A 96,411-nucleotide genomic window follows, 5' to 3' on the forward strand; every position below is an offset into this window, starting at 1 on the left:
CGACAATTGGTTCAGCCTCGGCGCTGCGGTCTTTGCCATAAGGTTTAGGCAGGACAACCAGATCCGAGAACCGGGCACGATGCGCCACGTGGCGACCAATATCAGCGATCTGAGCGACCCCGCTTTCAGCAGACCAGCGAATACCGGATTTACCCATGTAATCCTGAGTTTGCGTCAGCAGTTCGTCGGCGTCTGCGTTGGCCCGGCTCAGCGTTTCTTGCAGGACCAGAGCATTTGCACCTGCGTAATAATAGCCCGCTTGGCTGCGATCGACGCCAAGGCATAGCGCTTCAGCATGCGCATCCTGTGCATTTGCCAGCGCAACCATTTGCGCCAAGGCTGATTGTGATTGTCCCGAGTCCGTTACGACTGTGAGAAGAGATTTGTACGCCATTTTGACCTCTTGTCTTCAGGGCTAAGTGGCATGCGGCCATGCAACTCAGTCTAAGGCTTAGGATTGTCACAGATTTCGGGCTATTGTCTTGATACAGATCAAAGCGAGGTTGGCCGCTGTCCGACAAAACAACGGCCAGTCAAAAGGGTTCCGCGACAAATAAGAATCGCGCGGGGCATGGCAAAGGGACGCAATATGTCAAATTACATCAAGCTGATCGTGCTTGGTCTGATCGCGATATTCGCGGCGATCGGAACCAATTACGCACGCGATTTGGCGTATCAGGTGCATGCAATTCTGGTGATGCTGATCGCCGGTGGATTGTTCATCTGGACGCTGAGAAATACGGATGAGCCAGATATCCTCGTCGACCGTTCGGCCGAGTACATGGATGACGTGATCCGCTATGGCGTGATCGCAACTGCCTTCTGGGGGGTGGTCGGGTTCCTTGCGGGGACCTTTATCGCCTTTCAGTTGGCCTTTCCGGTGCTGAACTTCGAGTGGGCACAAGGCTATCTGAACTTTGGCCGTTTGCGTCCGTTGCACACCTCGGCTGTGATTTTTGCCTTTGGTGGTAACGCGCTGATCGCGACGTCTTTCTATGTGGTCCAGCGCACAAGCGCTGCGCGCCTATGGGGCGGCAATCTGGCGTGGTTCGTGTTCTGGGGCTATCAGCTGTTCATCGTTCTGGCAGCAACCGGCTATGTGCTGGGTGGAACGCAGTCCAAGGAATACGCGGAACCCGAATGGTACGTTGACCTGTGGCTGACCATCGTCTGGGTGGCCTATCTGGCCGTATTCCTGGGTACGATCGTCCGGCGGAAAGAGCCCCACATCTACGTGGCGAACTGGTTCTATCTGGCGTTCATCGTGACCGTTGCCATGCTGCACTTGGTTAACAACATGACCATCCCGGTCAGCGTTTGGGGTTCGAAGTCAGTCATCGTCTGGTCGGGCGTACAGGATGCCATGATCCAGTGGTGGTACGGCCACAACGCCGTGGGCTTCTTCTTGACCGCGGGCTTCCTGGGCATGATGTATTACTTCATCCCGAAACAGGCCGAGCGTCCGGTATTCAGCTACAAGCTGTCAATCATCCACTTCTGGGCGCTGATCTTCCTGTATATCTGGGCCGGTCCGCACCACCTGCATTATACCGCGTTGCCGGATTGGGCGTCGACGCTGGGCATGGTGTTCTCGATCATCCTGTGGATGCCGTCCTGGGGTGGTATGATCAACGGTCTGATGACCCTGTCGGGCGCGTGGGACAAGCTGCGTACTGACCCGGTGATCCGGATGATGGTGATCTCGGTCGGCTTCTACGGCATGTCCACGTTCGAGGGGCCAATGATGTCGATCCGCGCGGTCAACAGCCTCAGCCACTACACCGACTGGACCATTGGTCACGTGCACTCGGGCGCGCTGGGCTGGAACGGCATGATCACCTTTGGTGCGCTGTACTTCCTGGTGCCGGTCCTGTGGAAACGTGAGCGTCTGTATTCGCTGCAGATGGTCAGCTGGCACTTCTGGCTCGCCACTATCGGCATCGTGCTCTACGCCGCGTCGATGTGGGTGACCGGTATCATGGAAGGCCTGATGTGGCGTGAAGTGGATGCAAACGGCTTCCTGGTGAACTCGTTCGCTGACACCGTGGCTGCCAAATTCCCGATGTATGTGGTGCGTGCTTTGGGTGGCGTGATGTTCGTCGCGGGTGCGTTGATCATGTGCTACAACCTGTGGATGACTGTGCGGAAAGCGCCGGCCAAAGAGGCCAGCCTGACCGTCGCGGTCCCGGCTGAATAGGAGGGCCGGAGCAATGGCAATTCTCGACAAACATAAGATCCTCGAGACCAACGCGACCCTCCTGCTGATCTTCAGCTTTTTGGTCGTGACCATCGGTGGCATCGTGCAGATCACCCCGCTGTTCTATCTTGAGAACACCATCGAGAAGGTGGAGGGCATGCGCCCTTACACCCCTCTCGAAATGGCGGGCCGTGACATCTACATCCGCGAAGGCTGCTATACCTGCCACAGCCAGATGATCCGCCCGATGCGGGACGAGGTCGAACGCTATGGCCACTACTCGCTGGCAGCTGAATCGATGTATGACCATCCGTTCCAATGGGGGTCCAAGCGTACCGGTCCTGACCTGGCGCGTGTAGGTGGCCGCTATTCCGACCAGTGGCATGTTGATCACTTGCGTGACCCGCAGTCGGTGGTTCCGGAATCGGTGATGCCGAAGTACGGCTTCCTCGAGCATCGCAAGATCGACGGCAAGTATATCGGTGACGTCATGGCGGCAAATGCTGTCGTGGGCACGCCCTATACGGAAGAGATGCTGGCAAATGCACAGGCGGATTTCCGAGCGCAGGCCGACCCGGACAGCGACTATGACGGTTTGCTGGAACGGTACGGTGACAAGGTCAGCATTCGTAACTTCGACGGTCAGCCCGAGCTGACCGAGGCTGATGCGTTGGTAGCTTATCTGCAGATGCTGGGAACGCTGGTCGATTTCTCGACCTTCACCCCGGATCCGAGCCGCTAAAGGAGGGTGTGATGGAAGAATACACAATCCTGAGGCAATTCGCGGATAGCTGGATGCTGTTGGTACTGTTTGTCTTCTTTGTTGGCATCGTGATCTGGGTTTTCCGTCCCGGAGCCAGCAAAGAATACAAGGACACCGCCAACATCCCGTTCCGGCACGAAGATGCCCCTGCGCCCCTCAAGGGTGATGAAACAGCTGCGCCCCGTGGGGGCGACAAACCCGCCACATCCAAGGAGGCGCGGCAATGAGCAAGATACCTGAAAAACAGCCGGGCGATCCGAATACCACGGGCCACAGCTGGGACGGCATCGAGGAATTCGACAATCCGATGCCACGTTGGTGGCTGTGGACCTTTTACGTCACGATCATCTGGGGTGTGATCTACACGATCATGTATCCGGCCTGGCCGCTTGTTCAATCCGCAACTGCGGGCGTCCTTGGCTGGTCTTCACGAGAATTGGTGCAGGAAGAGATCGTTTCCTTCGAAGAGGCCAATGCGCCGTGGAACGCCAAACTGGTTGAAACCTCGCTTGAAGATGTCTCGAAAGATCCGGAGCTGCAGCAATATGCGGTCAATGCGGGCGGCGCGGTATTCCGGACATGGTGCGCGCAGTGCCACGGTTCGGGCGCGCAGGGTGCGCCGGGCTTCCCGAACCTGCTGGACGACGCATGGCTCTGGGGCGGTTCGCTGGAAGATATCGAGACCACCATTGCCTATGGTATTCGGAATGAAGAAAGCGACGATGCACGTTATTCCGAAATGCCAGCCTTTGGCGAAATCCTCGAGAAAGAGGAGATCACTCAGGTCGTACAGTACGTCATGTCGCTGACCAATGCGCAGACCGACGACGCGGCGGCACAGGCAGGCAAGGTTGTCTTTGAGGACAACTGCTCGGTTTGCCATGGCGAAGACGGCAAGGGTGACGTCACTCAAGGTGCACCGAACCTTACGGATGCGATCTGGCTTTATGGTGGCAGCGAAGAGGCTTTGACCGAAACGGTACAGTATAGCCGCTTTGGCGTGATGCCGCCGTGGGAAAACCGCCTGACCGAAGCGCAAATCCGCGCTGTCACCGCCTATGTCCACCAGTTGGGTGGCGGTCAGTAACCTCAAAAGAATACCTTCGGACGGTTCGCCGTCCGAAGGTTGAGGCACCGGCTGTTCCATCTGTTCGCGCGTTTCCTGAACAGCCGGTGCTGCCTCTCTACCTTACAAATCACCAGCGAGGCGGTCCAGACGCGGGCTTCGGTTTGCTATTTGCATTGCGAAAAACTGGCACGTTTGTGTTGCTTCCACCAATGACTTTCCGGCAACCAGCGTTGCTTTTGTCTGTCAGGCCGATCCGATGATTTTGGTTCATCCAGCTCATGTGTCTGGGTGGCGATCATGAATGACTTTGCAAGAATTGAGAGCATCTGACATCTCCTGAGTTTTGGTTCTTCTGTCATCAGGATTGATTTTCAGACTGCAAAATGCGACTCAATTAGCATTTCTGTATGTAATCAGGGCTTACATGTGAACTGGATGGAAATGCCGCCGCTCGCATCGCTCAGAGCTTTTTCCGCTTTTGCGGCGACACGGAATGTTGTGGAAGCGGGCAACTCACTGAATGTCAGCCACGCTGCCATCAGCCAGCAATTGCGCGTGCTTGAGAAATTTCTTGGAGTTGCGCTGTTGGATCGGTCCGGCAAATCCATGACCTTGACGCCTGAAGGTGAAAGGTTGGCGCGCGCCGTGCATCTTGGGTTCGGTGCGATTGGCGATGCCTTGGTCGAACTGACCCAATCCAAACAGGATCGTCCGGTTCATGTTTCTTTGACGTCGTCATTTGCCGCGTCATGGCTGATGCCCCGCCTGCCAGCATTTCAGGCCGAACACCCGGATATCCAATTGGCGCTTGATCCGTCACCTGCACTGGTCAGCCTAGATCCCGGCGGTGTCGATGTGGCCATCCGCTATGGTGCAGGCACATGGCCCGGTGTCCGTACAGAAATGTTGCTGCAAAGCCCTATGGTGATCGTCGCGGCCCACAATCTGGTGGGGGAAAAAACGTCGTGGACGCCAGACGAGCTCAGCGAACTGCCTTGGCTTGAAGAGTTCGGCACCACCGAGGCAACCAACTGGCTGGCCCGACGTGGTGTCGGGCACGGGCCAAACGCAGGGCGAATCTCATTGCCCGGCAATCTGCTTTTGGAAGGGTTGCGCGCGGGGCAGGGCGTAACCGTCACGGCGCGGCATTTTGTCGAAGCAGAAATCACGTCGGGCCAAATCATCGAACTGTTTCGCGAGCCCGAAAACAGCGGATATCACCTTGTTACTGGTGATTTCCCTCTGCGTCCGGCGGCAAAAACTTTTATTGCATGGCTCAGGCGGCAAGCTGGTAAGATGTGACAAAAGGTGTCTGCACGATGCGCTTTTGACCCATGTCAAAGTGGCTACCTTTGTGTTCTGGAACAAGACACCGTGATATAGCCACATCTGGAGCCAGCCCGTGAGCGATTCCGACCCCGCACCCAGCCTTTACGCCGCACGAGAACCCATATTTCCGCGTCGCGTGTCCGGGCCGTTTCGCAACCTGAAATGGATTATTCTCGCGGTCACGCTAGGGATCTATTACATCACCCCGTGGATCAGATGGGACCGGGGGCCCAGCCTGCCGGATCAGGCGGTGTTGCTGGATTTGGCCAACCGCAGGTTCTATTTCTTCTGGATCGAGATCTGGCCGCATGAATTCTATTTTGTTGCCGGTTTGTTGATCATGGCCGGGTTGGGGTTGTTCCTTTTCACCTCGGCGCTGGGGCGCGTGTGGTGCGGTTATGCCTGCCCACAGACGGTTTGGACTGACCTGTTCATCCTTTTCGAACGCTGGATCGAAGGAGATCGCAACGCCCGGTTACGTCTGCATCGTCAGGAAAAGCTAGACTTTCGCAAAGCGCGGTTGCGGCTGACGAAATGGGGTGCCTGGCTTTTGATCGGTCTGGCGACCGGTGGCGCCTGGGTGTTCTATTTTGCCGATGCGCCGACACTTCTGCGGGACCTTGTGACCGGGAATGCCCATCCGGTTGCCTATACGACAATACTGATTTTGACGGGAACGACCTTCCTGTTCGGTGGCTTCGCGCGCGAACAGATCTGTATCTATGCCTGCCCATGGCCGCGGATTCAGGCGGCTATGATGGACGAGGATACACTCGTCGTCGGGTACCGTGAATGGCGTGGTGAGCCGCGTGGCAAGGGCAAACGAACTGCGGATTCCGAGCTGGGCGACTGCATCGACTGTATGGCCTGCGTCAATGTCTGCCCGGTTGGGATCGACATTCGCGACGGACAGCAGTTGGAATGCATTACCTGTGCGCTGTGTATCGACGCCTGTGACGACATGATGGCCAAGATCGGCAAGCCGCGTGGTCTGATCGACTATATGGCCCTGAGCGACGAAGCCAACGAGCGGGCAGGTAAACCTCCCAAAAATGTCTGGAAACACATCCTGCGGCCCCGGACCATCCTGTACACGGCCCTTTGGTCACTTGTCGGCTTTGGGCTGCTCTTTGCCCTGTTCATCCGGTCCGACATCGAAGTTACCGTGGCCCCGGTTCGCAACCCGACCTTTGTCACCCTGTCCGACGGCACGATCCGCAATACCTATGACGTGCGCGTGCGGAACAAACATGGCGAGGAACGGCTGTTCAAGCTGTCCCTGTCCGGTGATCCGGCGATGCGGATCGTGATCGAAGGCACGCCACTTGATACGGTGAATGTCACGGCGGATACTGCGCAATTGCAGCGGGTCTATATTATCGCCTCGAAAGACACGGATCCGGCAGCGGCGGACGCGACACCGGTTCGGATCTGGATCGAGGATATCGAAAGCGGTGAGCGCGCCTACAAGGACACGACGTTCAATGGACGAGGAAACTGAGATGGCCGAGCGTCAATTTACCGGAAAGCACTTTCTGGCGATCTTTGTCGCTGCTTTCGGGGTGATCATTTCCGTGAATCTCGTGCTGGCCTACAAAGCTGTCCAAACCTTTCCCGGGCTCGAGGTCAAAAACTCTTACGTCGCCAGTCAGGAGTTCAACGAGCGCCTGAAAGTGCAACAGGCCTTGGGTTGGGAAATCCGGGCTGAGACCAATGGCGGTCTTTTGATCCTGCACATCACCGACCAAACCGGCGCGCCGGTCCAGGTGGCCGAGCTGCAGGCAGTTGTTGGCCGGGCGACGCATGTGAAAGAGGATTTCACCCCGGATTTCACTTTTGACGGGACCGCCTATTCCACGCCCGCAGCGCTGGGCAAGGGGAACTGGAACATCCGTCTGGTGGCCAAAGACAACAGCGGTGCCGAATTTGCGCAGCGGGTTCCGTTGTATGTGAAAGGGTAGGGGATGACCGCTCAGCTCAGCTCAGGTACGGCGGCATGCCCCGGTTGCATCGCAGCACCGGCAGAACCAGCGCGACCCGTTCCTGAAGATGTGCAGATTGCCCTATCCCTGCCCGGCATTCGCTGCTCGGCCTGTATTGCGAATGTTGAACGCGCGCTGAACGCCCATCCGGGTGTCGAGGACGCGCGGGTCAATCTGACGCTCAAGCGTGCAATGGTCAAAGCAGCCGCTGAGACACACGCTGCCGACCTGATCCCCGTTTTGGAGCGCGCCGGTTACGAGGCGCATGAGCTGGACCCGGGCGCTTTGTCGGCAACCCAATCCGACAAGGCCGGGCGTGATCTGCTGATGCGATTGGCGGTGGCTGGTTTCGCGTCGATGAACGTGATGCTGTTGTCTGTGTCGGTCTGGTCAGGGGCTACGGATGCGACGCGGGATCTGTTCCACTGGATTTCAGCGGCCATTGCTCTGCCTGCGATTGCCTTTTCCGCGCAGCCCTTCTTTGCCAACGCCTGGAGTGCACTGCGAGTCAAACGATTGAACATGGATGTGCCAATTGTGTTGGCGATCCTACTGGCACTTGTCACGTCGCTTTGGGAAACCGCGCTTAGCGGAGAGCATGCCTATTTCGACGCCGCACTGACGTTGACCTTCTTCCTGCTCGCAGGCCGGTATCTGGACTATCGCACCCGCGCTGCGGCCCGATCAGCAGCCGAAGAACTGACGGCCCTGGAAGTGCCGCGTGCAATTCGCTTGGTGGACGGGGCGGAAGAAGAGGTGTCCGTCGCAAGCCTGGCCGTTGGTGATCTGATAATTGTTCGCCCGGGCGGGCGTATGCCTGTGGATGGTGAGATTGTATCGGGCAAATCGGAGCTCGACAGGTCATTGTTGACGGGCGAGACGTTGCCTGTCTTTGCCGAAGCCGGTCTTGCCGTCAGCGCGGGTGAGGTTAACCTGACGGGCCCGCTGACGATCCGGACCACAGCGGTCGGTGAGGATACGTCACTGCACCGTATGGCGGATCTGGTGGCCATCGCAGAATCCGGTCGATCGCGCTATACGTCGCTGGCTGACAAGGCGGCCAAGCTATACGCGCCGGGGGTGCATATTCTGTCCGCGCTCAGTTTCCTTGGGTGGTACATCTATTCCGGCGATATCCGAACCGCGCTGAACATCGCTGCGGCGGTTCTGATCATCACCTGCCCCTGTGCGCTGGGGCTTGCTGTGCCCGCTGTGACGACGGCGGCCTCGGGGCGATTGTTTCACAAGGGGATGCTAATCAAACATTCTACTGCGCTGGAACGTCTGGCCGAGGTTGATACGGTCGTTTTTGATAAAACCGGCACACTTACATCCGGCACTCCGGAATTGACCAATCTTGAGGATCATTCCCGCGCGGATCTTGAGATTGCACTGGCACTGGCCGAGGCGTCTTCGCATCCGTTGTCGGTGTCGCTTGCCAAGTTCGCCAGAGATGCCGGGATCAAGCCTGCCAGACTTGAGGATGTGGTCGAGGTTCCGGGTTATGGCACCGAAGGAACCTACCGTGATCAGCGTGTGCGCCTTGGGCGCGCCGGTTGGACCGGCGCGACCGAAGGTGATCAGACGGCAGCTTGGTTGGCGGTCACGGGGCAGTCACCGGTTGCGTTTCTGTTCTCGGATTCTCTGCGTCCGGGCGCGGCCGAGGCTGTGCAGGCGTTCCGTGACGGCGGAAAGAGTGTCGTTCTCATCTCGGGTGATACACGAGGCGCGGTTCAAACGCTGGCAGACAAGCTTGGGATTGAAACATGGATTGCCGAGGCGCTGCCTCAGGATAAAGCCACCCATGTACAGGAGCTCAGCGACCAGGGCCGCCACGTCCTGATGGTTGGTGACGGGCTAAACGATACAGCCGCGCTTGCCGCGGCGCATGTGTCAATTTCACCTGCCTCGGCGCTGGACGCAGCGCGGGTGGCGTCGGATATCGTATTACTGGGCAACGATTTGTCCCCGATTGCAGATGCCTGTGACACAGCAGTGAAGGCGACCAAAAGGATTCGCGAGAACTTTCGCATCGCCACGGTTTACAATATCATCGCGGTACCCTTGGCCGTGGCCGGGTTCGCCACGCCACTGATCGCGGCATTGGCGATGTCGACGTCGTCGATTACCGTGTCCCTGAATGCCCTGCGCCTGAGGTAGTTGATATGGAAGTTCTGGCCTATCTCATACCGATTTCCCTGTTTTTGGGCGGGGTTGGCCTCGTGGCGTTTATCTACACGGTGCGGTCGAACCAGTATGATGATCCCGAGGGTGACGCGCGGCGTATCCTCAGCGATGAATGGGATGACAAGCCCAAGTCCTGACCACTCTTGAAATTGCCGCAATGCCCGGTTATGTCCGGCCCATCCGCTAGCAGAGAGAACCAAGCCAAATGGCAACTATGAATCCGATCCAGTTCATTCAGCAAGTCCGTGCCGAAGTCTCGAAGGTCGTCTGGCCGACCCGGCGCGAGGTTCTGCTGACCACGGTCATGGTGTTCATCATGGCGGCACTGACCGCTGTGTTCTTTGCGCTGGTCGATCTGGGTATTCGCGGCGGTCTGCAACTGATCCTGGGCGCATTCGGTTAAACCGGATTGGGCCGGGCGGAAACGCCACAGCCCCCTTGCACAGCGCGGGATGTCAGAGTAGTTGACACAGTACTATTCGGAATGGGCGTGCGGCGATTCGGGCTGTGCGCCGCTTTTTATTCCGGGTGACGTGGCAGAATTTCAATGACGGTGCTTGCGGCATTCCGAACGCACCGAAGGCAAACAAGGACGACAGGTTCATGGCGAAACGGTGGTACTCGGTCAGCGTTCTTTCGAACTTCGAAAAGAAGATCGCAGAGCAGATCCGCACGTCCGTGGCTGAGCAAGGCCTTGAGGACGATATCGACGAAGTACTGGTGCCCACCGAAGAGGTGATCGAAGTGCGCCGGGGCAAGAAGGTCACGACCGAACGCCGCTTTATGCCCGGCTACGTGCTGGTGCATATGGAAATGTCGGATCAGGGCTATCACTTGGTCAACTCGATCAACCGGGTTACCGGCTTCTTGGGCCCGCAGGGCCGCCCGATGCCGATGCGCGACGCCGAGGTGAACCAGATCCTCAACCGTGTTCAGGAAGGTGAAGACGCGCCGAAACTGATGATCTCGTTCGAAGTGGGCGAGAAGGTCAAGGTCAACGACGGCCCGTTCGAGGATTTCGACGGTATGGTCGAAGGTGTGGACGACGAAGCCCAGAAGCTGAAAGTCTCGGTTTCGATCTTTGGTCGCGAAACCCCGGTCGAGCTGGACTTTACGCAGGTTACGAAGCAGGGCTAAAACCCACTTCAGCGAATTTTGGAGCGCCGCGATGCTAGGAGCAACGCGGCGCTTTTGCTTTTATGGCATCAGCTTTTCAAGTTCGCAGGCAAAAGGCAGAAGAAATCGACCGGAAAGTAAGAGCTTTGCAGCTAGGGCGGACCGGGAATTAGTTCTTGTTGTTGAAGAACTGTTAGGATGTCCAGAATTGTCGACGGGCTGACATCCACCGAACCGTCCAAAAATACACCAAGTCCACCTTCTCCGATCTCTCGTGGGCCACCAGAGTCATAAACCGGATCAAGAGACGCGAGCTCTGCCGGCAGTACCGGACACAAAGGGGTTTCGTTCAAAACAAGGTCTACGGCAGCCAACATCAGCTTCTTGACGGACTCGAGCGTATCGTCCTCAAGGAGTTTTTCGCGCTGCGCTTCGGGAGCCGTGAGTACGAGGTCGATAAGTTCGAAATAGGCACAGTTGTCCCGCAACTCTACAGTCGCTTCGGTGGACATGTTTGCCTGGATAGAGTTTTTTTGTTCACCCCGCTGAAAGTCGCGCTCACTGGTTCGGCTGCATTCAAAGATTGTGATGGTCACTTGCCCATCCAGATCGATCGCGTCGTCTTGAGCCTTAAAGCCGAATTCATCCAGTCGGACTTGCAGGCCGCAATTGTCGACTATTGCGTTTTCCGCCAGTCGCTCAGGTACAGTTTTCTGTACTTCGCGCAGATCAAGAAGGGCACCCACACCGATCCGGGTAGGGGCAACAGCGGAGAGGTTCAGATCAAGCGTATAAGGCAATTCCGTATCACGAACTGGCAGTGTCGCGTCGATGACAAAATCTACCTGTTGCGCGTCGGGTGCTCGGGCTCCCAGAACTACTGCCATTAAGACTGGAAAAATCAACCAAAGTCTCATTCAGCAAACTCCAATACGCCAAGCTCCTTCAATCCTCCAAGGACTTCGACAATTGTCTCAGCGCTGACATCGGCAGACCCGACAATGGCAGCACCCATCCCGCCAGGCGCAATTTCCCGAGTGCCCCCGGACTCGTAAATCGGGTCGAGTACAGTGAACTCCGCGGGCAATGGCGGGCAGACCGGGTGCGCAGTCAAAAATTCCCCGCCTTTTTCGAGGACGGCTTCGTTGATGCGGTTGGTCAGGCCGAAAAGATTGGAGACAGCGCCAATAAAACCGCGCGGATCTAGATCAACGCCTTCGATGCTGAATGTCAGGCATTGGCCCTTCACCTCGGCCTTGGCGACGGCCACCGCGTCCACTGTGGCCCCAAAATACCGAAAGCCCGGCTCTTCATGGCGGTTACATCTCGTAAACTGCGCACGGGCTGAACCCTCGATCTTTACGGTGTCGTCTATGGCGGTGACGTCCCGAACCTCAAGATAGATCTGGCGTTTACAGCTTTCTTCCAGGGGACCGGTCAGTATTTGAGGCGCTTTTTCCTGCAATCCGCGCAAATCCATAAAGGCGCGCAGTTGCAAACGGGTTGGGCTGGCTTCTTCAAGGCCACCATAGACAGTGAAGGGAACCGGAATATCGCGCAGTGGAACTTCTTTATTCAATTTGATCTGAAACCGACCGGCATAGGTGGCAGGATCAATTCCCGTAGAGGAGTATGAAGAAGAACTGTTGGACCCGCCGGTTTGGGTGACCGCCTCCGGCTCTGCGCCCTGATCCTGAGCCTTGCTACCACAGCCCGGCAGCATAGCAAAAAGAATGCAGACCAATAGTCCCTTATTCAGTCGAGATGATGCCATCCCTGACCACCTCTTCTGTGTCCAAGCCGTACCAAGATACCCGCCTGCGTTTCTTAAGCAACTTATGTATTCAATTTATTTATTTTGTTTCGCTGTTTCCAACTGTCACAGAGGCTCGTTCAGGACACAAACACGCCCTTTGTAAACAAGGTGTGAGCTACTTGCCAACCCCACCATTCCCCTATTCATGCCGCCTTTACCGTTTTCGGGCGAGATTCTCTCGTGGGAGGTTGCTGGGATCGCGGTCTCGTATCTGACCGCGCGAAACAAGTCGGGTGGGGCGTGCCGGTCAAGCTGCTGTTCTAACTTTTGGCGGTGAAGTCACGGTCGAACTAGGTTTCTAGCAACTTGCGAAGTAGAGCTAGGTTGTTTTCTGGCTACATTGATAACGCCGCGATGCAACACGCAACGCGGCGCTTTTTTGTTTCAGCTTGGTAGACGCCGATAGCGTTTAGTTTATCGACTTATCTCGCCTGCACCATAGCCGCACGCAAGAGTTGCGGGCGGTCTGATTGGGATGGCAGGAAGACAGCCTGCGATCCGGCATCCAGCGCAGAAAGGCTCGCATCGTACCATTGCATCGCAAGATCGCGGCGTTCTTGTACACCAAAGCCTTCGCGCAGGTGGTGCCCAACCAACTCTCCATAGGCTGGCTCGCCCATAGCGACCAACATTAGTGCAGAACCAACAGCGGTATCCATGTTGTCCTGCAGGTAACCCATTGCCAGGCAGACTTTGCTTGTCGCGGCAAGATCTTCAGGGCTGAGCCCAGAATCCAAAGCAAGCTTGCGCATCTGAGTTTCCGACTCTGTTTTTGAGTTTAGAGACAACGCAACAACTTGCGGCTCCAACATTTCACCAAATGCGTCACACTGAGCTGCGACCTGGTCTGGTGTCAGTCCCTGAATGTCCTGCATCAGATCCTCGCCCCGGGCCATGGCATAGCTTCGAGCCAGGCAAAACTGTTCGCTGAGTGCAAAATCAGGATCGGACATATTGGCCAAAGTCGTGTAGCCGCCATTGGTCGACGTCTGAAGCATAACCGCGCTGCAGCGATTGGCGAGTGACGGGCCTGTTGTGCCGCCAGAAAACAAGGTCGGTAGGGTAGTGGATGGTGCTTCGGCAACGTCTGTCGTGGGTTCGACCTCTTGCGCGGTTGCGACCGGGGCGGCCACTGCCGGTGGCTGCGGAGCCGCCGCCAGAGCGGTGCCGCTATGCACTTGCTGACGGTACGCTAACAAAAGAGGCTGTCCGGACAGTTGAGTCGATGCCTGTCCTCCGCTTGTCGCCCAATAGTAGGCCTGCATAAGGAAGTCGCGCTGATACGGCTGAAAATCATAGCCATTGATAGGGTAGCCCATTGAAACCTGATAACGTTCGATCGCAGACCGGGTTCCGCGGCCGACCTGTCCATCCACCCTTCCGGCATTGTAACCAAAGTAGTTGAGTGCGGTCTGAGTTTGCGCACCTTGTGTTGTCGACGGTATGCCGGGACGGTAGGTCCGAGTTGACCGCGTCGTTCTCTGGGCTTTTTTCTTCTGCTGGTCCTGGCCTATCGCGTAACCTAAGACCCCACCAACGACAGCGCCGCCGAGGAAGTCACCGGCGTCGGCCCGCGCCACCTGAGGAGCGGTTGCAGCAAAGGATAGGGCGAGTCCGAGCGTAACTATCAAACGAAAAAACATAACTTACCTCCAAAACAAAACGCCTGAATTTGATGAGTATACCACATTCATTGCTCAACGCGGACCTGGACATTGCAGTGACGCTCGAATCCCAGTCTTAGCGCGGTTGGTTGGCGGACTTTTGCCAATTTCAGGCTATTTTCCGATGGGTATAAAAGTCTTCTAACTCACGAAATGTGGACGAGCGGGTCAATTATGGTCCGTTCGAGGAATTCGTCGGTATGGGCGACGGCGTGGACGACGAGAACCAGAAGCGAAGGTCTTGGTTTCGATCTTTGGCTGCGAGATGTCGGCCGAGCTGGACTTCACGCAGGTTACGAAGCAGGGATACTTGGGCTTCGCAGAAAGTTTATGTTGAGGTGACCTGTTGGGCACCCTTTTTATGAATTTGCTGTGCGAACTTTCCAGACAGATTGATCCTCGCCAAACCCTTTTAGGGACGCCGTTCCGATCTGTTCGCACAGTTCTGGCAGAATTGCCGCAGCCGCGTCAGAGAGGACGTGATCAGAATCTAACTCTGTCGCCGCTGTAAGCAATCGGGCGGTTAGATTCACGTCAGGCCCAATCGCTGTAAAATCCAGCCGGTCGCCACCTCCGATGTTGCCATAATGAAACCGACCATAGTGGATAGCTGTGCGGACGCCCAGTTTATGATCGAAGCTTGCCGTGTCCAGCGCTTGCCAACCTTCTTGAACCGCCGCAATTGCGGCTTTGACCTGTGCGTCTGGGGGCATGTTTTCCCGAGTTGGGAAAATGGCAAAAAATCCGTCACCCATAAATTTCAATATTTCACCGCCCTGATCCATCACGGATGGGGCCAGGCAGTCGAAAGTATTATTCAGAAGCTTGACTAACGCGTCTCCGGAAACTGAATTCGAGAGTTGTGTGAACCCCTTAAGATCTGCGAAAAGAATGACGGCGTCGATTTCTCCTCCGTCGCCGCGGTGTATCTTGCCATCCAGAATTTGTGCGCCACTGTTCCGGCCCACATAGGTCGACAAAAGATAGGTTGCATCCAGTCGCAGCATATAGGACTCGGTCAGGCGTGCGAGCGGTCCACGGACCCTCTCCAGAATATTCAAGTCCCGTTCTGAGAATCCGCCCGGCGATGCGCTCGACCACGTGCACACGTGGGTATCGCCGTTGAGGTAGATCAGTGGCTGCGCAAGATAGTCTGTAAACCCTTGTTCGCGCAATTCGCCTATGATGATGTAATCTTCCGGGCAATCGGGGTCTTCCAAGTGCCGACGAATAGTTTCCTTACGCTCGATCACATGGGGCAAGGGATTGTTCGTGTAAATTTCGGTCGTAAACAACTGCAGCGGGGCATCAACCCTGTCCACTCCCTCACCCGCCTTCCATAAGAACCGGCGGCCTGTCAGATTGGGGTGAAGCGTCCAGATGAACAACCCGAACCGGTCGATTGCTACGCCAGCATCCACTAGACTCGTACAAATACCCTCAATGATGCCTATGGCATTTCCTGCCGAGCGGGCCCCATCGACCATCCATTCGATCAGGGCGTCAACTTTAGTTTGTTGCGGGCTGGGTTTTTGCGATGCGGGCAACATGCGTTTCTCGTTAGGCTGCGTGCTGTAGCGTATAGACCGGTATCATGAAACTCTGACTGTCTTGGGCTGAAACTGCAAGATTCGTACGTCAGGCAGATCGGCGATCAGAAATTCGGCTTGCCATTGGACGTTCAGACTAGTAAGGCGCAGCTCTGTCGTAAAATGCGTCAAGCACTGTGGAAGGCGAGCGTATCGCGATTCGCGGACCAGACCACACAACTGAATAGCCCTGATGACGCGTCAGAGGGGTGTTGGAAAAGGAGAAACCAAATGGCTAAGAAGCTTGCTGGTACGATGAAACTGCAGGTTCCTGCAGGTCAGGCGAACCCGTCGCCGCCAGTTGGTCCGGCGCTGGGTCAGCGCGGCATCAACATCATGGAATTCTGCAAGGCGTTCAACGCCAAGACCGCAGACATGGAGCAAGGCGCACCTTGCCCGACCGTGATCACCTATTATCAGGACAAGTCCTTCACCATGGACATCAAGACGCCGCCCGCGTCTTATTACCTGAAAAAAGCCGCTGGTCTGAAGCCGGTTGGTAAGCGTAACCGCCCCCGTGGCGCGGAAAACCCAGGTCGTGAGACCGTGGCAACCGTTACCTCGAAGCAGGTTCGCGAAATCGCCGAAGCCAAAATGAAAGATCTGAACGCCAACGACGTCGAAGGCGCAATGCAGATCATCCTGGGCTCGGCCCGCTCTATGGGCATCGAGGTGAAGTAAGATGGCAAAACTCGGTAAACGTACGCGCGCCGCGCGCGAAGCTGTCGCTGGCAAGGAAAACCTGTCGGTTGACGAAGCAGTTGCCCTGGTCAAAGCCAATGCAACCTCGAAATTCGACGAAACCATCGAGATCGCGCTGAACCTGGGTGTTGACACCCGTCACGCGGACCAGATGGTTCGTGGTGTTGTCGGCCTGCCAAATGGCACCGGTAAAACCATGCGCGTTGCTGTGTTCGCTCGTGGCCCCAAGGCTGACGAAGCGAAAGAAGCAGGTGCGGATATCATTGGCGCAGAGGACCTGATGGAAACCATTCAGGGCGGCACCATCGAATTCGATCGCTGCATTGCCACCCCGGACATGATGCCGATCGTCGGTCGTCTGGGCAAAGTTCTGGGCCCCCGCAACCTGATGCCGAACCCCAAAGTTGGGACCGTGACCATGGACGTGAAAGCGGCCGTGGAAGCAGCCAAGGGTGGTGAAGTTCAGTTCAAGGCAGAAAAAGGCGGCGTTGTGCACGCCGGTGTTGGCAAAGCGTCCTTCGACGAAGCCAAGCTGGTCGAAAACGTCCGCGCCTTTATCTCGGCCGTGGCCAAGGCCAAACCGACAGGTGCCAAAGGCACCTACATGAAGAAAATCGCGCTGAGCTCGACAATGGGCCCTGGCGTGACTTTGGATGTTGCTGCGGCATCGGGCGAATAAGCCCAATTGTAATACCGCGAAGATGAAATCCCGGGTGGTGCGAACCGCCCGGGATTTTCTTACTTAAAGATGATCAGGCTGTCCGCGTGAAGGCGGCATTCAAGTGGCCTGCGCCAGGCGGAAGCTGCAGTTTAAGACTGCGCGCGTCTGACCTCTACGGCTTAGATATATGCGCGCAATACACCGGCCTCACGCGCGCTGATTGTTGGGACTGCGGTGTGTCGAAACGCATCGCTGACATCTTCGATTGATGGGAATAGCGCCAGGATTTCAGATCGTTGCGGGGACGACAGTGCGTATTTTGCGCTTTCGCCATAATAGTAGCTTTCTGTCAGCGCGCCGTTGGATCGGACAATGTGGTGTCGGTCGAACATGAAGTGAGTGTAGGTGATGCGATCCGTTGGGCAGATCGAAACCCCTGGAATGCCACACAGGTTCTTGGCGGCCACGAACACTTCGGATGATCCAAAAAGCATGTCAGTGGCAGGAGAGCCGATCAGAATTCGATGCTGTTGCGAAACCACCAGCTCTTTCGTGTTCCCGATAGCGCCGGCCTCGATCACCACCGGAGCAAATGACCCATGACCATGAACCTCGGTCGTTCCGATCCAGAGGATCGGTTGAAATCCGCTGTCCCGTGTCCAGACGCGTTGACCTTTGATGAGGTCTTGAACCTCGACGATACCGTCTGCAGTCTCGATAAGGGTTCCCGGCCCAAAGCAGGTAACATAGTCAGCATACGCCGACGACCCGGCATTCGAACCGCCGGTTTTGACATACGACGTTCCGGGATCTAGCGGGGCAGATGTAGCATAGCCCCAAACGTCCTGCGTCACGCCGCCTTGGGAAAACACATAGATGGTGATTTCTGGACCGGTCGGGTTGAGATCGTCATCCAGGGCTCGCACAGTGATAATTGACTCGGATTCTACCTGCATGCCGTTTGTCACTATGCCGCCACCATCCGTGATGACGTGGCCAGCTGGCAGGTCATCGTCGAAAACGTCAGGGCTGCCAGCAGTGTCATCCAGTGTGATGGTGGTACCGGTGCCGCCCGAGTAGGTAAAGATGGTGCCATCCGGTGTGTCCGAATTGTTGATGATCGAGCCTCCGACCACGATATCGTTCGCGTCAGCTGTATCCGGGACGAATGTAGCGACCAGGCTGGAGCTGTCCTGAGCAAAAAAACTGCGGAGAACCATGTAAGCGACTTACCTTCTGTGTGGCGGTTTTTGTCGGCCTAAACTGACAAACGCCGCGTGGGTTATGGTTTGGGATAACGTTTCTTGGGATGGTTCGGTCAACTAAGATTTGCGCGATGTCGCTCACAATCTCGTCATTTACGCTGACCATCCATCCAGCTCAACGGTGTTGGAACGCGATCTGCAGGCGATCGCCCAGTCTTTGCCGCTTGTCTTTTTCGAAATCGCTGCATTCGTGGTCGTTCCGCCACAAGGCCAACCAGTCTTTCAATAGCCGTCCGCGGAGACAATAATCCAAGATTTCAACATTGACAGGATGTCGGTAAAGGCGAAAGAACATGTCTTTGTTTCTTTTAAGGATACCGCTTCGGTCGACACCCAATGTGCCGCCATTCCGAAAGATATCCGCCTTCAGAAAATCGACGATATCGTAGACCGCCAGCTTGTCGCGGGCTTCGGTGAAATCCAGTCCGATCGTTTTCCCCTGTCCCACAATAAGGTTCTGCCCGTGATAATCGCCATGTGAAAACACGCGCAGGTCCTCGGTGCCCTTCAGGCGGGTCCCTTCGGACAGCATCAGGTTCACCATTGTCCGGCTTTGGTTCGCGATTTTGTTGGGAACGGCCGTCATCAGTTCTTTCAGGCTGTCTGTCATCCACCTGGGGCGAAAGGCGTAACGAACAGGCGGGTTGCGACTGTGGAGATCGTTCAGCCACGACCCCGCGCGACGGTACACCTGGGCGACCTGATCATCGTCTTTGCTGTTGTAGATCAGATCAACGGCGGTTGGCCGATTGATGTATTCGGTCACCAGAAAAGCACCACCTGGCGAGAGGTAAACGGGTCGGACAACGCGCGAGGTCTCATTGCCCTCAAAAAATCGGTACAGTTCGACGAGCAGGTCATACTCGTCCTTCAATCGCCCGGTGTCTGGCGATTGCGTATCGATCTTAAGGGCGAAAGCCTGCGCTGCGGTATGCAGGATCACGACGGACCGCGTGTCGTCGAACGCGTGCGATCGGTAGATACATTCATAACGGCGGATGGGCTCTTTCAGGAACTGGTTTGAAAACTCGTCGATAAATAAGGCGACGCGGGCATCTTCTTCGTCTGAAAGGGGCAGCGTTCCAGCCAACGGGCCAAGTCCTGAGTGCTATTGTCCAGTCTCCGGACAGGATAACAGTGCGATGTCCATGTCAACGGAAAGTCGATGCTTGGGGCTGCTTGATTTGGCGTTTGCGCGTTGTGCTGCGCAAATCCGCGCCTATATACACGCTAAGCCCTAAACGGGGTGGAAATCGTTTTCGACAGGTGCTGTTGCGAACCTGCGGAAACCGCAATTTACCCCTTGGAAACCGGCCCCATCTGCCCTAAGTAGGGCTACGAAGTAAAGCGTGCGATTCGTCGTGCGCTTTATTTTGTTTCGTCCAAGACGGTGGGTGGTGCCATGTGGCCCCTTAATTCCCTGCCTGAGACGGGTAAGACCAAAGAATTCTGGGGGGTCCAACCCTCGGGCGAATTTTGGCCAATCCCGTAACAACGGACCTGAACGCCGGAGCGAAAGCTGCGGCAAATATGAGCCGGGGTGAGATATCGCCCCAAACTTGGAGAGAACTGTGGATAGAGCCCAGAAAGAGAAAGTGGTCGAGGAACTCGGCCAAATCTTCGAAAGCTCTGGCGTCGTAGTGGTTGCTCACTACGCCGGTCTGACAGTTGCCGAGATGCAGGACCTTCGCGCACGTGCTCGTGACGCGGGTGGCTCCGTGCGTGTTGCCAAGAACAGGCTCGCCAAAATCGCCCTTGAGGGTAAGCCGTGTGAAAGCATGGCCGACCTGCTGACAGGGATGACCGTTCTGACCTATTCCGAGGATCCTGTGGCAGCAGCCAAAGTGGCCCAGGACTACGCCAAAGAGAACCAAAAGTTCGAAATTCTTGGCGGTGCAATGGGTGAGAACGCTCTGGATCGTGCCGGCGTCGAAGCCGTGTCCAAAATGCCTTCGCGCGAGGAGCTTATTGCTACTATCGCGGGCATGCTGGGCGCACCTGCTTCGAACATCGCTGGCGCAATTGGCGCACCTGCAAGCAACATCGCAAGCATCCTTTCCACCATCGAAGAGAAGGCGGAAGCTGCGTAAGCGGTTGGCACTGAATGATCTGCGTAGGGTAACTACCCTGACGTTGGAACACACACTGTAAACGGAAAGAGCTGATAAAATGGCTGATCTGAAAGCACTCGCAGAAAGCATCGTGGGTCTGACCCTGCTGGAAGCACAAGAACTGAAAACCATCCTCAAAGACGAATATGGCATCGAGCCCGCAGCAGGCGGCGCAGTTGTCATGGCAGCCGGTGGCGACGCCGGTGGCGCAGCTGAGGAAGAAAAAACCGAATTCGACGTCGTTCTGAAGAACGCCGGCGCTTCGAAAATCAACGTGATCAAAGAAGTTCGCGGCATCACCGGTCTGGGCCTGAAAGAAGCCAAAGAACTGGTCGAAGCTGGCGGCAAGATCAAAGAAGGCGTGTCGAAAGACGAAGCCGAAGAAGTCAAAGGCAAGCTGGAAGCAGCTGGCGCCGAAGTCGAGCTGGCCTAAGCCATTCGACAGGTGCATCGCTGATGTGCCGCAGAAATTGGCTGGATCCGGAGAAATCCGGGTCCAGCCGAACCTGTCTTAGAAAGGGCCTCTGAAAATTGGGGTGTTTTCTAAGACGCGGTTCGCGGATCGGGAGGCTGCCATTCGGGACGGTGGCCACGAATTGATCCGGACGTGTCGTCTCTAATGTGCAAGGCACCGGGGCCCGACGGTGTCTTTGTCCGCTGAGAACATCGAAAGGTGACATCTGACATGGCTCAAACGTTCCTTGGCCAGAAACGTCTTCGTAAATATTACGGCAAAATCCGCGAAGTGCTGGAGATGCCGAACCTCATTGAGGTCCAGAAATCCTCTTATGATCTATTCCTGCGCTCCGGCGATGCAGATGTGCCCACAGACGGCGAAGGCATCAAAGGCGTGTTCCAATCGGTCTTCCCGATCAAGGATTTCAACGAAACCTCCGTTCTGGAGTTCGTGAAATACGATCTGGAAAAACCTAAATATGACGTCGAAGAGTGCATGCAGCGCGACATGACCTACAGCGCGCCGCTGAAGGTCACTCTGCGTCTGATCGTGTTCGATGTCGATGAGGACACCGGCGCCAAATCCGTCAAAGACATTAAAGAACAGGACGTATTCATGGGCGACATGCCCCTGATGACGCCCAATGGTACGTTCATCGTGAACGGCACCGAGCGTGTGATCGTGTCCCAGATGCACCGTTCGCCCGGCGTGTTCTTTGACCACGACAAGGGCAAGACCCACTCTTCGGGTAAACTGCTCTTTGCTTGCCGCATCATCCCGTATCGCGGCAGCTGGCTGGACTTTGAGTTCGACGCCAAGGACATCGTGTTCGCCCGTATCGACCGTCGCCGCAAACTGCCTGTGACGACCCTGCTTTATGCGCTGGGTCTGGATCAGGAAGCGATCATGGACGCGTACTACAACACCGTGTCCTACAAGCTGGACAAGAAGAAGGGTTGGATCGCTCCGTTCTTCCCGGAACGTGTGCGCGGTACCCGTCCGACTTATGATCTGATTGATGCGAAATCGGGTGAAGTGATTGCTGAAGCAGGCAAAAAGGTCACACCGCGCGCTGTCAAGAAACTGATCGACGAAGGCACTGTCACCAACCTGCTTGTTCCATTCGATCATATCGTTGGCAAATTCGTCGCCAAAGACGTCATCAATGAAGAAACCGGTGCGATCTACGTCGAAGCCGGTGATGAGCTGACGCTTGAATATGACAAGGACGGCGATCTGATCGGCGGCACTGTCAAAGAGCTGATCGATGCCGGCGTCACCGAGATTCCGGTTCTGGACATCGACAACATCAACGTCGGTCCGTACATGCGCAACACCATGGCGGCAGATAAAAACATGGGCCGGGACACCGCGCTGATGGATATCTACCGTGTTATGCGTCCAGGTGAACCGCCCACCGTCGAAGCGGCCTCGGCACTGTTCGACACGCTGTTCTTCGACAGCGAACGTTATGACCTGTCCGCCGTTGGCCGCGTGAAGATGAACATGCGTCTGGCTCTGGATGCGCCGGATACCCTGCGCACCCTGCGCCGCGAAGACATCGTGGCCTGCATCAAGGCGCTGGTTGAGCTGCGCGACGGCAAAGGTGACATCGACGATATCGACCACCTGGGCAACCGTCGTGTGCGTTCTGTCGGCGAACTGATGGAAAACCAGTACCGCGTTGGCCTGCTGCGCATGGAGCGCGCGATCAAAGAGCGTATGTCGTCGGTCGAGATCGACACCGTCATGCCGCAGGACCTGATCAACGCGAAACCGGCTGCTGCTGCTGTTCGCGAATTCTTCGGCTCGTCGCAGCTGTCGCAGTTCATGGACCAGACCAACCCGCTGTCGGAAGTCACCCACAAACGCCGTCTCTCGGCGCTTGGCCCCGGTGGTCTGACACGTGAACGTGCGGGCTTTGAGGTGCGCGACGTACACCCGACCCACTATGGTCGGATGTGCCCGATTGAAACGCCGGAAGGCCCAAACATCGGTCTGATCAACTCGCTGGCCACCTTTGCCCGCGTGAACAAGTATGGCTTCATCGAAACACCGTACCGCGTCGTCAAAGACGCCGAGGTGACCGATGAGGTTCACTACATGTCCGCGACCGAAGAAATGCGTCACACTGTGGCGCAGGCGAACGCGACACTGGATGCGGATGGCAAGTTCATCAACGATCTGGTTTCGACCCGTCAGTCGGGCGACTACACTCTCGCCCCGCGCGAGAATGTGGACCTGATCGACGTCAGCCCGAAACAGTTGGTATCGGTTGCTGCATCGCTGATCCCGTTCCTTGAAAATGACGACGCCAACCGCGCCCTGATGGGTTCGAACATGCAACGTCAGGCGGTTCCGCTGCTGCGGGCCGAGGCGCCGCTGGTCGGCACCGGTATTGAGGAAAAGGTTGCCATCGACTCGGGTGCTGCGATTCAGGCGAAACGTGCCGGCATCATTGACCAGGTCGACGCCCAGCGTATCGTTATTCGTGCTACCGAAGATCTGGAACTGGGCGACGCGGGTGTGGACATCTATCGTCTGCGCAAATTCCAGCGTTCGAACCAGAACACCTGCATCAACCAGCGTCCGCTGGTGAAAGTTGGCGACACTGTCACGAAAGGCGAGGTTGTTGCCGATGGTCCGTCCACCGATATCGGTGAGCTGGCGCTGGGTAAAAACGTGGTCGTCGCGTTCATGCCGTGGAACGGTTACAACTACGAAGACTCGATCCTGATCAGCGAACGTATTGCGCGTGATGACGTCTTTACCTCGGTCCATATCGAGGAATTCGAAGTCGCCGCCCGTGACACGAAGCTGGGCCCGGAAGAGATCACCCGCGACATTCCGAACGTCGGTGAAGAAGCGCTGCGCAACCTCGACGAGGCTGGCATCGTTTACATCGGCGCGGATGTTGAGCCGGGCGATATTTTGGTCGGCAAGATCACTCCGAAGGGCGAAAGCCCGATGACCCCGGAAGAAAAGCTGCTGCGCGCCATCTTTGGTGAAAAAGCATCTGATGTGCGCGATACTTCGCTGCGCGTGAAGCCGGGTGATTACGGGACTGTCGTGGAAGTCCGCGTCTTCAACCGTCACGGCGTCGAGAAAGACGAGCGTGCGTTGCAGATCGAGCGTGAGGAAGTCGAACGTCTGGCCCGTGACCGGGATGACGAGCTGGCGATCCTTGACCGCAACATCTACGCGCGTCTGCAAGGCCTGATCCTGGGTAAAACCGCTGTCAAAGGCCCGAAAGGCGTCAAGGCGGGATCGGTGATCACCGAGGAACTGCTGGACATGCTGACCCGTGGTCAGTGGTGGCAGCTGGCACTGGAAGACGAAAAGGACGCACAGATCGTAGAGGCTCTGAATGAGCAATACGAAGTGCTCAAGCGCGCTCTGGATGCCCGTTTCGAGGACAAGGTCGAGAAAGTCCGTCGTGGTGACGATCTGCCGCCGGGTGTGATGAAGATGGTCAAAGTCTTCATCGCCGTGAAGCGTAAGCTGCAGCCGGGCGACAAGATGGCCGGTCGTCACGGGAACAAAGGCGTGATCTCCAAGGTTGTTCCGATGGAAGACATGCCGTTCCTGGCTGATGGTACTCCGGTTGACTTCTGTCTGAACCCACTGGGCGTGCCTTCGCGTATGAACGTTGGACAGATCCTTGAAACCCATATGGGTTGGGCCGCACGCGGTCTGGGTCTGAACATCGACGAAGCACTGGGTGAATACCGCCGCTCCGGCGACCTGACCCCGGTTCGCGAAGCGATGAAGCTGGCCTATGGCGAGAATGTCTATGAAGAAGGCATTGCCGGCATGGACGAAGGTCACCTGATTGAAGCTGCGGGCAACGTGACCCGCGGTGTTCCGATCGCGACCCCCGTCTTTGACGGAGCCAAAGAGGCTGACGTCAACGACGCGCTGGTGCGTGCGGGCTTCTCGGAAAGCGGTCAGTCGGTTCTGTTCGACGGTCGTACGGGTGAGCAATTCGCGCGTCCGGTGACCGTGGGCATCAAGTACCTGCTGAAACTGCACCACCTTGTGGACGACAAAATCCACGCGCGTTCGACCGGGCCTTACAGCCTGGTTACCCAGCAGCCGCTGGGTGGTAAGGCGCAATTCGGTGGTCAGCGCTTTGGTGAGATGGAGGTCTGGGCCCTGGAAGCTTATGGCGCCGCCTACACCCTGCAGGAGATGCTCACCGTGAAATCGGATGACGTCGCCGGCCGGACCAAGGTGTATGAGTCGATCGTCAAAGGCGAGGATAACTTTGAAGCGGGCGTACCGGAATCGTTCAACGTTCTGGTTAAAGAAGTCCGTGGCCTCGGCCTGAATATGGAACTCCTGGATGCGGAGGAAGAGTAGGGGCGGCAACGCCCCACACTCATCCCATCCCAATTTGTAAGGACGCAAAATGAACCAGGAAATCACCAATAACCCGTTCAACCCGCTGACGCCGCCGAAAGTCTTTGACGAGATCAAAGTCTCCTTGGCGTCGCCCGAGCGGATTCTGTCTTGGTCCTATGGCGAGATCAAGAAACCCGAAACCATCAACTACCGGACGTTCAAGCCCGAGCGTGACGGTCTGTTCTGCGCGCGTATCTTTGGCCCGATCAAAGATTACGAATGTCTGTGCGGCAAATATAAGCGGATGAAGTATCGCGGCGTTGTCTGCGAGAAATGCGGTGTGGAAGTCACCCTGCAGAAAGTCCGCCGCGAGCGTATGGGCCACATCGAACTGGCCGCGCCTGTCGCACATATCTGGTTCCTGAAATCGCTACCGTCCCGCATCGGTCTGATGCTGGACATGACGCTGCGCGATCTGGAACGTGTTCTGTACTTTGAAAACTATGTAGTCATCGAGCCCGGTCTGACCGACCTGTCTTATGGCCAGATGCTGACCGAAGAAGAGTACATGGACGCGCAGGATGCCTATGGCATGGACGCGTTCACGGCGAACATCGGTGCGGAAGCTATCCGTGAGATGCTGGCTCAGATCGATCTGGAAGCCGAAGCCGAGCAGCTGCGCGCTGATCTGGCCGAAGCAACCGGTGAACTGAAGCCCAAGAAGATCATCAAACGTCTGAAGGTTGTTGAATCTTTCCTCGAGTCGGGCAACCGGCCTGAGTGGATGGTGATGACCGTGATCCCAGTCATTCCGCCGGAACTGCGTCCGCTGGTTCCGCTGGATGGTGGCCGTTTCGCGACTTCGGATCTGAACGATCTGTATCGCCGCGTCATCAACCGGAACAACCGTCTGAAGCGTCTGATCGAACTGCGCGCACCTGACATCATCGTCCGCAACGAAAAGCGGATGTTGCAGGAATCCGTGGACGCTCTGTTCGACAATGGCCGTCGTGGGCGCGTGATTACCGGTGCCAACAAGCGTCCGCTGAAATCGCTGTCGGACATGCTGAAAGGTAAGCAGGGTCGCTTCCGTCAGAACCTTTTGGGTAAGCGCGTCGACTTCTCGGGCCGTTCGGTCATCGTGACCGGTCCGGAACTCAAGCTGCACCAGTGTGGTCTGCCCAAGAAGATGGCGCTGGAGCTGTTCAAGCCGTTCATCTACTCGCGCCTTGAAGCCAAGGGTCTGTCTTCGACCGTGAAGCAGGCGAAGAAACTGGTCGAGAAAGAGCGTCCCGAAGTGTGGGATATCCTCGACGAGGTGATCCGCGAACACCCTGTTATGCTGAACCGTGCGCCGACGCTGCACCGTTTGGGCATTCAGGCGTTCGAGCCGGTCCTGATCGAAGGTAAAGCCATCCAGCTGCACCCGCTGGTCTGTTCGGCCTTTAACGCCGACTTCGACGGTGACCAGATGGCGGTTCACGTGCCCCTCAGCCTTGAGGCCCAGCTGGAAGCCCGTGTTCTGATGATGTCGACGAACAACGTTCTGTCGCCTGCAAACGGTGCGCCGATCATCGTTCCGTCGCAGGATATGATCCTGGGTCTGTACTATGTGACCTTGGAACGCGAAGGCATGCCCGGCGAAGGTAAGGTGTTTGGTTCGATCGACGAAGTTCAGCACGCGCTGGATTCCGGCGAAGTGCACCTGCACACCAAGATCACCGCGCGGATCACGCAGATCGACGACGAAGGCAACGAAGTTCAGAAGCGTTTCGAGACAACTCCGGGCCGTCTGCGCCTGGGTGCGCTGCTGCCGATGAACAACAAGGCGCCGTTCGAGCTGGTCAACCGTCTGCTGCGGAAGAAAGAAGTGCAGCAGGTGATCGACACTGTCTACCGTTACTGCGGTCAGAAAGAGTCGGTTATCTTCTGTGACCAGATCATGTCGATGGGTTTCAAAGAAGCGTTCAAGGCGGGCATCTCGTTCGGTAAGGACGACATGGTCATCCCTGATGATAAGTGGGGCATCGTTGATGAGACCCGCAGTCAGGTAAAAGACTTTGAACAGCAGTACATGGACGGACTGATCACACAGGGCGAAAAGTACAACAAAGTTGTCGATGCCTGGTCGAAGTGTAACGACCGCGTCACCGATGCGATGATGGGCACGATCTCGTCTTCGGATCGGGCAGAGGATGGCTCCGAACAGGAACCGAACTCGGTCTACATGATGGCCCACTCGGGTGCGCGTGGCTCGGTTACTCAGATGAAACAGCTGGGCGGTATGCGTGGTCTGATGGCCAAGCCGAACGGTGACATCATCGAGACGCCGATTATCTCGAACTTTAAAGAAGGTCTGACCGTTCTCGAGTACTTCAACTCGACCCACGGTGCCCGTAAAGGTCTGTCGGATACCGCTCTGAAGACGGCGAACTCGGGTTACCTGACCCGTCGTCTGGTGGACGTGGCTCAGGACTGCATCGTTCGTGAGATCGACTGTGGTACTGAACGTGCGATCACCGCCGAAGCCGCGGTCAACGATGGTGAGGTTGTTGCATCGCTGGCCGAACGTGTGCTGGGTCGTGTTTCGGCCGATGACGTTCTGCGTCCGGGTACGGAAGAGGTTCTGGTCGCTGCGGGTCAGTTGATCGACGAACGCATGGCCGACACCATTGACGAGGCCGGTGTTGCTTCGATGCGCATCCGCTCGCCTCTGACCTGTGAGTCCGAGGAAGGCGTTTGTGCCACCTGCTATGGTCGTGACCTTGCACGTGGTACGCGGGTCAACACGGGTGAGGCTGTCGGCATCATCGCCGCCCAGTCCATCGGTGAACCTGGTACACAGCTGACGATGCGGACCTTCCACATCGGCGGTGTTGCCCAAGGTGGTCAGCAGTCGTTCCAGGAAGCCAGCCAAGACGGTGTGGTGTCGTTCGAGAACCCGCAGGTTCTGGCCAATTCCGTGGGCGAAATCTTGGTCATGGGTCGGAACATGAAGTTGGTGATCAAGGACGAACACGGCGAGGAACGTGCCAGCCACAAGCTGGGCTACGGCTCCAAGCTGTTCGTCAAGGACGGCGCCAAGGTTGCCCGTGGCGACAAGCTGTACGAGTGGGACCCCTACACCCTGCCGATCATCGCCGAGAAAGCCGGTACCGCGAAGTATGTTGACCTTGTTTCGGGCATTGCTGTCCGCGATGAGACCGACGATGCAACCGGCATGACCCAGAAAATCGTGATCGACTGGCGCGCCGCCCCCAAAGGCAGCGACCTCAAGCCCGAGATCATTCTGGTTGGTGAAGATGGCGAGCCGGTCCGCAATGATGCGGGCAACCCGGTTCACTATCCGATGTCGGTGGATGCTATCCTGTCGATCGAAGACGGTGAAAAAATCGAGGCTGGTGAAGTCGTTGCGCGTATCCCGCGTGAAGGCGCCAAGACCAAGGACATCACCGGTGGTCTGCCACGTGTGGCCGAACTGTTCGAAGCCCGTCGTCCGAAAGATCACGCGATCATCGCAGAAGCCGATGGTTACGTGCGCTTTGGCCGCGACTACAAGAACAAGCGCCGCATCAGCATCGAGCCGGCTGACGAGTCCATGGAGACCATCGAGTACATGGTACCCAAGGGCAAGCACATCCCGGTCGCCGAAGGGGACTTCATCCAGAAGGGTGAATACCTGATGGACGGTAACCCGGCTCCGCATGACATCCTGTCCATCATGGGTGTTGAAGCGCTGGCGGATTACATGATCGACGAAGTGCAGGACGTTTATCGTCTGCAGGGCGTGAAGATCAACGACAAGCACATCGAGGTCATCGTGCGCCAGATGCTGCAGAAGTGGGAGATCCTGGATTCGGGCGACACCACCCTGCTGAAAGGCGAACATGTCGACAAGCAGGAGTTTGACGCAGCCAACGAAAAGACGTTGGCCCGCGGCGGACGTCCGGCTCAGGGCGAACCGATCCTTCTGGGGATCACCAAAGCCTCGCTGCAGACACGTTCGTTCATCTCGGCGGCGTCGTTCCAGGAAACCACCCGCGTGCTGACCGAAGCTTCGGTTCAGGGCAAGAAGGACAAACTGGTTGGCCTGAAAGAGAACGTCATCGTTGGTCGCCTGATCCCAGCCGGTACCGGTGGGGCCACTCAGGCCGTGCGCCAGGTTGCGCAAGGCCGCGACAACGTCGTGATCGAAGCCCGCCGGGAAGAGGCCGAAGCGGCCGCTGCTCTGGCTGCGCCGGTCATGGATGACGATATGGTCGGTGACGAGCTGGACGTTCTGGTGGAAACACCGGAAAGCCGCGAGTAACTTCCTCATCATAGAAATACGGAAAGGCCCTGCGATTTTGCGGGGCCTTTTCTTTTGCCCTTGGTGCGCTTTCGCCCAATCGTGATACAACTGAATAGTCTCGAAGACAGCGACCCACTGACCAAGGGATGCATGATGCATACAATCAAAGGTGATTTGATACAGCTTGCACTGAATGGTGAGTTTGATGTCATCGTTCACGGTTGCAATTGCTTCCATGCGATGGGGGCCGGGATAGCACGGGCGATTGCGGTGGAATTCCCTGATGCGCTTGAGGCCGACAAGCAGACGGACCTTGGGTCCCGATCAAAACTCGGAACGATTTCTTCGGTCCAGATCACGCGGGGTACGACCGAGTTTGCGGTGGTTAATGCCTATACCCAGTTTCATTGGGAGGGGCCGGGGCCGCTTGTGGAATATGACGCGATCTCGGGTTGTTTTTCGAAGATTGCACGCACATTTCCCGCATCGCGGATCGGCTATCCGATGATTGGCGCAGGATTGGCTGGGGGTGATTGGGTTGAGATTGCCCAGCGCATAGACGCGGCCCTTGCCGGTATAGACCACACACTGGTGATCTTGCCCGACTGACCGACGGGTCCGTGGTTGCATATTGACATCTCACAAGGACTTACGGCCAATGATCCGTGTTTCTTTTGAGTATTGGATTCTGCGACTATGAACCCGAATGTGAAGGGCGCTATGCTGATGATGGGCAGCATGGCAGCCTTTACCGTTAATGATGCATTGATCAAAGTTGCGGGGGCAGACTTGCCGCTGTTTCAGATGGTTGCGATGCGTGGCCTCTTGGCGACGTTATTGGTGTTTCTGATGGCGCGTCATCTTGGGGCGCTGCACCTGAACTTTCCGCGCCACGACAAGTGGCTTGTTGCTGCACGCTGCCTGGCCGAGTTGTCGGCCACATTCTTCTTTCTGACAGCGCTTTTGCATATGCCGCTTGCAAATGTAACGGCCGTTCTTCAGGCGTTGCCACTTACGGTGACATTGGGGGCTGTTTTGTTCTTTGGTGAACATATCGGCTGGCGCCGCATTCTAGCGATCGGGATGGGCTTTGCAGGAATGTTGCTGATTGTACGGCCGGGGCCTGATGGGTTCAGTCTTTACGCGATTTACGCTCTGATTGCCGTGGCATCCGTCACCGCACGCGACCTGATTACCAGGCGTATGTCCACCCATGTTCCGTCCTTGACGGTCACATTGGCGACGACGGTTTCCATTACAGTGGCCGCAGGGATCGCAACTGCAGTCACAGGGTGGGAGCCGGTAACGCCGGGCGCAGGCATAATGGTGGCCTCAGCCGCGGTCTTTGTTCTGACCGGATATCTTTGCAGCGTCATGGTCATGCGCGAAGGCGACGTCGGTTTTATCGCGCCGTTCCGGTATTCCAGCCTGATCTGGGCTTTGGGGCTGGGTTGGGTCATTTTTGGCGATTGGCCTGATACGATCACGATGTTGGGCGCTGTTCTGGTCGTGGGTGCGGGGCTGTTCACGCTGTTCCGGGAACGGCAGTCTCAACCTGCCGAGTGAGCCCGCCGCACCTTGTCCTGTTCAATGGCAAATCGCGCAATGAACTCGCCTTCTTGTTCCGGTGTCAGTGGGGACAGCCCGGTCTTGCTGGCGCGGGCATGGGGGGAGTCGTTGAAGTTGTTCAGCGTACGCACCCACATGGGCGCGTCGGGATAGCTGATCACGGGCATGAAACGACCGATCTTATGGTGCGTGAAGCTCATGATCGTGTGTTTGCAGCCGCCGGCAATATACATCCCCAACCCTACGCCCAAAAGGGACCGGAACACCTGGGTGGCGCGAATGCCATCCGGTCCAAAACGCGCCAGAAACCCGCTGTTGAAATCCAGCCCGACCGTTTGGCTATTCCTGGTCAGTCCTTTAGCGTCAATCGCCGCAAGGCGCAGACGTTCGACAAAGTCGACCGAGACGGCGTCATCGTCATCATGCCGGAACTGGAGGCACGGCTGATCCGGGTCGGTGCGGGCGCTGTGCAGAACCTCTTTGACAACTGGGCGATGCCGGGCTGGTGTGCGCTTGACGATGCGGATCTGCCTGATGCCCGAGGTTAGATCATACAGTCGGTCCATGGACTTTTGGGGAAGGCATTCACCGGTTAGCACCACCAGTTCAAAGTCCTCGTCTGTCTGTTCCCGAAAACCGGGCATGGTGGTGGTTTCGAACAGACGAAACCGTTCTTCCAGCCGCTCTGGATTGTACAGGTATTGACGACGCTCTTCGACAGTTTCGTGTTCTACCTGATAGCCGCCGATCGCGGGGTAGGAAAAGCGGCACAGGCCAATGACTTGCATGTTTCGTCCATCAAAAAGTTTCGTGGCCACTATGCAGAAATCCGCAATTGCCGGCAACGGGCGAGTAGCGCTGGAAGCTGCAGCTAAGTCTTGATAAAACGCTGCCAATCGGCTTGTCGGGTATGTGCTGTTGACACTCGGGCCGACTCCCCATATACGCGCGTCATCTCGGTGCCGGGGGCCGCCCCACAACCGATTCCAGTAATGAACTGGTCAAGGCCCGGACACTTTTATCGTTCGCGCCCTCTGATAACAAACCGCGACGTTCACCTCGGAATGGGAACGCTCGCGGGTTTTGCGCTTGTGGACGCACGAACGCAGCAAGTTTAGCCGCACGCAATGCGCGTGCATGTCATGTGTGTTGCAAAACGGGGAAGAAACCGGAATGCCAACTATTCAACAGCTGATCCGCAAGCCGCGTCAGCCCAAAGTAAAACGCTCGAAGTCCATGCACCTGGAGCAGTGCCCGCAGAAGCGCGGCGTCTGTACTCGTGTGTATACGACCACACCGAAAAAGCCGAACTCCGCTATGCGTAAGGTTGCCAAAGTGCGCCTGACCAACGGGTTCGAGGTCATCTCGTACATCCCCGGTGAAAGCCACAACCTGCAGGAACACTCGGTTGTTCTGATCCGTGGCGGCCGTGTAAAAGACCTTCCCGGTGTCCGTTACCACATCCTGCGCGGTGTTCTGGATACCCAGGGCGTCAAAGACCGTAAGCAACGTCGTTCGAAATACGGCGCGAAGCGTCCCAAGTAAGAAGGAGAGGCTGATATGTCACGTCGTCACGCCGCCGAAAAACGCGAAGTCCTGCCTGACGCCAAATTTGGCGACAAGGTACTGACCAAATTCATGAACAACCTGATGATCGACGGCAAGAAGTCGGTCGCAGAGCGCATCGTTTACAACGCCTTTGACCGCGTTGAAGGCAAGATCAAGCGCGCTCCTGTCGAAGTGTTCCACGAAGCACTCGACAACATCAAACCGTCGGTCGAGGTTCGCTCGCGCCGGGTTGGTGGTGCAACCTATCAGGTTCCGGTCGAAGTGCGCCCCGAGCGCCGCGAAGCACTGGCCATCCGCTGGCTGATCACTGCTGCGCGTGGCCGTAACGAAAACACCATGGAAGAGCGCCTTGCGGGCGAACTGCTGGACGCCGTACAGTCCCGCGGTACTGCCGTGAAAAAGCGCGAAGACACCCACAAGATGGCCGAGGCGAACAAAGCCTTCAGCCATTACCGTTGGTAATTCCAGAGGCTTATCAAAATGGCACGCGAATATACACTCAACCATTACCGTAACTTCGGTATCATGGCGCACATCGATGCAGGTAAAACCACCTGCTCGGAACGCATCCTGTATTACACCGGCAAATCCCACAACATCGGTGAGGTGCACGATGGTGCAGCCACCATGGACTGGATGGAGCAGGAGCAGGAACGCGGCATCACCATCACTTCGGCGGCGACCACCACGTTTTGGGAACGCACCGAAGACGGTGTAACTGCTGACTCGCCCAAGCACCGCCTGAACATCATCGACACCCCCGGCCACGTTGACTTCACCATTGAAGTTGAACGTTCGCTGGCGGTTCTCGACGGTGCCGTCTGCGTTCTGGACGCAAACGCCGGTGTTGAGCCCCAGACCGAAACCGTGTGGCGTCAGGCTGACCGCTACAAGGTTCCGCGTATGGTGTTCGTCAACAAGATGGACAAGATCGGCGCCGACTTCTTCAACTGCGTTGCAATGATCGAAGATCGTACCGGCGCACGTGCTGTTCCAGTTGGTATTCCAATCGGCGCAGAAACCGAGCTGGAAGGCCTGATCGACCTGGTCACCATGGAAGAATGGCTGTGGCAGGGCGAAGACCTGGGCGCAAGCTGGGTAAAAGCACCGATCCGTGACAGCCTGAAAGACATGGCTGACGAATGGCGCGGTAAAATGGTCGAAGCGGCCGTCGAAATGGACGACGACGCGATGATGGAATACCTGGAAGGCAATGAGCCCGACGTTCCGACCCTGCGCGCCCTGCTGCGCAAAGGTACTCTGGAAATCGCGTTTGTTCCGGTTCTGGGTGGTTCGGCGTTCAAGAACAAAGGCGTTCAGCCGCTGTTGAATGCTGTGATCGACTATCTGCCCAGCCCGCTGGACGTTGTCGATTACATGGGCTTCAAACCCGGTGACGAAGAAGAAACCCGTAACATTGCCCGCCGCGCGGATGATGACATGGCGTTCTCGGGCCTGGCGTTCAAAATCATGAACGACCCCTTTGTTGGCTCGCTGACCTTTACCCGCATCTACTCGGGTACTCTGGCCAAGGGCGACACGCTTCTGAACTCGACCAAGGGCAAGAAAGAGCGTATCGGCCGGATGATGATGATGCACTCGAATGATCGTGAGGAAATCACGGAAGCATTCGCAGGTGACATTATCGCACTGGCAGGTCTGAAAGACACCACCACCGGCGACACTCTGTGTGCGACCGGCGATCCGGTGGTTCTGGAAACGATGACCTTCCCCGATCCGGTGATCGAGATCGCGGTTGAGCCGAAAACCAAGGCTGACCAGGAAAAAATGAGCCAGGGTCTGGGCCGTTTGGCCGCAGAAGACCCATCCTTCCGCGTGGAAACTGACCTGGAATCTGGTCAGACCATCATGAAGGGCATGGGCGAACTTCACCTGGACATCCTGATTGACCGTCTCAAGCGTGAATTCAAGGTTGAAGCGAACATTGGTGCGCCGCAGGTTGCCTATCGCGAAACCATCGGTCACGAAGCCGAGATCGTTTACACCCACAAGAAACAGTCGGGTGGTTCGGGTCAGTTCGCTGAGGTGAAGATGATCATCTCGCCGACAGAGCCGGGTGAAGGCTATTCGTTCGAATCCCGCGTTGTTGGTGGTTCGGTGCCCAAGGAATATATCCCGGGTGTCGAAAAAGGCATCAGATCCGTCATGGATAGCGGCCCGCTGGCTGGCTTCCCCGTGATCGACTTCAAGGTTGCCCTGATCGAAGGTAAATACCACGACGTGGACTCCTCGGTTCTGGCGTTTGAAATCGCGGCTCGTATGGGTATGCGTGAAGGCATGCGCAAAGCCGGTGCGAAACTGCTTGAGCCGATCATGAAGGTCGAAGTGATCACCCCGGAAGAATACACCGGCGGCATCATCGGCGACCTGACATCACGTCGGGGTCAGGTTTCCGGTCAGGAAAACCGTGGCAACGCCATCGCGATCGACGCGTTCGTTCCGCTGGCGAACATGTTCGGCTACATCAACACTCTGCGTTCGATGTCGTCGGGCCGTGCCCAGTTCACCATGCAGTTCGATCACTACGATCCGGTTCCGCAGAACATCTCGGACGAGATCCAGGCGAAATACGCATAAGCGAAGATTTGAGGGAGCTCTGTTCAGGGGCTCCCTTCATTACCGAAAAAGGAGGCCATCATGGCAAAGGAAAAGTTTGAGCGTAATAAGCCGCACGTCAACATCGGCACGATTGGCCACGTTGACCACGGCAAGACCACGCTGACCGCAGCAATCACCAAGTATTTCGGTGACTTCAAAGCGTATGACCAGATTGACGGCGCGCCTGAAGAAAAAGCACGTGGCATCACCATCTCGACCGCCCACGTGGAATACGAGACCGACACGCGTCACTATGCGCACGTCGACTGCCCCGGCCACGCTGACTACGTCAAGAACATGATCACCGGTGCCGCACAGATGGACGGCGCGATCCTGGTTGTGAACGCTGCTGACGGCCCGATGCCGCAGACCCGCGAGCACATCCTGCTGGGCCGCCAGGTTGGCATCCCGACCATGGTCGTGTTCATGAACAAAGTGGATCAGGTTGACGACGAAGAACTGCTGGAACTGGTGGAAATGGAAATCCGCGAGCTGCTGTCTTCGTATGACTACCCCGGCGACGACATTCCAGTCATCGCAGGTTCGGCTCTGGCCGCGATGGAAGGCAACAAGCCGGAAATCGGCGAAGAATCGATCCGCAAGCTGATGGCGGCCGTGGACGAATACATCCCGACACCTGAGCGCGCTGTTGACCAGCCGTTCCTGATGCCGGTCGAAGACGTATTCTCGATCTCGGGCCGTGGTACTGTTGTGACCGGTCGTGTTGAGCGTGGCGTGATCAACGTTGGCGACGAGATCGAAATCGTCGGCATCCGTGACACTCAGAAAACCACCTGTACTGGTGTTGAAATGTTCCGCAAGCTGCTGGATCGCGGCGAAGCGGGCGACAACATCGGCGCCCTGCTGCGCGGTATCGACCGTGAAGGCGTTGAGCGTGGTCAGGTTCTGTGTAAGCCAGGTTCGGTTACACCGCACACCAAGTTCGAAGCCGAAGCCTATATCCTGACCAAGGAAGAAGGCGGTCGTCACACTCCGTTCTTCGCGAACTACCGTCCTCAGTTCTACTTCCGTACGACTGACGTGACCGGCACCGTGACCCTGGCAGCTGGCACCGAGATGGTTATGCCCGGCGACAACGTGTCGTTCGAGGTTGAACTGATCGCACCGATCGCGATGGAAAACGGCCTGCGTTTCGCCATCCGCGAAGGCGGCCGCACCGTCGGCGCCGGCGTCGTGTCGAAAATCGTCGAGTAATCGCTCTCGAGATATCAAACGAAAAGGGCGTCCCTCGGGACGCCCTTTTTTGTTTGCATTCCTGCTATGGTCAGCACGCGTTGCGCGGAAAGGAATTAGTCGTAGGCCGCTCCCTCGGGGCGGCCTTTTTTTGGGAGTGGATTTTGTGCTTGGTTTATCGCGTCAATCAAACACCGGGACCCACAATCCTTCTCCTCCTCCCAAGTACCGTTTGTATACACGGTCCACGCGTTTGGTCGGGCAGCAATTTGAATCGTCTTCGTGGTAGTCATATCCGGTCATGCGAATGTGACTCGCATCCAGAGCTTCTACAGATTCCAAAGATCTTGCTGGCATGTTGACGAAATCAACTTGCGCAGTAGCCCACAAGTCTACGTAAGTTGCCTGAGAGCCAAAATCTGAGACCCGCAGTACAACCGGTGTGAAGTAGATAGTTCCGGATCCTTGTGCGCAACCAACATCAACCATTGGAAATGCTATGTAACTGGCACCGTCCATTTCTTCTGTGCCCAGATCGGCTACCAAGAGATCATCTTGATTGTCCGCTTCGTATGCGCAACCGATGGCTTCAACAAATTTACCTACACTCTCAATGATTTGGGCGCGCTGATTGAGATCCAATGACATCGCTGCCGAGGTAGTTGAAAGAACAACTGCGCCACTCAAAACGGCTGGCGCAAGAATGGTTGCAAATCCACGCATGTATTTTCCTTCTTGCTGTATGAAATGCTTGTGTTCGGTGTACTGCTAACAGTCTTGAATTGAGTCTCAATCTAAAAGTGACAGATCAAAGCTGCAGTCACTCAAAAACTGTGTGTTACTATATTTTTGGCGTTCAGGTTGAGCTCACTAGTGGTGGGCTTGCATTCGCGTGCTCATGCGAAGTACATTTCCCCCTTGCCAATCCCCCCACACCCCTGTAAGTCGCGCGAGTTCTCGATAAGAACGTCAAGGCGGGGTGATTCCCGCCTTTTGGGTTCGAAGAGGGTTGGCGATGCGCGCTTGTCCTCCTCTCAACCTCAACGCCTGATAAAAGGCTGTTATTATGCAAAGCCAAAACATCCGTATTCGGCTGAAGGCATTTGACTATCGCGTTCTGGATGCCAGCACGCAAGAGATCGTCAATACTGCCAAGCGGACCGGCGCGAACGTGCGCGGCCCGATCCCGCTGCCGAACAAGATTGAGAAGTTCACGGTTCTCCGTGGCCCTCACGTTGACAAGAAATCCCGCGACCAGTTCGAGATCCGCACGCACAAGCGTCTGCTCGACATCGTTGATCCGACCCCCCAGACCGTTGACGCGCTGATGAAGCTCGACCTCGCCGCTGGTGTGGACGTCGAGATCAAGCTGCAGTCGTAAGATCGGAGGGTATAGATTATGCGCTCTGGTATTATCGCAAAAAAAGTAGGCATGACCCGCCTGTTCATGGAAGACGGCAAGCAGATCCCTGTGACCGTTCTTCACCTGGACGGCCTGCAGGTCGTTGCACAGCGTACTGCTGACAAAGACGGCTACACCGCCGTTCAGCTGGGCGCTGGTGCTGCCAAGGCAAAACGCACCTCGAAGGCCATGCGCGGTCACTATGCCGCTGCAAAGGTCGAGCCTAAGCGTAAGCTGGCCGAGTTCCGCGTCTCCGAAGATGGCCTGATCGAAGTGGGTGCCGAGATTTCGGCAGAACACTTCCTGGAAGGTCAGAAAGTTGACGTTTCGGGCACCTCGATCGGTAAAGGCTTTGCCGGTGCAATGAAGCGCCACAACTTCGGTGGTCTTCGCGCCTCGCACGGTGTTTCGATCAGCCACCGTTCGCACGGTTCGACTGGCCAGTGTCAGGATCCGGGCAAGGTTTTCAAAGGCAAGAAGATGGCCGGTCACATGGGTGCTGCCCGTGTAACCACCCAGAACCTGGAAGTCGTCAAAACCGACGCCGACCGTGGTCTGGTCTTCATCAAAGGCGCCGTTCCCGGACCGAAATCGGGCTGGGTCACCGTCAAGGACGCCGTCAAGAAGAAAGCACCGGAAGGCCTGCCTTTCCCGGCAGCCGTAAAAGGTGCTGCAACTGAAGCACCTGCGGAAGAAGCTCCCGCGGAAGGTGGTGAAGCATGAAACTTGATGTAATCAAACTGGACGGCGGCAAAGCCGGCAACATCGAGCTGGACGCCGATCTGTTCGGCCTTGAGCCGCGCGCGGACATCCTGCACCGTGTGGTCCGTTGGCAGCGCAACAACGCTCAGGCTGGCACCCACAAGGTCAAGACCCGCTCGGAAGTGTCCTATTCGACTAAGAAGATCTATCGCCAAAAAGGCACCGGTGGCGCACGCCACGGCGCTCGCTCGGCACCGATCTTCCGGGGTGGTGGCGTTTACAAAGGTCCGGTCGTGCGTTCGCATGGTCATGACCTGCCGAAGAAGTTCCGTAAACTCGGTCTGCGCCACGCGCTGTCTGCCAAAATGGCAGCTGGTGAACTGGTTGTGATCGAAAACGCCGAAGCCGAAGGCAAGACCGCTGCACTGGCCAAACAGGTTGCAAACCTGGGCTGGAAACGCGCTCTGGTCATCGACGGGGCGACCGTGAACGAAGGTTTCCTGAAGGCGTCGCGCAACATCGAAGGTCTGGATATCCTGCCGTCGATGGGTGCAAACGTTTATGACATCCTCAAGCGTGACACTCTCGTGCTCACCAAAGCGGCTGTCGAAGCACTGGAGGCTCGTCTGAAATGAGCGCGAAGGCAGAACACTACGACGTGATCCGCAAGCCGATCATCACTGAAAAGTCGACCATGGCGTCTGAGAACGGCGCGATTGTCTTTGAAGTGTCGATCGACAGCAACAAACCGCAGATCAAAGAAGCGGTTGAATCGCTGTTTGGTGTCAAGGTGAAGGCGGTCAACACCACCATCACCAAAGGCAAGGTCAAGCGGTTCCGCGGCCAGTTGGGCAAGCGGAAAGACGTCAAAAAAGCATATGTGACCCTGGAAGAGGGTAACACCATCGACGTAAGCACCGGTCTCTGATCGGACCCGTCTTTGGGAAAAGAACAAAGGGCCCCTGTTGATGCAGGGGCTCTTTTTTTGTTGGCGCAGCTCGTTTGGCCGCGTTGAACTTGGCCCGGACCTGTGCACAGTGACCTCTAGGCAGTGAGACGGGTGATATGCAGGCTGAACAGCAGGTTCGCGATTTCGGGAAAACCCGGGATGGTCAGATCGTCAGAAGCATCGAAATAGGGCAGGGGGCGCTTTCTGCGCGTATCTTGACTTATGGCGCAACGCTGCAGGATCTGCGTGTGCAGGATTTTGAGCATCCTCTGATATTGGGGTGGCCAGAGATTGCAGGCTATGAAGACAGCACGGCTTACCTAGGAGCCATGGTGGGCCGTTGTGCCAATCGGATCGCGCGTGCGTCATACAGTCTGGATGGCGCTGGCTACCAGCTGGATCGCAATTATTTGGGTATTCATACGTTGCACGGCGGAATGCAGGGTATGGATTGTCTGGTCTGGGAAATTTCCAGCGTTACATCGGGAGCGGTCACTTTGCAGCTGACCCTGCCTGATGGCCATATGGGCTTTGGCGGCGACTTGGCAACGACAGTGACCTTCCGAGTTGAGGCCGACGCTACATTGAGTATTGAAATGGAAGCGCGGACAACGTCGGCAAGTCTCTGCAATCTGACCCCGCATATCTACTTCAACCTCGACGGTGGCGCAGACATCCGCAAACACGAACTAATGGTGCGCGCTGAACGCTACACCCCTGTTGACGGGGACCTCATTCCCACAGGTGAAGCGCTTAGCGTTGAGGGCACGCCCTTTGACCTACGGTCACCGCGACCTTTAGGAGGCTGGGCATACGATCACAATTACTGCCTGTCCGATCAGCGTCTGCCTTGTCGTCCTGTGGCGACGTTGACCGGCCTGTCCTCGGGTCTGACGATGCAGCTAGAGACGACCGAGCCGGGTTTGCAGGTCTATTCCGGTTCGTCTTTGGATGAAGGTCCACGCATTGGCTTGGGCGGCCAACCCTACGGCCCTTATTCTGGCGTCGCTTTGGAACCACAGGTCTGGCCCGATTCAATCAATCAGCAAGGGTTTCCCAGTGCGGTATTGCGCAAGGGCCAAACCTATCGCCATGTTTCACGATACGTGTTTCAGGGCGGGGGGTAAAATCAGGAGGTTCCGTGATCAGTTGGGCCGCCGCAAAACGTCAATAAAGCAAATTTGACCACATAAGAGGGTTACACCATCGACGTGAATACCTAACTCTGATCGGGTCCAACTGTGGATAAGTAAGAAGGCACCCGCGAAAGCGGAGGTTTCCCGAGCAACAACACCAAAGAAAATGAGCGCGACGCAATCGCCTCAGCCAGAATTCGCTTGCTATGCCGGAACGGTAGTCTATGCGGTTTCTACAAACAGAAGTGACATGGCAGGCGTATGACAAAACCCTATCTCTCGACCCCGGACAAACCGGATGTGACCGCCGCGCGGGATTGGGTTTCGACACTTGCCAAATACCGCGAACCGAACCAGTGGCGCAGCTCCTTTGAGTTGGGTGTCAGCATTATCCCCTTTTTCGTTTTATGGGCGCTGTCCTGGATGTCGCTTTCGGTCAGCTATTGGCTGGCTTTTGCGATTGCCGTTCTCAACGCGGCCTTCCTGCTGCGCCTGTTTGCGATCCAGCATGATTGCGGGCACGGAGCGTTCTTCAAGAACCGGTCGGTCAGCGACTGGGTTGGGCGGGTCATCGGTGTTTTGACCCTGACGCCGTATGACGTCTGGCGCCGTACGCATTCCAACCATCACAACAGTTCGGGCAATTTGGACAAACGGGGAATGGGCGATATCCACACGTTGACTGTTGCCGAGTATCAGTCAAAGACGCCCATGAACCGGTTTTGGTATCGCGTGTACCGCAACCCTATCACACTGTTTGTCCTAGGCCCCGGCTATCTGTTCCTGTTCCAAAACCGCCTCCCGCTGGGTTTGACGGGCAGCGTCAGGTTCTGGATCAGCGCGATGGGCACAAATCTTGCCATTCTGGCTGCCCTCGTCGCCGTTTACTATTTTGGCGGCCTGATGCCGGTGCTGCTGATCTTTCTGCCCTCAACCCTGATTGCCGCGACTGCGGGTGTGTGGCTGTTTTACGTGCAGCACCAGTTCGAGGACACACATTGGGATACCGATGAGGACTGGCAATTGCACGAGGCCGCCCTGCACGGAAGCTCGCATTACATCCTGCCGTCCGTGCTGCAGTGGTTCAGCGCGAATATCGGTATCCATCACGTGCACCACCTCTACAGCCGCATTCCGTTCTATCGCCTGACCGAGGTGCTGCGCGATCATGATGAACTGGCCAACAGCAACCAGATGACCATCCGTGAGAGCCTCGCCAACGCGCGCCTGCATCTGTGGGATGAGAAGGGCCGTCGCCTGCTGTCCTTCGCCGAGGCCCGCGCGCTTTATGGGTGAGGGGTAGGTTCCTCGACCAGCTGGGCCGTCGGAAAGACGTCAAAAAAGAAAATGTGACCCTGGAAGAGGGTAACACCATTAACGTTCTACCGGTCTCTGATCGGATCCGTCTTTGGAGAGAGATAAGGGCCCCCGCGAAGGCGGGGGCCTTTTTTTGATTGACGGGGCTCTCTACTTCAAATTGTTGAATGTTTGACTGGTGGGCTCAAACCGCTATCCTTGAGACGATAGTCAATTGGAGGGATTTGATGCTTTTTCGAACCATTTTTGCCGCGTTGGCTGCTGCAACAACTCTGCATGCACAAGGCCAACCGATTGTACATGATGGCGAGTACAAATTCCTTCGGGCGCAATTCGGTGATCAATGGGACGCGCAGGATCTCGAAGTCGATGCAAAGCTTGCAGCTATTCGATCTGCCAATAATGACCGCCCACCAAACATATTCTTTGTCCTGATAGACGATGTGAGTTTCGGCCTGATGGGCAGTCGGCCAATGAACTATGTGACGGGCTTTGATACCCCGGAAATCAACGATTTTGCCGCAGAGAGCCTTTCTCTTATGCGCATGTATACAGAGCCCTCTTGCACTCCGACGAGAACGGCTTTTTTGACGGGTCGCCACCCGGTTCGTGCCGGGCAGGAAGAAGTGAAAGTTGCCCTGGTTGGCGAAGGACTGTCGGCAGATGAGGTGACGCTGGCTGAGGTTTTAAAGCAATCCGGTTACAATACTGCCCATGTAGGTAAGTGGCATCAGGGAGATATTGAGCAGTCGTTCCCGCACAATCAGGGTTTCGATAACGCCTTTTTTCCTGTCCATCAGCAAGTGCAGCTGAGTTTGATGACACCTGAAGCCGCAGCAGCGAGCAATCTAAACGGTTGGCACCGATCTACCCAGTCCGGTGAATTTGCCGTTGACCAACTGTTTAAACCCTATGGGCTTGTGACGGGGTTGGAGGCTAAGGCGGGAGGATTGGCCCGAGAAGTTGACCTCGCTCCGGGTGAAGAATGGACGCAGGCGCATTACGAACGAATGAATGAACGCTACCAATCCCAAGCCCTGGAGCAGCTCGAACTATTGTCGAAAGAAGACTCTCCCTTCTTCCTGCAATATTGGCCGCTCTATCCGTTGAACTTCACCTATTCCGATCAGCAAACGAGTCGGAATGGTGGCTTCATGGCAGACAAGTTGGAAGTTGTAGATACATGGTTTGGTGAATTGCTGGCCAAGATTGATGACCTCGGTATGTCCGAGAACACGCTGGTCATTTTCATGGCGGACAACGGGATTTTCAAACAATACTCGCCGGATTCGGGGATGATGGAGTTGATATATCGCGGTGGTAAAGCCGAACACCTTGAAGGTGGTGTGCGGGTTGATGCTTTTGTCAGATGGCCAGCCGCCGTCGAAGCCGGAAGCTATGCCGGTGACATTATTCACGTCTCAGATCTATACACCACGCTGGCTCGGATCGCGGGAGGCAGTGAACATATTCCGCGCGATCGTGTGATAGATGGGATCGACCAGACCGCATTGCTTTTGGAGGGCGAAGGGAACTCACGCCGAGACTACGTCTATATCTACGAGGGCCCTGTTCTGCGTTCGATTGTTAAGCAGGAATTCAAAATGCACTTACCGCCGCCCGGTGTGCCCGGCGCTGCAGCGCCGGTTTATAACGTGTTGCGTGACCCTCGTGAATCCACGCCCGATATCGGTGGCTCACTCTGGTCCGGCGCGTCCTTTCAGGACATGATGAAACGGCACCAGAAGATGATCGAAAAGTATCCTCACCTGCCACTGGGCAAAGGTGTGCCCTATGGGGGGATCGAAAACCTGCGGCCCGAGAGTGAAAAGGCCCGCGAAGTGTTTTCAAGCTGGCAGTAGGTGCTGCTTGAGGCGATCGCATGTTTGGAAGATGAAATTCGGGTTTCTTCTATAGACACCCACCCCCAACACTGCTAAACGCTCCCAATCTTACGGCCTCGGATTCGTTCCGGGGCCTCTGATATTTGTAACCGGGGACCTTCGGGGCCCTATACCCTTGGCACCTACGGGGGCCTATCACATAGCGGGGAAATCCCCTGCACTTGCTAAACGGAAGACAGAAAGCATGGCACTCAAGTCGTACAAGCCGACGACGCCGGGCCAGCGCGGGCTGGTGCTGATCGACCGTTCGGAGCTTTGGAAAGGACGTCCGGTCAAGTCTCTCACTGAGGGTTTGACCAAATCGGGCGGCCGGAACAACACCGGACGGATCACTTCACGCCGCCGCGGCGGTGGCGCAAAGCGTCTCTACCGGATCGTTGACTTCAAACGGAATAAATTTGATGTCGCGGCAACCGTCGAACGGATCGAATATGACCCGAACCGGACCGCATTCATCGCACTGGTAAGATACGAAGACGGCGAGCAGGCATATATCCTTGCTCCGCAGCGTCTGGCTGTTGGTGACAAAGTCGTGGCATCCGCCAAGGCTGACATCAAGCCGGGCAACGCAATGCCGTTCTCGGGCATGCCCATCGGTACCATCGTCCACAACATCGAGATGAAGCCTGGTAAAGGCGGTCAGATCGCACGTGCGGCCGGTACTTACGCTCAGTTCGTTGGTCGCGATGGCGGCTACGCTCAGATCCGTCTGAGCTCGGGCGAGCTGCGCATGGTCCGTCAGGAATGCATGGCCACCGTCGGTGCCGTGTCCAACCCCGACAACAGCAACCAAAACCTCGGTAAAGCCGGTCGTATGCGCCACAAGGGCGTTCGTCCGTCGGTTCGTGGTGTTGCAATGAACCCGATCGATCACCCGCACGGTGGTGGTGAAGGTCGTACCTCGGGTGGCCGTACACCGGTTACTCCATGGGGTAAGGACACCAAGGGTAAGCGTACCCGCAACAAGAACAAAGCGTCCCAGAAGCTGATCATCCGCTCGCGGCACGCCAAGAAGAAGGGACGTTAATCTATGTCTCGCTCTGTTTGGAAGGGTCCTTTCGTCGATGCTTACGTGCTGAAAAAAGCCGAAGCAGCGCGCGAGTCGGGCCGCAACGAAGTCATCAAGATTTGGTCGCGTCGTTCCACCATTCTGCCCCAGTTCGTGGGTCTGACCTTTGGTGTGTACAACGGCCATAAGCATATCCCCGTCAACGTCTCGGAAGACATGATCGGTCAGAAGTTCGGTGAGTATTCGCCAACTCGTACCTATTACGGTCACGCCGCTGACAAAAAAGCGAAGCGGAAGTAAGTCATGGGCAAGGAAAAGAACCCCCGCCGCGTGGCTGAAAACGAAGCAATGGCGAAAACACGCATGCTTCGCACTAGCCCGCAGAAACTGAACCTGGTTGCGCAAATGATCCGCGGCAAGAAAGTTGAGAAGGCTCTGACCGATCTGACTTTCTCGAACAAGCGTGTCGCGCAGGACGTCAAGAAGTGCCTGCAGTCCGCAATCGCCAACGCCGAGAACAACCACAACCTGGACGTTGACGAGCTGATCGTCGCCGAAGCATGGGTTGGCAAGAACCTGGTCATGAAGCGCGGTCGCCCGCGTGCCCGTGGTCGGTTCGGCAAGATTATGAAGCCGTTCTCGGAGATCACCATCAAGGTGCGTCAAGTTGAGGAGCAAGCCTAATGGGTCATAAAGTAAATCCGATCGGCATGCGCCTGCAGGTGAACCGCACCTGGGATAGCCGCTGGTACGCCGACACCAAGGACTACGGTGATCTTCTGCTGGAAGACCTCAAGATCCGTGAGTTCATCAACAAAGAGTGCAAGCAGGCCGGTATTGCCCGTGTGATCATCGAACGTCCGCACAAGAAGTGCCGCGTTACGATCCACACCGCGCGTCCCGGTGTCATCATCGGCAAGAAAGGTGCAGACATTGAAGTTCTGCGCAAAAAACTTGCTCACATGACTGACAGCGAACTGCACCTGAACATCGTCGAAGTGCGCAAGCCCGAGCTTGACGCGCAGCTGGTTGCCGAGTCCATTGCTCAGCAGCTGGAACGTCGTGTTTCGTTCCGTCGCGCAATGAAGCGCTCGGTTCAGAACGCCATGCGCATGGGCTCTCTGGGTATCCGGGTGAACGTCGCTGGCCGTCTGGGCGGCGCTGAAATCGCACGGACCGAGTGGTACCGCGAAGGCCGTGTGCCTCTGCACACGCTGCGCGCCGACATCGATTACGCACATGCCGAAGCGATGACCCCCTACGGGATCATCGGGATCAAGGTCTGGATCTTCAAAGGTGAGATCATGGAGCACGATCCGCAGGCACGTGACCGTAAAGCACAGGAACTCCAGGACGGCCCTGCACCTCGTGGTGCTGGTGGCGGTCGTCGCTAAGGAGGGAAAGATATGCTTCAACCAAAGCGTACTAAATTCCGCAAGATGCACAAAGGCCGGATCAAGGGTGAAGCCAAAGGCGGCTCTGATCTGAACTTTGGCACCTATGGTCTGAAAGCTCTTGAGCCTGAGCGTGTAACTGCACGCCAGATCGAAGCTGCACGTCGTGCCATGACGCGTCACATGAAGCGTCAGGGCCGTGTCTGGATCCGCATCTTCCCCGACACTCCGGTCACTGCAAAGCCGATCGAAGTTCGTATGGGTAAAGGTAAAGGTTCGGTCGACCGCTGGGCATGCAAAGTCAAGCCTGGCCGCGTGATGTTCGAGATCGACGGCGTCAATGACGACATCGCCCGTGAGGCCCTGCGCCTGGCCGCGATGAAGCTGCCGATCAAGACCCGCGTAGTGATCCGCGAAGACTGGTAAGCGATTGGGCGAAAGCCCTTCGTAACAAGATTAACCCCCGTCGGGACACCGGCGGGGGTTTTCTTTTTCGTCAGCCTATTGTGATCCATCCCATCGTTTCGTGAAAGAAGTCGACGATTGTCCATGGCCCCCATAGGCTGACAATTGTGAATGGGAGGATCATATGTTTCAGCTGCGCAAGAAGGTATTCATCAAAGAGGTCATAACCACCGATCAATTGGGGCAACTATGTGCTCCGGTCTGCCGGGTTGCAGCTTTGGCAGTAATACAGAACCCACTCGCCGGTAAATTTTCGGAAGACTTGTCCGAGCTGTTTGAAATAGGTGGTGCGCTCGGCGCTGACCTCGCGGCCGAGGCTGTTTCTCAACTCGACGGTTCTCCGATTTCGTATGGTAAAGCAGCGATTGTTGGCGCGAATGGCGATCTCGAACAAGGCGGCGCACTGATCCACCCGAAACTTGGCGCTCCTATGCGTGCTACAGCGGGTGGGGGCGAAGCTGTCATTCCGTCTAATGCCAAGCTCGGGGCACCGGGATGTTCAATCGATCTGCCGCTTGGGCACAAGGACAACCCGTGGTCCTTTGACCATTTCGATACCATGACTTTGAATATTCCTGATGCGCCGAAACCGGACGAGATCGTCATGTGTCTGGCCTACGCAGATGGCGGACGCCCGATCCCGCGCTGCGGTTCGGGACCGGTCAAAAACTGAAGGCTGGTCGGGGCTGGTCTTGGGTCAGGGCTTGGGCTATGCCCGGCCCATGGCACAGATTGAATCACTCTTCGTTACTCGTCTTTATCGCGCAGCACTTTCCGAATTCGATCCCAAGATCGATCCCGAGGAAATGGAAAACTCTTGTCTTGTCATCGCCGAGGATGATGAGGCCGGGCAGGAATGGTGCGAAGAAAACGGCTATCCCGGCTACACCAGCTATGCCTCGCTGACCGATCTGCCCTGGCGGTTCCCGATCTTTGCCGATCTGGTCAAGGCGTTGGATCAGCATGTGGCAGCCTTTGCCAAGGATCTGGAGTTCGATCTGGGCGAGGGTGAATTAAAGCTCGAAGACCTGTGGATCAACATTCTCCCTGAAGGCGGAATGCACTCCAGCCACCTGCACCCGCACAGCGTGATTTCCGGCACGACCTATGTGGCGATGCCCGAAGGGGCGAGCGCGCTGAAACTGGAGGACCCCCGCTCGGCCCGCATGATGGCGGCACCGACGCGGCTAAAGGGCGGGCGGCGGGATTTGCAGCCGTTCATCTATATGAAGCCGCAGGTGGGGGATGTCCTGCTGTGGGAAAGCTGGCTGCGCCATGAGGTGCCGATGAATATGGCCGAGGATGAGCGGATCAGTGTCAGCTTTAACTATAAGTGGGAGTGAACCCCGGGTCACGACACAGCAATTGTACTAGTGTAGCGATTGCGGGACGAATGGGCGGCGCCCCCGCCAATCACTTTTCACTTCGAGTTGTCGAAAAACCTTGCAATATGTGTCGTCATGAACCATGTGAGGCACGCTTACGTTTTTCTTTTTCGACCACTGTCTCCCGAATCTTCGGCGTTCAGTCTCTCGATCCAGACCTACAACGCCGCGCTGTCGCAATTCCGCGGACAGCAATTTAATAGGAGACTACGGATATGGCCAATGGCACCGTAAAATGGTTCAACACAACTAAAGGTTTTGGCTTCATCGCACCGGAGACCGGTGGCAAAGACGTGTTTGTACACATCTCTGCTGTTGAGCGCTCGGGTCTGACCGGCCTGGCTGACGACCAGAAAGTAACATTCGACATCGAGCCCGGCCGTGACGGTCGCGAGTCGGCTGTGAACATCGCTCTGGCGTAAGTCACTTAGACTTAGACAGTTGAAGACGCGGTCTCGTGCAAACGAGGCCGCGTTTTTCGTTTCAATTTAGACCTAGCTAGATTTTTGACTGAGTTGCCACACACCTTCGATTGGAATGGTCAGTAACACAATCTGAGAAAATCTGGAGCCAGCTCATATAGTATCTTGTATGCTCCTTGGATCATGGGGGGTGTTTGCTGTGAAAGAAGCTGAACGAGTGGTTCGCCAATTCCACGAGAGTTGGGGTATGCGCGATCCTGATCGCGGAGCCGAGGTAATTGCCGAAGATTGCCAGTTTGAGGATGTTGCTCGTGAAGAAAAACAACTTGGCAAGTTAGCATACAAAGAGGACTACGAGCGCTGGCGACTGGCATTCCCAGATGGAGAATGCATCGTTGACAATGTGATCGTCAGCGATTGCGGTGAATGGGCTATCGTCGAGTTCCACAACACCGGCACTCATACAGGTGTGCTGCATTCAAGCCTTGGTGAATTCGAACCGACCGGAAAGCGATACGAAGTGCGTTATTGCTCGGTGATGCGGGTGAAAGGTGGCATGGTTGTTGAGGGAAGAGACTATTACGACAGCGCCACCATCGCACGACATTTGGGCTTAGTTAAGTAAGCAAGGAATAGCGTGCTTAGAGTAGCTGCTTGTGTCTTCCCAAAGTTTCCCTTGCCACCCACCAGCGACTCCCCTATAGAGCGGCATCTTGCGTTCCCCCGGCCGAGTCGGGGGATTCGTATGTCTATCATTCATCCACCAGGTCAAAGGTGACCCTGTAAGGGGCCTTCTGGTGTTTTGAGCAAAGGAAAAGGCGATGAACGCCCAAGAACTGCGTGACAAGACCCCGGACCAGCTCCGCGAGGAACTGGCCAACCTGAAGAAAGAAAGCTTTAACCTGCGCTTTCAACAGGCAACCGGTCAGCTGGAAAGCACCGCCGGCATCAAAGCGGCCCGCCGCAACGCTGCCCGCGTCAAAACCATCCTGAACGAAAAGGCCGCTGCTGCGGCATCGGAGGAGTAATCCTATGCCCAAGCGTATCCTGTCCGGCACCGTAACCAGCGATGCCAACGCACAAACCGTAACCGTGTCCGTCGAGCGCCGCTTTACGCATCCGGTTCTGAAGAAAACCATCCGTAAGTCCAAGAAATACCGGGCTCACGATGAAAAGAACGCCTTCAAGGTCGGTGACTCTGTTCGCATCATCGAATGCGCGCCGAAATCGAAGACGAAACGTTGGGAAGTTCTGGAAGCGTAAGCTTTCAGGATTTTTCCATTTGTCGAAACCCTGGGGGATCTAACCAGACCAGCCCCCACAGGTCGGGAGAAACCACATGATCCAGATGCAGACCAATCTGGATGTCGCTGACAACTCCGGCGCACGCCGAGTTCAGTGCATCAAGGTCCTGGGTGGTTCCAAGCGTAAATACGCCTCCGTCGGCGACATCATTGTCGTCTCGGTGAAGGAAGCCATCCCGCGCGGCCGCGTAAAGAAAGGTGACGTCCGTAAGGCCGTCGTCGTACGCACCGCCAAAGAAGTCCGTCGCGAAGACGGCACCGCGATCCGTTTCGATCGCAACGCCGCCGTCATCCTGAACAACAACAACGAGCCGGTAGGTACCCGTATCTTTGGCCCCGTTGTTCGTGAACTGCGTGGCAAGAACTTCATGAAAATCATCTCGCTGGCTCCGGAGGTGCTGTAATCATGGCTGCTAAACTCCGCAAAGGCGACAAGGTCGTCGTGCTAGCCGGCAAGGACAGGGGCAAAGAGGGTACTATCACCTCGGTTGACCCTAAAGCCGGTAAAGCTGTTGTCGATGGCATCAACATCGCCATCCGTCACACCCGCCAGACCCAGAACAGCCAGGGTGGTCGCCTGCCTCAGGCAAACCCGATTGAGCTGTCGAACCTGGCTCTGTTGGACAAAAACGGTAAAGCAACCCGCGTTGGCTTCCGCATGGAAGGTGACAAGAAAGTGCGCTTCGCCAAGACCACGGGGGACGTGATCGATGCTTGATAACGCAACCTACACCCCGCGTCTGAAAGCTCAGTACGCTGAAACCATCCGTGCCGCTCTGAAAGAAGAGTTCGGCTACAAGAACGACATGCAGCTGCCCAAGCTGGACAAAATCGTTCTGAACATCGGTTGTGGTGCCGAAGCGGTCAAAGATTCGAAGAAAGCAAAAGCTGCTGTCGAGGATCTGACTGCGATTGCTGGTCAACAGGCTGTTTCGACCAAGGCGAAGAAGTCGATCGCTGGCTTCCGCGTCCGTGAAGACATGCCGCTGGGCGCGAAAGTGACCCTTCGCGGTGACCGGATGTACGAATTCCTGGATCGTCTGATCACCATCGCGATGCCACGGATCCGTGACTTCCGCGGCGTGAAGCCGTCTTTCGATGGTCAGGGCAACTTTGCCATGGGCATGAAAGAGCACATCGTGTTCCCGGAAATCGACTTCGACAAAGTTGACGAAGTCTGGGGCATGGACATCGTAATTGCCACCACAGCGAAAACCGACGCTGAAGCAAAGGCACTGTTGAAAGCTTTCAACATGCCGTTCAACGCGTAAGCGCCGGGAGGATTGAGACATGGCTAAAAAAGCAATGATCGAACGCGAGAAGAAGCGCGAACGCCTGGTGGCCAAATATGCCGCAAAGCGTGCCGAGCTGAAAGAAATCGCGAATGACGAGAGCAAGCCGATGGAAGAGCGCTTCAAAGCGCGTCTGAAACTGGCGAAACTGCCGCGCAACAGCTCGGCTACTCGTCTGCACAACCGCTGTCAGCTGACCGGTCGTCCCCACGCTTACTACCGTAAGCTGAAGGTCAGCCGTATCGCGCTGCGCGAGCTGGGTTCTGCTGGTCAGATCCCCGGCATGGTGAAATCGAGCTGGTAAGGGAGAGAATGATATGAACGATCCTATCGGCGATATGCTCACCCGTATCCGCAACGCGCAAATGCGTGGCAAGTCCACCGTTTCCACCCCGGCTTCCAAGCTGCGCGGTTGGGTTCTGGACGTGCTGGCGGACGAAGGTTACATCCGTGGCTACGAAGCGACGACCGGTGAAAACGGTCATCCGGCCATCGAAATCAGCCTGAAATACTACGAAGGCACCCCTGTCATTCGCGAACTGAAGCGGGTCTCGAAGCCCGGTCGTCGCGTATACATGGGCGTCAATGACATCCCGCAGGTCCGTCAGGGTCTGGGTGTGTCGATTGTCAGCACTCCGAAAGGTGTGATGTCGGACCAGAACGCACGCTCCAACAATGTTGGTGGCGAAGTGCTCTGCACCGTCTTCTAAGGAGGTCTGTCAATGTCTCGTATTGGTAAACGTCCGGTCGAATTGCCCAGCGGCGTAACTGCCTCGGTTTCCGGCCAGACCATCGAAGTCAAAGGCCCGAAAGGCGCCCGCAGCTTCACTGCGACCGACGACGTTACGCTGTCGGTCGAAGATAACGTGGTTCAGATCAACCCTCGCGGTATGTCCAAGCGCGCGCGCCAGCAGTGGGGCATGAGCCGCACAATGGTCGCAAACTTGGTGACCGGTGTGACCGAAGGCTTCAAGAAAGAGCTGGAGATCCAGGGTGTTGGTTACCGGGCTCAGATGCAGGGCAACACCCTGAAGCTGAACCTGGGCTACAGCCATGACGTTGATTTCGTCGCTCCGGAAGGTGTCACCATCACCGCGCCGAAGCAGACCGTGATCATTGTGGAAGGTAACGACCAGCAGCAGGTGGGCGAAGTCGCGGCGAAAATCCGCGAATGGCGCCGTCCCGAGCCCTATAAGGGCAAAGGCATCCGCTATAAGGGCGAGTTCATCTTCCGCAAAGAAGGCAAGAAGAAGTAAGGACGCAAACAATGGCAAACAGCAAAAGAACCCTGTTTCTGAAGCGCCGCCTGCGCGTTCGGAACAAACTTCGCAAGGTCAACGCGGGTCGTCCGCGTTTGTCCGTACACCGTTCGAACAAGAACATCTCTGTTCAGCTGATCGACGACGTACGTGGCGTGACCCTGGCCTCGGCCTCGACCCTAGAAAAAGATCTGGGTGTTGTTGGCAAGAACAACGTCGAAGCGGCCACCAAAGTGGGCGCGGCCATCGCCGAGCGTGCCAAGAAGGCAGGCGTCGAAGAGGCCTATTTCGATCGTGGCGGCTTCCTGTTCCACGGCAAAGTGAAGGCTGTCGCCGACGCTGCGCGTGAAGGTGGTCTGAAGATCTAAGACTTGCGGGCGGGTTTCGATCCGCCCCGATGATCCGGGGGCCTTGGCAATGCCGAGGCCCACTTGGATTGAACAAACGACGCCGCAAGCGTCACCAAAAAAAGGGATGCCAAAATGGCAGAACGTGATAACCGCCGGGGCCGTGGACGTGACCGCGACGAAACTCCGGAATTCGCAGATCGTCTGGTAGCGATCAACCGCGTATCGAAAACCGTAAAAGGTGGTAAGCGCTTTGGCTTCGCCGCTCTGGTGGTCGTAGGCGATCAGAAAGGCCGCGTCGGCTTTGGCAAAGGTAAAGCGAAAGAAGTACCTGAAGCCATCCGCAAAGCGACTGAACAAGCCAAGCGTCAGATGATCCGCGTGCAACTGCGCGAAGGTCGTACCCTGCACCACGACATCGAAGGCCGTCATGGCGCCGGTAAAGTGGTTATGCGCAGCGCACCTGAAGGTACCGGTATCATCGCCGGTGGTCCGATGCGTGCCGTGTTCGAAATGCTGGGCGTAAAGGACGTTGTGTCCAAGTCGTTGGGCTCGCAGAACCCGTACAACATGATCCGCGCCACCATCAACGGCCTGCAGAAAGAGCAGAGCCCGCGTTCGGTTGCCCAGCGTCGTGGCAAAAAGGTTGCTGACATCCTGCCCAAGCGGGACGAAGCACCAGCTGCTGCTGAAGCAGAAGCATAAGGAGAGCGACCCATGGCAAAAACCATCGTCGTCAAGCAAATCGGTTCCCCGATCCGTCGCCCCGCTGAACAGCGCGCAACTCTGATCGGCCTGGGCCTGAACAAGATGCACAAAACCCGCGAGCTTGAGGATACCCCCTCGGTGCGCGGCATGGTCAACAAGATCCCGCATCTGGTTGAGATCATCGAAGAGCGCGGCTAAGCGCCTTGCTTCTAAGAGCTAGAAACGCCTCCGATCAGTTCGGGGGCGTTTTTTTGTCTAAGGGCAGTGTTGACTGTCGCCTCACCCGATGTGGTTTTAGTTCAACTTGTACGTATTCCGCTTATTACCCGCCGCATATAGTCCATGAACTGCGCCCGCTCAGGCTCAGTCAGAACTTGCAAGGCTTGGGAATTCACGTTCTGGGCCGACTCATAGGCGCTGTTTCTAAGCGCGACGGCCTTTTCGGTTAACCAGATCAACTGAGCCCTGGCGTCAGCGGGGTTTTTCGTTCTTTTGATCAAGCCGTCGCGCTCCATACGGTTGAGCGTGTTGGCCAGGGTCGCCTGTTCGACGTCAATCTTGGCCAGCAGATCCTTTTGGGTGACCCCGTCTTTGAGCCAAAGCTCCAGTAAGACTGGGAACTGTCCAACAACGATGCCCAAAGGCGCAATGTGGTGTTGCAGCTCTTTCGCGAACAATCGCGCCATGTGATTGACCAGATATCCGGCCGAGTTCTCTTTTTCGAAATCCATGCTTGAGATTTACACTTGAATAGCAAGCTATGCAATAATATATAGCAAGCTATACAAGTGAATGAAAAGGAATCGAAATGGCTCATATCGAAGAGATGGATAAAGTCGTCACACTGGCTGATCAGATGCAGGCCGAGGAAGGCCCCGTGGTCCTGATCAACGTGTTTACGGTGGACGCGAAAGACGAAGAGGAGCTGTTGAAGGCCTGGGCACACGATGCGGACTTCATGAAATCCCAGCCGGGATACATCTCGACCCAGCTTCATCAGGGTATCGCCGGCAGTTCGACCTTTGTGAACTATGCGATCTGGCAGGACGTCAAAAGCTTTCGCGACGCCTTCACCCACCCAGAGTTCCAGCGCCGAATTGCAGACTATCCCGAAAGCGCGGTGGCACGTCCACATCTTCTAAGAAAGCTCACAGTCGAAAACCACTGCGTCGCCTGATGCCAAAACCGGAGTAGCCGCATGTTAAGAGTAATCCACCCCATCGCCGGAGTAATCGGTTTTCTTACAATATTCGTGTTCTGGACGTCCACTTTGTACAGCGAGTTGTTTGCGACCCATGCGACTGTCGCAGCTGTAAAGTCCATGATCGTCAGTGGGCTGTTTATCCTTGTGCCCGCGATGGTGATCGTAGGTGCATCCGGCTTGTCCCTTGGGCGTCGACGCAAGGACGCACGGGCGCTAGCCAAGAAGAAGCGAATGCCGATCATCGCGATGAACGGCCTGTTGATCCTTGTTCCTGCCGCAATCTATCTCAGCTCAAAAGCAAACGCAGGGGACTTCGATGCCAGTTTTTACTCTGTGCAGGTCGTTGAGTTGCTCGCGGGGGCAACCAACCTGACGCTGATGGGGCTGAGTATACGAGACGGCCGGGCGATGACTGCCCGCAGAAGACGTGCGGGAAAGTAGCTGGACCAGGCTTTGACCGTAGCCGCCGTTTCATCGCATGCTATCGGTCTCGCAGCATCGATCCCTGCTGCTCAGCTATTCAATAGATGCATAACGGCTAGACCGAAACTTCGGTTGTTAGCGATATCGCCTGGACCTATCTCAGCCCTGTCCAAACAAGGAACGCAAACAGTATCCGGGGAATTCGCCCCGGGCAGAGAAAGGAAATAAACTATGGCACATACAGCAACATATTCCCGCGACGGCTTTGGCCTGAGCGCCCGCATCGCGAACTTTTTCCAGCGCGTCAAAGAGGCAAATGCCCTGCGTGCTCAGTATGATCAGACTTATTCTGAATTGCAGAGTCTGACAGATCGTGAACTGGACGACATCGGAGTCCGCCGCTGCGATATAAAGGACATCGCTCGGGACCACGTTTATTGTTCGTGATCTTCCCGACAACCTGATCAAGAGACGCCCGCGGGCGTCTCTTCTGATTCCGGGGTGCTCTTGGCACAGTCGACAGGAAATTAGCTCCAACCGTTGCGACCCTGCGGGAAATGGGCCAAACACGCAGTTGGGCGCCTGTCGGAGCCGCAACCAAGAACAACATGAAGGGTCGGATCCGGTGAAAGAGTATCAGGTTGGCATGCTTTGGATTGAAGGCCCTCTCAGCTTTCTCGAGCAGTTGTGCATCAAATCATTCCTGGATGTCGGTCAACATGTTCGCCTCTATACTTACGGGCCGGTCACAAACATCCCCGAGGGTGTCGAAGTGCGTGACGCGCGGGAGGTACTGGCGGATGATGAGGTGATCCTACACAAGCGCACGGGCAGTCCCGCGCTGCATTCCGACAAGTTTCGCGTGCAGATGCTGGCGAAAGTGCCGGACATAATCTGGGCCGATACCGACGCGTATTGCGTCAAACCCTTTACAACTGAAAACGGTCATTTGCATGGTTGGCTAGCCGCGCACGAAATCAACGGTGGGGTGTTGGCTTTGCCTGCGGACAGCGCAACGCTGTATGATTTGATCGATTACACCAATCACCCTTGTCGCATTCCGCATTGGCTGTCGCCCAAGCAACGGCGGCCGCTTATTGACATGGCCTTGGCTGGTGAAACGCCGCACGCAAGCGATATGCCGTGGGGCATTTGGGGCCCACGCGCCCTGACCTGGCTTTTGCGGGACAATAATGAGGCTCGATTTTCCCAACCCCAAGACGTTTTGTACCCTGTAACATACAAGGATCGGCGGGCAATGATGCGGCCCAATGGAAATGCCGAGCGGTTCCTTACTGAGAACACCATGTCGATCCATTTTTACGGACGGCGCATGCGTTCGTTCATACGCAACAGGTTCAATGGAATCCCGCATCCGGAAAGTATGGTTGGCCGGTTGGTCGAAAAGCATGGGATCGACCCGCACGCAGCGCCCTTGCAGACAAAAGCCGCAACAGACGACCTTGTCGACGTGTCTGACGAATGACGTCTAGGGGCTGTGGGCTTGCCAACTTGTCCCAACAGTCCTATACGCCTGCGGTGGCTTTGCGCCATACGAATCAAAACCAAGAAATGCCGTGTCTGACCCATCACGCTTCGCGGGTCATTTCCGGCTAAGGAGAAGCGAAATGAAACTGCACGAACTGCGCGACAATCCTGGCGCCACACCGAAACGCACCCGCGTTGGCCGTGGTCCGGGTTCCGGCAAAGGTAAAATGGGTGGCCGTGGTATCAAAGGCCAGAAATCCCGTTCGGGTGTTGCCATCAACGGTTACGAAGGCGGCCAGATGCCTTTGTATCAGCGTCTGCCCAAGCGCGGCTTCAACAAGCCGAACCGCAAGGCATTCGCCGTTATCAACCTGGGCCTGATCCAGAAATTCGTCGACGCCGGCAAGCTGGACGCCAAAGCTGCGATCACCGAAGATGCACTGGTTGCATCCGGTCTGGTCCGTCGCAAACTGGACGGTATCCGCGTTCTGGCCAAAGGCGAAATCAGCGCGAAAGTGAACCTGGAAGTCACCGGTGCTTCGAAAGCTGCTGTTGAAGCAGTTGAGAAAGCGGGCGGCTCACTTACGGTCACAAAAGCTGCTGCGGCAGAGTAAGCGCTTGTGAGCGGGCCAAGACCCGCTTACATAGACCTCAGAGTTTTCCAAGACGCCGCCCGAGCCGGAAAACGGTTCCGGGCGGTGTTTTCATAAGAGAGACCGATTTATGGTATCAGCAGCAGAACAAATGGCAGCCAACACGAGCTGGTCTGCCCTTGGTAAAGCCACCGATCTGCGCAACCGCATCCTGTTCACGCTTGCATTGCTGATCGTCTATCGTTTGGGCACCTTTATCCCGGTGCCGGGGATCGACGGACAAGCACTGCGCGAGTTCATGGAGCAAGCGGGGCAAGGCATCGGCGGCATGGTTTCGATGTTCACCGGCGGGGCGCTGGGGCGGATGGGTATCTTTGCCCTCGGCATCATGCCTTACATTTCAGCCTCGATCATCGTGCAACTGCTGACATCCATGGTTCCCGCGCTCGAACAGCTCAAGAAAGAGGGCGAGCAGGGGCGCAAGAAAATCAATCAGTACACCCGTTTCGGCACCGTGGCCTTGGCCACTGTTCAGGCCTATGGTCTGGCGGTTTCGCTGGAATCGGGCGATCTGGCCACCGACCCTGGGCTTTTCTTCCGCATGTCGACCATGATCACTCTGGTTGGCGGTACGATGTTCCTGATGTGGCTGGGTGAACAGATCACCGCGCGCGGCATCGGCAACGGTATCTCTCTGATCATCTTCGTCGGCATTATTGCCGAGGTTCCGGCCGCTCTGGCGCAGTTCTTTGCGTCGGGTCGCTCGGGTGCAATCAGCCCCGCCGTGATCATCGGTGTGATTGTCATGGTTATCGTGGTCATCACCTTCGTGGTGTTCATGGAACGCGCGCTGCGCAAGATCCACATTCAATACCCGCGCCGCCAGGCCGGCATGAAGGTATACGAGGGCGGCTCCAGCCACCTGCCAGTCAAGGTGAACCCGGCGGGCGTTATCCCGGCGATCTTTGCCAGCTCGTTGCTGTTGCTGCCGGTGACGATCTCGACCTTCTCGTCGGGTGCCACAAACGGGCCGGTCATGTCTTGGCTGCTGGCCAACTTTGGCCCCGGTCAGCCGCTGTATCTGCTGTTCTTCGCGTCGATGATCGTATTCTTCGCCTATTTCTACACGTTCAACGTCTCGTTCAAACCGGATGATGTTGCGGACAACCTGAAAAAGCAGAATGGTTTTGTGCCTGGCATTCGCCCCGGCAAGAAAACCGCCGAGTATCTGGAATACGTGGTCAACCGCGTGCTGGTTCTGGGTTCGGCCTATCTGGCGCTGGTATGTTTGCTGCCTGAAATTCTGCGGAACCAATTCGCCATCCCGTTCTACTTCGGCGGCACCTCGGTTCTGATTATCGTCTCTGTGACCATGGACACGATCCAGCAAGTCCAGAGCCATTTGCTGGCGCATCAATACGAAGGGCTTATCGAAAAGTCCCAGCTGCGCGGAAAAAGCAAGAAACGCGGCAGGAAGGGACCCGCTCGTCGATGAACATCATTTTGTTGGGCCCGCCGGGTGCGGGCAAAGGAACGCAAGCGCGTCACCTGGTAGAAACGCGCGGCATGGTGCAACTGAGCACCGGTGACATGCTACGAGAAGCCAAGGACAGCGGGACCGAAATGGGCAACCGCGTGGCTGAAGTGATGGCCAAGGGTGAGCTGGTAACCGACGAGATTGTCATCGGCCTGATCCGTGAAAAGCTGGAACAGGGTGCCAAGGGCGGTTTCATCTTCGACGGTTTCCCTCGCACGCTGGCACAGGCTGACGCGTTGGGAGATCTGCTGAACAGCACCGGCGAAACGCTGGACGCGGTCATCGCGATGGAAGTCAACGATGACGCGCTGGTCGAACGGATCACCGCACGCTCGACCTGTGGTGGCTGCGGCGAGGTCTACAATGACGTCACCAAGCCGATCCCGGCGGACAGAAAATGCACCAACTGCGGCAAAGAGAACGACTTCAAACGTCGCGCAGACGATAATGAGGAGAGCCTCAAGACCCGTCTGATGGAGTACTACAAAAAGACCTCGATGCTGATCGGCTATTACTATGCCAAGGGCAACCTGTCCTGGGTTGACGGCCTGGGTGAAATTGACGCCGTTCAAAACGAGATTTCGCAGGTTTTGGATGGTGGCGTCGACGTCGGAAACGGCTGATCCATTTCTGCCCTTGACCTGAGCGGGAAAAGCCCATATCGACCCCCATCCCTAACGGGAATCACGACCGCATGCGGGATTCGTTCCGGATGCCCCGACCACCTCGAATAATACTGGATCCTCTGGCGTCACTGCCAAGATCGAGTGTTGTGAAAAAAGGTTCCGGAGCTACGGAACCGCAACAAAAAAGGAAAGTGACACGTGGCACGTATTGCCGGCGTAAACATCCCGACTGCAAAGCGGGTACCTATCGCCCTCACATATATCACCGGTATCGGAAACACTTCGGCCAAAGCGATCTGCGAAGCCGTAGGCATCGACGCGACCCGTCGCGTCAATGAACTGTCCGACGCCGAAGTTCTGGCCATCCGCGAGCATATCGACGCAAACTTCACCGTTGAAGGTGACCTGCGCCGCGAAGTTCAGATGAACGTCAAGCGCCTGATGGACCTGGGCTGCTACCGCGGTCTGCGTCACCGTCGTAACCTGCCCGTTCGCGGTCAGCGTACCCATACCAATGCTCGTACCCGCAAAGGCCCCGCAAAGGCCATTGCCGGTAAGAAGAAATAAGGAGGGTCTGACTGATGGCACGCGAAAAGACTCGTACCAAGAAAAAAGAGCGCAAGAATATCGCATCAGGCGTCGCCCATGTGAATTCGACGTTCAACAACACCAAGATCCTGATCTCGGACGTGCAAGGCAACGCCATTGCATGGTCTTCGGCAGGAACCATGGGTTTCAAAGGGTCGCGTAAATCGACACCCTACGCCGCTCAGATGGCTGCAGAAGATGCAGGCAAGAAGGCGCAGGATCACGGTGTCAAGACGCTGGAAGTCGAAGTTCAGGGCCCCGGTTCGGGTCGTGAATCGGCTCTGCGCGCGCTGGCTGCTGTGGGCTTCAACATCACGTCGATCCGTGACGTGACACCGATTGCTCACAACGGTTGCCGCCCGCCGAAGCGCCGCCGCGTCTAAGCGATTTTGAATTGAGCTGGGGCTGTGTTTTCGCACGGCCCCAGCACGTCATTTTGAACCTCGGGCGTCTGCACCTTGTTGGTCATGGGGCGCGGACAGGAATGGAGGGATTACATGATCCATAAGAATTGGGCTGAATTGATCAAGCCGACACAGCTGGAAGGCAAGCCGGGCAACGACCCTGCGCGTCAGGCAACCCTGGTTGCTGAACCGCTGGAGCGTGGCTTTGGTCTGACGCTGGGCAACGCGCTGCGTCGCGTCCTGATGAGCTCGCTTCAAGGTGCGGCCATCACTAGCGTCCAGATCGACAACGTATTGCACGAATTCTCGAGCGTCGCTGGCGTTCGTGAAGACGTCACTGACATCATCCTGAACCTCAAGCAGGTTGCCCTGCGGATGGAAGTCGAAGGCCCCAAGCGCCTGTCGATCAATGCCAAAGGTCCCGCCGTTGTTACCGCAGGTGACATCAGCGAAAGCGCCGGTATCGAGGTTCTGAACCGCGATCACGTCATCTGTCACTTGGACGATGGCGCCGACCTGTTCATGGAACTGACCGTCAACACCGGTAAGGGCTATGTTTCGGCTGAGAAGAACAAGCCGGAAGATGCGCCTATCGGTCTGATCCCGATTGACGCGATCTATTCGCCGGTCAAAAAGGTTGCCTACGACGTTCAGCCAACTCGTGAAGGTCAGGTTCTGGACTATGACAAACTGACCCTGAAGATCGAAACTGATGGTTCGATCACCCCGGAAGACGCGCTGGCCTTTGCCGCCCGTATTCTGCAGGATCAGCTGTCGATCTTCGTCAACTTCGACGAGCCCGAAGCGGCTGGTCGTCAGGACGAAGACGATGGTCTAGAGTTCAATCCGCTTCTGCTGAAGAAAGTAGACGAGCTGGAATTGTCGGTGCGTTCGGCAAACTGCCTGAAGAACGACAACATCGTTTACATCGGCGATCTGATCCAGAAGACCGAAGCCGAGATGCTGCGCACCCCGAACTTCGGCCGCAAGTCGCTGAACGAGATCAAGGAAGTGCTGTCCGGCATGGGTCTGCACCTCGGCATGGATGTCGAGGATTGGCCGCCCGACAACATCGAAGATCTGGCGAAGAAATTCGAAGACGCGTTCTAAGCGCGTCTTCCCCAATGCCCGGGCTTTCCGGGGACAATACGGGCACTTCCGCCCCAAGGAGAGCCGGTGACACGCATCGCCGGCCAGACAAAGCAAAACGCTGAAGAAGGAACTAGAAAATGCGTCACGCACGTGGTTACCGCCGCCTGAACCGTACTCATGAGCACCGCAAGGCTCTGTTTGCGAACATGGCTGGCTCGCTCATCGAACATGAGCAGATCAAAACAACTCTGCCCAAGGCAAAAGAACTGCGCCCGATCATCGAAAAGCTGGTCACTCTGGGCAAGCGCGGCGACCTGCACGCCCGCCGTCAGGCCGCATCGCAGCTGAAAGAAGACAAAGACGTCGCAAAGCTGTTCGAAATCCTGGGCCCCCGCTACGTCGAGCGTCAGGGCGGATACGTCCGTATCCTGAAAGCAGGCTTCCGCTATGGCGACATGGCACCGATGGCGATCATCGAATTCGTTGATCGTGATCTGGACGCCAAAGGCGCGGCTGACAAAGCCCGCGTTGCCGCCGAAGAGGCCGCAGACGAAGAATAAGAAAGCCCGGCTTTCTGAATTCAAACCCCCGCGTTTCGGACGCGGGGGTTTTTTCTTTTTGGCCCCTTGGCGTCGCGGGTAGAGCATTTTCGGCGATATCCGTTGATGAATCCCCGAACCTCACAGATCATGCTGCATGATGAGCGTGGAGGACGGATGATGGCAATCCCAACTAAATTACCGAACGAACTCACGGGACCGTCTGTCTGGACCGGTCAGGACATGCGTACGCGTCGGAGTGAATGGATCATTGATCTGACGGCGGACGACGTCGAGGATCTTGAGCGAGCTGCCCGTCACTACCTGAGCCTCGAAAGAGATATCGGTGAGATCACAAAACCCGCTTTTCCCCTAAAAAGGTTTGACCGGCATCTGGCAAGCCTGCGAGAGAAGCTGATCAACGGGATCGGTTTCGAAGTGATCCGTGGCCTTCCGGTGCAGAATTATACGCAACAGGTCGCGGCCACGATTTTCTGCGGCGTCGGTGCTCATCTAGGCTCGGCCCGGTCACAGAACGCGCAGGGACACATTTTGGGGCATGTGCGCGACATCGGGGCAGATGCGAACGATCCGAAAACTCGGATCTATCAAACGCATGAGCGCCAGACATTTCACACCGACAGCGCCGATATCGTCGGTCTGCTGTGCCTGCGCGAGGCTAAGGAGGGCGGAGATTCGCTGCTGGTCAGTGCCGAGACGATCTTTAATAGGATGCGGTCAGAATGCCCGGAAATGCTGGAACGGTTGTTTGACCCAATAGCGACCGACCGACGAGGGGAAGTGCCGGACGGCATGGAACCTTTTATGTCGATCCCGCCGTTCTCCTGGCACGATGGTAAGCTGACGGTGTTCTACCAAAGGCAGTATATCGACAGTGCGCAACGATTTCCTGAAGCGATGCGGCTGACACCGGATCACATTGAGGCGCTGGATCGGTTTGATGCGCTGGCGAATGATCCCGACCTCTGTCTTTCCATGCGGCTGCAACCGGGTGACATGCAGTTCGTGTACAACCATTCGCAACTGCACGACCGGACCGGGTTCGTGGACTGGCCTGACCCGGCAGAGCGACGCCATTTGCTGAGGCTTTGGCTGTCGCCGAAAGGAGACCGCGAATTGCCCGAAGTTTTCAGGCAACGTTATGGCACGATTGAGGTGGGCCAGCGTGGCGGGATCATCACGGAAGGCACGCGGCTGCACGCTCCGTTGGATTGACGCCTCCAACGCGCTGAACGGATGCTTGCATTACGGCCCATGTAGACGCATATCCGATAGGCGATTAACCGACGGATGGATCATGCGGAAAGTTCTCTGTTCTCTGATGCTGGCGACGCTTGCAGTGTCAGCAAATGCTGAAACAAAGGTGCCAACATCGCAGGCCGAAATCAGCCTTGGTTTCGCGCCGGTGGTGAAACAGGCCTCACCCGCAGTCGTCAATATCTATGCCAAGATCGTAAGGCAGGGCCGGGCCAATCCGTTTTTCTCGGACCCGTTTTTTGAGGAGTTCTTTGGCAGGGGATTTGCCGAACCGCGCCCAAGGGTTCAGAACTCGCTGGGCTCTGGCGTCATTCTGTCTGCGGACGGCTATGTGGTGTCGAACTACCACGTTGTTGGAACTGCCACCGAAATCCGCGTCGTGACAACCGATCGGCGTGAGTATTCGGCACAAGTGGTGTTGGGGGACAAGGAAAGCGACATTGCGATACTGCGGTTGGAAGAGGCCAAAGACCTGCCGCATCTGAACTTTCGCGATTCCGACCATGTCGAGGTGGGAGAACTGACACTGGCGATTGGCAACCCGTTTGGTGTCGGCCAAACCGTGTCTTCCGGGATCATCTCAGGTCTGGCGCGGACTGGGACGGCAACGGGTAATGCACGTGGGTACTTCATTCAGACCGACGCCGCGATCAATCCTGGCAATTCCGGCGGGGCGCTGATCGACGTGAATGGCGATCTGATCGGGATTAACACCTCGATCCTGACGCGATCAGGCGGCTCCAACGGTATCGGGTTTGCGATCCCGGCAAATCTGGTGGCCGAATTTTTGCGCCAGGCCAAGGCCGGGAACGACAGCTTTGTCAGTCCGTGGGCCGGGGTCGCTGGTCAGCACATGAGTGCGGATATCGCCGAATCTCTGGGGTTGGTATTCCCTATGGGTGTTGTGATCTCGGACCTGCACGCCCTGAGTCCACTGGGTGAGGCAGGGCTGCGCGTGGGGGATGTGGTGACCCATGTGGATGGGGATGAGGTGAATTCCCCAGCCGAGATGAAGTTCCGCATGTCCGTCGCCGGCGTCGGTGGCACTTCGGTGCTGACCCGGCTGCGGGGTCACGACAGTGCGGATATCGAGGTTGCCCTGATCAAGGTCCCGGAAACTCCACCGGCTGATGAAACCGTTCTGAACGATAGCACCGTGATGCCGGGCCTGAAGGTGTCGCGCATCAACCCTGCGATCATTACCCAGATGGGGCTTTTGCTGTCGCAAACTGGCGTGGTGATTGTGGACGCAGACCGGTACGGTGGACGATCCGGATTGCGCGCTGGTGACGTGGTCCTAAGTATCAACGGAACGGAAGTCCAACATCCTAAAGACGTGGTGGATGCGATGACCGATCCGGGGCGCAGATTGAATTTGGATGTTCTGCGGGGTGGACAGGCCGTATCTCTGCGGTTCCGGCTGTAACTCAATGAGCGATCTGTTCGATTCCGGGGCGACCGCGCCCGCGCCAAACCCGCACCGCCCTTTAGCGGACCGACTGCGCCCGCAGTCGTTGGCCGAGGTCATCGGACAGCAGCAGGTACTGGGCCCGGACGCCCCGCTGGGGGTCATGTTAGCCTCGGGTAGCCTGTCCAGTTTGGTTTTCTGGGGCCCGCCGGGCGTTGGTAAAACCACCATTGCACGTTTGCTGGCGCAGGAAACCGACCTGCATTTCGTTCAGATCAGCGCGATTTTCACCGGTGTGCCGGACCTGAAGAAAGTGTTTGAGGCGGCAAAGATCCGTCGGCAGAACGGGCAGGGCACGTTGCTGTTTGTCGACGAGATTCACCGCTTCAACAAAGCGCAACAGGACGGGTTCCTGCCGCATATGGAGGATGGGACTATCCTGCTGGTCGGGGCCACGACCGAGAACCCGTCCTTTGAACTGAACGCCGCTGTGCTTAGTCGAGCACAGGTTCTTGTCCTTGAGCGGCTTAGCCTTGCGGATCTGGAACGTCTGACCCAGCGCGCAGAGATGGAACTCGACCGCGCCCTGCCACTGACAGGCGCGGCTCGAGAAGGTTTGCAAGAGATGGCGGATGGTGACGGTCGCGCGCTGTTGAACCTGATCGAACAGGTGGCGGCTTGGGCAGTGGATCCACCTCTGGACCTCGACGCGCTGTCCACGCGGCTGATGCGCCGTGCGGCCAAATACGACAAGTCGGGGGACGAGCATTATAATCTGATCTCGGCCCTGCATAAGTCCGTACGCGGATCTGACCCGGATGCGGCGCTTTACTGGTTTGCGCGGATGCTGACAGGTGGAGAAGATCCACGATATCTTGCACGGCGGATCACGCGGATGGCGGTCGAAGACATCGGTCTCGCCGATCCGCAGGCGCAGTCGATCTGCTTGCACGCGTGGGAAACCTACGAACGCCTGGGCAGCCCCGAAGGTGAGCTGGCCATCGCGCAGGCGCTGGTCTATCTGGCTTTGGCTCCTAAATCGAACGGCGCTTATGTGGGCTACAAAGCCGCCATGAGGCTGGCTAAGCAATCGGGCAGCGAACCGCCACCAAAGCATATCCTGAACGCGCCGACGTCGATGATGAAAGATCAGGGCTATGGCGCCGGCTATGCCTATGATCATGATGCAGAGGATGGGTTTTCGGGTCAGAACTATTTTCCCGATGGAATGGAACGGCCCGAGCTGTATCAACCCGTGGAACGTGGTTTTGAGCGGGAACTAAAAAAGCGGCTGGACTACTTTGCCAAGCTTCGGTCGCAGCGGAACAGATCCTAGCGCTGGCTTGACTCTTGCCGTGCGGCACGCCACAGACGCGCATGTTTTCTAAGGCACCTGAGGGTACACAATCCGCGCGGAACCGCCGCGTGAAGGGGATATCGGTATGAGTGGCGTACAATTGATCACCGTGGCAGAGGGGGATGGCGACCAGCGGCTGGATCGGTGGCTGCGCCGCCTGTTCCCGCATGTCAGCCAGGGCCGCATCGAAAAGATGTGCCGCAAAGGTGAGGTGCGCGTGGAAGGCGGGCGGGTCAAAGCCTCGACTCGGCTTGAGGTCGGGCAGGTCGTACGCGTGCCACCCTTGCCGGATGCTGATCACAAGCCGGTTGCAGTCAAACGAGGCATCTCGGATGCCGATGCCAAGATGATCCAGTCTTGCGTGATCTATCGCGACGAACATGTTCTGGCCCTGAACAAGCCACAAGGTCTTCCAGTGCAGGGCGGCAGCGGCCAGACCCGCCACGTGGACGGTCTGTCCGAGGCTCTGCGCTTTGGCTATGACGAAAATCCGCGCCTCGTGCACCGCTTGGACAAGGACACATCGGGTGTATTGCTGATGGCCCGCACCCGCGAGGCCGCCAAGGGGCTGACAGCTGCCTTCCGGCATCGCGATACACGCAAGATCTATTGGGCGCTGGTTGCTGGCGTGCCGACCCCGTATCTGGGCGAGATCAAGACCGGACTGGTCAAGGCATCCGGTCACGGTAAACAGGGTGAGGGCGAGAAGATGATCGCCGTACATCTGAACGAAATCAACGACACGCCGGGCGCGAAACGGGCGCATACGCTGTATGCAACGCTGTATCGCGTGGCCGGGCGCGCCTCGTGGGTGGCGATGGAGCCGATCACCGGACGTACGCACCAGCTGAGGGTGCATATGGCGGCGATCGGTCACCCAATCGTTGGCGATGGCAAATACGGTGGCTCGGGGCAAGAAAACCTGGGCGATGGCTGGGGCGCGCAACTGGGCGGGGTCATCAGCAAGAAGCTGCACCTGCACGCGCGGCAGGCCTCATTCCAGCATCCGGTCACGCGCAAGACCATAACCGTCAAAGCTCCGCTGCCTGAGCATATGAAACACAGCTGGGACACGTTCGGCTGGACCGAAGATCTGGCCGCGGAAGATCCGTTCGAGGAACTGCAATGAGCGCACCCTTGCGTTTGGTGCTTTTTGATGTGGACGGAACCCTTGTCGACAGCCAGGGCAGCATTGTCGCGGCGATGACCGCCAGTTTTGGGGCCCTGTCCCTGACGGTCCCTGACCGCAAGGCGATTTTGTCCATCGTCGGTCTGTCCTTGCCCAATGCCATGGCTCGGCTTGCGCCCGAGCAGAGCGAAACGGTTCAACACAATCTGGTTGAGGGCTACAAACAGGCCTATCACGCAAATCGTTTGGAGCAGGGGGCCGCAAGCTCACCGCTCTATCCCGGTGCGCGGGACGCAATCGAAACCCTGCATGACATCCCCGAGGTGCTGCTGGGTGTGGCCACCGGAAAATCCCAACGCGGTCTGGATGCCTTGATCGAAGCACATGACCTGGAGCGCTATTTCGTTACCCGGCAGGTTGCGGACCATCACCCCTCGAAACCGCATCCGTCGATGATCGACATGGCCCGTTCTGAAACGGGCGTTGATGCGGCGGATACGGTGATGATTGGCGATACCCGGTTCGACATGGATATGGCACGGGCTGCCGGAGTAACAGGGATCGGCGTATCCTGGGGATATCATGACCGATCAGCCTTGAATGGCGCGGCCTGTATAATTGAAACTTTCGACCAGTTGCCCCGTGCGCTGGATGATATCTGGACTTGAAAACATGAGCGACTGGAAGCCCAAGCGATTTTGGACCGCAAGCGTGGTTGTCCAAGCGGAAGACGGATACACGGTCGAATTGGACGGTCGCCGGGTCAAGACACCGGCCAAGGCCGCATTGATCTTGCCGACGCAGGCGATGGCCGACGCGGTCGCGGCAGAATGGGACGCGCAGGAAAAAGAGGTCGATCCGACCCTGATGCCGTTTACCCGGTCTGCAAATGCGGCCATCGACAAAGTGCGTCATCAGCACGCCGAGGTTGCGGACATGCTGGCCGATTACGGCGATTCGGATTTGTTGTGTTACCGGGCGACACACCCGCAAACGTTGCAGCAGCGACAGGCAGATCAGTGGGACCCGGCCCTGGATTGGGCAGCTGAAACCCTGGCCGCGCGATTGGTTCCTGTGGTTGGTGTGCTGCATCAGCCACAGTCTGCAGAAGCGCTCAGCACACTTCGAGGCCGCGTACACGAATTCAACGACTTCCAGCTTGCCGCCTTTCACGATCTGGTCAGCCTGTCCGGCTCACTGGTGCTGGGATTTGCCGCCGCCATGGACTGGCGCGCGGCGGACGAAATCTGGGACATCTCAAGGCTCGACGAGGCCTGGCAAACCGAACAATGGGGCCACGATGACGAGGCGCACGCGGTTGCCGAGATCAAAAAAGCTGCGTTTCTACACGCTAAACGGTTCATCGAAATCTCTATCTGAGCCTATTGGGCATTAATTTTTGACACAGATCCGGTCATCGCTGAATTGACTCATCGTTTTCCCTGATCCGACCCTTGACGTTTGTTTATGAATGCGAGCAAACTCATGCCCACTAAAGGGGAGACACCTTTGGAGTAACCTTTCTGGTGCCAGAGGTGCCGGACAGAGCCGTCCCGGAATAGGGGCGGGTAAACAGGAAGAGGTAAAAATGAAAAAATCCGTAATTTTGGGCGTGGCCACAGTCGCCGGTCTGGCTGCTGCGGCAGCGACAGCGGGCACTGTTGACGACGTCAAAGCGCGCGGCAAGCTGAACTGTGGCGTGTCCTCCGGACTGGCCGGCTTTTCGCTGCCTGACGCGAATGGCGAATGGCAAGGTTTTGACGTCGCAGTCTGCCGTGCCGTCGCTGCGGCCGTTCTGGGCGATTCCAGCGCTGTCGAGTTTGTGCCGACCACTGGTAAGACGCGCTTTACTGCGCTGGCTTCGGGTGAGATCGACATGCTTGCACGTAACACCACATGGACCTTCAGCCGCGATGTCGACCTGAAGTTCGAATTTGTGGGCGTCAACTATTATGACGGTCAGGGCTTCATGGTTCCAAAAGCACTGGGCGTAAGCTCGGCCAAAGAACTGGACGGCGCGACCGTCTGCATCCAAACCGGCACCACCACCGAGCTGAACCTGGCCGATTTCTTCCGTGCCAACAACATCAGCTACGAGCCGGTTCCGATCGAAACCAACGCCGAAGCGCAACAGCAGTATCTGGCTGGCGCATGTGACGTTTACACCACCGACGCATCGGGCCTGGCTGCAACCCGCGCCACGTTTGAAAACCCCGGTGATCACGTCCTGCTGCCTGAAATCATCTCGAAAGAGCCGCTGGGCCCGCTGGTCCGTCATGGCGATCACGAGTGGGGCGACGTTGTCCGCTGGACTCTGAACGCACTGGTTTCGGCTGAAGAGCTGGGCGTGACCTCGGCAAACATCGACGAGCTGAGCGCTGGCACCGACAACCCGGAAGTAAACCGTCTGCTGGGTACCGAAGGTACTCTGGGCGAGATGCTGGGTCTGAACGCAGATTGGGCAGCAAACGCCATCAAAGCGGGTGGTAACTACGGCGAAGTGTTTGCCAAGAACATCGGTGAAGAAACTCCGATTGGTCTTGCGCGCGGCCTGAATGCCCAGTGGACCGATGGTGGTCTGCTGTATTCGCCGCCGTTCCGCTAAAATCCACGGGAAAGGGCGCGGGGCAACCTGCGCCCTTTTTCCATAAATAAGAAACACTCCCGGATGGATTGAGCGAAGATCAACTTCGCCGGCAAAAAACGGGATGCACGGGGAAATACATAGGTCATGACGACTCTCACTGACCCGCCGAAGGAGCAGTTCCGGCTGTCCATGCTCCTTTACGATACGCGGTACCGATCAGCGACCATTCAGGTCATTGCATTGATTGGTTTCATGCTTCTGGCAGCCTGGATCATCTCAAATACCATTCAAAACCTTGAAGGGTTGGGAAAACCGGTCGAATTCGGTTTTTTTGCAGAATCCGCAAGTTATGACATTAACCAGCGATTGCTGGAATACACCTCACAGGACAGCCATCTTCGCGCCGCCTTCATCGGTTTGCTGAACACGCTGGTTGTTGCGGTTCTCGGGTGTATCACGGCGACGATAGTCGGCGTTTTTGTCGGCGTGCTGCGTCTGTCGAACAACTGGTTGGTCGCGCGTATCATGACCTTCTATGTCGAGATTTTCCGTAACGTGCCTGTCCTGCTGTGGATCGTTCTGGCCATGGCCATTTTGATCGAAGGCTTGCCCGCACCTAATGCGTTCCGAGGTGATAACCCCACGGCAACGATGGATCTGTTCAACACCGTCGCCGTTACCAATCGGGGTGTGTATATCCCGGAGTTCCTGTTCTCGCGTAGTTTGGGCGATATCCACTTGTTCGGAACATCAAGCCTTCGGTTTGATATTTCGCTGGATCTTGTCGCGTTTCTGGTCGTTTTGGGTGGCAGCATCTTTACCATGCGCAAAGTGTCCGCCTGGGCCGCCGCCACACAGGAATCAACCGGCGATCGTCCTAAGATCTGGCATATCCAGCTGGGCATTCTGTTCGTCCCGATGATCATCCTGATGACTGCACTGGGCTTACACCTTGGATACCCGGAATTGAAAGGATTCAATTTCAAAGGCGGCACGCATATGCGCAACTCTCTGATCGCGCTATGGCTGGCTTTGTCGCTATATACGGCGGCCTTCATTGCCGAGATCGTACGCGCCGGCATTCTGGCTATTTCCAAGGGTCAGACCGAAGCTGCGTCTGCGCTGGGCTTGCGTCCGGGTCGTACCATGCGGCTGGTTATCCTGCCTCAGGCGCTGCGGGTGATCATCCCGCCGATGATCTCGAACTATCTGAACCTGACCAAGAACTCATCGCTGGCGATTGCGGTCGGATACATGGACATCACGGGGACTCTGGGTGGCATCACCATGAACCAGACCGGCCGCGAGCTGGAATGCGTTCTGCTGCTGATGCTGGTCTATCTGGCCATCTCGCTGAGTATTTCGGCGGTGATGAACTGGTACAACAACCGTGTCAAACTGGTGGAGCGGTAATATGAGTGATGTTTCATTTGTCCGCACGGAAATGTTGCCGGAACAAGCCCCGCCAGCGTCCGAAGTCGGAGCAATAGGGTGGATCAGGCACAATCTCTTCTCAGGCTGGTTTAACTCGATCCTGACGTTGGTTTCGCTTTACGCGATCTGGTACGTGTTGTCGGGCGTTCTGCCTTGGATCTTTCAGTCTGTCTGGAACGCCAACTCGCTGAACGAATGCCGCGAGATCATGATTGCCACCTGGGGTTCAACCCATGGCCATGCCTGCTGGGCGGTGATCAATGACCGCTGGTTGCAGTTGCTGTTCGGGTTCTACCCGAGCCACCTGTACTGGCGTCCGATTGTATCGCTGATCCTGCTGTTGGTCGCATTGGCGCCGGTCCTGTACTCGGATCGTGTGCCGTCCAAGATGCTGATCGTCACTGCGATCTATCCATTCTTGATGCCTTTCCTGATGTGGGGCGGCACCATTTGGGGACCGATCGCGGCAGCGTTGGGATTTGTTGTCGGCTGGGGTGCTTACACACTTGTCAGCAAACAACTGAGCGGTCTGTTTGGCATGATTGCGGGTGTCGCAGCGTCGGTTATCTGGTGGCTGGTTCTGTCCAGCTATTTCGTCGGTGCCCTGGACTCGATCCTGCCAATCGGTATCGAAGCCGTACAAAGCCGCCAGTTCGGTGGCTTCATGCTGGCGATCCTGCTGGGTGTCGTGGCCATTGGTGTCTCGTTGCCGATCGGAATTGTACTGGCGCTGGGCCGTCAGTCCGACCTGATGATCGTCAAGTACCTGTGCGTGGGCTTTATCGAGTTCATCCGCGGTGTGCCGCTGATCACGCTGTTGTTCGTGGCCTCGCTGCTGCTGAACCTGTTCCTGCCGCCGGGCACCAACTTTGACATCATCCTGCGGGTGATGATCATGATGACCCTGTTCTCAGCCGCCTATATGGCCGAGGTGATCCGGGGTGGTTTGGCTGCCCTGCCACGCGGTCAGTATGAAGGTGCCGACAGTCTCGGCCTGAACTACTGGCAAGCACAGCGACTGATCATCATGCCGCAAGCCCTGAAAATCTCAATTCCGGGCATCGTGAGCACATTCATCGGGATCTTCAAAGATACGACACTGGTGTCGATCATCGGATTGTTCGACGTGATCGGACTGGCATCTGCCATCCGCGCCGACACCGCCTGGAACGGCATCTACTGGGAACTGTTCGCGTTTATCGCTGCGCTGTTCTTCGTCGTCTGCTTCTCCATGTCCCGTTACTCCATGTATCTGGAGCGCAAGCTTCAGACTGGCCACCATTAAGGAGTTCAACATATGTCTGAACTTGCAATTGACCGTCAAATCGATCGCTCGAAGATGCAGGTGAGCGACGAGGTCGCCATCGAAATCAACAACATGAACAAGTGGTACGGATCTTTCCACGTGCTGCGCGACATCAATCTGACCGTCAATCAGGGCGAGCGGATCGTGATCGCGGGGCCTTCCGGTTCCGGAAAGTCCACACTGATCCGTTGCTTGAACGCGCTGGAGGAACACCAGCAGGGCACGATCATGGTGGATGGGACCGAGCTGTCGAATGACCTCAAGAACATCGACAAGATCCGGTCCGAGGTTGGCATGGTGTTCCAGCACTTCAACCTTTTCCCGCACCTGACCATTCTGGAAAATTGCACGCTGGCCCCGATCTGGGTGCGCAAGACGCCTAAGAAAGAGGCCGAAGAGCGCGCGATGCACTTCCTGGAAAAGGTGAAAATCCCTGAACAGGCGGATAAGTATCCCGGTCAGCTTTCAGGTGGTCAGCAGCAGCGTGTGGCGATTGCCCGCTCGCTGTGCATGATGCCGCGGATCATGTTGTTCGATGAACCGACATCGGCGTTGGACCCAGAGATGATCAAAGAGGTGCTCGACACCATGATCGAGCTGGCCGAGGAAGGCATGACCATGCTGTGCGTCACGCACGAGATGGGCTTTGCTCGTCAGGTCGCCAACCGCGTGATCTTTATGGATGCCGGTCAGATCGTGGAACAGAACGAACCGGAAGAGTTCTTCAACAACCCGCAGAGCGAGCGGACCAAGCTGTTCCTCAGCCAGATTCTGGGGCACTGAACCCGGTTACCAATTCAGGAAAAGGCGGGGCTTTGGCCTCGCCTTTTTCTATTCCAGCAACTCGCGAGGAATAACAAACCCCTGCACATCGCCGCTATGCCACCGGACGCCGGACCAATCCGCAATGTCAAAGCGGATCACAGCTGTTGCACAGGTTGGGTAGTCGTAGAACCGGGCGTGATCCGGCGGGTGCTTAACGATTTGGTTCGCGAAAGCGGCAATGCCGGGATTGTGGCCCAGCATTAATACGGTTTGTTTCGTTGCGCCCGATAATTCAAGCAGCATATCTGCGGGGTCGGCATGATAAAGCGTGCGCTGAAAGCAAACGGTATCTGCCTGCAGACCCATCCTCTCCCACGTCTCGCGGGTTCTGACCGAGCTTGAGCTGAGAACTTCATCCGGCAGCCAGTCGTTTTCACGCAGCCACGTCGCAATCGCCGGGGCCGACCTGCGCCCGCGCTTGTTCAGCGGGCGATCATGATCGGCAAGGGCCGGACTGTCCCAACTGGATTTCGCATGGCGTGTCAGGATCAGAGTGCGGGTCATGACGGGTGAAACGCTCTCATGTGATGCGCAGATTGTTCGGGATCACGCGCGGCGCCCGAGCTGAGAGGACAGGACAGCCGCACAAGACAACCGCCGGTCATGCAGGTTTGCCCTTCAGGAGTGGACAGGTGTCCATGGCACGTCGACACATCATAAAAATCCCGACTGTTCAGAGCGCCGACAGGGCATGTCTGGGTGCAGGGGGCGGCGCAGGTGGTGCAGGGGGACGCGTCAGGTGGAGCGGGTATGGGAATTTCGTTGATGAAATGCAACGCACCCCGGAACGAGATCATCATGCCGACCTCATCGTGCACCAAAGCGCCCACCGGGCTGCTGAACGTGCGTCCCGATTTCAATGCCCAGTCGATAAAGGGCGTATAGGGCGGGCCGCCAAACGGAAAATAGGCTGTTGCGGATAAGTCCTGTGCCATCTGCCCCACCACACGCGACGACCAGCGGTCGACCGGGTCCTTGCCTTGCCATTCAGGCGAGGATTTTAGGGCAGGCCAGAAAGCCCCCCCTGCACCCAACAGGATCAGCGTGCCGTCTTCCAACTGCTTGGCGTCTGTAACGCGAGGGTGCAGCACGCCCATGATGATCAGGCCAACGTCCTGTGCAGCCTTTTCGATATCAGCATAGCTAAGCGCTGCCGGGTCAGAGGAGGGGGGATGGCGTTTGGTCATGTCTCCTCCGCCAAAGGCTCAGTCCGGTCGGATCAGCGACCCTGCGCCGTGTTCCGTATAAAGTTCAAGCAAGACGGCATTGGGCGCGCGTCCGTCAAGGATAACCACGGCACGGACCCCGCTGTGCAGCGCGTCCAGAGCCGTTTCGGTCTTGGGTATCATGCCGCCCGCAATGGTGCCGTCCAGCGTCATCTCGCGGATCTGACCCGCCTTTAGTTCGGTCACGACGTCCCCGGCTGCGTTTTTGACGCCCGAGACATCGGTCAACAGCAGCAGTCGATCGGCCTTTAGCGCGGATGCAATAGCACCAGCGGCAGTATCCCCATTGACGTTGAAGGTTTCCCCGTTCCGGCCCGCACCCAGCGGGGCGATGACAGGAATTACATCATGGGCAAACAGGTCATGCAGGATTTTCGGGTTCATCTCTGCCGGACTTCCGACAAAACCCAGGGATTCATCGGTCTGATCACAAGTCATCAACTGCGCATCCTTGCCCGACAAGCCCACGGCCGAGCCGCCCTGGCCATTGATCGCCTGCACGATGCGCTTGTTCACGAGGCCGGACAACACCATCTCAACTACTTCAACGGTTGCTTTGTCGGTGACACGCTTGCCGTTCACGAATTCGGACTGGATATCCAGCTTATCCAGCATCGCGTTGATCATTGGACCGCCGCCGTGCACGACAACCGGGTTCACCCCGACCTGACGCATCAGGACGACATCGCGTGCGAAGCTTTCCATGGCTTCGTCACTGCCCATGGCGTGGCCGCCAAGTTTAATGACGACAATAGCGCCGTCGTAGCGTTGCAGGTATGGCAGTGCGCTGTTCAGCGTTGCGGCGGTGGCGATCCAGTCCCGGTTCATGTCTCTTGTCTTCATGGCTGCAGTCCCTCTGGGAACCCGTGTTAGGGCCTTTGCGCAGTTCTGCCAAGACCGGATCGCGCATAGGGCCGCGCCGGTTGCCCGGATGCGGCTGTCTGTGTGTCAGCTTATCGCGCGTTTCATCGCCGGGATGTTGCTGATCAGCAGCAAATCGACGGCCAGTACAGCCAGCAAGGTCAGGCCCACTAGAGGGAAGGCCATCGCGGTGAACAAGCCGATCAAGACAGCCCCTTTCCACAATGGCAGCTCGGCAGGCATTGGCGGTGCAGCCAGACGCCCGGCTCGTTGAGGCCGGCGTTTAACCCACATCACAACGCCTGAGACGCAGACAAAGATGACGGACAGGCAGAACACCAGGTTCAGGACAAAGTTCCACATGCCCATCAAGCCCATGTGAAACGGGATCCCAATGGCCATGGATTTTCCCATCACCGAGTAATCCCGATACCGGACATCCGCTAGAATCTTGCCGGTAAATTGATCCACGTGGACAGTGCGGTCATTCACCGGATCGGTCGAGTCGCTGCTCATGCTGTCGCGGTTCAGGGTCCAGACACCATCCTCACCGCTGGGATAAGCCACACGGAACCGGCTTGTTATGTCCAAAGCGGTGCCAAGGGCCACAAGCGCGTCGATATCGACCGGCGTGCCTTGTGGGACACCGTCGATCCCGGCCTCGGACCCAGAGGCGGGCATGGGCGTTTGCTCCAACGCCCATGGGACGTCATTCTGGTGGCCGTGGTTCATGCTGGCGTGGACGTCATCTGACAGGGGCACATTGTCCCATTTCTCGGCCGGAAAGCTGCTCCAGGGTTGGACGATCATGCCGCCCCAGACGCCGGCCCAGGAGAGGCCCGAGATCAGGAAGACCACCAACAGCCCGGACATCCAGAACCCAATCACAGCGTGCAGCGACCGCCACAATGCGCGGCCGCGGGCGCGCAGATTGGGCACAAAAGCGGCCAAGGTGTTTCCACGCGGCCACCACATGTAAATACCGGTAAAGACCAAAAGCAGGCTCAGCCCCGCTGCGATTTCAATAATGCGGTCTCCGGTTGTGCCAATCAGAAGGGTCGAGTGGATGTTGTCGGCCAGATCATACCATCCGGCGCGGCGATCCCAGACCTGCAGAACCTCTCCGGCATAAGGATCGACGGCGACAAGACGCTGACCTTCTTCGGTTTTGATGCGAAACACAGTGGCCAGATTATCGGCTTTGGGGCCGATCCATTCGACGACCGTGCCGGGCACCTCATCAAGCGCGATAAGGGCCTGTTGTGAGGCCGGTAGCGCTTGCCCGTGGACGTCCACAGCGATTTTTTCGCCGTCGCGACCGTCCAACTGGGTGATGAACATCATCATTAGTCCGGTTATTGCCAGAATGATCAGGAACGGGATGACGAAGATCCCGGCATAAAAGTGCCACCGCCAGGCGGCGAAATAGAATTTTTGCGCAGCAGCGTTCTGCGCCGGGGTGTCCCCCAGGTTTTGGCTGTCCAGTGCCATTTTTGTTCTCCGGATTCGACTACTGCCCCGCGCAGCGCGCGCACGGGTTCAAAAGTGTTGAGGTGAATCAGGAGAAGAAGGGTGGCCCCCGCGCATCATAGCGGGCGTAGAACCCGGCACTGCGATGGGTGAAATCACGATGGATCCAGCGTGGCTGGATTTTCACCGCAAAAGGGACAATCTCACCGACTGACGGCAGGTGTGTATCCGCCGTTAGACCCGCGAATGGGCACATTGCGCGCGAATCCGTGTCGTCGTGCACAGGATCGCCGGGGTTCAGGTCAACCCATTGTTCGACTGTTCCATCGCCAGTACAGATCACCAGCAGCACTTTCCCATCATTACCCATCGCGGGCATCCAGCCCTGCGGGATCATGCCGGTCAGCACAACTGCCAGCAATGTAAGGATTGGGAAAGTGCGGCCGATCCGGATCATTCCAGATGTGCGATGATCGAACGAAGGGTTGGAATACCGTCACCCTTTTCGGCCGACGTCAGCACGATTTCCGGATATGCCGCCGGGTGCTTGGACAATGCGCCGCGTACCTGATCCAACACCTTCTGCCGGTCATTGGCCTTGACCTTGTCCGCCTTGGTCATCACGCATTGAAAAGTAACAGCGCTGGAATCCAGCAGCTTCATGATTTCGGCGTCGACCGGCTTCACACCATGACGCGAGTCAATCAGGACAAAGGCCCGGCGCAGAGTCTGGCGGCCGCTTAGATACTGTTTCAGCAGCCGTTGCCATTTTTCAACGACCTTCACCGGGGCGTTGGCGTAGCCGTATCCGGGCAGGTCAACCAGATAAAGCTCGGGACCTTGTGTGAAAAAGTTGATCTCTTGCGTGCGGCCCGGAGTGTTGGACGCGCGTGCCAGACCCTTGGAGCCGGTCAGCGCATTGATCAGGCTGGACTTTCCTACGTTTGAACGTCCGGCAAAGCAGACCTCAAGCCGGTCAGGGGTCGGCAGGCCGTTCATGGCGACCACGCCTTTGACAAACTCGGATTGTCCCGCGAACAATTTTCGACCACGTTCCAGCGCGAACTTGTCCGGGTCTTCGACCAGTGGGAAGGGTAGGGTGCTCATAACGGATGAACCTTATCGCCAACTGAAATTGCGCCGCCTCGGACAACCTCGGCGTAAACGCCGAAATCTTGATGGCCCCAGCTGTTCAATGTGCCCAGCGTATCCGCATCGCGCACGCCGGTTTTCGGATTTGCCGTTGTCGCCAAACAGCGTCTGATGCGTTCTTTGACATGGAACACGGCCTCACCGATTTGTACTTCGCGATCCAGCCAGTCGAATTCTTCCCACAGGGGCAGACCGTCGAACCAGATGTTGCCACGCCAGCGCTGGATCGACAGATCGCTGCCAAGCTTTTGCCCGACCGCGCGGTGCGATGCCATGTTGCACAGGCTGATCGAAGGGTAATCGCTGTCAGTCATGCCGCGACCCGGCACTCGGATGATCCGGGCTGACGCCGCCCGATCCGCAGGCATCAACGGCTGGACCCAGTCCAAAAAGACCTGCTGTTCCCCATCCGGATCAAAGGTCAGATCCGGACGATCCGGATGTGTCAGAGTTATCGTGTCGTTATTCAGCCGGGCCGAGATAGCCATCAGTTGCGGTGCTTTCGCCCCGCGACTGAAATTGGCGCAAGGCACCCATTGAGAACCATCCGCCTTCGACGCCTCATGCGCGACCGCCCAAACGCGATCCCCGGGCATGGTCTGCCCGGGGGTCATTGAAACGGTCTGGAGGGCTTCGCGACCATGACTTTTGATCGGATGCCGCCAGATATGGGTTACCTCAGCATTCATTTGTCGTCCGTTTTGGGCGTCCGCTTGAAGCCGGATTTGATGTTGCCGAACACGTCAGGCTTATAACCCTGACTGCGCATGATCAGGTATTGCTGCGTGAACGTGATCGTGTTGTTCGCGATCCAGTAAACGACCAGCCCGCTTGCAAAGCTGCCCAACATGAACATGAACACCCAAGGCATCCAGGCAAAGATCATCGCCTGAGTCGGGTCAGTTGGTGCCGGGTTCAGCTTTTGCTGCAACCACATCGAGATCCCCAACAGCAACGGCAGGATACCGATGAAGATCAGCGCCATGAAGGTTTCGGGCTGCGGACCGGCAAAGGGCAGCAATCCAAACAGGTTCATGATCGAGGTCGGATCAGGTGCGCTGAGGTCCTGGAACGGGCCAAACCAAGGGGCCTGACGCAGTTCGATGGTGACGAAGATCACCTTGTACAGTGAGAAGAAGATCGGGATCTGCAAAAGGATCGGCAAACAGCCCGCAGCCGGGTTTACCTTTTCCTTCTTGTACAGCTCCATCATGCCCTGCTGCATCTTTTGGCGATCGTCGCCTGCGGCTTCTTTCATAGCCTCCATCTGCGGCTGAAGCTCTTTCATCTTCGCCATCGAGACGTAGGACTTGTACGCCAGCGGGAACAGGATCGCCTTGATGATCAGCGTCAGGCCAATGATCGACCAACCCATGTTTCCGATCAGGGCGTTGATGTTGTGCAGCAGCCAGAAGATCGGTTTTGTCAGGAAATAGAACCAACCCCAGTCGATGCTGTCGACGAACTTCTGTACACCGTCAGCCTGATACTCGCGGATGGTTTCCCATTCTTTGGCACCCGCGAACAGTTGGGTGGTGACTTCTTCAGTTGCTCCGGGCGCAACAGTCAGCGTCGGCAGAACCGTTTCGGTCTGATAGATCTTGCGGCGCGCGTCGTATTTTGCTGCAGCCTTGAAAGCAGATCCCTCTGCAGGGATCAGAGTGGTCATCCAGTAGTGATCGGTAAAGCCGACCCAGCCGCCTTCCTTGATCTGGAAAACTTCGGCCTGCGCACGTTCATTCGGGTCAATGTCAAAGTCGCGCACATCGCCATAGTCGATCTCGTCTAGAACGCCGTCAGCCATGACCATAACGCCTTCATGCAGGATGAAGAAGTTCTTCAGATCGGGCAGGTCGCCGTCTTCACCCATGCCGTGACGGGCCAGGATGCCGTATGGGGCCATACCGACCTCGGCCTGGGTATTGTTCTCAACCGACTGGGTGACGGTGAACATATAGTCCTGGTCCACTGCAATGTTGCGACGGAATGTCAAGCCCTTGCCGTTGTCCCATTTCAGAGTGACCGGAGTATCGACCCCCAGGGTTTCGCCGTCTTCGACGGTCCACAGCGTATTAGGGCCGGGGACGTCAGCGCCAGCAACACCTGCGCCCGGTGCCCATCCGTACAAGGCATAGTAAGCCGATTCTGAACCAACGGGCGACAGCAGCTCAACAATGGGTGCGCCTTCTTCTATCGAAACTTTGTAGTCTTTCAGGAACAACTCATCGATGCGACCGCCGGACAGGGATAGGCTGCCTTTCAGGCGCGGTGTTTCAATCTCGACCCGAGGTGCTTGGGCATCGGGCTCAATCTCGGTGGCGTCTGCGGTTGCTTCACCAACTGTGTTGGTGCCAGCAGCGCTTGGGGTCTGAACGTCTGTACCATCAGTTGCGCTGATCTCGGCAGATTCCGGTGCGGTCGTCGGCTCGGGAGGTGGAAACAGCACGAACCAAACCAGGATCACGAGAAAGCTGAGCGCGGTTGCGAGGATGAGGTTCTTGTTCTGATCGTCCATCGGGGACAGCCACCTTAAGCAGTGAAAGACACCCGCTGGGTTCAACAGAGTGCGGGCCCAAAGGTCAAGCGGAATCGCCCTGTAATTCATCACCGATTGGGGTTCTGTGGCGTTAATTCGCGCCTAAGGACGTGCCTGACGCCCGATTTTTGGCATTCCGTTGAGTTTGTTTTGATGTGCGGCCATCCAGTCCAACGTCTTTTCAAAGGGCATGGGTCTGCCAATTCCAAACCCCTGCACGTGGTCGCAGCCCAGTTGCGCCATGAGGGCATGTTCGCCTTGTGTCTCGACCCCCTCGGCCAGAGTTTCGACATTCAGCCGTTCCGCCATGGTCAAAATCGCGCTGACCAACTGCTGCTGGCTTGCGTCCCGATCCGCCTTTGCCACGAAGGACCGATCGATTTTAATGCGTGAGACGTCAAAGCGTTTGATCGACGCAATGGAGGCGTGGCCGGTGCCAAAATCATCGAGGTCAATGTAGCAGCCGAGCTCGGACATGCTTATCACGTTGCGGGTGATCACGTCATCGGGCCGCCTGGAAAACACTGTTTCAAGAATCTCGACGGTCAATCTGTCGGGCGTCAGGTCATTTTGATCCAGCTCCCATTTCAGACGGTCGATCAACGCCGGGTCGCGCAATTCCTCTGATGAGAAATTTACGCCAATCCGGGGCACGATGACACCGGCACGGTTCCACTGGTGCATGGCGGCGAAAGCGTGATGGCGCATCACCTGGCCCAAGCGTTCCATCAGATCGGCTTGTTCGGCAAAAGGCAGGAAAACCAGCGGTCCCAACACGCCTTTCTGCGGGTGTTCCCAACGGGCAAGCGCCTCGAACCCGGTAACGTGGCCGGTGTCTGTGGAAATCTGCGGCTGAAACCATGGGCGGATTTCGCCACTATCCAAGGCCGCAATAAATTCATTGCGCAGGTTGGCGCGCACGCGTGCCCGCCGCTGCGTTTCAGATGAAAAGGCGCGGATGGTTGCAGGACCGTTTCTTTGCGCTTCGGCCAAGGCCGCGTTGGCAGCATCGATCCATTCGGCAAAGGTGATGTCGGGCACCGTGGATTGCAGGCAAAACCCGATAGAGCATGACATGTAAACGCTGGTTCCATTCAGTATGATCGGCTCATCAACGGCGGCCTGAATGCGCCCGGACATCTGAATGCAAGCCTCCAGATCCAGATTCTGTGCGGCGCGCAGGCCGATTGCAATCTTGCCTTGGTCCAGACCTGCGGCAATGTCATGTGAGCGGATGACAGAGAGAACGCGGTCGCGGAACTGCTCCGCCATCAGGTTTCCTGCCGCATTGCCGTGCAGATCAAGACACTCAGAAAAGCCGTCCAATTCGACAACCATGCAGGCAGCCTCGTGACCGGTGCGTTGGTTTTCCGCGAACAGCGTTTCCATCTCGGCGGCAAACCTGTCGAGAGACATGAGGCCGTTATCGTCTTTTTCCCGGTTGCTGGCCTTGTGCGCGGTTGAAACCGCGGCAAACACAAGCGGCAGGGCAAGTGCCACGACAACCAATGCCTGCTCTCCACCAATCCAATACGCGGCCAGACTGATCGCAGGCGCGAAGGCTAAGGCGGGCGGGCCGCTTAGCACCATGGCAAGAGAGTCAAAAATTCTGCTGACTGAGATATGTTTCCACATCGGATCTTCGGGCCTCTACCTTGCGTTTGAAACGCTCAGGTCGACCCTAGGAAACCAATCTGAGTCACTCGTTAACGGAGCTGAGGAATTTCGCCCGAATTTTCGTCATTTTCATTTGGACTGAGTGCAAGATTTTGAAAATCAAACAATTTTGGGTCCAAAAGATGCGACGGACGCGCATTTGTCAGAGCCCGGAACATCACTTGACGGCGTCCGGGGCTGTTCTTTTCCCACTGATCCAAAATCTGTTTGACCTGCTGACGTTGCAACCCATCCTGACTGCCGCAGAGGTCGCAGGGGATGATCGGATAGTTCATCGAGGTCGCGAATTTCTCGCAATCGGCCTCTGCCACATGGGCGAGGGGGCGGAAGACGAACAAATCGCCTTCTTCGTTCACCAGCTTGGGCGGCATGGTGGCCAAGCGCCCGCCGTGGAACAGGTTCATGAAGAAAGTCTCGAGGATATCGTCGCGGTGATGGCCCAGTACGACGGCCGAACATCCCTCTTCCCGCGCAATGCGGTACAGGTTGCCTCGGCGCAGGCGCGAACACAGGGCGCAAAAGGTGCGGCCCTGCGGAACCTTGTCCATGACGATGGAATAGGTGTCCTGATATTCGATGCGATGCGTAACACCCATGCGTTCCAAAAACTCGGGCAGAACGGTAGCCGGAAATCCGGGTTGACCCTGATCCAGATTGCAAGCCAGCAAATCAACGGGCAGCAGACCGCGCCATTTCAGTTCGTACAGAATCGCCAGCAGGGTATAGCTGTCCTTGCCTCCCGAAAGGCAGACCAGCCAGCGGGGTGGTTTTCCGTCCTTGTTATGCGCTGCAGCGTCCACCATCCCGTACTGCTCAATGGCCTCACGGGTCTGGCGCACGATGCGTTTGCGCAGCTTTTTGAACTCGGTGGTCGAGGGCGCGCCGGCAAAGAGCGGGTGGATATCGTCAGCTTCGTCAAACATGCGCAGCCCCTACAGCAGTTGAGGCAACCGGGCAAGTGGCCGGGTCAGCCCAGGCGTGCCAGCAAGGCGTCCGTATCCAGCCTGGACACGGATCCGGGGATACGGCCGCTGTGGCCTGACAGGCGCGTTGCAATGAAGCCGTCCGCAACTGCCGGGGGCGCGTGGCGCAGCAGTTGAGAGGCCGTTAGCAATTGTGCTGTGTTCTCAGCAAACCAGCGGGCCTCGCCTTCCGGGGGAATTCCGGGCCACCGGTCGCGATGTGCCTTGAGAGCGACGTCGTAACCTCGGTCGCTGCCCGCGGCTGAATCCAGTTCAGCCTGCAGAACCTCAGCGGCTAGCGGGTCGCGGGACAACGTTCGCAAAATATCGAGGCAGATCACGTTTCCCGACCCCTCCCAAATGCCGTTCAGAGGGGCTTCGCGATAAAGCATGGGCATGGGCGTGTCTTCGACATAGCCCATGCCGCCCAACACCTCCATCGCCTCGACCACAACGACAGGGCACCGCTTGTTGTTCAGGAACTTGGCCAAGGCGACACTGATGCGGGCAAAAGCCCTATCCTCGGGGGATTGGCTGTCGAACGCTTGCGCGACGTGCATCCCCAAAGTCAGGGCACCTTCCCAATCCAACACGAGATCAGCCAGCACAGCGCGCATCAAGGGCTGATCAATCAACCGGCGCTGAAAGGCGCTGCGATGGGTGACCCAATCATGCGCCTCGATGAGTGCTGCGCGCATCAGGCCTGCCGGGGCCACGGCCGTATCCAGCCGGGTGTGATGGACCATCTCGATAATTGTCCGAACACCCGCGCCTTCGTCGCCTAATTGGTAAGCCAGTGCATCGTGATATTCGATCTCGGACGAGGCATTGGATCTGTTGCCCAGCTTGTCCTTGAGCCGCATCAGGTGAATGGCGTTGCGTTCACCGTCCAGCCAGCGTGGGACGAGAAAACAGGTCAGCCCGCCCGGCGCTTGCGCAAGGGTCAGAAATCCGTCCGACATGGGGGCCGAGCAGAACCACTTGTGCCCGCGCAGACGCCAGTGCTCGCCGTCTCGAGTAGCGATGGTGGTATTGGCGCGCACGTCCGAACCGCCCTGTTTTTCGGTCATTGCCATGCCCAATGTGGCGCTGGCCTTTTGTTCGATCGGTTTCGTCGCCGGATCATAGCTGCGCGCCATGAGCTTGGGTCGCCACACGGAGGCGATCTGTTCATTTGCGGCAAGCGCCGGGATGGCCGCGTAGGTCATGGTCAAAGGGCAGCAATGGCCGGGCTCGACCTGGCTGGCCAGATACATCATCGCGGCGTGGGTCGTGTGGCCGCCCGACTGACCGTCCCAGGCCAAGGCGGCATAGCCGGCAGATTGGCTGATCTGCATCATATCATGATAGGCGGGATGAAATCGTACCTCGTCCAGGCGCCTACCGCCCTGATCGAACAATCGAAGTTTGGGGAGGTGCCGATTGGCCTCACGCCCCAGCTCACGGGTTTTCACCCGACCCAAGGTATCCCCATATGCCGCCAGAGGCGCTTCGCGACCGCCCGGGAAATGCACGGCGTTTCGCAGGACGGGATCTGAAGACCAGAGGTTAGAATCCCCGCGCACAGGCGGCTGATTCAATACGTCATGTGTCGGCAGGGAATGGCGGGCGTCGGATGTCATCTGAACCTCGGGCAGTACGGGTTCAAGTGTTCAGCGCATGTCCGAATGGGTCAAGGCTGACGGAGGGTCATAAAGATCAGCTGTCGTCTTCCTTGTGGTTGGGTACGGGGTCATACCCATCACCGCCCCAGGGATGGCATCGGCCAATCCGCCGTGCCGCCAGCCAGCTTCCCTTGATGGCCCCATGCTTTTCCAGTGCTTCCAGCGCATAGGCCGAGCAGGTGGGCTGGTATCGGCAATTGAAGCCAACCCAAGGGCTGAATACAAGCCGATAGGCCCTGACGGGCATAGCCAGGATATTAGAGAAGAGAGTCATTTCCGCGAGTTGTGCACTTTGCGAAGCGCATAGCGCAGATCGTCCAGAAGTGCCTCATAGGGTCGCGCGGCTGTGGTTTCGGCCCGACCAATCAGGACGTAATCCCACCCGTCATTGCCATTGACGGGCAGAACAGCCCGGGCGGCCTCGCGCAACCTGCGTTTGGCGCGGTTGCGTGCTACGGCATTGCCAACCTTTTTGGAACAGGTAAAGCCAACCCGAATTCCTGCTGCTTCATCCGGGGTACGTTTGCGAGCCTGCACCATCATCGAGGATGTGCCCTGCCTGCGGGCACGCGCTGCCTTAAGGAAATCAGATCGTTTCCTGAGAACGGTCAAAGATTCAGGCGCGCAAACGGACGCCGCCGGGGGCGTTTCCCCGGGCTGGTTCTTACCATCCACGAGGGCCTCCGGCGGCGTCATGTTCAAAACCTGATCGGTGAGCGGTCTACGCGCTCAGCGACTTGCGACCGCGTGCGCGGCGCGAGTTCAGGATTTTGCGGCCGGCCTTAGTGGCCATGCGCGCGCGGAAACCGTGGCGGCGTTTGCGAACCAGGTTCGAAGGCTGATAGGTGCGTTTCATCGCTCCGTCTCCAATCTATGCGGTCGGGTGCAGCGCGGATTCGCCTGCCCGTGGTGTTCGAAGCCCGTCCTCTACTGGGTAGTGGGTGGTAAGTCAAACCCCTAGGTGGGGGTTTTCGCGGCTTTTGCAACAATTCTGTAATCGGGTCGGGCAAAAGGTTTCAAAACAGCGGGATTATCGCCCCAAACCCTCACATTCCCTACCAAAAACATCAAGGCAGCGTGAGCCCCCTGTTGCGTAGGGCGCAAGCAGCGCATGTTGGGGTCAGAATGAAACGTAACAAACCGGACAGCCTTATGAGCGAAACGACTCAGGCACCGCGCAACGGGTTGGCGCGGCATATTCCATTGCTGGTGATTCTCGCCGTCGCTGCGGTGGGATTCTTCACACTGGGCGACTACCTGACTTTTGAGACCCTGCGCGACAATCGTGAGGCGCTATTGGCCTGGCGCGACGCCAACTACTGGGCGATGGCGGCAGCTTTCGTTGGCATTTACATTGTCATCGTCGCGTTTTCGCTGCCAGGTGCCGCAGTGGCGTCAATGACCGGCGGGTTTCTTTTTGGCTTGTTCGCCGGAACCGTATTCAACGTGTTTGCGGCAACCATCGGAGCCTCTGCAATCTTTCTGGCGGCGCGCTGGGGGTTGGGCGAATCCTTGACCAAACGGCTTGAATCCTCGGAAGGGACGATCAAGAAACTGAAAGACGGGCTGCGGGAGAATGAGATCTCGGTGCTGTTTCTATTGCGTCTTGTTCCCGTTGTGCCGTTTTTTGTGGCCAACCTGGTGCCTGCGCTGGTTGGCGTGAGGTTCCGCAACTTCCTGATCACCACCGCGCTGGGCATTATCCCGGGCGGAATCGTCTACACATGGATCGGCGTCGGGCTGGGTGGTGTGTTCGATCGGGGCGAAACACCTGATGTATCGCTGTTATGGGAACCATTTGTGATTGGCCCGATCATCGGCTTGTGTGTGCTGGCCACGCTGCCAATTGTCATCAAATCCCTGCGTGGCCGAAAGGACCGCTGAAATCATGCAAGAATTGAAAACCGACATCCTGGTGATTGGCGCCGGGTCCGGGGGGCTGTCAGTCGCTGCTGGCGCCAGCCAGATGGGGGCCGATGTGATTCTGCTGGAAGGTCACAAGATGGGTGGCGATTGCCTCAACTTCGGCTGCGTCCCTTCCAAGGCTCTGATTGCCAGCGGCAAGGCAGCTTACGGTCAGGCACATTCTGCCGCGCTGGGCGTGGCTGACGTGGTACCGCAGGCCGACTACGCCGCCGCCAAAGACCACGTTCACGATGTTATCGCTCAGATCGAGCCGATGGACAGTCAGGAACGGTTTGAAGGTTTCGGCGTAAATGTGATCCGGGAATTCGGCAGCTTCGTCTCTCCGACACAGGTGCAGGCGGGCGACAACATGATCACCGCACGGCGCATAGTGATCGCGACGGGCTCTTCGCCTTTGGTGCCTCCGATTCCGGGATTGGATCAGGTGCCATTCTATACCAATGAGACGATCTTTGACCTGCGCGACAAGCCTGAACATCTTTTGATTATTGGTGGCGGACCGATCGGGATGGAGATGGCGCAAGCGCATGTCCGACTGGGCTGTAAGGTCACGGTTGTCGAAGGCCTGAAGGCGCTGGGCAAGGATGACCGCGAGGCCGCCGCGGTCGTTCTGGACAGCTTGCGCGCCGAAGGTGTGGTTATTCATGAACAGGCTATGGTCGCCCAGATTCGCGACAACAAAGGGGCCATAGAAATTGTGACCGAGGCGGGTGAGATCTATTCGGGGTCTCATTTATTGTTGGCCGCCGGGCGTAAGGCCAACACAGACCGTTTGAACTTAAAGGCTGCCGGGATTGAACCAACCCGCAACGGGATCAAGGTCGATGACGCGCTGCGCACGACGAATCGCAGAGTTTACGCCATTGGCGACGTCGCTGGTGGTCTGCAATTCACTCATGTCGCTGGATATCACGCGGGCATTATCATCCGTTCCGCTTTGTTTGCTTTACCGTCAAAGGCAAAAACCGCACATATCCCTTGGGCGACCTACACCGACCCGGAATTGGCGCAGGTGGGCCTGACCGAGGCTCAGGCCCGCGAACACCATGGTGACAAGATCGAAATCGCGCGCTTTGACTATCACCATAACGACCGGGCAATCTCTGAGCGGAAAACCAAGGGGTTCATTAAAGTCATGGTCGTAAAGGGCCGGCCTGTTGGGGTCACGATCGTGGGGCATCAGGCCGGAGAGCTGATCAACTTGTGGTCGCTTGCGTTGGCCAATAACCTGAAGATGGGGCAGATCGCTGCGATGGTTTCGCCCTATCCGACGATTGGAGAGCTTAACAAACGGGTGGCGGGTGCCTATTTCTCGCCAAGGCTGTTTGAGAATCAAACGGTTAAACAAGTGGTCAGGTTCGTCCAGCGCTGGATGCCCTGACCAGGAAGGGAGAGCAGATTGAATTCGCTGTCGGGCCGATTTCTGATCCTGACGACGGTCTTCGTGATGTTGGCCGAGATTTTGATCTTTGTTCCTTCCATCGCGCGCTTTCGCGAAGACTTTCTGCTGAACCGGCTTGAGCGCGCGCAGATCGCGTCCTTGGCGCTGCTGGCTGACGATATGCTGGCCGAAGACCTCGAGACCGAGCTGCTGGCCAACGCTGGTGTCTATAACGTCGTGTTGCGTCGCGATGAGGTGCGCCAGCTTATGCTGTCTTCGCCGATTCCGGAACAGATCACCAAGACCTACGATCTGCGCGACGCAGGGCCTTGGGTGTTGATCCGCGACGCGCTGGCGCGACTGTTCACCACAGAGAACGAAGTCATCCGCGTTATTGGCGAGCCGGTCAAAGGGGCAGGACTGCTGATTGAAGTCACCATAGACAGCATGCCACTGCGAATGGCGATGACCGATTATGGCCTGCGCATTCTGGGGCTGTCTTTCGTAATTTCCATTATCACCGCGTTCTTTTTGTTCTTGGCCGTGCGCGTTGTTCTGGTGAAACCGATCAAAAGTGTTGTTGGTTATATGCAGCGCTATGCAGGGGCACCCGAAGACGCGAGGGGAATCATCTCCCCCAACTCCAAAGTGACAGAACTGCGCGAGGCTGAAGAAGCGTTGCAGCAGCTGCAGACCGAACTGACTCAGGCCCTGAAGCAACGTGAACGCCTGGCGCAACTGGGCGGCGCGGTGGCCAAGGTGAGCCACGATCTTCGGAACATACTGACTTCGGCACAACTGTTTACCGACCGGATCGAAACCAGCGATGATCCTCTGGTAAGGCGTATGGCGCCCAAGCTGGTGAATTCGATCACGCGGGCGGTGTCACTGTGCGAAAGCACGCTGGCCTTCGGGCGCGCGGAAGAGCCCGCGCCAACCCTGACAATGGTACCCTTGCACGATATCGCGGCTGATGTCGTGGCCAGCGAACAGCTGGCTGTTGCGGATGCCTGCGTCGAGATCGTGAACGACGTGCCCAAAGACCTTGTGGCCCGGGCAGACCCTGAGCAGATATTCCGTGTCATGATGAACCTTGTGCGCAATGCACGGCAGGCCCTGGTGGCATCCGGGACGCCGGGAAACATCACGATCGCCGGCTGCGAGTATAAAGACGATTGGTGTGTTGAGATCAGGGATAACGGACCTGGATTGCCGCCCAAAGCACGCGAGAACCTGTTTACGCCATTTCAGGGCGGGGTGCGTAAGGGAGGCTCTGGGCTGGGGCTTGCCATCTCGCAGGAACTGGTGCGTGGGCACGGCGGGGACCTGATATTGGCCCATAGCGGGCCCGAGGGGACGACCTTTGAAATCAGGCTTCCGCGGGGCGATGGGACTTTTTGAAAACTTTTTGAAGAATCGACTTGCGTGTCCCGAACACCGGGTCTAAATACCGCCTCACCAACGCGGACCGATAGCTCAGCTGGATAGAGTACTTGACTACGAATCAAGGGGTCGGGGGTTCGAATCCTCCTCGGTCCGCCACTGGTTTACTGTTGAACGTCACACGAACCTGACCCAACCGTCACAGTTGGACCAGAAACGGGTGAAAGTTCGACATCGGAAGGCACCCCACGATGTTGGCCATAAGTTGAAATTGACCTTTGCGTCTTAAACTGATCCAGAATCCCCATTTTGATACTCCCGCAAAGATTTTGTTTGATCTGACTTCCCTTTTGGAAAATCAGGGCTGATTTGCAGATCAGACAGCGAAGCTGCCTGTTCCTGCTGATCTGCCACGTGGCGAACGCGGGAGGGGGCGAGGCAATGCTATTCGACAGGGGTGGTGCGGACCGGAGGCGCAGCCGAGGACACGGCCCTGTCTAATAGGGTTGCCCGAGGGGGAGGGCTGCGCCCTCACCCTGACGGCCAGAGGTGTTTGGCTTGTCCAAATCCCGCTGACCTAGGAAAGGAAGTCGGCGGGGAGGATGACCCGCCACCATCGGCGATTGTTAAATTCTGTCATACCGCAAAAGTGACAGTCGGCCCAAAGCCGACATCCGACCGCTCTTCTGTCGCTGAGGTGCGGATTTCGCAAAGCGGACGCTCGTGACCTGCATATCGTTTCCGATGTATATCGACGAGACGCTTGCAACTTGAACTCCGCAATCTGAATTTTCCTCGCGAACTCAAATGGTATCATGCAGGAAACACCACAACCTTCCGTTGTGTTCTCAACCATCGCATGTATCCTCAGACTTTTAGGGATTCTCCATTGCCACGAGTTAAGCACCATCACTTTAATATCCGTTTGCTTCGGTCTGGGCGAACCGCTGCAACCGCCTTTGGTCCAAGCTTTGCCCCTGGCGAAGCGCGTGAACTTGTTCAACGACAATGGGCAGGTATTGACGGCGCGTCTCTCTATATTGGTCAAATATTCAGCAATCCCCCTGGATGGACTGACTTTCTTCGCGTTCACAGCCCTGATCTACCTGGTGACCTTTTCGCTAGTGGCGCTGGCGCTGTGATTTTTGTCCCAAGCGGCGAAAGAACTTTAGCAATTTGCTTCGGTCATGTGCATATCGCCTTAAATGACGACGCATTTGTCAGGCAATTTGGATTGAAAGTTGTTCTCAATTCAGTTTCGCGCGAACACCTCCGAAGCTTGGATACTGCGACGCCCGACGCTGTGACAGTTCAAAAGCGGGTGCAAACGAGCAAAGACAGCGACCTACAAGCTTTTGGTGTGGATATGTATCGAGATTTGGCAAGAGTAGCTGCGGGAACTCCAAGTGACGCAGACTTTGCCCAATTTGCCGCTGGCAAAGACGCATTGAAGATCATCACTAAAGATCAGCCGGGTGACATTCAGGGATTATGCAACCGCGTTCTGGCGATGTATGAGCGCGAGGACTACAAAGACGACTTTTCTTGGGTAGATCGGATGCAAATTGTTGCCGAGAAGGATGTTACTTCTCAGTTGGACGCGAAGCTGTTTGATGCCTTAACCCAAATGCGCTCTGGCAAGAATGCTGACCTCCACATGTCGCCACCGGAGATCGTAGACTACACGGAAGGGAACCAACTACATTATAATGGTTTTGGCGGCCAAGGGGCCCATTTTGAAAGCCTTTCAATTGAAGATTACGTTGCCGAACTCGAAAGGTGTGCGTTCGAAGGCGAAGTCATTGAGCTCAAGGAGAAACACTATATTGCAGCCAAGAAGGATAACGATGAAAAGTTCGATCAAAAGTGGAAAGTCTACGATTGCTTCATATTCGAAACGGCTTTGGGAGACGGCGAGCAGCAGAAACACTATGTGCTGTTTGCGGGAGCTTGGTATTGTGTTGACCAAGACTTCAAGACGGAAGTGGACAAAGCCTATGACGAGCTTGAAAAGGTCAATATTGTTGGGCCAACAACCTGCCTGAACGAACGGGACTTAATTGCCAACTTAGTTGATAGCCGTGACGATCTTCTGAAATTGGATCAACAAAAAATAAACCCGAAAGGTGTTAGGTACGGTAATTTGGAGCCTTGCGATTTCTTTTCAGCAAATCGGGAATTCATCCACCTCAAAGATGGCCACTCTTCGGGCTCAATTAGCCATCTTTGGTCTCAAGGTGTTGTAAGCGCTGAGGCATTTGTATCCGATCATGATTTCAAGGTTAAACTTCGCCGGATTGTCAAAAGCGAAAGCGATAAGAAGGCATGTGGCACTGCATTTGAAGACCTACTTCCATTGGCGGCTCACAAGCCAGTCCGCACAGATTTCAAAGTGGTGTACGGCATCATGCGTAAACCATACAGAGACGGCACACTGGGTCTTCCATTTTTCTCAAAAGTCAGCCTTCAAGCTGCAGTCAGGCGCCTTGACGAGTTCGGTATACCTGTCGCAATTGAACTAATCCAAAAACCTGCAACAGATGCCGAAGCGGCAGAGGATGAGTAAAGCGCGGATTCTCGCAACAAGTCGAAATCGAGGCTGTAGCTGTCGCGGCCCAGAGCTGCCGTTTGGCGCGACCATCATCGCAGCAGCGCAGGATTCCGATAGCAGACATTGTTCGACATCAAGGGTTTGGGAAGGTTTGGGGATAAGGCGGAGCTCTGCAGCCGGTTTGACCAAATGGCGGGAGTGCAGTCACTGCGTGACTCCTATTTAACATCATGCAACCCTGAGGTTGAGCGGCATTAAGGGTCGTCGCGACGAATAACAGCGATGGTTTCACTATGGTTAATGAACAAGAGACGGGATTTACGCCCGAAGAGGCGATCGCCAAGATGCAAGAGCTATTTGCGGCACAGCAAAAGTGGTCGTCTCTTGCAGTGACCCTAGACGATGTCGCCAAAGAGAATAAAGCACTTGTTCGGGACTTGAGCGGTTACGACCCAATTATTGCGGTCCCGCTTATTGCGAGCCTGCTGACCATACCAAAATATCAATCAAACTGTCTTAGGCTTGAACTACTCGCTGTTTTGGCTTGGAGGTGCTGCAAAGGTAAAAAGAAGGCCCAAATCGGCCAAGCTGTGCGTTGGTTTCATGCGATTGGAAAATCCCGAACCGCATTTGGAGAGGATCCAGCCGAAGACGTTTTTGCGTCTCTAGTGATTGGAAGTACTGCCGACTATCGCCTTCTCGAAGGACTCTGGGAGTCCGCAGGCTTTTATACCCAAGTAATCTACGACGTCGTTCAGACGATGCCGGATAATGGCCACTGGGCAAGCATTAAGAGAAGCGTCGATGCAATACTAACTATTTCTGAGATTGTATGCGAAAGAGCAGGCATTTCACGTTATCAAACAGGTGAGGACGAGCCGCAAAGAGTGCTGTCGAGCCGTCACCTTCCAGGGCGAAATGCCCTCATAGAAACTGTGCGGGTTACGTTCGAAGCTCTGGATGCGCGGGGTGTTAAGCCGGACGACATTGAGCCTTTTTTGGTTGATCCGGAATGGAAAGACGAAATTGGCAAGCATCGCGCCTCGCAGACGGTTTTGCACCTAAAGCCTCTCGCGATTCTTGACCGTGAGGCCGTGACCGTCGTTCTTCCAACCTGTCTGTCCATCGCCATGCGAGACTACGTGATTGAAACGATCGTCGGCAACGGGCTGGAAGACGCTTTTGACAAGATGTTGGCCAACAGGTTTTCGGCTTTGCTCCACGACACACAATTGCTCGGTGGGCCAAGAAATGCGCCTATGCACTGGCGCAAAGTAAATCAACACCAAGTTTCCGCATTTGGCTTTCAATTCGATGAGGGGCACTTCATATCCCTGCACTTTTTCCTGCCTAGCATTCGAACACATGCAAATGGCGGCTTCGCAGGTTTTTTTGAGGACGATGGTTGTCTCACTGAAGCTCTACAAGAAGACATGCTTCGGTCGATGGATCGCTTCGAGAAGGAAGAAGGCTTTCAAGCAGGCATGACGCTGCTAGTTGGAAGCGGATGGGGCATGGGCTACGCGACGCGACAAATAGATGTCCAACGAGAAAACTGGCATTTCGAGTCCATCTCGATTGCTGATCTCGTTCGGGTCAGTTGGATGGCAGATATGAAGCCGGAGTACTTCTGGCGTATTCAAGACGGCCTGTCTGCGGTTGAGCGGCGCGGCGTTGAGATCATCAATCCTAACGGAGTTCTCAATCTCATAGGTTGGGTGCGACGCAACGACGGCCATTTCGTCCCTCATGCACAATTGCCGCCGGACCCCATCACGCCAGATCGGCCTTTGATGCTAAACCCGCCGCTGAATATGCTCAGAAGTGTCAGAGCAGAAGCAGACAGTGGGTACGACAAGCACGGCGCTAACGATGAAACTGGAGAACGGCACGTCGTGCAGAGGCCGTCTCCAGACCCGTTTTTTAAAAGTGAGGCGTCCAAAAAGCTCTATGCATCCATGACAGATGTGCGCAATGGCACGCTTACATCTTTCTATGAAGGTAGAGCGCAAATTTGGCTTAGCATCGGCACTCCCAACATGGTCGATAAGAACGTTGAGTACAGACTTTGGGAAATGGCCAACGAATGGTTGCACCGGATTGGGTCCGTCATCGAAAGCGAGCTCGAAGACGAAGTCACTACTGACCCTCTGCGAATTAACCTAGTTTTCTTGGACTCTTTGACTCCTGAAGGTGACAAGCCCAAACCAGATCGCGCTGAATTGCAGACATTGTGCCATGTCGAGGTGCTTGAAGAAGGGCGACGTGCCACGGCGACTTTCGATTCAGGCTTCATTGATGGGTTCAGAGTAGCCGAGAACATTGCCGAGCGAATCGTAGTTAGAGGGATGCTGACCGGGATTCTTGAGATTATGTTGGGAGCGATCCCCGATGGGATCCTCGATGACTTCGAGAACGCCGTTGTCCCAAATGATGATGCAAGAAGTTTCCATCTCTTCCAAGCGCAAGGGTTCATGGATTACGTCCGCCAACTTCTACCGAAAGAAGTGATTTCGGTGGACGAAATTGACGATGGCATTACCAAGCTTGGTTTGGCTTGGCGCGTGAGAGACCCCGCGGATGGTTCGAAGGTGGAAGGTCGGAAGGAGTGCAACTCGTTTCTCAACGAGGTGGTCGACTTCCTGATAGCCGACATCCAGAAAGAACTGGAAACGCTCCCGAGACGCGAGGTATTGAACCTTCTCGTTGTTAACATCGAAAAGGCACACGCAGAAGAGGATCACTGGAGAAGAACATCCGCAGCAGTCTTGGGGCTTCACGGCGGGAGTGCGGAAGTTCTTCGAAAGTATGTCCACCAAACTTCGATCTACGCGGCAGCAGGAATTGCGAGTAGAGTTCTGGCGGAGATGAGTGTCTGTATGTGCCCAATCGACGGTACAACGCGCCCGACCGAACTGTCGTTGACTCGACTCATATCAAGAATGCTGTTGGTGGTGCGCCTTGGCGGGCTTTCAGATGCAATCAGATTCAACGCACTTCAGCCTGAGCTAACCCTTTCCGCGCTTGGGGATATCCTTTTCAAGAATGATTTTGGTGAAATGGTTGTCGAACCGCTATTGGAACGTGTCTTGGGAGATCGTTTTGTTCAGATCGCGCCAAAACAGAAGCAAAACTATGAGGAGCCGGAAGTTCTTCCAGAGACGAAAGGTGCAATCGATCAGGAGTTTTGGGACCTTTGGACAGCGGAGATGGGGTTCGATCTTGATCAAGCGCGCCATATCATTGGAAGTCTTGAGGACATAGCGGTCGAAAAGCAGGCTCCGACCCTTGAACTAAAGAGATCGGAGTTTTTCCAAGCTACAGTTCGCGACTCGGTGGATCAGGACGCCGCTGAGGCCTTTCTAGATCAGTTTTGCCTTGCGCCGCGACCAAGGTGGGATCGAGTGCCAAAAGGATACGACATCAAAGATATCTATCCGTGGAGATTTGGACGCAGGCTGTCCTTTGTGGTGCGCCCCATCGTTCAACTTGAAGAAGGGGATGATCCGCTTCTATTGGTGCCGCCCTACTCTCTGCGGAAGGGTTTTGCTTATCTCTTTGATGGAGCCCACTCCGGCAGTTTGGACCAGACGTTTTTCCAGACCCCTGAATTGCGAAATGACTGGTGGGGATCAGCCAACGAAGGTCATCAGTTTGCGGCGTCCGTCGAAGAACAGCTTTCCAAGAACGGGTGGCACGTAGAAGGCAACGTACCTTTAACCAAAATTCTGAGCAGAAAGCTCGATATCGACTATGGTGACGTGGACGTTTTAGCTTGGCGCGAAGATCGAGACGACGTGCTAATCGTGGAATGCAAGTCCCTCCAATCTGCTCGAAACTATTCCGAGATAGCTGCTATGCTCTCGGAGTACCAAGGTAAAACAATTGACGGCAAGCGTGACAAGCTAAAGCGCCATCTGGATCGTGTAGACTTGCTTTCGAAAAATCAAAATGAGCTTGGTCGTTACATAAAGAAGGATGGCGTCAAGATTGCTTCATGTTTGTGCTGTAACGGTACTGTGCCGATGCAGTACTCCAAGATTAAAGCTTTGGAAAAGACCTGCGTTGCCTCAATCGAGGAATTGATTGGGAACGATGATAGTTGACTAAGGTCAGCCTCGATCTGGCTAGATGTCATTTGGTCGCCAAAGTCAGCTTGGAACTCAATCCATATCTCGCAATGCAAATGCAGCGAATGCCCGGTTCCCGCCGATTCTGTTGAAAAACAACGTGTTGCTTGTCTGACGTCAGCACCAATGGGACAGTTTAAGTAGATTTGATAAGAGAGGGTTTCTGGCTCATCGTAACCGCCAAG

At 56.6% G+C, this 96,411-nt stretch carries 100 protein-coding genes, 1 tRNA gene and 1 pseudogene (1 of these 102 running past the window's edge); 78 read left to right on the forward strand and 24 right to left on the reverse strand.

What is annotated here, in order from left to right; genetic code table 11:
- A protein-coding gene (locus AC2FFP_RS15535) for a universal stress protein (protein WP_496768447.1) crosses the window boundary here: on the reverse strand, nucleotides 1-394 show its beginning. Its footprint begins 446 nt before the window's first position; the window shows 394 of its 840 coding nt (coding positions 1-394); the start codon lies at nucleotides 392-394; the stop codon falls past the left edge of the window.
- A 195-nt stretch (nucleotides 395-589) separates the two neighbouring features.
- Between AC2FFP_RS15535 and ccoN the strand changes: the two genes are divergently transcribed.
- From ccoN to nusG, 11 genes are all read left to right on the forward strand, one after another.
- Entirely contained in the window at nucleotides 590-2,197 is a 1,608-nt protein-coding gene (gene ccoN, locus AC2FFP_RS15540; RefSeq protein WP_472724515.1) for a cytochrome-c oxidase, cbb3-type subunit I, read from the forward strand.
- A gap of 13 nt (nucleotides 2,198-2,210) precedes the next feature.
- Nucleotides 2,211-2,939, forward strand: coding sequence for a cytochrome-c oxidase, cbb3-type subunit II (gene ccoO / locus AC2FFP_RS15545; RefSeq protein ID WP_058272496.1), 729 nt, complete (start codon nucleotides 2,211-2,213; stop codon nucleotides 2,937-2,939).
- A gap of 11 nt (nucleotides 2,940-2,950) precedes the next feature.
- Nucleotides 2,951-3,187 (forward strand): cbb3-type cytochrome oxidase subunit 3, encoded by a 237-nt coding sequence (locus AC2FFP_RS15550; RefSeq protein ID WP_472724514.1) that lies wholly within the window; start codon nucleotides 2,951-2,953, stop codon nucleotides 3,185-3,187.
- Nucleotides 3,184-4,047 (forward strand): cytochrome-c oxidase, cbb3-type subunit III, encoded by an 864-nt coding sequence (ccoP, locus tag AC2FFP_RS15555; protein WP_496844631.1) that lies wholly within the window; start codon nucleotides 3,184-3,186, stop codon nucleotides 4,045-4,047. The genes AC2FFP_RS15550 and ccoP overlap by 4 nt, the downstream gene beginning before the upstream one ends.
- A gap of 408 nt (nucleotides 4,048-4,455) precedes the next feature.
- The gene (locus tag AC2FFP_RS15560) at nucleotides 4,456-5,331 is read left to right on the forward strand and encodes a LysR family transcriptional regulator (RefSeq protein WP_496739445.1); all 876 of its coding nucleotides are present in this window, start codon (nucleotides 4,456-4,458) and stop codon (nucleotides 5,329-5,331) included.
- 100 nt (nucleotides 5,332-5,431) lie between these two features.
- Nucleotides 5,432-6,859, forward strand: a complete 1,428-nt coding sequence (gene ccoG, locus AC2FFP_RS15565; RefSeq protein WP_496881227.1) for a cytochrome c oxidase accessory protein CcoG — start codon at nucleotides 5,432-5,434, stop codon at nucleotides 6,857-6,859.
- Between the two features lies 1 nt (nucleotide 6,860).
- Nucleotides 6,861-7,319, forward strand: a complete 459-nt coding sequence (locus AC2FFP_RS15570; protein WP_496726646.1) for a FixH family protein — start codon at nucleotides 6,861-6,863, stop codon at nucleotides 7,317-7,319.
- A gap of 3 nt (nucleotides 7,320-7,322) precedes the next feature.
- A complete protein-coding gene (locus tag AC2FFP_RS15575; protein WP_496768442.1) occupies nucleotides 7,323-9,500 on the forward strand; it encodes a heavy metal translocating P-type ATPase in 2,178 nt (725 codons plus the stop codon).
- A 5-nt stretch (nucleotides 9,501-9,505) separates the two neighbouring features.
- A complete protein-coding gene (gene ccoS / locus AC2FFP_RS15580) occupies nucleotides 9,506-9,664 on the forward strand; it encodes a cbb3-type cytochrome oxidase assembly protein CcoS (RefSeq protein WP_058272490.1) in 159 nt (52 codons plus the stop codon).
- A 68-nt stretch (nucleotides 9,665-9,732) separates the two neighbouring features.
- A complete protein-coding gene (secE, locus tag AC2FFP_RS15585) occupies nucleotides 9,733-9,930 on the forward strand; it encodes a preprotein translocase subunit SecE (RefSeq protein WP_058279820.1) in 198 nt (65 codons plus the stop codon).
- Between the two features lie 200 nt (nucleotides 9,931-10,130).
- The gene (nusG, locus tag AC2FFP_RS15590) at nucleotides 10,131-10,664 is read left to right on the forward strand and encodes a transcription termination/antitermination protein NusG (protein WP_058272488.1); all 534 of its coding nucleotides are present in this window, start codon (nucleotides 10,131-10,133) and stop codon (nucleotides 10,662-10,664) included.
- A 131-nt stretch (nucleotides 10,665-10,795) separates the two neighbouring features.
- Here the strand turns inward: nusG and AC2FFP_RS15595 are convergent, their stop codons facing one another.
- The 4 genes from AC2FFP_RS15595 to AC2FFP_RS15610 form a co-directional block, all read right to left on the reverse strand.
- Complete coding sequence (locus AC2FFP_RS15595; protein ID WP_496768440.1) at nucleotides 10,796-11,530, reverse strand: hypothetical protein; 735 nt, start codon at nucleotides 11,528-11,530, stop codon at nucleotides 10,796-10,798.
- 26 nt (nucleotides 11,531-11,556) lie between these two features.
- On the reverse strand, nucleotides 11,557-12,417 hold the full coding sequence (locus AC2FFP_RS15600) for a hypothetical protein (RefSeq protein ID WP_496768438.1): 861 nt from the start codon (nucleotides 12,415-12,417) through the stop codon (nucleotides 11,557-11,559).
- A 464-nt stretch (nucleotides 12,418-12,881) separates the two neighbouring features.
- Nucleotides 12,882-14,102 carry a peptidoglycan-binding domain-containing protein gene (locus AC2FFP_RS15605; protein WP_496768436.1) on the reverse strand — a complete coding sequence of 407 codons (1,221 nt, stop codon included), beginning with the start codon at nucleotides 14,100-14,102 and terminating at the stop codon, nucleotides 12,882-12,884.
- Nucleotides 14,103-14,482: 380 nt separating this feature from the next.
- A complete protein-coding gene (locus AC2FFP_RS15610; RefSeq protein WP_496726636.1) occupies nucleotides 14,483-15,673 on the reverse strand; it encodes an adenylate/guanylate cyclase domain-containing protein in 1,191 nt (396 codons plus the stop codon).
- Between the two features lie 270 nt (nucleotides 15,674-15,943).
- Here AC2FFP_RS15610 and rplK point away from each other — a divergent pair, with 270 nt between their 5' ends.
- Entirely contained in the window at nucleotides 15,944-16,393 is a 450-nt protein-coding gene (gene rplK, locus AC2FFP_RS15615; protein ID WP_037314971.1) for a 50S ribosomal protein L11, read from the forward strand.
- Nucleotide 16,394: 1 nt separating this feature from the next.
- On the forward strand, nucleotides 16,395-17,093 hold the full coding sequence (gene rplA, locus AC2FFP_RS15620) for a 50S ribosomal protein L1 (RefSeq protein ID WP_058272485.1): 699 nt from the start codon (nucleotides 16,395-16,397) through the stop codon (nucleotides 17,091-17,093).
- Nucleotides 17,094-17,254: 161 nt separating this feature from the next.
- Here rplA and AC2FFP_RS15625 read toward each other — a convergent pair whose 3' ends face one another.
- Complete coding sequence (locus AC2FFP_RS15625) at nucleotides 17,255-18,295, reverse strand: Hint domain-containing protein (protein ID WP_496768431.1); 1,041 nt, start codon at nucleotides 18,293-18,295, stop codon at nucleotides 17,255-17,257.
- A gap of 160 nt (nucleotides 18,296-18,455) precedes the next feature.
- Complete coding sequence (locus AC2FFP_RS15630; protein WP_496768429.1) at nucleotides 18,456-19,430, reverse strand: phosphotransferase; 975 nt, start codon at nucleotides 19,428-19,430, stop codon at nucleotides 18,456-18,458.
- A 481-nt stretch (nucleotides 19,431-19,911) separates the two neighbouring features.
- On the opposite strand from AC2FFP_RS15630, the gene rplJ reads away from it, so the two are divergent.
- The 6 genes from rplJ to AC2FFP_RS15660 all read left to right on the forward strand — a co-directional run bounded on the left by rplJ (nucleotide 19,912) and on the right by AC2FFP_RS15660 (nucleotide 31,109).
- Nucleotides 19,912-20,430 carry a 50S ribosomal protein L10 gene (gene rplJ / locus AC2FFP_RS15635; RefSeq protein ID WP_170417030.1) on the forward strand — a complete coding sequence of 173 codons (519 nt, stop codon included), beginning with the start codon at nucleotides 19,912-19,914 and terminating at the stop codon, nucleotides 20,428-20,430.
- A 79-nt stretch (nucleotides 20,431-20,509) separates the two neighbouring features.
- Nucleotides 20,510-20,884: a 50S ribosomal protein L7/L12 gene (gene rplL, locus AC2FFP_RS15640; RefSeq protein ID WP_037314964.1), complete on the forward strand. Its 375-nt coding sequence runs from the start codon at nucleotides 20,510-20,512 to the stop codon at nucleotides 20,882-20,884.
- Between the two features lie 252 nt (nucleotides 20,885-21,136).
- Nucleotides 21,137-25,270 carry a DNA-directed RNA polymerase subunit beta gene (rpoB, locus tag AC2FFP_RS15645; protein WP_496735725.1) on the forward strand — a complete coding sequence of 1,378 codons (4,134 nt, stop codon included), beginning with the start codon at nucleotides 21,137-21,139 and terminating at the stop codon, nucleotides 25,268-25,270.
- A gap of 49 nt (nucleotides 25,271-25,319) precedes the next feature.
- Nucleotides 25,320-29,561: a DNA-directed RNA polymerase subunit beta' gene (gene rpoC / locus AC2FFP_RS15650; RefSeq protein ID WP_496844626.1), complete on the forward strand. Its 4,242-nt coding sequence runs from the start codon at nucleotides 25,320-25,322 to the stop codon at nucleotides 29,559-29,561.
- A gap of 81 nt (nucleotides 29,562-29,642) precedes the next feature.
- On the forward strand, nucleotides 29,643-30,152 hold the full coding sequence (locus AC2FFP_RS15655; protein ID WP_496844625.1) for a macro domain-containing protein: 510 nt from the start codon (nucleotides 29,643-29,645) through the stop codon (nucleotides 30,150-30,152).
- Nucleotides 30,153-30,239: 87 nt separating this feature from the next.
- Nucleotides 30,240-31,109, forward strand: a complete 870-nt coding sequence (locus tag AC2FFP_RS15660) for a DMT family transporter (RefSeq protein WP_496739454.1) — start codon at nucleotides 30,240-30,242, stop codon at nucleotides 31,107-31,109.
- On the opposite strand, the gene AC2FFP_RS15665 is transcribed toward AC2FFP_RS15660, so the two are convergent.
- Complete coding sequence (locus AC2FFP_RS15665; protein ID WP_496768423.1) at nucleotides 31,094-31,900, reverse strand: putative rhamnosyl transferase; 807 nt, start codon at nucleotides 31,898-31,900, stop codon at nucleotides 31,094-31,096. The genes AC2FFP_RS15660 and AC2FFP_RS15665 overlap by 16 nt on opposite strands.
- Before the next feature lie 385 nt (nucleotides 31,901-32,285).
- On the opposite strand from AC2FFP_RS15665, the gene rpsL reads away from it, so the two are divergent.
- The 4 genes from rpsL to tuf are packed head-to-tail and all read left to right on the forward strand — an operon-like array spanning nucleotide 32,286 to nucleotide 36,515.
- Nucleotides 32,286-32,657 (forward strand): 30S ribosomal protein S12, encoded by a 372-nt coding sequence (gene rpsL / locus AC2FFP_RS15670; protein ID WP_005621086.1) that lies wholly within the window; start codon nucleotides 32,286-32,288, stop codon nucleotides 32,655-32,657.
- A gap of 15 nt (nucleotides 32,658-32,672) precedes the next feature.
- Nucleotides 32,673-33,143, forward strand: coding sequence for a 30S ribosomal protein S7 (gene rpsG / locus AC2FFP_RS15675; protein WP_008756926.1), 471 nt, complete (start codon nucleotides 32,673-32,675; stop codon nucleotides 33,141-33,143).
- An 18-nt stretch (nucleotides 33,144-33,161) separates the two neighbouring features.
- A complete protein-coding gene (fusA, locus tag AC2FFP_RS15680) occupies nucleotides 33,162-35,279 on the forward strand; it encodes an elongation factor G (protein WP_496768421.1) in 2,118 nt (705 codons plus the stop codon).
- Between the two features lie 60 nt (nucleotides 35,280-35,339).
- A complete protein-coding gene (gene tuf, locus AC2FFP_RS15685; protein WP_108861257.1) occupies nucleotides 35,340-36,515 on the forward strand; it encodes an elongation factor Tu in 1,176 nt (391 codons plus the stop codon).
- A 162-nt stretch (nucleotides 36,516-36,677) separates the two neighbouring features.
- Here the strand turns inward: tuf and AC2FFP_RS15690 are convergent, their stop codons facing one another.
- A complete protein-coding gene (locus tag AC2FFP_RS15690) occupies nucleotides 36,678-37,217 on the reverse strand; it encodes a hypothetical protein (RefSeq protein ID WP_496770189.1) in 540 nt (179 codons plus the stop codon).
- 343 nt (nucleotides 37,218-37,560) lie between these two features.
- On the opposite strand from AC2FFP_RS15690, the gene rpsJ reads away from it, so the two are divergent.
- From rpsJ to rpmD, 28 genes and pseudogenes are all read left to right on the forward strand, one after another.
- Nucleotides 37,561-37,875, forward strand: a complete 315-nt coding sequence (rpsJ, locus tag AC2FFP_RS15695) for a 30S ribosomal protein S10 (RefSeq protein ID WP_008756422.1) — start codon at nucleotides 37,561-37,563, stop codon at nucleotides 37,873-37,875.
- Between the two features lie 18 nt (nucleotides 37,876-37,893).
- Nucleotides 37,894-38,619: a 50S ribosomal protein L3 gene (rplC, locus tag AC2FFP_RS15700; RefSeq protein ID WP_058272361.1), complete on the forward strand. Its 726-nt coding sequence runs from the start codon at nucleotides 37,894-37,896 to the stop codon at nucleotides 38,617-38,619.
- Complete coding sequence (rplD, locus tag AC2FFP_RS15705) at nucleotides 38,616-39,233, forward strand: 50S ribosomal protein L4 (RefSeq protein WP_050605826.1); 618 nt, start codon at nucleotides 38,616-38,618, stop codon at nucleotides 39,231-39,233. The genes rplC and rplD overlap by 4 nt, the downstream gene beginning before the upstream one ends.
- Nucleotides 39,230-39,526, forward strand: a complete 297-nt coding sequence (locus AC2FFP_RS15710; protein WP_496770187.1) for a 50S ribosomal protein L23 — start codon at nucleotides 39,230-39,232, stop codon at nucleotides 39,524-39,526. The genes rplD and AC2FFP_RS15710 overlap by 4 nt, the downstream gene beginning before the upstream one ends.
- 137 nt (nucleotides 39,527-39,663) lie before the next feature.
- Complete coding sequence (locus AC2FFP_RS15715) at nucleotides 39,664-40,674, forward strand: aldose epimerase family protein (protein WP_496881228.1); 1,011 nt, start codon at nucleotides 39,664-39,666, stop codon at nucleotides 40,672-40,674.
- 270 nt (nucleotides 40,675-40,944) lie between these two features.
- The gene (locus AC2FFP_RS15720) at nucleotides 40,945-41,979 is read left to right on the forward strand and encodes a fatty acid desaturase (protein WP_496725239.1); all 1,035 of its coding nucleotides are present in this window, start codon (nucleotides 40,945-40,947) and stop codon (nucleotides 41,977-41,979) included.
- 5 nt (nucleotides 41,980-41,984) lie between these two features.
- A pseudogene (locus AC2FFP_RS15725) lies at nucleotides 41,985-42,065 on the forward strand (50S ribosomal protein L23); the annotation flags it as partial.
- Between the two features lie 162 nt (nucleotides 42,066-42,227).
- Complete coding sequence (locus AC2FFP_RS15730; RefSeq protein ID WP_496725241.1) at nucleotides 42,228-43,862, forward strand: sulfatase-like hydrolase/transferase; 1,635 nt, start codon at nucleotides 42,228-42,230, stop codon at nucleotides 43,860-43,862.
- Nucleotides 43,863-44,088: 226 nt separating this feature from the next.
- Nucleotides 44,089-44,931 (forward strand): 50S ribosomal protein L2, encoded by an 843-nt coding sequence (gene rplB / locus AC2FFP_RS15735; protein ID WP_496770183.1) that lies wholly within the window; start codon nucleotides 44,089-44,091, stop codon nucleotides 44,929-44,931.
- A 3-nt stretch (nucleotides 44,932-44,934) separates the two neighbouring features.
- On the forward strand, nucleotides 44,935-45,213 hold the full coding sequence (gene rpsS, locus AC2FFP_RS15740) for a 30S ribosomal protein S19 (RefSeq protein ID WP_010437056.1): 279 nt from the start codon (nucleotides 44,935-44,937) through the stop codon (nucleotides 45,211-45,213).
- 3 nt (nucleotides 45,214-45,216) lie between these two features.
- Entirely contained in the window at nucleotides 45,217-45,597 is a 381-nt protein-coding gene (gene rplV / locus AC2FFP_RS15745) for a 50S ribosomal protein L22 (RefSeq protein ID WP_039538267.1), read from the forward strand.
- Nucleotides 45,597-46,307, forward strand: a complete 711-nt coding sequence (gene rpsC, locus AC2FFP_RS15750) for a 30S ribosomal protein S3 (RefSeq protein WP_496725243.1) — start codon at nucleotides 45,597-45,599, stop codon at nucleotides 46,305-46,307. Before rplV ends, rpsC begins: the two co-directional genes overlap by 1 nt.
- Before the next feature lie 12 nt (nucleotides 46,308-46,319).
- Nucleotides 46,320-46,733: a 50S ribosomal protein L16 gene (gene rplP / locus AC2FFP_RS15755; RefSeq protein ID WP_058272368.1), complete on the forward strand. Its 414-nt coding sequence runs from the start codon at nucleotides 46,320-46,322 to the stop codon at nucleotides 46,731-46,733.
- Nucleotides 46,734-46,896: 163 nt separating this feature from the next.
- The gene (locus tag AC2FFP_RS15760) at nucleotides 46,897-47,445 is read left to right on the forward strand and encodes an amino acid synthesis family protein (protein WP_282120538.1); all 549 of its coding nucleotides are present in this window, start codon (nucleotides 46,897-46,899) and stop codon (nucleotides 47,443-47,445) included.
- A gap of 49 nt (nucleotides 47,446-47,494) precedes the next feature.
- Nucleotides 47,495-48,115: a 2OG-Fe(II) oxygenase family protein gene (locus AC2FFP_RS15765; RefSeq protein ID WP_058272454.1), complete on the forward strand. Its 621-nt coding sequence runs from the start codon at nucleotides 47,495-47,497 to the stop codon at nucleotides 48,113-48,115.
- Nucleotides 48,116-48,372: 257 nt separating this feature from the next.
- Entirely contained in the window at nucleotides 48,373-48,579 is a 207-nt protein-coding gene (locus AC2FFP_RS15770; protein WP_010437077.1) for a cold-shock protein, read from the forward strand.
- A 199-nt stretch (nucleotides 48,580-48,778) separates the two neighbouring features.
- Nucleotides 48,779-49,204: an ester cyclase gene (locus AC2FFP_RS15775; RefSeq protein WP_298937828.1), complete on the forward strand. Its 426-nt coding sequence runs from the start codon at nucleotides 48,779-48,781 to the stop codon at nucleotides 49,202-49,204.
- Nucleotides 49,205-49,400: 196 nt separating this feature from the next.
- Nucleotides 49,401-49,607: a 50S ribosomal protein L29 gene (rpmC, locus tag AC2FFP_RS15780; RefSeq protein ID WP_037311745.1), complete on the forward strand. Its 207-nt coding sequence runs from the start codon at nucleotides 49,401-49,403 to the stop codon at nucleotides 49,605-49,607.
- Between the two features lie 4 nt (nucleotides 49,608-49,611).
- Nucleotides 49,612-49,842 (forward strand): 30S ribosomal protein S17, encoded by a 231-nt coding sequence (gene rpsQ / locus AC2FFP_RS15785; RefSeq protein ID WP_058272371.1) that lies wholly within the window; start codon nucleotides 49,612-49,614, stop codon nucleotides 49,840-49,842.
- A 76-nt stretch (nucleotides 49,843-49,918) separates the two neighbouring features.
- Nucleotides 49,919-50,287: a 50S ribosomal protein L14 gene (gene rplN / locus AC2FFP_RS15790; RefSeq protein WP_008757934.1), complete on the forward strand. Its 369-nt coding sequence runs from the start codon at nucleotides 49,919-49,921 to the stop codon at nucleotides 50,285-50,287.
- A 2-nt stretch (nucleotides 50,288-50,289) separates the two neighbouring features.
- A complete protein-coding gene (gene rplX, locus AC2FFP_RS15795) occupies nucleotides 50,290-50,601 on the forward strand; it encodes a 50S ribosomal protein L24 (RefSeq protein ID WP_496881229.1) in 312 nt (103 codons plus the stop codon).
- Nucleotides 50,594-51,154 (forward strand): 50S ribosomal protein L5, encoded by a 561-nt coding sequence (gene rplE / locus AC2FFP_RS15800; protein WP_058272373.1) that lies wholly within the window; start codon nucleotides 50,594-50,596, stop codon nucleotides 51,152-51,154. Before rplX ends, rplE begins: the two co-directional genes overlap by 8 nt.
- 19 nt (nucleotides 51,155-51,173) lie before the next feature.
- Nucleotides 51,174-51,479, forward strand: a complete 306-nt coding sequence (rpsN, locus tag AC2FFP_RS15805) for a 30S ribosomal protein S14 (RefSeq protein ID WP_010437098.1) — start codon at nucleotides 51,174-51,176, stop codon at nucleotides 51,477-51,479.
- 13 nt (nucleotides 51,480-51,492) lie between these two features.
- Nucleotides 51,493-51,885 (forward strand): 30S ribosomal protein S8, encoded by a 393-nt coding sequence (gene rpsH / locus AC2FFP_RS15810; RefSeq protein ID WP_008757119.1) that lies wholly within the window; start codon nucleotides 51,493-51,495, stop codon nucleotides 51,883-51,885.
- 12 nt (nucleotides 51,886-51,897) lie between these two features.
- Nucleotides 51,898-52,431 carry a 50S ribosomal protein L6 gene (gene rplF, locus AC2FFP_RS15815; RefSeq protein ID WP_058272374.1) on the forward strand — a complete coding sequence of 178 codons (534 nt, stop codon included), beginning with the start codon at nucleotides 51,898-51,900 and terminating at the stop codon, nucleotides 52,429-52,431.
- 11 nt (nucleotides 52,432-52,442) lie between these two features.
- Nucleotides 52,443-52,802 (forward strand): 50S ribosomal protein L18, encoded by a 360-nt coding sequence (rplR, locus tag AC2FFP_RS15820; protein ID WP_010437103.1) that lies wholly within the window; start codon nucleotides 52,443-52,445, stop codon nucleotides 52,800-52,802.
- 114 nt (nucleotides 52,803-52,916) lie between these two features.
- Nucleotides 52,917-53,486 (forward strand): 30S ribosomal protein S5, encoded by a 570-nt coding sequence (gene rpsE / locus AC2FFP_RS15825; protein ID WP_058272455.1) that lies wholly within the window; start codon nucleotides 52,917-52,919, stop codon nucleotides 53,484-53,486.
- Nucleotides 53,487-53,498: 12 nt separating this feature from the next.
- Nucleotides 53,499-53,687: a 50S ribosomal protein L30 gene (gene rpmD / locus AC2FFP_RS15830; RefSeq protein ID WP_008757946.1), complete on the forward strand. Its 189-nt coding sequence runs from the start codon at nucleotides 53,499-53,501 to the stop codon at nucleotides 53,685-53,687.
- A gap of 101 nt (nucleotides 53,688-53,788) precedes the next feature.
- Here the strand turns inward: rpmD and AC2FFP_RS15835 are convergent, their stop codons facing one another.
- Entirely contained in the window at nucleotides 53,789-54,220 is a 432-nt protein-coding gene (locus AC2FFP_RS15835; RefSeq protein WP_496725250.1) for a MarR family winged helix-turn-helix transcriptional regulator, read from the reverse strand.
- A gap of 77 nt (nucleotides 54,221-54,297) precedes the next feature.
- Here AC2FFP_RS15835 and AC2FFP_RS15840 point away from each other — a divergent pair, with 77 nt between their 5' ends.
- The 21 genes from AC2FFP_RS15840 to AC2FFP_RS15940 all read left to right on the forward strand — a co-directional run bounded on the left by AC2FFP_RS15840 (nucleotide 54,298) and on the right by AC2FFP_RS15940 (nucleotide 73,265).
- A complete protein-coding gene (locus tag AC2FFP_RS15840) occupies nucleotides 54,298-54,666 on the forward strand; it encodes an antibiotic biosynthesis monooxygenase family protein (RefSeq protein ID WP_496844620.1) in 369 nt (122 codons plus the stop codon).
- A gap of 21 nt (nucleotides 54,667-54,687) precedes the next feature.
- The gene (locus AC2FFP_RS15845) at nucleotides 54,688-55,134 is read left to right on the forward strand and encodes a hypothetical protein (RefSeq protein ID WP_496844619.1); all 447 of its coding nucleotides are present in this window, start codon (nucleotides 54,688-54,690) and stop codon (nucleotides 55,132-55,134) included.
- A gap of 213 nt (nucleotides 55,135-55,347) precedes the next feature.
- Nucleotides 55,348-55,563, forward strand: coding sequence for a DUF1127 domain-containing protein (locus AC2FFP_RS15850; RefSeq protein ID WP_496725256.1), 216 nt, complete (start codon nucleotides 55,348-55,350; stop codon nucleotides 55,561-55,563).
- Between the two features lie 178 nt (nucleotides 55,564-55,741).
- Nucleotides 55,742-56,602, forward strand: coding sequence for a hypothetical protein (locus AC2FFP_RS15855; protein ID WP_496881230.1), 861 nt, complete (start codon nucleotides 55,742-55,744; stop codon nucleotides 56,600-56,602).
- 142 nt (nucleotides 56,603-56,744) lie between these two features.
- Nucleotides 56,745-57,218: a 50S ribosomal protein L15 gene (gene rplO / locus AC2FFP_RS15860; RefSeq protein WP_496770176.1), complete on the forward strand. Its 474-nt coding sequence runs from the start codon at nucleotides 56,745-56,747 to the stop codon at nucleotides 57,216-57,218.
- 109 nt (nucleotides 57,219-57,327) lie between these two features.
- A complete protein-coding gene (gene secY / locus AC2FFP_RS15865) occupies nucleotides 57,328-58,692 on the forward strand; it encodes a preprotein translocase subunit SecY (RefSeq protein WP_058276180.1) in 1,365 nt (454 codons plus the stop codon).
- On the forward strand, nucleotides 58,689-59,357 hold the full coding sequence (locus AC2FFP_RS15870; RefSeq protein ID WP_496770172.1) for an adenylate kinase: 669 nt from the start codon (nucleotides 58,689-58,691) through the stop codon (nucleotides 59,355-59,357). The genes secY and AC2FFP_RS15870 overlap by 4 nt, the downstream gene beginning before the upstream one ends.
- Nucleotides 59,358-59,558: 201 nt before the next feature.
- Nucleotides 59,559-59,927, forward strand: coding sequence for a 30S ribosomal protein S13 (gene rpsM / locus AC2FFP_RS15875; RefSeq protein WP_058272383.1), 369 nt, complete (start codon nucleotides 59,559-59,561; stop codon nucleotides 59,925-59,927).
- Between the two features lie 14 nt (nucleotides 59,928-59,941).
- A complete protein-coding gene (rpsK, locus tag AC2FFP_RS15880) occupies nucleotides 59,942-60,331 on the forward strand; it encodes a 30S ribosomal protein S11 (protein WP_037311698.1) in 390 nt (129 codons plus the stop codon).
- Nucleotides 60,332-60,445: 114 nt separating this feature from the next.
- Nucleotides 60,446-61,462 carry a DNA-directed RNA polymerase subunit alpha gene (locus tag AC2FFP_RS15885; protein WP_113791474.1) on the forward strand — a complete coding sequence of 339 codons (1,017 nt, stop codon included), beginning with the start codon at nucleotides 60,446-60,448 and terminating at the stop codon, nucleotides 61,460-61,462.
- Nucleotides 61,463-61,581: 119 nt separating this feature from the next.
- Complete coding sequence (rplQ, locus tag AC2FFP_RS15890) at nucleotides 61,582-62,004, forward strand: 50S ribosomal protein L17 (protein ID WP_496844618.1); 423 nt, start codon at nucleotides 61,582-61,584, stop codon at nucleotides 62,002-62,004.
- A 105-nt stretch (nucleotides 62,005-62,109) separates the two neighbouring features.
- Nucleotides 62,110-63,219 (forward strand): TauD/TfdA family dioxygenase, encoded by a 1,110-nt coding sequence (locus AC2FFP_RS15895; RefSeq protein ID WP_496844617.1) that lies wholly within the window; start codon nucleotides 62,110-62,112, stop codon nucleotides 63,217-63,219.
- A 79-nt stretch (nucleotides 63,220-63,298) separates the two neighbouring features.
- Nucleotides 63,299-64,687 (forward strand): trypsin-like peptidase domain-containing protein, encoded by a 1,389-nt coding sequence (locus AC2FFP_RS15900; RefSeq protein WP_496770194.1) that lies wholly within the window; start codon nucleotides 63,299-63,301, stop codon nucleotides 64,685-64,687.
- Nucleotides 64,688-64,691: 4 nt separating this feature from the next.
- Nucleotides 64,692-66,005, forward strand: a complete 1,314-nt coding sequence (locus tag AC2FFP_RS15905; protein WP_496770166.1) for a replication-associated recombination protein A — start codon at nucleotides 64,692-64,694, stop codon at nucleotides 66,003-66,005.
- A 106-nt stretch (nucleotides 66,006-66,111) separates the two neighbouring features.
- Nucleotides 66,112-67,155, forward strand: a complete 1,044-nt coding sequence (locus AC2FFP_RS15910) for an RluA family pseudouridine synthase (protein WP_496770164.1) — start codon at nucleotides 66,112-66,114, stop codon at nucleotides 67,153-67,155.
- Nucleotides 67,152-67,823, forward strand: a complete 672-nt coding sequence (locus AC2FFP_RS15915; RefSeq protein WP_496770160.1) for an HAD-IA family hydrolase — start codon at nucleotides 67,152-67,154, stop codon at nucleotides 67,821-67,823. The genes AC2FFP_RS15910 and AC2FFP_RS15915 overlap by 4 nt, the downstream gene beginning before the upstream one ends.
- A gap of 4 nt (nucleotides 67,824-67,827) precedes the next feature.
- Complete coding sequence (locus AC2FFP_RS15920; protein ID WP_496770158.1) at nucleotides 67,828-68,535, forward strand: ATP12 family chaperone protein; 708 nt, start codon at nucleotides 67,828-67,830, stop codon at nucleotides 68,533-68,535.
- A gap of 208 nt (nucleotides 68,536-68,743) precedes the next feature.
- Complete coding sequence (locus tag AC2FFP_RS15925) at nucleotides 68,744-69,760, forward strand: amino acid ABC transporter substrate-binding protein (protein ID WP_496770155.1); 1,017 nt, start codon at nucleotides 68,744-68,746, stop codon at nucleotides 69,758-69,760.
- Nucleotides 69,761-69,886: 126 nt separating this feature from the next.
- Entirely contained in the window at nucleotides 69,887-71,155 is a 1,269-nt protein-coding gene (locus tag AC2FFP_RS15930) for an amino acid ABC transporter permease (protein ID WP_282153885.1), read from the forward strand.
- A 1-nt stretch (nucleotide 71,156) separates the two neighbouring features.
- On the forward strand, nucleotides 71,157-72,461 hold the full coding sequence (locus tag AC2FFP_RS15935) for an amino acid ABC transporter permease (protein WP_282153886.1): 1,305 nt from the start codon (nucleotides 71,157-71,159) through the stop codon (nucleotides 72,459-72,461).
- 12 nt (nucleotides 72,462-72,473) lie between these two features.
- On the forward strand, nucleotides 72,474-73,265 hold the full coding sequence (locus tag AC2FFP_RS15940; RefSeq protein ID WP_058272392.1) for an amino acid ABC transporter ATP-binding protein: 792 nt from the start codon (nucleotides 72,474-72,476) through the stop codon (nucleotides 73,263-73,265).
- Nucleotides 73,266-73,313: 48 nt separating this feature from the next.
- On the opposite strand, the gene AC2FFP_RS15945 is transcribed toward AC2FFP_RS15940, so the two are convergent.
- The 14 genes from AC2FFP_RS15945 to rpmH form a co-directional block, all read right to left on the reverse strand.
- Nucleotides 73,314-73,811, reverse strand: a complete 498-nt coding sequence (locus AC2FFP_RS15945; RefSeq protein ID WP_282120553.1) for a SixA phosphatase family protein — start codon at nucleotides 73,809-73,811, stop codon at nucleotides 73,314-73,316.
- Nucleotides 73,808-74,494 (reverse strand): ferredoxin, encoded by a 687-nt coding sequence (locus AC2FFP_RS15950; protein WP_496737509.1) that lies wholly within the window; start codon nucleotides 74,492-74,494, stop codon nucleotides 73,808-73,810. Before AC2FFP_RS15950 ends, AC2FFP_RS15945 begins: the two co-directional genes overlap by 4 nt.
- A gap of 18 nt (nucleotides 74,495-74,512) precedes the next feature.
- The gene (gene argB, locus AC2FFP_RS15955) at nucleotides 74,513-75,376 is read right to left on the reverse strand and encodes an acetylglutamate kinase (protein WP_058272395.1); all 864 of its coding nucleotides are present in this window, start codon (nucleotides 75,374-75,376) and stop codon (nucleotides 74,513-74,515) included.
- A 105-nt stretch (nucleotides 75,377-75,481) separates the two neighbouring features.
- Nucleotides 75,482-76,885 (reverse strand): PepSY-associated TM helix domain-containing protein, encoded by a 1,404-nt coding sequence (locus AC2FFP_RS15960; protein ID WP_496770146.1) that lies wholly within the window; start codon nucleotides 76,883-76,885, stop codon nucleotides 75,482-75,484.
- Nucleotides 76,886-76,952: 67 nt separating this feature from the next.
- Nucleotides 76,953-77,321, reverse strand: coding sequence for a DUF2946 domain-containing protein (locus AC2FFP_RS15965; protein WP_496770144.1), 369 nt, complete (start codon nucleotides 77,319-77,321; stop codon nucleotides 76,953-76,955).
- Entirely contained in the window at nucleotides 77,318-77,971 is a 654-nt protein-coding gene (gene yihA / locus AC2FFP_RS15970; RefSeq protein ID WP_496770139.1) for a ribosome biogenesis GTP-binding protein YihA/YsxC, read from the reverse strand. The genes AC2FFP_RS15965 and yihA overlap by 4 nt, the downstream gene beginning before the upstream one ends.
- Nucleotides 77,968-78,705 (reverse strand): MOSC domain-containing protein, encoded by a 738-nt coding sequence (locus AC2FFP_RS15975; RefSeq protein WP_496881231.1) that lies wholly within the window; start codon nucleotides 78,703-78,705, stop codon nucleotides 77,968-77,970. Before AC2FFP_RS15975 ends, yihA begins: the two co-directional genes overlap by 4 nt.
- The gene (gene yidC / locus AC2FFP_RS15980; RefSeq protein WP_496770135.1) at nucleotides 78,702-80,531 is read right to left on the reverse strand and encodes a membrane protein insertase YidC; all 1,830 of its coding nucleotides are present in this window, start codon (nucleotides 80,529-80,531) and stop codon (nucleotides 78,702-78,704) included. Before yidC ends, AC2FFP_RS15975 begins: the two co-directional genes overlap by 4 nt.
- 123 nt (nucleotides 80,532-80,654) lie before the next feature.
- Nucleotides 80,655-82,187, reverse strand: a complete 1,533-nt coding sequence (locus tag AC2FFP_RS15985; RefSeq protein ID WP_496770133.1) for a putative bifunctional diguanylate cyclase/phosphodiesterase — start codon at nucleotides 82,185-82,187, stop codon at nucleotides 80,655-80,657.
- Nucleotides 82,188-82,258: 71 nt separating this feature from the next.
- Nucleotides 82,259-83,152, reverse strand: a complete 894-nt coding sequence (ttcA, locus tag AC2FFP_RS15990) for a tRNA 2-thiocytidine(32) synthetase TtcA (RefSeq protein WP_496770130.1) — start codon at nucleotides 83,150-83,152, stop codon at nucleotides 82,259-82,261.
- A 44-nt stretch (nucleotides 83,153-83,196) separates the two neighbouring features.
- Nucleotides 83,197-84,813 carry an acyl-CoA dehydrogenase family protein gene (locus AC2FFP_RS15995; protein WP_496881232.1) on the reverse strand — a complete coding sequence of 539 codons (1,617 nt, stop codon included), beginning with the start codon at nucleotides 84,811-84,813 and terminating at the stop codon, nucleotides 83,197-83,199.
- Nucleotides 84,814-84,889: 76 nt separating this feature from the next.
- Entirely contained in the window at nucleotides 84,890-85,129 is a 240-nt protein-coding gene (gene yidD, locus AC2FFP_RS16000) for a membrane protein insertion efficiency factor YidD (RefSeq protein ID WP_496881233.1), read from the reverse strand.
- Nucleotides 85,126-85,551 carry a ribonuclease P protein component gene (rnpA, locus tag AC2FFP_RS16005; protein WP_496770126.1) on the reverse strand — a complete coding sequence of 142 codons (426 nt, stop codon included), beginning with the start codon at nucleotides 85,549-85,551 and terminating at the stop codon, nucleotides 85,126-85,128. The genes yidD and rnpA overlap by 4 nt, the downstream gene beginning before the upstream one ends.
- Before the next feature lie 25 nt (nucleotides 85,552-85,576).
- The gene (gene rpmH, locus AC2FFP_RS16010; RefSeq protein ID WP_005632162.1) at nucleotides 85,577-85,711 is read right to left on the reverse strand and encodes a 50S ribosomal protein L34; all 135 of its coding nucleotides are present in this window, start codon (nucleotides 85,709-85,711) and stop codon (nucleotides 85,577-85,579) included.
- Nucleotides 85,712-86,007: 296 nt separating this feature from the next.
- Between rpmH and AC2FFP_RS16015 the strand changes: the two genes are divergently transcribed.
- The 6 genes from AC2FFP_RS16015 to upx all read left to right on the forward strand — a co-directional run bounded on the left by AC2FFP_RS16015 (nucleotide 86,008) and on the right by upx (nucleotide 96,202).
- Entirely contained in the window at nucleotides 86,008-86,739 is a 732-nt protein-coding gene (locus tag AC2FFP_RS16015; RefSeq protein ID WP_432653424.1) for a TVP38/TMEM64 family protein, read from the forward strand.
- A gap of 4 nt (nucleotides 86,740-86,743) precedes the next feature.
- A complete protein-coding gene (locus AC2FFP_RS16020; RefSeq protein ID WP_496881234.1) occupies nucleotides 86,744-88,162 on the forward strand; it encodes a dihydrolipoyl dehydrogenase family protein in 1,419 nt (472 codons plus the stop codon).
- An 18-nt stretch (nucleotides 88,163-88,180) separates the two neighbouring features.
- Complete coding sequence (locus AC2FFP_RS16025) at nucleotides 88,181-89,563, forward strand: ATP-binding protein (protein ID WP_496881235.1); 1,383 nt, start codon at nucleotides 88,181-88,183, stop codon at nucleotides 89,561-89,563.
- Nucleotides 89,564-89,627: 64 nt separating this feature from the next.
- Nucleotides 89,628-89,704: transfer RNA gene (locus AC2FFP_RS16030), tRNA-Arg, on the forward strand.
- A 604-nt stretch (nucleotides 89,705-90,308) separates the two neighbouring features.
- A complete protein-coding gene (locus AC2FFP_RS16035; RefSeq protein WP_496881236.1) occupies nucleotides 90,309-92,111 on the forward strand; it encodes a DUF6119 family protein in 1,803 nt (600 codons plus the stop codon).
- A gap of 278 nt (nucleotides 92,112-92,389) precedes the next feature.
- Entirely contained in the window at nucleotides 92,390-96,202 is a 3,813-nt protein-coding gene (gene upx, locus AC2FFP_RS16040) for an anti-phage protein Upx (protein ID WP_496881237.1), read from the forward strand.
- The last annotated feature ends 209 nt before the right edge of the window (nucleotides 96,203-96,411 follow it).

The organism is Ruegeria sp. YTSC004 (assembly GCF_059609805.1).

What these genes read in the sequence shown, in the direction of transcription:
- ccoN (WP_472724515.1), top strand. Translation starts at nt 590, where the DNA reads ATGTCAAATTACATCAAGCTGATCGTGCTTGGTCTGATCGCGATATTC.
- ccoO (WP_058272496.1), top strand. Translation starts at nt 2,211, where the DNA reads ATGGCAATTCTCGACAAACATAAGATCCTCGAGACCAACGCGACCCTC.
- AC2FFP_RS15550 (WP_472724514.1), top strand. Translation starts at nt 2,951, where the DNA reads ATGGAAGAATACACAATCCTGAGGCAATTCGCGGATAGCTGGATGCTG.
- ccoP (WP_496844631.1), top strand. Translation starts at nt 3,184, where the DNA reads ATGAGCAAGATACCTGAAAAACAGCCGGGCGATCCGAATACCACGGGC.
- AC2FFP_RS15570 (WP_496726646.1), top strand. Translation starts at nt 6,861, where the DNA reads ATGGCCGAGCGTCAATTTACCGGAAAGCACTTTCTGGCGATCTTTGTC.
- AC2FFP_RS15575 (WP_496768442.1), top strand. Translation starts at nt 7,323, where the DNA reads ATGACCGCTCAGCTCAGCTCAGGTACGGCGGCATGCCCCGGTTGCATC.
- ccoS (WP_058272490.1), top strand. Translation starts at nt 9,506, where the DNA reads ATGGAAGTTCTGGCCTATCTCATACCGATTTCCCTGTTTTTGGGCGGG.
- secE (WP_058279820.1), top strand. Translation starts at nt 9,733, where the DNA reads ATGGCAACTATGAATCCGATCCAGTTCATTCAGCAAGTCCGTGCCGAA.
- nusG (WP_058272488.1), top strand. Translation starts at nt 10,131, where the DNA reads ATGGCGAAACGGTGGTACTCGGTCAGCGTTCTTTCGAACTTCGAAAAG.
- AC2FFP_RS15595 (WP_496768440.1), bottom strand. Translation starts at nt 11,530, where the DNA reads ATGGCAGTAGTTCTGGGAGCCCGAGCACCCGACGCGCAACAGGTAGAT.
- AC2FFP_RS15600 (WP_496768438.1), bottom strand. Translation starts at nt 12,417, where the DNA reads ATGGCATCATCTCGACTGAATAAGGGACTATTGGTCTGCATTCTTTTT.
- AC2FFP_RS15605 (WP_496768436.1), bottom strand. Translation starts at nt 14,102, where the DNA reads ATGTTTTTTCGTTTGATAGTTACGCTCGGACTCGCCCTATCCTTTGCT.
- AC2FFP_RS15610 (WP_496726636.1), bottom strand. Translation starts at nt 15,673, where the DNA reads ATGTTGCCCGCATCGCAAAAACCCAGCCCGCAACAAACTAAAGTTGAC.
- rplK (WP_037314971.1), top strand. Translation starts at nt 15,944, where the DNA reads ATGGCTAAGAAGCTTGCTGGTACGATGAAACTGCAGGTTCCTGCAGGT.
- rplA (WP_058272485.1), top strand. Translation starts at nt 16,395, where the DNA reads ATGGCAAAACTCGGTAAACGTACGCGCGCCGCGCGCGAAGCTGTCGCT.
- AC2FFP_RS15625 (WP_496768431.1), bottom strand. Translation starts at nt 18,295, where the DNA reads ATGGTTCTCCGCAGTTTTTTTGCTCAGGACAGCTCCAGCCTGGTCGCT.
- rplL (WP_037314964.1), top strand. Translation starts at nt 20,510, where the DNA reads ATGGCTGATCTGAAAGCACTCGCAGAAAGCATCGTGGGTCTGACCCTG.
- rpoB (WP_496735725.1), top strand. Translation starts at nt 21,137, where the DNA reads ATGGCTCAAACGTTCCTTGGCCAGAAACGTCTTCGTAAATATTACGGC.
- rpoC (WP_496844626.1), top strand. Translation starts at nt 25,320, where the DNA reads ATGAACCAGGAAATCACCAATAACCCGTTCAACCCGCTGACGCCGCCG.
- AC2FFP_RS15660 (WP_496739454.1), top strand. Translation starts at nt 30,240, where the DNA reads ATGAACCCGAATGTGAAGGGCGCTATGCTGATGATGGGCAGCATGGCA.
- AC2FFP_RS15665 (WP_496768423.1), bottom strand. Translation starts at nt 31,900, where the DNA reads ATGCAAGTCATTGGCCTGTGCCGCTTTTCCTACCCCGCGATCGGCGGC.
- rpsL (WP_005621086.1), top strand. Translation starts at nt 32,286, where the DNA reads ATGCCAACTATTCAACAGCTGATCCGCAAGCCGCGTCAGCCCAAAGTA.
- rpsG (WP_008756926.1), top strand. Translation starts at nt 32,673, where the DNA reads ATGTCACGTCGTCACGCCGCCGAAAAACGCGAAGTCCTGCCTGACGCC.
- fusA (WP_496768421.1), top strand. Translation starts at nt 33,162, where the DNA reads ATGGCACGCGAATATACACTCAACCATTACCGTAACTTCGGTATCATG.
- tuf (WP_108861257.1), top strand. Translation starts at nt 35,340, where the DNA reads ATGGCAAAGGAAAAGTTTGAGCGTAATAAGCCGCACGTCAACATCGGC.
- AC2FFP_RS15690 (WP_496770189.1), bottom strand. Translation starts at nt 37,217, where the DNA reads ATGCGTGGATTTGCAACCATTCTTGCGCCAGCCGTTTTGAGTGGCGCA.
- rpsJ (WP_008756422.1), top strand. Translation starts at nt 37,561, where the DNA reads ATGCAAAGCCAAAACATCCGTATTCGGCTGAAGGCATTTGACTATCGC.
- rplC (WP_058272361.1), top strand. Translation starts at nt 37,894, where the DNA reads ATGCGCTCTGGTATTATCGCAAAAAAAGTAGGCATGACCCGCCTGTTC.
- rplD (WP_050605826.1), top strand. Translation starts at nt 38,616, where the DNA reads ATGAAACTTGATGTAATCAAACTGGACGGCGGCAAAGCCGGCAACATC.
- AC2FFP_RS15710 (WP_496770187.1), top strand. Translation starts at nt 39,230, where the DNA reads ATGAGCGCGAAGGCAGAACACTACGACGTGATCCGCAAGCCGATCATC.
- AC2FFP_RS15715 (WP_496881228.1), top strand. Translation starts at nt 39,664, where the DNA reads ATGCAGGCTGAACAGCAGGTTCGCGATTTCGGGAAAACCCGGGATGGT.
- AC2FFP_RS15720 (WP_496725239.1), top strand. Translation starts at nt 40,945, where the DNA reads ATGACAAAACCCTATCTCTCGACCCCGGACAAACCGGATGTGACCGCC.
- AC2FFP_RS15730 (WP_496725241.1), top strand. Translation starts at nt 42,228, where the DNA reads ATGCTTTTTCGAACCATTTTTGCCGCGTTGGCTGCTGCAACAACTCTG.
- rplB (WP_496770183.1), top strand. Translation starts at nt 44,089, where the DNA reads ATGGCACTCAAGTCGTACAAGCCGACGACGCCGGGCCAGCGCGGGCTG.
- rpsS (WP_010437056.1), top strand. Translation starts at nt 44,935, where the DNA reads ATGTCTCGCTCTGTTTGGAAGGGTCCTTTCGTCGATGCTTACGTGCTG.
- rplV (WP_039538267.1), top strand. Translation starts at nt 45,217, where the DNA reads ATGGGCAAGGAAAAGAACCCCCGCCGCGTGGCTGAAAACGAAGCAATG.
- rpsC (WP_496725243.1), top strand. Translation starts at nt 45,597, where the DNA reads ATGGGTCATAAAGTAAATCCGATCGGCATGCGCCTGCAGGTGAACCGC.
- rplP (WP_058272368.1), top strand. Translation starts at nt 46,320, where the DNA reads ATGCTTCAACCAAAGCGTACTAAATTCCGCAAGATGCACAAAGGCCGG.
- AC2FFP_RS15760 (WP_282120538.1), top strand. Translation starts at nt 46,897, where the DNA reads ATGTTTCAGCTGCGCAAGAAGGTATTCATCAAAGAGGTCATAACCACC.
- AC2FFP_RS15765 (WP_058272454.1), top strand. Translation starts at nt 47,495, where the DNA reads ATGGCACAGATTGAATCACTCTTCGTTACTCGTCTTTATCGCGCAGCA.
- AC2FFP_RS15770 (WP_010437077.1), top strand. Translation starts at nt 48,373, where the DNA reads ATGGCCAATGGCACCGTAAAATGGTTCAACACAACTAAAGGTTTTGGC.
- rpmC (WP_037311745.1), top strand. Translation starts at nt 49,401, where the DNA reads ATGAACGCCCAAGAACTGCGTGACAAGACCCCGGACCAGCTCCGCGAG.
- rpsQ (WP_058272371.1), top strand. Translation starts at nt 49,612, where the DNA reads ATGCCCAAGCGTATCCTGTCCGGCACCGTAACCAGCGATGCCAACGCA.
- rplN (WP_008757934.1), top strand. Translation starts at nt 49,919, where the DNA reads ATGATCCAGATGCAGACCAATCTGGATGTCGCTGACAACTCCGGCGCA.
- rplX (WP_496881229.1), top strand. Translation starts at nt 50,290, where the DNA reads ATGGCTGCTAAACTCCGCAAAGGCGACAAGGTCGTCGTGCTAGCCGGC.
- rplE (WP_058272373.1), top strand. Translation starts at nt 50,594, where the DNA reads ATGCTTGATAACGCAACCTACACCCCGCGTCTGAAAGCTCAGTACGCT.
- rpsN (WP_010437098.1), top strand. Translation starts at nt 51,174, where the DNA reads ATGGCTAAAAAAGCAATGATCGAACGCGAGAAGAAGCGCGAACGCCTG.
- rpsH (WP_008757119.1), top strand. Translation starts at nt 51,493, where the DNA reads ATGAACGATCCTATCGGCGATATGCTCACCCGTATCCGCAACGCGCAA.
- rplF (WP_058272374.1), top strand. Translation starts at nt 51,898, where the DNA reads ATGTCTCGTATTGGTAAACGTCCGGTCGAATTGCCCAGCGGCGTAACT.
- rplR (WP_010437103.1), top strand. Translation starts at nt 52,443, where the DNA reads ATGGCAAACAGCAAAAGAACCCTGTTTCTGAAGCGCCGCCTGCGCGTT.
- rpsE (WP_058272455.1), top strand. Translation starts at nt 52,917, where the DNA reads ATGGCAGAACGTGATAACCGCCGGGGCCGTGGACGTGACCGCGACGAA.
- rpmD (WP_008757946.1), top strand. Translation starts at nt 53,499, where the DNA reads ATGGCAAAAACCATCGTCGTCAAGCAAATCGGTTCCCCGATCCGTCGC.
- AC2FFP_RS15835 (WP_496725250.1), bottom strand. Translation starts at nt 54,220, where the DNA reads ATGGATTTCGAAAAAGAGAACTCGGCCGGATATCTGGTCAATCACATG.
- AC2FFP_RS15840 (WP_496844620.1), top strand. Translation starts at nt 54,298, where the DNA reads ATGGCTCATATCGAAGAGATGGATAAAGTCGTCACACTGGCTGATCAG.
- AC2FFP_RS15845 (WP_496844619.1), top strand. Translation starts at nt 54,688, where the DNA reads ATGTTAAGAGTAATCCACCCCATCGCCGGAGTAATCGGTTTTCTTACA.
- AC2FFP_RS15850 (WP_496725256.1), top strand. Translation starts at nt 55,348, where the DNA reads ATGGCACATACAGCAACATATTCCCGCGACGGCTTTGGCCTGAGCGCC.
- rplO (WP_496770176.1), top strand. Translation starts at nt 56,745, where the DNA reads ATGAAACTGCACGAACTGCGCGACAATCCTGGCGCCACACCGAAACGC.
- secY (WP_058276180.1), top strand. Translation starts at nt 57,328, where the DNA reads ATGGTATCAGCAGCAGAACAAATGGCAGCCAACACGAGCTGGTCTGCC.
- AC2FFP_RS15870 (WP_496770172.1), top strand. Translation starts at nt 58,689, where the DNA reads ATGAACATCATTTTGTTGGGCCCGCCGGGTGCGGGCAAAGGAACGCAA.
- rpsK (WP_037311698.1), top strand. Translation starts at nt 59,942, where the DNA reads ATGGCACGCGAAAAGACTCGTACCAAGAAAAAAGAGCGCAAGAATATC.
- AC2FFP_RS15885 (WP_113791474.1), top strand. Translation starts at nt 60,446, where the DNA reads ATGATCCATAAGAATTGGGCTGAATTGATCAAGCCGACACAGCTGGAA.
- rplQ (WP_496844618.1), top strand. Translation starts at nt 61,582, where the DNA reads ATGCGTCACGCACGTGGTTACCGCCGCCTGAACCGTACTCATGAGCAC.
- AC2FFP_RS15895 (WP_496844617.1), top strand. Translation starts at nt 62,110, where the DNA reads ATGAATCCCCGAACCTCACAGATCATGCTGCATGATGAGCGTGGAGGA.
- AC2FFP_RS15905 (WP_496770166.1), top strand. Translation starts at nt 64,692, where the DNA reads ATGAGCGATCTGTTCGATTCCGGGGCGACCGCGCCCGCGCCAAACCCG.
- AC2FFP_RS15910 (WP_496770164.1), top strand. Translation starts at nt 66,112, where the DNA reads ATGAGTGGCGTACAATTGATCACCGTGGCAGAGGGGGATGGCGACCAG.
- AC2FFP_RS15915 (WP_496770160.1), top strand. Translation starts at nt 67,152, where the DNA reads ATGAGCGCACCCTTGCGTTTGGTGCTTTTTGATGTGGACGGAACCCTT.
- AC2FFP_RS15920 (WP_496770158.1), top strand. Translation starts at nt 67,828, where the DNA reads ATGAGCGACTGGAAGCCCAAGCGATTTTGGACCGCAAGCGTGGTTGTC.
- AC2FFP_RS15925 (WP_496770155.1), top strand. Translation starts at nt 68,744, where the DNA reads ATGAAAAAATCCGTAATTTTGGGCGTGGCCACAGTCGCCGGTCTGGCT.
- AC2FFP_RS15930 (WP_282153885.1), top strand. Translation starts at nt 69,887, where the DNA reads ATGACGACTCTCACTGACCCGCCGAAGGAGCAGTTCCGGCTGTCCATG.
- AC2FFP_RS15935 (WP_282153886.1), top strand. Translation starts at nt 71,157, where the DNA reads ATGAGTGATGTTTCATTTGTCCGCACGGAAATGTTGCCGGAACAAGCC.
- AC2FFP_RS15940 (WP_058272392.1), top strand. Translation starts at nt 72,474, where the DNA reads ATGTCTGAACTTGCAATTGACCGTCAAATCGATCGCTCGAAGATGCAG.
- AC2FFP_RS15945 (WP_282120553.1), bottom strand. Translation starts at nt 73,811, where the DNA reads ATGACCCGCACTCTGATCCTGACACGCCATGCGAAATCCAGTTGGGAC.
- AC2FFP_RS15950 (WP_496737509.1), bottom strand. Translation starts at nt 74,494, where the DNA reads ATGACCAAACGCCATCCCCCCTCCTCTGACCCGGCAGCGCTTAGCTAT.
- argB (WP_058272395.1), bottom strand. Translation starts at nt 75,376, where the DNA reads ATGAAGACAAGAGACATGAACCGGGACTGGATCGCCACCGCCGCAACG.
- AC2FFP_RS15960 (WP_496770146.1), bottom strand. Translation starts at nt 76,885, where the DNA reads ATGGCACTGGACAGCCAAAACCTGGGGGACACCCCGGCGCAGAACGCT.
- AC2FFP_RS15965 (WP_496770144.1), bottom strand. Translation starts at nt 77,321, where the DNA reads ATGATCCGGATCGGCCGCACTTTCCCAATCCTTACATTGCTGGCAGTT.
- yihA (WP_496770139.1), bottom strand. Translation starts at nt 77,971, where the DNA reads ATGAGCACCCTACCCTTCCCACTGGTCGAAGACCCGGACAAGTTCGCG.
- AC2FFP_RS15975 (WP_496881231.1), bottom strand. Translation starts at nt 78,705, where the DNA reads ATGAATGCTGAGGTAACCCATATCTGGCGGCATCCGATCAAAAGTCAT.
- yidC (WP_496770135.1), bottom strand. Translation starts at nt 80,531, where the DNA reads ATGGACGATCAGAACAAGAACCTCATCCTCGCAACCGCGCTCAGCTTT.
- AC2FFP_RS15985 (WP_496770133.1), bottom strand. Translation starts at nt 82,187, where the DNA reads ATGTGGAAACATATCTCAGTCAGCAGAATTTTTGACTCTCTTGCCATG.
- ttcA (WP_496770130.1), bottom strand. Translation starts at nt 83,152, where the DNA reads ATGTTTGACGAAGCTGACGATATCCACCCGCTCTTTGCCGGCGCGCCC.
- AC2FFP_RS15995 (WP_496881232.1), bottom strand. Translation starts at nt 84,813, where the DNA reads ATGACATCCGACGCCCGCCATTCCCTGCCGACACATGACGTATTGAAT.
- yidD (WP_496881233.1), bottom strand. Translation starts at nt 85,129, where the DNA reads ATGACTCTCTTCTCTAATATCCTGGCTATGCCCGTCAGGGCCTATCGG.
- rnpA (WP_496770126.1), bottom strand. Translation starts at nt 85,551, where the DNA reads ATGACGCCGCCGGAGGCCCTCGTGGATGGTAAGAACCAGCCCGGGGAA.
- rpmH (WP_005632162.1), bottom strand. Translation starts at nt 85,711, where the DNA reads ATGAAACGCACCTATCAGCCTTCGAACCTGGTTCGCAAACGCCGCCAC.
- AC2FFP_RS16015 (WP_432653424.1), top strand. Translation starts at nt 86,008, where the DNA reads ATGAGCGAAACGACTCAGGCACCGCGCAACGGGTTGGCGCGGCATATT.
- AC2FFP_RS16020 (WP_496881234.1), top strand. Translation starts at nt 86,744, where the DNA reads ATGCAAGAATTGAAAACCGACATCCTGGTGATTGGCGCCGGGTCCGGG.
- upx (WP_496881237.1), top strand. Translation starts at nt 92,390, where the DNA reads ATGGTTAATGAACAAGAGACGGGATTTACGCCCGAAGAGGCGATCGCC.